The sequence below is a fragment of the Aeromonas sp. 2692-1 genome (assembly GCF_013085505.1).
GTDB classification, from domain to species: domain Bacteria; phylum Pseudomonadota; class Gammaproteobacteria; order Enterobacterales; family Aeromonadaceae; genus Aeromonas; species Aeromonas hydrophila.
This window is the reverse complement of the sequence record NZ_CP038513.1, coordinates 1,680,001-1,794,659: the sequence shown is the minus strand read 5'-3', so window position 1 is coordinate 1,794,659 and position 114,659 is coordinate 1,680,001. Positions and strand designations below refer to the sequence as shown.

The window sequence follows — 114,659 nt, the reverse complement described above, 5'->3', positions numbered from 1 at the left end:
ATCGTTTCCATTTATCTGATTTCTGAGGCATTACAATGAGCGACATCAAGAACGTCCGCATTGAAGAAGACCTGCTGGGCACCAAAGAAGTTTCCAACGATCTCTACTACGGTGTGCATACCCTGCGCGCCGTTGAGAACTTCAAGATCAGCACTCAGAAGATTTCTGACGTTCCGGAATTCGTCCGCGGCATGGTACTGACCAAGAAGGCCGCCGCCTTGGCGAACGGCGAACTGGGTACCATCCGTCCTGAAATTGCTGACAAGATCGTAGAAGCCTGCAACCTGATGCTGAACACTGGCAAGTGCTTCGACCAGTTCCCGGTCGACGTTTACCAGGGTGGTGCCGGCACCTCCGTCAACATGAACACCAACGAAGTACTGGCCAACATCGCCCTCGAAATCATGGGCCTGGCCAAGGGCCGCTACGACGTCATCAACCCCAATGACCACGTCAACAAGTGCCAGTCCACCAACGATGCCTACCCCACCGGTTTCCGCGTGGCCGTGGTCAACAGCACCGACACCACCCTGCACGCACTGGAAGCACTGATCGCCGCCTTCGATGCCAAGGCCGCCGAGTTCAAGGGCATCCTGAAGATGGGTCGTACCCAGCTGCAAGATGCGGTGCCGATGACCCTGGGTCAGGAGTTCCACGCCTTCGCCGTCACCCTGCGTGAAGAGATCAAGTCCATCAAGCGTTGCCAGGAGCTGCTGCTGGAAGTGAACCTGGGCGCCACCGCCATCGGTACCGGCCTGAACACTCCGCCCGAGTACTCCGCCCTGGCCATCAAGCGCCTGGCCGAGATCACCGGTCGTGCCTATGTTCCGGCTGAAGATCTGATCGAAGCAACCTCCGACTGTGGCGCCTACGTGATGCTGCACGGCGCCATCAAGCGCATGGCGATGAAGCTCTCCAAGATCTGTAACGACCTGCGTCTGCTCTCCTCCGGCCCGCGCACTGCACTCAAAGAGATCAACCTGCCGGAAATGCAGGCTGGCTCCTCCATCATGCCGGCCAAGGTCAACCCGGTCATTCCGGAAGTGGTCAACCAGTCCTGCTTCAAGGTCTTTGGCAACGACGTCACCATCACCTTCGCCGCCGAAGCCGGTCAGCTGCAGCTGAACGTCATGGAGCCGGTGATCGGTCAGGCGATGTTCGAATCCCTGAGCCTGATGGAAAAAGCCTGCATCTCCCTGCGCGAGAAGTGCGTGGAAGGCATCACCGCCAACCCGGAAATCTGCATGAACCACGTGCTGAACTCCATCGGCATCGTGACCTACCTGAACCCCTTCATCGGCCACCACGAAGGCGACATCGTCGGCAAGATCTGTGCTCAGACCGGCAAGAACGTCCGTGAAGTCGTGCTGGAGCGCGGCCTGCTGACCGCCGAGCAGTTGGATGAAATTCTCTCCATCGAGAACCTGATGAACCCGCAATACAAAGCCAAGCGTTATACCCGCGAAGCCACCGTATAAGCGAGCAAATGGGCCGGGTTTATCCCGGCCCATAAAGTCAGTTCCCGATAGGTCTTGCCCAGCCCCATCGGGAATTGGCTTTTCTGCCAAATAAAACCTAAAAAAACTGGAAAATGGAGTGTTCGCTATGATTGGAATCGAGTTACTTGTCGTGCTCGCCGCTATCTATCTGGGGGCCCGGATAGGCAGCATCGGCATCGGCTTTGCCGGTGGTTTGGGGGTACTGGTACTGACCTGGGGTCTGGGGATGCCAATTCCCAGCGACCAGCTGGTCACCTACATCCCCTGGGACGTGATCATGATCATCGCGTCCGTCATCTGCGCCATTGCCTGTATGCAACTGGCCGGTGGCATGGACTATCTGGTCTCCCTGGCCGAGAAAGCTCTGCGCAAGAACCCCAAATACATCACCTTCGCCGCGCCGGTCGTCACCTATCTGATGACCATGCTGGCCGGTACCGGGCACACCGCGTTCTCCACCCTGCCGGTGATCGCCGAAGTGGCCAAGGAACAGGGCATTCGTCCGTCCCGTCCGCTCTCCATCGCCGTCATCGCCTCCCAGATCGCCATCACCGCCTCGCCCATCTCCGCGGCCGTGGTTGCCTTCTCCGGCATGCTTGAGCCGTTTGGCGTGGATTACCTGGCCCTGCTGGCCATCTGCATCCCCTCCACCTTCATCGCCTGCATCCTCGGTGCCTTCGTCGCCAACATGCTGGGCAAGCCGCTCGACCAGGACGAAGTCTACCTGGAGCGCAAGGCCAAGGGGCTGATCAAGCTGCGCGGTACCACCAAGCTGGAGCTCAAGCCTTATGCCAAGGTGTCGGTATGGATCTTCATCGCCGCCATCGTGGCCGTGATGGCCTACGCCACCGCCATCTCCGGTAAAGTGGGCCTGATCGCCAACCCGCCGATCCCCCGTGATGGCGCCATCATGGGCATCATGCTGGCCGCGGCCACCATCATGACCCTAGTCTGCAAGCTGGACGCCACCCAAGTCACCAACATGCCGACCTTCAAGTCCGGCATGTCCGCCTGTATCTGCGTACTGGGCGTGGCCTGGCTGGGTAACGTCTTCGTGAAAGGCAACATGGACACCATCCAGCTGATCGCCGGCGACCTGCTCAACCAGTACTCTTGGCTGCTGGCCGTGGTGCTGTTCTTTGCCGCCATGCTGCTCTACTCACAAGGCGCCACCACCAAGGCCCTGATGCCGGCCGCCCTGGCACTGGGTGTCAGCCCGTTGACCGCCATCGCCTCCTTCGCCGCCGTGAGCGCCCTGTTCGTGCTGCCGACCTACCCGACCCTGCTAGCCGCGGTCGAAATGGATGACACCGGCTCCACCCGTATCGGCAAGGCGGTATTCAATCACCCCTTCTTCGTACCGGGTGTTGCCACCATCGCCATCGCCGTGGCGCTGGGCTTCTTCTTCGGTGGCATGATGCTCTAACCAGCATTTAATTCCACAAACATGCAAACGGCCCTGTTCGGGCCGTTTTTTATGCCTGCTTTTCAGGTCAAATCATTAATTAATCCTTGTGCGCTTCAGTTTCTATCAAGGTTCGCAGATCTACTCTGGGGCATCGGAACAGAAACCGATCAACAGGGCCGAGCACAGGTCCGACAGTGTTTACACCAGAGGAACGAACAATGAAAAAGACAGCATTGACCATGGCCATCTCCAGCGTGCTGCTGGCCGGTGGTGCGCAAGCCGCTACCGTCTACAACCAGAACGACACCAAACTCGACATCGGTGGTCGCGCTCAAGGCATGTACTACGGCACTGATGACAACGGTTCTGAAGGTGACCAGAGCTACCTGCGTCTGCACGTTGCCGGCGAAACCAAGATCGACAACGAGCTGACCGCGTTCGGCTTCGCTGAATACAACCTGCCGGTCTCCGGCTCCGACAACGACGAGCTGCGTTATGCCTACGCCGGCATCAAGCACGATCGTTTCGGTGCCTTCAGCTACGGCCGTCAGGATGGTCTGTTCACCAAAGCCGTGAACAACTACACCGACGTGCTGCCAGAGTGGGGTGGTGACGGTCTGGGCAAGGACACCGAAATATTCGGTACCGGTCGTACCAACGGCCTGGCCCAGTACATCTACACCTATCAGGGCCTGACCCTGGGTGCCCAGTTCACCGGCAACAACGATCCGCAGAACGCCGATCGCTCCAACCTGACTGGCGCCAACAGCACCTGGAATCCGAAGGGTTCTGCTGAAGGTTTCGCCGTGTCCGCCAACTATGACTTCGACATGGGCCTGAGCCTGGGTACCGCCTACAACCAGGCTGGCAAGACCGACGAGCAAGCTGCCAACGCCGCCTTCGGTGGTGACCGCGACGCCAAGCTGTACGGTGTCGGTGCCAAGTACGCCGTCGGCGACCTCTACCTAGCTGCCACCTACTCCCACGGTGAAGACCACATGTACGTCAGCACCTTCAACGGCTACGCCGAGAAGATGGATGGCTACGAAGCCGTCGCCCAGTACGCCTTCGGCAAGTTCAAGCCGTCCCTCGCCTACCTGCGTACCGACGTGAAGGACAATGCTCGCGGCATCGATGACACCGCCACCGAGTACGTCTCCATCGGTGCCTGGTACAACTTCACCGACAACTTCAACGCCTACGTTGATTACAAGATCAACCTGCTGGACAACGTCAACGGTACCCACACCAACTCGCTGGGCAAGAACACCGACGACGTGGTCGCCGTGGCCCTGCAGTACAACTTCTAAGTCTTCCCTGAATTGCCTACTGTATTTTTTACCGGCCGCCCAGCGGCCGGTTTTTTATTGCCCGTCAGATGTTGACCCGCGCCAGACTCGGCTCGCGGTGAAAGCAGTTCACCAGCAGCAGCAAGGTCGTTACCCCGACCGTGCCCAGCACCAGCCAGGGTAACCAAGGCTGCCCCTGCAGCATGGCGTAGTCATGCAGCGCGCCGCCCCCCACGTAACCCGTCATGCCCCCCAGCGCCAGCCCCAGCCGGCTGAAGCCCATGTAGCTGCCGCGTGCCCCCGGCTGCGCGAGCTTGGTCATCAGCGTCTCCCGCGCCGGTTCCGCGATGACGATCCCCAGATAGAAGCAGGCCAGCAGCATGAACACCGCAGGCAGGGTGTTGGCAAACGCTACCAGCCCGATGCCGGTGGTCATCAACAGTACCCCCGCCATCAAGCGGCTCTCCAGCTTGAAGTGGCGCTCGCCATAGCGCGCCAACGGATAGAGCAGCGCCAGCGAGATGGCTGTCTCCAGGGTATACATCCAGCCCACCGCCGTGGTGGTGCCCGCCATCTGCTTGACCAGGATGGGGAAGATCAGCATCACCTGGACCCAGAGCGCGTAGTAGCCGCTCAGGATCAGTACCAGCCGGCAGAACGCCTTGTCGGCCAGCACCTGGCCGAGACCGGCGCGGATCGGGGTCGGCCGCACCGAGAGCTTGTAGGCGGGCAGGATCAGCAGGTTGCACAGGGCGGCGCAGACGAACAGGCCGGCCCCCAGCAGGCAGACATATTCGAAGTCGAAGTTGAGCAGCCAGCTGCCGAGCAGGGCCCCCACCACGGCGCCGGCGCTCTCCAGCATCATCAACAACGAGATGTAGCGCCCCCGCTGACGGGGCCGGGTGAATTTGATCACCAGTGCGGCGCGGGGTGGATCGAACAGACAGCCCCCCAGCCCCGAGATGACGCAGGAGAGGATCAGCTCCAGCCCGCTCTGGGCATAGGCCAGGCTGGCAAACCCCGCCGCCCGCAGCAGCATGCCGCCCACGATGAGCGGCCGTGCGCCAAACTTGTCCGCCAGCGAGCCGCCCAGAATGCCCAGCCCCTGCTGGGTCAGCTGGCGCAATCCCAGCGCCAGCCCCACCACCCCGGCCGCCCAGCCGAGTTGATCCACGAAGCGCAGGCTGATCATGGGCATCACCACGAAGAACCCCAGGATCACCAACAGGGAATCCAACGCCAAAAACCACCGCCCCAACCGCCTCGCCCGCTCCACCATGACTACCCGTCCCCTGCTTTCTGATGACATTCCGATTAATTCGTCTCATCGCCCGAATGACGCCGTCACCAAACGGGCTCAAGGTGCAACAAGCCCCTGAACCGATATGGCAATATGCCAAAGCACAACGATTGATACTGCTATTCTGGAAGGACGCCAGATATAGTGGTAGCCGACAACTGGCTATATTTTATATTGGATTATGTTATGGCTATGACCCTCGACGATCTGCAATTGCTGCTGGATGTGGTCAATCGCGGCAGCTTCAGCAAGGCGGCCGCCGTGCGCGGCTGGTCACAACCCATGGTGAGCCAGCGGATCGCCGTGCTGGAACAGGATCTGGGCCAGCCCCTGTTTCGTCGCCACCGGCGCGGCGCCACCCCCACCCCGGCCTGCGAGCAGTTCCTGCCTGCCGCGAGTGCGGCATTGAGTGCGCTGGAAGGGGGTCGCCTGGCAATGCAGGGAGCGCCGGCGCTACCGCGCATCCGGCTCGCCTGCCTGCCCTCCCTGACGACCGTGGTGTTCGGCCCCCTGCTGCTGGCACTGGTCGACGAGACCTTCGAGATCCGCTGCAACACGGATCACTCCGGCATCATCATGCAGGAGCTGCTGACCGGCGAGACCGACGTCGGCTTCATCCTCAAGTGTCCGGCCATCGCCGGCATTCAACTAGAACTGCTCTATCGCTCCCCCATCATAGCCGTGGCCTGCGCCACCCATCCGCTGGCCGGGCGGCAGGGCCTGACCCTGCAGGATATCGCCAACGAGCGGCTGGCCCCCCAGCAATGGGGCACCGGCTGCGACGAGCTGATCCTGCAGTTGCGCCTGCTGCGCCAGGTGGCGAGCCCGCTGCACGCCATCCAGCCCGCCAGCGCGGCGCGGGAGCTGGCGCTGGAGCACGGCTTCATCACCCTGATGCCGGCGCTCGCCATCGCCCGGGATCTGGAGTTCGGCCGGCTGGTGCAACTGGACGTAGTGGATCTGCCGCCGGATCACTGGGATGTGATGATGGCCTGGCGCAGCGGCAAACGGCCCAATCCCGCCAAGGAGCGGGTACTGGAGGCCGCCCGTACCCTGGCCCGGCGCTGGGCGGGCAAATCTGCATAAAAAAAGCGCCGGACAAGTCCGGCGCTCCCTCTCTATTTACAGTGGCTCAGTAGCTGGCCTTGAGGGTCACCCCCGAGAAGGCGCTGTAGGCGCTCAGCTGCACGTTCCAGGTCCCCGCTTTGGGCGAGTTCAGGGTGCAGGTCTCGGCGTTGCCGCTCTTGTAGGGGCGGCAGTCATAGCTGCTGCTGGTCGGCACGCTGCCGAACTTTACATACAGATCCGCATCGCCGGTACCGCCGCTGCTGGCGATCACCAGCTGGCTCTTGCCGGCCGGCACGTCGATGGTGAAGTTCAGCTTGCCACCCTTGGCGGCGGAGAGACCGCTCACCGGCACCCCGTTTTGCAGCACGCTGCCCGGCTGCGGCGTGGTACCGCCACAGGAGGCATTGACCCCCACAGTAGTAAAGGCTGCCGCCACGTCGGTCACGCTGTAGCCCAGATCGGTGGCGGCCTTGGTCACCCCGCAGGCGCCCTGATCGAAGGTGGTGTTGGCACCCCAGTAGAGGCGGTTGGCCAGCACGAACACTTCAAAGGCCTTGCGGGTATTCCAGCCGCTGGTGTTGGCCAGCAGGTAGAAGGCGCGGTTGTAGACACCGGAGCTGTGGTGCACATCGATGCCATCGTAGTAGTCGCTGGCATGGCCGATGGAGCTGCCGTCCCGGGTCGGATCCTCGAAGTAGCGCAGCGAGCCGTTGCCCTTGAAGATCTGGGCGCCCACCAGCCAGTCGTTGCCGCCCTTCATGAAGTTCTCGGCCGCTTCCCCCGCCATGTCGGAGAAGGCCTCGTTGATGCCGCCCGACTGACCGGAATAGACCAGCCCGGAGTTCTGCTCGGTAAAGCCGTGACTCACCTCGTGGGCCGCCACGTCCAGGCTCACCAGCGGATAGAAGGTGGTGGCGCCGTCGCCGAAGGTCATCTGGCTGCCGTCCCAGAAGGCATTCTCGTAGTTGCGGCTGTAGTGCACCCGCATCTTCAGCTTGAAGGTCAGCGGCGCCGTGTTGTACCAGTTGCGGTACATGTCGAACACCACGTTGCCGAAGTAGTGGGCGTCGTTGAGCGGCGAGTAGGCGCCGTTGATCTCCTTGACCGTGTTCTCCGGGCAGGTGAACTGATGAATGGCGCCGCCCGTGGTGGCGTGATTCATGTTGAGAGTGTCCACGTTCGGGCTGGTCATCCGGCAGTTGTCGTCCACCAGCAGCGGGCCGAAGTCGGCGCCGTAGAAATACTTGCCGGTCTTGACGTTGCCACCCGGGCCGGTGGCGTCCTTGTGGTTGATCCCTTCCCAGCGCTTGAGCTCGCTGCCGTTCTGGGCATCGATCACCACGAAGGGGCGGCTCGGTTCATCGCTCGCCGCCAGCCAGGAGACCAGATAGACCAGGCGGGCCTGACCGGCCTCATCCTGCATCACGAACAGCTTGACCCGCTCGTTGCTGCCCTTGGCCCCGGCCCGCGCCTTGCTGACGGCATCGGCCGGTGACAGGGCGGCGGTCGGACTGGCCACGTCGGCATCGATCTGGCGCAGGATCTGGCCGGAGACCTGGCTTATCTGCCCGCCGAGGGACTGCTCGGCCACCAGCACCTGACCCCAGACCGGGATCCCGTGCCAGGTCTGCTCATAGCGTACCCGCTGCTGACCGTTGGGCAGCTTGACCGCCCGCACCTGACGAAACTCGCCATCCCCTGCCAGGGCGCTCACCCCGGCAGCGCCGCTCGGTGCCCCCTGAATGCCCGCTACCTGATGCACATTCACCTGTTCTGCAGCCAGCGCTGCGCTTCCCCAGCAGGCCAATACCACGGCCAAATAGACTTTGTTCATCCGTCTTTTCCTTAAGTCGATGAAGATTACACGTCGGGTCCGTTGCCCGGCGCTCCTACACTAGTTGGCACGTTCAAGATTGCTGCCTGTCATATGTGACAGAGCAGCACAAACCCATAGCAGGATCTGCTGTTGCCCCTGTTTGGTCGCGTGAGAAGAGATCAAAATGGCGAATAACACCAAAAAAAGCCGAACAATGGCCAGGCACTTTCCGGCCGCCACCAATCGCCCCTCCATATGGGGATGGCGGGGCGCAAGAACAGATGGAAAACCCTTGGCGTACAAGGGGTTGATTGGCTACATTGGCGGTTTGGCGGCCCGCTTCGGGCCCTGACTGGAGGGGAGGTGCGGATGTTTTCATGGCAACTGGACGACGAGCTGGCGCTGCTGTTCCTGCAGCCCGACATGGCCAGCGAACTCTTTGCCCTGTGTCGGGAGAACCGCGACTACCTGACCCAGTGGCTGCCCTGGCCGCCCTACATTCAGCAGCCCGCCGACAGCGCCACCTTCATCCGCCACGCCATCGAGAAGTTTGCCCGCGGCGAGGGGCTGACCACCGCCATCGAGTATCAGGGGGAAGTGGTCGGCGTCATCGGTTACAACCAGATCGACCGGGCGCTGGCCAAGGTCAGCATCGGCTACTGGCTGGCCGAGCGCTGGCAGGGCAACGGCATCATCACCCGCGCCTGCCAGGCCCTGATCCATCACGCCTTCGAGGAGATGGGGATGGAGAAGGTGGAGATCAGCGCCGCCACCGACAACGAACCCAGCCGGGCCGTCTGCGAGCGCCTCGGCATGCAGCAGGAGGGGATCACCCGCCGTGCCGAGCGGCTGGCTGACCGCATCGTGGATCACGTTCACTACAGCCTGCTGCGCGATGAGTGGCTCAGGCAGAGGGATCACTGATGGTGCTGCCACACCTGTGCACGGCCCGCTGCCAGCTCACCATACTGCCCCCCGAACGGGCCGACCTGATGCTGGATTTCTATCTGCGCAACCGCGCCCACCTCGCCCCCTGGGAGCCCAGCCGGGACGAGAGCTTCTACACCCTGAGCCACTGGCACGGCCGGCTGCGCGACAGCTATGGCCAGTTTTTCAATGGCAGCGGGGTGCATCTGGTGGCGCTCGATCCCCACGGTGAGCAGGTGATCGCCACCTGCAACTTCACCAACATCCTGATGGGCGCCTTCAAGGCCTGCCATCTGGGTTACGCCATCGACCAGGCTCACCAGGGGCAGGGGCTGATGCAGGAGATCGTCGAGGCCGGCATCGACTACCTGTTCCAGGAACACGGCCTACACCGCATCATGGCCGGCTACATGCCGTCGAATCTGCGCAGCGGCGCCCTGCTCGAGCGGCTCGGCTTCGAGCGGGAGGGGTACGCCAAAGACTACCTGATGATCAACGGCCGCTGGGAGGATCATATCCTCACCGCGCGCCTCAACCCCGCGCTCTAACCGGTTCCCGAGCCGGCAAGAATCCCGTCAAAGGCGGGGAACGGACATAAAAAAACGGGCCCGAAGTTGCCTTCGGGCCCGTTCTTCAGATGAGGTGCAGGCTTAGTTGGCCTTGGCATCGCTCACTGCGGCTTCCGCCTTGGTGGCTACGTCAGCGGCAGCCTTCTCAACGGTTGCAGTCGCTTCGGAAGCGGCCTTCTCTACGGTAGAGGTGGCTTCGCTAGCGGCTTTCTCAACAGTTGCAGCAACGTCGGCGGCCGGAGTAGCGGCCGGAGCGGCGGCTTCTTCTTTCTGACCACAAGCGGTCAACATCAGACCCAGGATACCGGCTACCAGTACTTTGTTCATGTGCATACCCTCAGAAAAATATGGAGAGATGGTTGGTACAACCATCACAGTGCGTCCTTTCACCCGGTGAAAAACCCATATGCCGGGAGCCAAGAGGCGCGCGAAATATATCCCCATACGCGCCCAATGAAAACGAGTATCACAATGATATTTTCTCGTTGGCTGGATGAAAAGAACTACTACAACGACAAACATTAATACAAAACACTGTAAACGGCGCAGTTTCGTACAATAAAACGCCACAGGCCCCGTGATTGCTGGCAATAAACGGCTATTGCATTGTGCCGGCACCCCCGTCCGGGCTGCGCCTCAATCAGACAGGATCTGACAAGCCAGCCGCTTGCCCTCGCGGGCGCTGTCGCGAGCCAGGTCCAGCAGCGCCATCACCGCCAGCGCCTCGCCGGCCGGCACCGGGTTCGCCCCCTCCCCACGGATGGCGGCGCAGACACCGCGATAGTAGGCGCCGTAGTCCCCCGCCTCGCCAGCCACGCTCTGCTGCTGCAGCTGACCGTCGCGGATCCGGCTGAGCTGGCCGGGTTCGTTGTCCACCCCCCAGTCTGCCGCCGGCGGCCGCTTGCCGAGCTTGAGCTGCTCCTCCTGCACATCCATGCCGAACTTGATGAAGGAGCCCTCGCTGCCGTGGATGACGAAACGCGGCATGGTGGCCGACACCAGGCAGCTGCCGTGCAGCACGACCCGCATCTCGCCATAGCCGAGCACCACGTGGAAGTAGTCATCCGCCAGGGCAGCGGGGCGCTGCTGGGCCAGATCCGCCTGCAGCCAGTCCGGCTGACCGAACAGCTGGAGCGACTGATCGAGGATGTGGGGGCCGAGATCGAACCAGAGGCCGGAGCCCGGACCACCCGCCTCGCGCCAGCGCTGGCGCACCTCGGGACGATAGCGATCGAAATGGGATTCGAACTGGGCGACCTGACCGAGCTCTCCTTCCGCCAGCAGACGGCGTACGGTGAGAAAGTCACCGTCCCAGCGCCGGTTGTGGAAGATGCTGAGCAGTCGCTGCTGCTTCTCCGCCAGCTCGACCAGCGCCTTCGCCTCGGCCAGATCCAGGGCGAACGGCTTGTCGATCACCACGTGCTTGCCGGCCAGCAGGGCCTCGCGGGCGATGGGGGCATGGGTGTCGTTGGGGGTGGCGATCACCACCAGGTCGACCGACGGGTCCGCCAGCACCTCGGCCAGCGAACCGACCCGGCAGCCGGGCAGATCGCTCTGCACCTTGGCGGCATCGCGGCTCACCACCCAGCCGAGGGAGAGCCCGGGCGTGCTGGTCAGAAACGGGGCGTGAAAGGTTTGGCCTGCAAAGCCGTAGCCCACCAGGGCGGCATTGATTGTGTGGCTCATCCGGTTTTCTCCACGGGTAGCTGTGTCACGGGGTGCAGGCAAACCCTTGCCTGCCAAATAGAGAAGGGGGCCCAAGGCCCCCTGAGTGTACCCATCAGAGCACAGGATTTATTGCAAACACAAGCGCCGGCCCTGGCGGGTCATCAGCATCAGCAGGGGGGGCAGCAGCAGCCACATGTGCAGCGCCAGCTGGCTGAGCGGATCGTGCATCAGCACGCCGATGAAGCCCACCAGCGCGCCGGAACCGCTCATCTGGAACAGACCGAGCAGGGCGGCGGCGGTGCCGGCGCAGTGGCCGAACGGTGCCAGCGCCATGCCGGCGGCCGCGCCTAGGATCATGGCAAAGCCGATGCTGGAGAGGAACACCGGGCCCATCATGGCCAGCGGATGCTCGATGTGCATGGCCAGGGTCAAGGCGATGGCGGAGAGCAGCAGCACCAGCAGGCCGATGCGCAGGGTGCGTCTTGGCCCCACTCTGGCGATGAAACGGGGCGCCAGGAAGCAGGCCAGGATGTTGAGTGCCGCGTTGGCGGTGAACCAGTAGCTGAAGCCGCTCATATCCAGCCCCAGCTTCACCATCAGTTGCACCGGCGCCGCGGTGACATAGGCCAGGATCACCGCCATCGCCAGCATGCACAGCGTCGCGTTGAACAGGAAGCTCGGGGAGCGCAGCACCGGGCTGTAGCGCGACCAGCTGATGAGCGGGCCGCTGCTGCTGGTCTCTTCCGGGCGGGTCTCCGGCATCCGCCACAGCAGCCAGCTACCGACGATGACCGCATAACCGGCCATGAACCAGAAGTTGGCCGACCAGCCCGCCTTGGCGGTGAGCCAGCCACCGAGCAAGGGGGCCAGCGCCGGAATAAAGCAGATGGCGCCGTTCAGGTAGGAGATCATCTGACCGCTCTTCTTGGGGCCGTAGCTGTCACGCACCACAGAGAAGGCGGCCACCGAGGTGGCACAGGCGCCAAACCCCTGCAGCACCCGCGCCAGCATCAGCTCGCCGAGGCTCACGGCAAAGCCGGCACCCAGGGCGCTCAGACCGTAGAGCAGCACGCCGCCAAGGGCGATGGGCTTGCGGCCGTAGCGATCGGCCAGCGGCCCCACCAGCAGTTGTCCCAGTCCCATGCTGAACAGGAACCAGGTGATGGTGCCCTGCATCAGGGTCACCTCGGCCCCCAGCTGCTCGGCCATCTGCGGGATGGCGGGCAGGTAGATGTCGATGGCCAGCGGACTGAACAGCACCAGTAGGACAAGCAAAAGAATCAATGGCATCAGTCACCTCGTGGCATGGGGAAAATAGATTGGGGCGCGAGTCTACTGGCTCACAGTAATGAATTGAAATGGTATTTAATCACTTCTGTTATTCCATTCAGGAAACATTCATTTTATTCACATCTTGCCATGACCCCGGTGAGGGTGATCCAGGGCAATTGGCGCTTTTCCTGGGCGCCAGCCCCGCATAGAATGCGCAGATTATTTTTGCGGAGGTGCTCGATGAACAAGCTTGTCCTGGCAACAGGGAACCAGAAAAAGGTGAAGGAATTGGCCGCCATGCTGGCCGATATGAAGATCCAGGTGATCCCACAGAGCGAGTTTGCGGTCTCCGATGCCGAAGAGACCGGCACCACCTTCGTCGAGAATGCCATCATCAAGGCCCGCCACGCCGCCCGCATCACCGGCCTGCCGGCGGTTGCCGACGACTCCGGCCTGGAAGTGGATCTGCTGCACGGCCGTCCCGGCGTCTACTCCGCCCGCTTTGCCGGTGAAGGTGCCAGCGACAAGGACAACATCGACAAGCTGCTGGGCGAGCTGAAAGGGGCCCCCGAGTATCTCAAGAGCGCCCGTTTCTGGTGCGTGCTGGTTTACTTGCGCCACGCCGACGATCCCACCCCCATCATCTGCCAGGCCAGCTGGGAAGGGATGATCATCGACGAGCCGCGCGGTCAGCACGGCTTCGGCTATGACCCGGTGTTCTTCGTGCCTGATCACGACTGTACCTCGGCCCAGATGCCGGCCGAGCTCAAGAACCAGCTCAGCCATCGCGGCCAGGCGCTGGCCAAGCTCAAAGCGGCCCTGGCGGCGGTCAACTAAAGCGCTGTCTCCCGCCGCGTTGTCATCTACAATGGGGGCCGTCGGCCCCCGTTTCGTTCGCGGCGCCCCGGCCCGTTGTCATCGATGACAAGGGCAACCCGACCCCTGGTGATTTTTTGAATACTGGAAACCCCATGCTGCAACTGCCGCCCCTCTCCCTCTATATCCACGTGCCCTGGTGTGTCCAGAAGTGCCCCTACTGCGACTTCAACTCCCACGCCCAGAAGGGAGAGCTGCCCCACCTCGAGTACGTGGCCGCCCTGCTGGAGGATCTGGAGCAAGACCTGCACTGGGCCCAGGGGCGCCCCCTCTCCTCCATCTTTATCGGTGGCGGCACGCCGAGCCTGCTCTCCGTGGAGGCCATGCAGGCGCTGCTGGACGGGGTGCGCGCGCGCATCGAACTCACTGCGGACTGCGAGATCACCATGGAGGCCAACCCAGGCACGGTGGAGGCGGACAAGTTCGCCGGCTTCCAGCGGGCCGGTATCAACCGCATCTCCATCGGGGTGCAGAGCTTCCAGCAGGAGAAGCTGACCCGGCTCGGCCGCATTCACGGCCCCGAAGAGGCGCGCAAGGCCGCCGCACTGGCTCACGCCATCAAACTGCCCACCTTCAACCTGGATCTGATGCACGGCCTGCCGGACCAGAGCCTGGCGGACGCGCTCTCGGATCTGCAGCAAGCCATCGACTGCGCGCCGCCGCACCTCTCCTGGTACCAGCTCACCATAGAGCCGAACACGGCGTTTGCCTCCAAGCCGCCCACCCTGCCGGAGGATGACACCCTGTGGGACATCTACGAGCAGGGCCACGCCATGCTCACCGCCCACGGCTATCAGCAGTACGAGATCTCGGCCTATGCCAAGGCGGGCTACCAGTGCCGCCACAACCTCAACTACTGGCGCTTCGGCGACTATCTGGGGATCGGCTGCGGCGCCCACGGCAAGGTGACGGATCTCGCCAACCAGCAGATCCTGCGCACCGCCAAGGTGAAGCACCCGAAAGGTTATCTGGATCCGAGCCGCCCCTATCTGGACGAGCAGTGGCAGGTGAGTGCGGACGATCTGCCGCTCGAGTACTTCATGAACCGGTTCAGGTTGTTTGAACCGGCCCCCAAGGCGGAGTTCGAGGCCTATACCGGGCTGCCGCTGGAACGGGTAGAGACCATGCTGACCATCGCCCAGAGCAAGGAGCTGATCGAGGATCTCGGCGACAGCTGGCAGCTCACCTCCCTCGGTCATCGCTATCTCAACGTGCTGCTCGAACTCTTTATGGACGAGTAAGTGCGGGTTCACTCTCTTGCGGCAAGAGAGTGAATCAGCACCAGCGAATAGAAAAACAATCAGGGCGCCATTGGCGCCCTGATTGTGTTAGCTGATGCCTTGCGGCAGGAACCCGCTCAGCAGCAGACGCTTCCCATCTGCTGTTGGCCGGGCTCCCACCGCTTGCCGTGCTTGGCCTTGCGCTGATAGCTGCCCTTGCCTTTCTTGCTCGGTTCGACCCGGGCCTGGAACAGGGGGGAGGTCACCAGTGCCTTGAGGTGGTTGTCCTGAATGATGCCGCGCTGATGTTCGCAGGCGGGCTCGGTGGTGACCCTAGTCACCTTCTTCTTGGCCATATCGGCTCCTTGATGCGGTTGGTCGTGTTTGCCCATCGCCCCTGCCACCACGGATCCGGGGCAGGCGGCGAAAAAACGTGCCGATTGTGCACCTCTCCCGGCCCGCCTGCAAGGGGGCTGGTAGGCTCCTCAGGCCGGTTGATAGACGACCCGCACCAGCCCGCTTGGCAGCACGCTGCTCGACACCGGTACCAGCGCGCCAGGCAGCGGCCCTGCAAAGAGCGGCACCCCGCCCCCCAGGGTGACCGGCACCCAGAACAGGATCAGCTCGTCCACCAGCGCGGCCTGCAGTCCCTGCCTGACCACCTCGCCGCCATCCAGATAAAGATGGCGGCTGCCCGCCTGCCACAGCTCGTCCAGCACCTGCGCCAGCGCTCCCTGCCGAAAGGAGACATGCTCACGGAGAGCGGCGGGTCTGTGGGTCAATACCACCACCGGCTTGTCACCATAAAACCACTCGGGAAAGCCGAGCACAGTGTCGTAGCTGTTGCGCCCCATCAGCAGGGTATCAACACTCGCCATCAGCGCGCTGTAGCCGGTCTCTTCCTGGGAGTCGCCGTTGTAGGGTTCAAGCCAGGCCAGATCGCCCCCCTCCCCGGCAATGAAGCCGTCGAGGGAGAGGGCGAGAAAGGCGGATACCCGGGGCCGGCGCAACTCAGTGCTCATGGTCGTGGTGCTCATGACGAGAGGGGGCGCCGGACTCCAGCGTCTCGAGGATGGCGCAGTGCTCCGCCGAGCGCGGGCCGCCGCAGCAGATGTTGGAGAGCTCGCGCAGGTTGTCACGAAAACGGGTCAGCTCGACGATCTTCTGCTCCACCTGTTCGAGCTTGGTGTCGGCCACCGCCTTCACCTCCTGACAGGTGACCTTGGCCTTGTTGGTATCGAGATCCAGCAATTCGCCGATGTCGGCCAACGAGAACCCCACCGACTTGGCGCGGATGATGAACTCCAGCCGCCGCTTGTCCTGTTCGCCATAGAGGCGATAGCCGGACTCGTTGCGAATGCCTGGCGAGATGAGACCATTCTTCTCGTAAAAACGCAGGGTATCCGCCTTCACCCCGCACGCCTTGGCCAGCTCCCCGATCCGATACATGCCTTTTCTCCCGTTGAATTTGCCACACAGCCACAACCGGCCCCCACTATCGCCCCTTTGCCCGGCGATTGCCAGCCGGCAGCGGGAAAGAGGACGCGGCCACCCTTTTGCCATCAAGAGACTGAAAAGACAAACGTTTCACAAAAACCAACCAGAAAACGTTTAACACCGCACCAGACAAGGCTTTGTCACTTTAAAAAATCCACCACGGGTCACATTTTTTGTGTAGAATACGCGCCCACAAGAGAGCGTCGCGTCAAGCGGGCATTTCCTAAAACGCTTTTGCCTGTCGGCAGGTTTTTCAGGCGAGAGCGGTTTGCGAAATCCCCCACTTCCATTTATTTGGGGACTCTCTGTGTTGAGCCTCGCCTCCCATGGAACGGTCCCCGTTATGCTGAGGACGATAGTGTGATGGAACAAGCTCGACCCATTCGCCGTGCACTGCTGAGTGTGTCTGACAAGACTGGCATCCTGGAATTTGCCAAGGCACTCAACGAACGTGGCGTGGCCCTGCTCTCCACCGGCGGTACCGCCAAGCTGCTGGCCGACGCCGGTCTGCCGGTGACCGAGGTCTCCGATTACACGGGATTCCCTGAAATGATGGATGGCCGGGTCAAGACCCTGCATCCCAAGGTCCACGGCGGCATTCTCGGCCGGCGCGAGCAAGACGACGCCATCATGGCCCAGCACGCTATCTCCCCCATCGACATGGTCGTGGTCAACCTCTATCCCTTCGCCGCGACCGTCGCCAAGCCCGGTTGCACCCTGGCCGATGCGGTCGAGAACATCGACATCGGCGGCCCGACCATGGTTCGCTCCGCCGCCAAGAACCACAAAGATGTGGCCATCGTGGTCAAGGCTGCCGACTATGACCGCGTCATCCGCGAGATGGATGGCAACGGCAACAGCCTGAAACTGGCCACCCGTTTCGATCTGGCCATTGCCGCCTTCGAGCACACCGCCGCCTACGACGGCATGATCGCCAACTACTTCGGCACCATGGTTCCCTCTTACGGTGACAACAAGGAGGGTGACGAGGAGTCCCGCTTCCCGCGCACCTTCAACAGCCAGTTCATCAAGAAGCAGGACATGCGCTACGGCGAGAACAGCCACCAGGCCGCCGCCTTCTATGCCGAGGAGCAGGCCGCACCGGGCTCGGTGGCGAGCGCCATCCAGCTGCAGGGCAAGGCCCTCTCCTACAACAACATCGCCGACACCGACGCGGCGCTGGAGTGCGTCAAAGAGTTCGACCAGCCGGCCTGCGTCATCGTCAAGCACGCCAATCCGTGCGGCGTGGCCATCGGCAGCGACCTGCTGAGCGCCTACGAGCGCGCCTGGCAGACCGACCCCACCTCCGCGTTTGGCGGCATCATCGCCTTCAACCGTGAACTGGATGGTGCCACCGCCAAGGCCATCGTCGAGCGCCAGTTCGTCGAGGTGATCATCGCCCCCACCGTCAGCCAGGCTGCCCGCGACGCGGTCGCCGCCAAGCAGAACGTGCGCCTGCTCGAGTGCGGTCAGTGGACTGCACCGGCGCAAGGCTTTGACTTCAAGCGCGTCAACGGCGGGCTGCTGGTGCAGGAGCGCGACCTTGGCATGGTGACGCTCGGGGATCTGACCGTGGTCAGCAAGCGTCAGCCCACCGAGGCTGAGCTGAACGATCTGCTGTTCTGCTGGAAGGTGGCCAAGTTCGTCAAATCCAACGCCATCGTCTATGCCAAAGACGGCCAGACCATCGGCGTCGGCGCCGGCCAGATGAGCCGCGTCTACTCTGCCAAGATCGCCGGCATCAAGGCCGAGGATGAAGGGCTGACCGTGGCGGGCTCCGTCATGGCTTCCGACGCCTTCTTCCCGTTCCGCGACGGCATCGACGCCGCAGCGGCAGCCGGCATCTCCTGCGTCATCCAGCCCGGTGGCTCGATGCGCGATCAGGAGGTGATCGACGCTGCCGACGAACACGGCATGTGCATGCTGTTCACCAACATGCGCCACTTCCGTCACTGATGGATCAGGGCCGCCACCGGCGGCCCTTTTGTTGTCTCTTTTCACCTGGCTATTTTCACCGGCGCAGGCCCCAGGCCCGCCAGTGACCCCGAATAGAAGCGAGCGATACGATGAAAGTACTGATCATTGGCAACGGCGGCCGTGAACACGCCCTGGCCTGGAAGGCCAAGCAATCCCCTCTGGTGACCCGGGTCTTCGTCGCCCCCGGCAATGCTGGCACCGCCCATGAAGGGAGCATCGAGAACGTGGCCATCTCGGCCACCGACATCCCGACCCTGCTGGCGTTTGCCAAGGAGCAGCGCATCGGTCTGACCATCGTCGGGCCGGAAGCGCCGCTGGTGAAGGGGGTGGTCGATGCGTTCCGCGCCGAGGGGCTGGCCATCTTCGGCCCGACCGCCGCCGCCGCCCAGCTGGAAGGTTCCAAGGCGTTTGCCAAGGATTTTCTGGCCCGCCACGCCATCCCGACCGCCGAGTACCAGAACTTCACCGAGGTGGAGCCGGCGCTGGCCTACCTGCGCGAGAAGGGCGCTCCCATCGTCATCAAGGCTGACGGCCTGGCTGCCGGCAAGGGGGTCATCGTTGCCATGACCCTGAGCGAGGCGGAAGAGGCGGTCCGCGACATGCTCTCCGGCAACGCCTTTGGCGACGCCGGGGCCCGGGTGGTGATCGAGGAGTTTCTGGACGGGGAAGAGGCGAGCTTCATCGTCATGGTGGACGGCGAGCACGTGCTGCCGATGGCCACCAGCCAGGATCACAAACGGGTGGGTGATGGCGATACCGGCCTCAACACCGGCGGCATGGGCGCCTACTCCCCCGCTCCCGTGGTCACGGCCGACGTCCACCGCAAGGTGATGGAGCAGGTGATCATGCCGACCGTGCGCGGCATGGCGGCCGAGGGCAACGTCTACACCGGTTTCCTCTACGCCGGTCTGATGATCGACGGCCAGGGCAACCCCAAGGTGATCGAGTTCAACTGCCGCTTCGGCGATCCCGAAACCCAGCCCATCATGCTGCGCATGCGCTCCGATCTGGTGGAGCTCTGCCTGGCCGCCTGCGCCGGCAAGCTGGATCAGGTCGAAGCCATCTATGACCCCCGCGTCGCCATCGGCGTGGTGCTGGCGGCGGGCGGCTACCCCGGCGACTATCAGCAGGGCAAGCCCATCAGCGGCCTGCCGGTGGAAGAGGCGAGCGGCGAGAAGGTATTCCACGCCGGCTCTCAGCTGGAAGGCGATACCGTGGTGACCGCCGGTGGCCGCGTGCTGTGTGCCACTGCCCTCGGCCATAGCGTAGCCGAGGCACAAAAGCGGGCCTATCAGCTGGCGGGTCGTATCAAGTGGGACGGCGTCTTCTACCGTCACGACATCGGCTGGCGCGCCATCGAGCGTGAACAGCAGCAGTAATGAACAGGGCCCGCAAGGGCCCTCTCTTTATCCGGCGTTATCTCGCGGTCGCGCAGCCCGGCGGATGGCCCGAATGGCCTGGTTCGCTTGGTTCAGCAACTTCCTTACATATCCCCCTTCCCTGTTACCCTTTGTGACAAAAAACAGCAATATTCACAAACAGTTCACGCACTGTCATGGCATCATGCCTGTAATGAATCCAAACAAGGGTTCATAAGAAGCCACTTAGAATCGATAAGCATGTCGTTTAAATAAGGAAATCCCATGTTGAAAACTGTTCGCCCCCTGTTGCTGCCCCTGATGTTTGGCCTGATGACCCTGCCCGCCATGGCCGGTGAGCTGGAACAGCCGATGAAGAAGATCGGCTTCAACTACAAGCAGGCGGTCAAGGCCGACGATGCCGCCACCATGGAAAAATACATCAACGAGATGAAGGCGCAGTTCGACATCGCCAAGCAGAAGAACATGCCGGCCGCCAAGAAAGAGAAGTTCCTGGAAGGCATGAACGAAGTGCAGACCGAGCTGGATGCCAGCCTGGCAGCCCTCAAGGCGGGTGACGAAGCCAAGGCGCGCGAGCACCTGGCCAAGGTCAACGACCTGAAGAAGGAGTACCACAAATATGCCAAGCAAAAAGGCTGATCCCTTCCACTGGGATAGTCTGGTCCGCCTCACCCACTGGGGTGTGGCGGCCATCTGTATCGGCAACCTCTGGCTCAACGAGGCGGGCGAGGAGTGGCACGAACGGCTGGGTTACCTGGCCATCGCCCTGATCAGCCTGCGCCTGGCGTGGGGGCTCTCGTTTGCCAAGGGCCATGCCCGGTTGCGAGCCCTCATCCCAAGCCGGGAAGATTTTCGCCAGCAAGCGGTGGAGCTGCGCGAGCGCACGCCACCGGCCCCCGGTCACCACGGCAGCGGCAAGCTGGCGGTCTGGACGCTCTGGCTGCTGATCCTGGCCACCGCCGGCACCGGCTGGTTTCAGAATACCGAGATGGGGTTCGAGCTGGGAGCGGACGACTGGCACGTCTGGTGTACCTGGGCCCTGCAGGGCATGATAGCGCTGCACCTGCTGGCCATCCTGTTCACCTCCTGGCGCCAGCGCAGCAATCTGGTGAAACGCATGTTGCCAAGGCGCCGTGACAAGGCCCGGGCCTTGCCGCAGGAATCCGACGCCTGAATACTCATGGGGCCCTGCCGGGCCCCTGTTCATTGCTCTGCCACTCCCCAGATCCCACACTACCCGCCGGTCCCCGGCTCTTGCCCTCTCTTTCGCCACTTGCATCGCTAGGAGCCATGAAAGCATTTTCATTCACATTTCTTAATTAATTCAGGCTGTTCGATTTTCAACCACGGCGATTTCATGAATGCTACTGAGCTGAACGAGGTTGTTCGTTGTCCGTTCGACTACACGACAGTGATATGTCAATAACAAGATCGAAGGGAAAATCGTCATGCACAGCACACTGCTTCGAACCGCCCTGCTGACGGCGGCACTCGGCTCTTTCAGCCACACTGCCACCGCCGAAGGGGTCATGGTTCACCTGTTCCAATGGAAGTTCAACGATATCGCCAACGAGTGCGAAACCGTGCTCGGACCCAAGGGGTTCGGGGGCGTCCAGATCACCCCACCCGCCGAGCACAAGCAGGGCAGCCAGGTCTGGTGGACCGTCTATCAACCCGTCAGCTTCAAGAATTTCAACAGTTTCGGCGGTAGCGAGGCGGAACTCAGAAGCATGATCGCCCGCTGCAATGCAGCCGGGGTCAAGGTCTATGCCGACGCCGTCTTCAACCAGCTGGCATCGGGCTCAGGCACCGCCACCGGTGGCGGCAGCTACAACGCGGGGCAATATCAGTATCCCCAGTTCGGCTACAACGACTTCCACCACAGCGGCGACATCACCAACTACGGCAACAGCAACAACGTCTGGAATGGCGCCCTCTACGGCATGCCGGACCTCAATACCGGCTCTCCCTACGTGCAGGATCAGATCGCCACCTACATGAAGACCCTGCTCGGCTGGGGCGTGGCCGGCTTTCGCATCGATGCGGCCAAGCACATGGCCCCGACCGACGTGAAGGCCATCCTCGACAAGGCGGGCAGCCCCAAGGCCTACCTGGAGGTGATCGGCGCAGGCGGGGAGTCTCCCGACATCCAGCCCGGGCGCTACACCTACATCGATACCGTCACCGACTTCAAATACGGCACCGATCTGGCCGCCAACTTCAACGGCCAGATCAAGAACCTCAAGACGCTGGGCGAGAGCTGGGGCCTGCTCCCCTCCGCCAAGGCCTTCGTCTTCGTGGTCAACCACGACCGCGAACGCGGCCACGGCGGGGGCGGCATGCTCACCTTCATGAGCGGTGCTCGCTACGATCTGGCCAACACCTTCATGATGGCCTGGCCCTATGGCTGGAAGCAGGTGATGTCGGGCTATCGCTTCGAAAACATGAGTACCTATGAAACCGACAAGGGGGCACCGGGCAGCACACCTTGCTCGGACAGCCAGTGGAACTGCGAACAGCGCCGGCCGACCATCATGAACATGGCCCTGTTCCACAACCGGACCGAAGGCCAGCCGGTCAGCAACTGGTGGGACAACGGCAACAACCAGATCGCCTTCGGCCGCGGTGACAAGGGCTTCGTCGCAATCAACAACGAGAGCGGCAGCCTGGTGGCCTCGCTGCAGACCGCGCTGCCGGCCGGTGAGTACTGCAACCTGCTGGGGGGCAATGACTACTGCAGCGGCGGCTATGTCACCGTCGACGGCAGTGGCAAAGCCAGCTTGAATGTTCCCGGCATGAAGGCGGCCGCCATCATTGCCGGTTGCACCAAGGCCAGCCCCTGCGGTGGTTCCGCCCTGCCGGGCACCAAGTTCAGCAGCATGAACCTGCGCGGTACCCACAACGCCTGGGGCAACACCCCCATGACCGTCGATGCCAACCGTGTCTGGTCAGCCACCCTCACCCTGACCGGCAACGGTGATGCCACCGGCGTCCAGCGCTTCAAGTTCGACGTCTTCGGCAACTGGGCCGAGAACTACGGCGACAACGAAGGGGATGGCATCGCCGACAAGGGCAGCAGCAAGGATATCCTAGTCAGCGGGGCGGGCAGCTACCGCATCACCCTGAACGAAAGCGATCTGCGTTACACGGTAACCCTCCTCACCAGCAACCAGGCACCGGTGGCCGCCCTCTCTCCCAAAACCCTCAGCGTCAAGGCGGGTGAGAGCGTGGTGTTCGATGCCTCCGCCTCCCGCGACGACGGGGGCGTGGTGAGCTACAGCTGGTCCAGCGGTGGCACCGCCGCCACCGAGACGGTCCGGTTCGATACGCCGGGTACCCATATCGTGACGGTCACCGTGACCGATGCAGAAGGGTTGACCGCCAGTGCCAGCGCTACCGTGACCGTCACCGACGACAACGGCACCTACGCCAGCGTGCTGCCCACCCTGAATTTCCGCGGCACTCCCAATGCCTGGGGATCCCTTGCCATGACGCTGGTCGCCGACAATCAGTGGGAGGCTCTGGTCACCTTCGATGGTCAGGCAAACCAGCGCTTCAAGTTCGACGTCAAGGGGGACTGGGCCCAGAACTACGGTGACACCAACAAGGATGGGGTGGCCGAACTGGCCGGCAGTGACATCCTGACCTCGGTCACCGGCCAGTACCGGGTACGCTTCAACGATCAGACCCTGCAATACAGCCTGACCCCGGTCAGCGTCGGCTACGCGAAGAACTTCGTCAGCCTCAACATTCGCGGCACCACCAACAATTGGGGTTCCACCCCCATGTCGCTGGTAGGCGATCACCTCTGGCAGGCCAGCGTCACCTTCACCGGTATCGGCGATGGCAACGGTGGTCAGCGCTTCAAGTTCGACGTCAAGGGCGACTGGGCCCAGAACTACGGCGACACCAACAGGGACGGTGTGGCCGAGCAGGCCGGCGCCGACATCACCACGGCACTGGCCGGTGTCTATGTGGTGCGCTTCAACGACCAGACGCTGGCCTATAGTCTGAACGCCCAGTAAGGCTACACTCGGTCACCAGCCCCTGGAGCATTTACCCAGGCCTCCCACCATCGGCGGGAGGCCTTTCTTATGGCGTCATGCCACCGCCTCCAGCCGGCAGCTCAGCAGGCTGATGACCTGGCACCATGCCCAGGCTCATCCCAAACCATGCCATCCCTCGACGCCGAGAAAAGGCGCGCTCAAGGTCACAGTGCATCGCACGCAAGCTGAACGGCATGACCACATGACAAGCCTGCCCGGCAGGCTCGGACGAGAGGTTCAGGCTATCCCCTCCTCGTTCAGAAAGCCGCCACAGCGAGGCTTTGCGATGCCTCACGGTGCAAAACCTTGTCCGGTTCTGGCTGTTTGAATTGCACTATACGCCGCACTCTAGGCCGCACCATGGAGCGCATGCCCAGGGCCGGCGCCGGTGAACGCCAGAAACGACAAAGCCGCTCAAGAGAGCGGCTTTGTCTGAAAATGGTGGCCCCTGGGGGACTTGAACCCACGACCAATCGATTATGAGTCGACTGCTCTGACCAACTGAGCTAAGGGGCCATTGATACTGGTTTGCGGCGTGGATTATAGGGGATGGCGGATACCCCGTCCATAGGCATATCAACCACTTGGCGAGATTTCATCCATATTCAAGCGGTTCCGTGACTCATCTTCACGCCCCGTCACCACAGATAAAACAAAGCCCCGCATGGCGGGGCTTTTTGACAGCGGTTACGGGTTGGACCCGCCCGGGATTACTCGTCCAGGAAGCTGCGCAGTACTTCGGAGCGGCTCGGGTGGCGCAGCTTGCGCAGAGCCTTGGCTTCGATCTGACGAATACGCTCACGGGTAACGTCGAACTGCTTGCCCACTTCCTCGAGGGTGTGGTCAGTGTTCATGTCGATACCGAAGCGCATGCGCAGTACCTTGGCCTCACGGGCGGTCAGGCCGGCCAGCACTTCGCGGGTGGCGTTGCGCAGGCTCTCGCTGGTAGCAGCATCCGCTGGCAGAGCCAGGGTGGTATCTTCGATGAAGTCGCCCAAGTGGGAATCTTCATCATCACCGATGGGCGTCTCCATGGAGATGGGCTCTTTGGCGATCTTCAATACCTTGCGGATCTTGTCTTCCGGCATGCCCATGCGCATGGCCAGCTCTTCCGGGTTCGGTTCACGACCCATCTCCTGCAGCATCTGACGGGAGATACGGTTGAGCTTGTTGATGGTCTCGATCATGTGTACCGGGATACGGATGGTACGGGCCTGATCCGCGATGGAGCGGGTAATGGCCTGACGGATCCACCAGGTCGCATAGGTCGAGAACTTGTAGCCACGACGGTATTCAAACTTGTCTACCGCCTTCATCAGACCGATGTTGCCCTCCTGGATCAAATCCAGGAACTGCAGACCACGGTTGGTGTACTTCTTGGCGATGGAGATAACCAGACGCAGGTTGGCCTCGACCATCTCTTTCTTGGCGCGGCGAGCCTTGGCCTCACCGATACTCATGCGACGGTTGATGTCCTTGATCTGGGCGATGGACAGACCGGTCTCTTCCTCGATCTGCTGCAGCTTGCCGATGGCGCGCAGCACATCTTCGTCCATCTCGACCAGACGCGGTGACCAGGCCTTGCCGGCCTGCTTCTGGTATTCGAACCAGGCAGTTTCGCACTCGTTGTTGGTGAAGGCCGCGACGAAGGTCTTCTTCGGCATCTTGGCCTGCTCAACGCAGAGTTTCATGATGATGCGTTCCTGCACGCGGACCCGCTCCATCATCTCGCGCATGTTGTTGACCAGGCGATCGAACTGCTTGGGCATCAGGCGGAATTGACGGAACACATCGGCCAGCTGGGCAATCGCAGCCTGAGTATCTTCGTGCGCACGACCATTCTGCTGAATGGAGAGACGGGTTACTTCGTACTGGGCGCGCAGATCACCGAACTTCTCACGAGCGACTTCCGGATCCGGACCACCGTCACCATCATCGTCGGAGTCATCACCATCACCGTCTTCGTCTTCATCTTCGTCTTCGTCTTCGTCAGCCAGATCTTCTTCGCTGAGCTCGGAGCCGATGTGAGTGGCGGTCGGAGCGACGTCATCGGTCTCGTTAGGATCGATGAAGCCGGAAATGATGTCGGACAGACGCAGCTGTTCCGCTTCGTATTTGTCGTATTGCTCAAGCAGATAGGTAATCGCTTCCGGGTACTCGGCGACGGAGCTTTGTACCTGGTTGATACCGTCTTCGATTCGCTTGGCGATGTCGATTTCGCCTTCGCGAGTCAACAGTTCGACGGTACCCATTTCCCGCATGTACATGCGGACGGGATCGGTCGTACGACCAATCTCGGATTCAACAGATGCCAGTGCCTGGGCCGCTGCTTCGGCAGCGTCCTCATCGGCGGTACCACCTTCAGCCATGATAAGGTCATCGGCATCCGGGGCGTTTTCCACCACTTGGATGCCCATGTCGTTGATCATCTGGATGATGTCTTCGATCTGGTCAGAGTCGACAATGTCTTGCGGGAGGTGATCGTTCACCTCGGCATAGGTCAGGTAGCCCTGTTCTTTACCTTTGGCAACGAGGAGTTTAAGCTGAGACTGCGGGGTTTGCTCCATAGAACTCATCCGGTTGGTGTTGCTAGGTTGCGCGTACAGTGCGCTGCTGCGCAAATAGCCAATTCTAATAGAAAACCGCCAGACATGCTATGTCTGGTTGCGGCGTCGGTCATGAGAAACCCCTGCCCGCAGTATTGTCGGGGCCAGGCGGTTATAAAATGTTTGCTTTTAATCCCGTCGATTCGGGCAACGGTATTCATATTGGGGTTAATCACTCAAATATCAAGCCCCACTCTCATTTCTTTTCTCAATTTGCACCTCTCTGATCAGCATCATCAGCTCCTGAGTTTCCTCAGAGCTTAGCCCTTCCTGCGCCACCTTGGCCTGCAATTCCTCGATGCGCTGCTTCAGGAACAGGTTGATGAAACCGACGAAAGTATCCTGCAATTCTCCCAGAATATCCGGCTCCTGGTCGAGTTTTACCTCTTCAAACAGATCATGCATTGCCAGTTGCGCCAGGATCTCTCCCTCTTTGGTGCCACGCCAGTGCTCCAGCAGGATGCCCGTCGTGACCCCGGGCTGAGTCAGGATCTGTTGATGCAACTGCAGCAGGAATCGGATGCCCTGCAGGCGCAGTCCGGCCAGTTCAGGCATGGCCGGCAGCTCGGCCGTGATCGCCGGATACTGCACCATCAGTGCCAGCGCCCGGCGCAGCGGCGTCAGCTTGGCCGCCTTGGGCTTGTTGACCTCGGCCTTCGGCTGACTGTTGCGGGCAAACAGTTCCGCGATCCGCTGCTTGTTCTCCCCCCAACGCATCATGCTGGAGAGTCGGGTGATCAACCCTTCGCGCGTGAACCCTTCCGGGACTCGCCGGATCAGCTCGGCGGCCTTGTTGGCCACTTCGAACTTGCCAGCCTCACCGGAAAGTGCCGCATCGCGCCCGAGGCGCTCAAACATGAAGTCAGCGAACGGCTGGGCCTGGTCGAGCAGAGCTTCAAATCCCTCCTTGCCGATCTGGCGCACCAGCGAGTCGGGATCCTCCCCATCCGGCAGAAACACGAACTTGAGTTCACGGCCGTCCTGCAGGTGGGAAAGCGCATTGTCCAGCGCCCGCCAAGCGGCTTCCCGACCGGCGTTGTCGCCGTCGTAGCAGCAGACGACCTCGGCCGTGGTGCGAAACAGGGTATGGATATGGTCGCTGGTGGTCGCGGTACCCAGCGCCGCCACCGCATAATCGATGTCGTACTGACCGAGCGCCACCACATCCATATAGCCTTCCACCACAAGGATCCGGCGCGGATCCTTGTGTGCCTGCTTGACCTCGTAAAGGCCGAACAACTCCCGCCCCTTGTGGAAGATGGGTGTTTCCGGCGAGTTCAGGTACTTGGGCGTCCCCTCCCCCAGTACCCGGCCACCGAAACCGATGACCCGGCCACGCTTGTCACGGATCGGAAACATGATGCGATCGCGAAAGCGATCATAGCTGCCGGGCCCGCTGTCACGAGTGATCAGCATGCCGCCCGAGATGAGCAACTGCTCGTGCTCCCGGCTGGCGCCAAAGCGCCGACGCACCTGATCCCAATCGGCAGGGGCATACCCGATGTTGAAGCGTTTGACCACTTCACCGGTCAGACCACGCCCCTTCAAGTATTCCACCGCCTGCGGCGCACTCTTGAGATTGCTCTCGTAGAAGCGGGCGATCTGGTTCATCAGCTCGAACAGATCCTTGCTGACCGCAGGTTGGCTGCTGCTCGCCCCGCCTGCTGTCTGCTCACGGGGAACCTGCATGCCGTGCAGGCTGGCAAGTTCCTCAATGGCATCGGGAAATTCGAGCCCGTCATACTCCATGACAAAGCCGATGGCATTGCCGTGAGCGCCGCAACCGAAGCAGTGATAGAACTGCTTCTCCTGACTGACAGTAAAAGAGGGGCTTTTTTCGTTATGAAAAGGGCAGCAAGCCTGGTAGTTCTTACCGGCTTTCTTCAGTCGCACCCGCGAGTCGATCAACTCGACGATATCGGTGCGTACGAGCAGATCATCGATGAAGGATTGTGGGATCCTGCCTGCCATAACCGTCCTGTTTCATTGCATAGAAAATAAAAAAGCCGCGCATTCCCAGGGAAGCACGGCTTCTTTGACCAAACAAGAGAGTTGCCTGTTACGCCAAGCGGGTTTTCACCTGAGCACTGACGGCGCCGACATCGGCACGCCCCTGAATTTTCGGCTTCAAGACAGCCATGACTTTGCCCATGTCAGCCATGACGGCAGCACCACTTTCAGCGATGGCTTGCTCAATCAGTGCGGCAATTTCAGCTGCAGTCAGCTGTTGCGGCAGGAACTCCTGCAACACAACGATCTCTGCGGACTCTTTGTCGGCAAGATCCTGGCGACCGGCAGCTTCGAATTGACTGATGGAATCACGACGCTGTTTGACCATTTTGGTCACCACAGCGAGGATATCCTGATCATTGAGCTCGACACGGGTATCAACTTCACGTTGCTTGATTTCAGCCATCAACAAACGGATCGCTCCCAAGCGAGCCTTGTCTTTGGCAAGCATGGCGAGTTTTTGTTGATCCTTGAGTTGATCCTTCAGCGACACGGCATGAACCCTTGATTAGTACAGGCGGATACGACGTGCGTTTTCGCGGGACAGCTTCTTGGCGTGACGCTTAACGGCAGACGCTTTGGCACGCTTGCGAATGGTAGTCGGCTTCTCGTAGAACTCACGGCTACGAACTTCGGACAGGATACCGGCTTTTTCGCAAGAACGCTTGAAGCGACGCAGAGCAACGTCAAACGGCTCATTTTCACGGACTTTGATTACTGGCATGTGCCTTTCACCTCAGTGATAAATTGTTAGCTGACCTTCAATCGATCAGCATGTCTTAAAATGGTGCGAAATTATACTCTGGACAGGGAATGAAAGTAAACCCGCAGAGATCGCTCTGGTTTAAAAAACCCGCGAAGGTTACCATAGCCGTCTCATTTTAGCAGTGAAATTTTTTAGCAATGCGTGTATTGGGCATAGAGACATCCTGTGACGAAACCGGGATCGCGATCTTCGACGATCAAAAAGGGATCCTTTCCCACCAGTTGTATAGCCAGGTCAAGCTGCATGCGGACTACGGCGGCGTCGTTCCCGAGCTGGCCAGCCGGGATCACGTCCGCAAGACGATCCCCTTGATCCAGGCCGCGTTGCGAGAGGCGGGACTGGGCAAAGATGACATCGACGGCATCGCCTACACCGCAGGTCCGGGCCTGGTTGGCGCCATTCTGGTGGGGGCGACCATAGGCCGCTCGCTGGCGATGGCCTGGAACAAACCGGCCATTGCCGTGCACCACATGGAAGGCCACCTGCTGGCGCCCATGCTGGAAGAGCGAGCCCCCGAGTTTCCCTTCGTGGCGCTGCTGGTCTCCGGCGGCCACTCCATGCTGGTACGGGTCGATGGCATCGGCAGCTACCAGCTGCTGGGCGAGTCGATCGATGATGCTGCCGGCGAGGCGTTCGACAAGACGGCCAAGCTGATGGGACTGGATTACCCAGGTGGCCCACTGCTCTCCCGGCTGGCCGAGAAGGGCACCACTGGACGCTTCACCTTCCCGCGTCCCATGACCGACCGCCCCGGGCTCGACATGAGCTTCTCCGGCCTCAAGACCTTCGCCGCCAATACCATCGCCGCCAACGGTGATGATGAACAGACCCGCGCCGATATCGCCCGAGCATTTGAAGACGCGGTAGTCGACACCCTGGCCATCAAGTGTCGCCGTGCCTTGAAGGAGACCGGCCTCAATCGCCTGGTGGTGGCCGGCGGCGTCAGCGCCAACCGTCACCTGCGCGCCCAGCTGGCCGAGCTGATGGAGAGCCTCAAGGGGGAAGTGTTCTACCCGCGCACCGAATACTGCACCGACAATGGCGCCATGATCGCCTATGCCGGCATGCAACGCCTGAAAGCCGGGGTGTTCGAGCCACTGGCGGTCAAGGCCGTGCCGCGCTGGCCGCTGGACACCCTGGATCCGGTTTGATCCAGCGGATCCTGCAGACATGAAAAAGGGGCCTTTGGCCCCTTTTTGTTTTGCTTGGTAAGCATCTCCACTCACTCGCAACCCTTAGTTGGTACGGAACAGCGCCTCGATGGAAAGCCCCTGCCCCAGCAGGATCTCCCGCAAGCGGCGCAGCCCTTCTACCTGGATCTGGCGAACCCGCTCGCGGGTCAGTCCAATCTCGGCGCCCACGTCTTCCAGAGTCGCCGGCTCATAGCCGAGCAGACCAAAGCGACGGGCCAGCACCTCGCGCTGTTTGGGGTTCAGCTCCTCAAGCCAGTGCACTATGCTGGCGCGCATGTCGTCATCCTGGGACTCCAGCTCAGGCCCCATGCCGCGCTCGTCGGAGAGCACATCCAGCAGCGCCTTGTCGCGATCGCCACCGATAGGGGTATCGACCGAGGTGATCTTCTCGTTGAGCTTGAGCATGCGATTCACATCGTCTACCGAACGATCCAGCGCGAAGGCGATATCTTCCGCCGTCGGTTCGTGATCGAGCCGATGGGAGAGTTCGCGGGCGGTGCGCAGATAGACGTTCAGCTCCTTGACCACATGGATGGGCAGACGGATGGTACGGGTCTGATTCATGATGGCCCGCTCTATGGTCTGACGGATCCACCAGGTCGCATAGGTAGAGAAGCGGAACCCACGCTCGGGATCGAATTTCTCGACTGCGCGGATAAGGCCGAGGTTGCCCTCTTCAATGAGATCGAGCAACACCAGGCCGCGGTTGTTGTAGCGACGGGCGATCTTGACCACCAGTCGCAAATTGGACTCGATCATGCGCTTGCGGGCGGCTTTGTCACCTCGCAAGGCACGACGGGCGTAATAGACTTCTTCTTCGGCGGTGAGCAGCGGGGAGAAGCCAATCTCCCCCAGATAGAGCTGGGTGGCGTCCATCACCTTGTTCAGTTCAGGCGCCATCAGTTCATCGGAAATCGTCTCTTCGGCCTCGGCCGCTACTTCCTGAACCTCTTCCTCTTCGTGGGTCTCCAGCTCTTCGTCGAACTCTAACTCTGCATCCTGCATAACCAGTTGTTCTTGGCTCATGGCGTGTCTCCCTGACCGGCACCAGAGTAAGACTTAACTCTCTGGGTCTAACGCTTTGGCAAATGGCTCATCGGGTTAATCGACTTGCCTCTGTACCGGATTTCAAAGTGCAATCGCACATCCGGCGCGTCCGTGCTACCCATGTTGGCAATGACTGATCCGCCTTTGACGCTGTCCCCTTCCTTCACTCGCAACTCATCGTTGTGAGCGTAAGCAGAGAGGTAGTCATCATCATGCTTGAGAATGATCAGCTTGCCATAACCCCTCAGTGCGCTACCGGCATAGACGACCTTGCCGCCGCTCGCCGCGTAGATGGGTTGTCCCTTCTGACCGGCGATATCTATGCCCTTGTTACCCTGTTCTGCAACAGAGAAACCTTCGACGATCCGGCCCTTGGTAGGCCAGTGCCAAGATAGCTTGCTGTAGGAATTGTCTGATTTTTGTTCTTTTACCTGAGCGTATTCTTTTGAAGATGGCTGAGCAATCGTTTTCTGTTTGATAAATGGAGTGGTCGTACCTGAGGTCGCTGGCGCCAGGGGTTTGGGGCCGGAGCTCTGGGTCACCACCGGGCGAGTCGCAGCCACCATCTGGCCACTGCCGCTGCTGGCGGACTGTACATTCAGCACCTGCCCGACCTGCAGGGCGTAGGGCGCCTGCAGATTGTTGCTTTGTGCCAGTGTCTGATTCGACATGCCAAACTGGCGGCCAATGCTGCTCAGCGTATCCCCTGGACGGACCTGATAGGTACCTGCACTGCGCGCAACAGCCATGGTGCTGCCGGAGGCATCGAGCCGGATCTGTTGACCCGGATAGATGTTGTAGGGGGGGCTGATGCCGTTGAGACTGGCCAGCGAGGGCACGTCATTGCCCGAATTGAAGGCGATGGAGTAGAGGGTGTCCCCTTTTTTCACCGTGTAGCTGTTGCCCTGAATGGCGGGCTGGGCCGCCATCTGGCGAGCCGGAATAGTAGAGACGAGACCATCATTGCCCAATCCTTGTACCGGAGCAGCAGTCTTACTGGAAGAGCAAGCGAGCAGCAGCCATGACAACACGACGACACTGCTTCCTTGCCAAACACGCGAACGCATAGTGGATCCTTTAACGACTAAACCAGAAATAGGCCACAACGGCCAAACCAATACAGAGCCAACCCAGCACATCCACATAGTGCATCAGCTTGCGCTCCATCTTCTCGCCCCCCCAGCGCATCAGGCCTGCCACCAGGAAAAAGCGCATGCCACGCCCGATCAGCGAGGTCACGATGAAGGGCAGCAGCGCCATTTGCAACAGGCCTGCCGTCACGGTAAACACCTTGTAGGGGATCGGCGTGAAACTGGCAATAAAAATCACCCAGATGCCCCACTGCTCGAACCATTGCCGGGCCAGGGCAATCTTGTCTTCATAACCCACCGAGACCACCAGCGGCTGGACCACCGGCTCCCACAGGGCATAACCGAGCAGATAGCCGAACAGCGCGCCCAGCACGGAGAACAGGGTCGCAAGTGCGGCGTAGTGCCAGGCCTTGTGCGGTCTGGCCAGCGCCATGGGCGCCAGCATCACGTCCACCGGAATGGGCCAGAACACCGACTCGATGAAGGCGGTGATCGCCAGATACCAGGGGGCATACTTGTGGCGTGCCCACTGCATCACCAGCACATAGAGGCGGGAAAACAACTTCACTCGACATCTCCGTCAATCAGGGGGACGAAACGGACCGGCTCCAGGATCCGGCTGGTCAGCTGGGAGCCCGACCGCTCGATCAGCTGCAGGGTCTGCTGGCTGTCCCCCACCGGCAGCACCAGCCGGCCACCGTCAGCCAGCTGGTCGGTGAGGGCCGTCGGCACCTCGCTGGCGGCAGCCGTCACCAGAATGGCGTCGAAGGGCCCCTTGTTGGGCCAGCCCAACCAACCATTGCCGTGCTTGGCGGAGACATTGTGCAGATCGAGCTGACGCAGCCGGCGCCGGGCCTGGAACTGCAGCGACTTGATCCGCTCCACCGTATAGACGTGCTCCACCAGATGAGCCAGCACCGCCGTCTGGTAACCCGAGCCAGTGCCGATCTCCAGCACGTGGGCCGGATCGTTCTGGATCAGCAGCTCGGTCATCCGCGCCACCATATAGGGTTGCGAGATGGTCTGACCGTGGCCGATGGGCAACGCCGTATTGTCCCAGGCCTTGTGGGCCATGGCTTCATCCACGAACAGCTGGCGCGGCACCTTGGCAATCGCCGCCAGTACGCGGAAATCGCGAATGTCCTGCGCGATCAGCTGGTTTAACAGGCGCTGTACGATCACACCTTCATCCCTGCAGGTCCAACCAAGCCCCCAGCCCCGCCAGACTGCTGTAGGCAGTCATATCGATGGTCAGGGGGGTGATCGAGACGTAGCCCTGCTCGATGGCGGCGAAATCCGTGCCTTCGCCCGCATCTTGCTGGCTGCCGGGGGGGCCAATCCAGTAGATGGGCTGGCCACGGGGATCCTCGCTGCATATGACCGACTCCGCCCGGTGGCGGTTGCCAAGGCGCGTCACCCTGATCCCCTTGATCTGGTCGAGGGGCAGGTCCGGCACATTGACGTTGAGGATCTGATCGGCGGGCAGCGGGTGCACCATCATGCCCCTCACCAGCTGGGCGGCGTAGTGGGCCGCCGTGGCGAAATGGGTCTTGCCTACCAGCGAGATGGCCAGCGAGGGGAAGCCGAGGTGGCGTCCCTCGGTTGCCGCCGCCACCGTGCCCGAGTAGATGACATCATCCCCCAGGTTGGCACCGTGGTTGATGCCGGCCACCACCATGTCGGGCTCCGGGCGCACCAGCTCGTTGACCGCCAGGTGCACGCAGTCGGTCGGCGTGCCCTTCACCGCATGATATCCGGTTTCGGCGATGCGGGTGACCCGCAGAGGCACTTCCAGCGTCAGGGAATGACTCGCCCCGCTGCGATTGCGATCCGGCGCCACCACGATGACCTCGCCACAGGCAGCCAGCGCTTCGCTGAGGGCCCTTATGCCCTCCGCATGCACACCGTCATCATTACTGACCAGAATTCTCATCGGACTGATTCCTGAAACCATGATCGGCCTCTTCGGCCTGCATTAACTCGCGCACCACGCTGGTGGCAAACGCCCCGGCCGGCAGGAAGAACGACAGGGTCAGCACGGCCCCCTCCAGCTGCCAGCTCATGGCTTGCGGCTTGAGCAGCAGCGGGCGGCGGTCCTGATCCAGCCCGGCTTTTTCCAGGCCGTCACACCAATCGTGATAGGGAGCCAGCACGCTCTGTTCGAACTCGGCGGCGGCACCCTGGCTGGCCAACCGGCCACGGCCCCACTGGGGCGCGGTGAGCTGCACGTCGCCGGAGGCCAGACGCGCCTCCAGCTCAGGGGTCACGCCCTCTTCGCTGAAGATGGAGTGGCTGCCCTTGAGCATCACGCAATCACCGGCCAGCAGCTGGTGAGCCAGCCCCTGCTCGATGCGGGCGCTGACGATGGCATTGAACAGCATGCTGCGGGCAGCGGAGAGATAGAGAGAGCGCTTGTTGCGATCCTTGATCCGCTTGCCGGCGAACATCGCCTTGGCCGCCTCCAGGTTGTTGCCGCCCCGGCCGAAACGCTGCTCGCCGTAATAGTTGGGCACCCCCTGCTCAGCGATGGCCTGCAGGCGGGATTCCAGACCGTCGGCCTGCTCCAGTCCGGTGAGGCGCAGGGTGAAGTGGTTGCCCTTGAGATAGCCGACCCGCAGCTTCTTGTTGTGGCGCTTCACCTGCAGGATCTGGATGCTGTCGCTCTCGATGACGGAGAGATCAGGTTCTGCCTTGCCCGGCAGATGAATGCCGAACCACTGTTCGGTCACCGCGTGGCGGTCTTTCAGCCCGGCCCAGGTCACCGCATTGCGGTTGACCCCTGCCGCATCGGCCAGCAGGCCAGCCACCCAGGCGGTATTCTCCCCGGTTTTACGCACCCGGACGAAGATGTGCTCCCCCTCGCCGCAGGGTTCAAACCCGAGATCTTCATTGACCACAAAATCGGCGGCTTGCGCCTTGAGGATGCCACGGGCAGTCGGCATCCCGTGCAGATAGGCAAGTTGTTCCAGCATTATTGTTTCACCAGTAAGACGACGGCTTCGGTGGCGATCCCTTCCTTGCGCCCCGTGAATCCCAGCTGTTCGGTGGTGGTCGCCTTGACGTTCACCCGGTTCAAGTCACATTGCAGATCGGCGGCCAGCACGGCGCACATGGCTTCGATATGCGGCGCCATCTTGGGCGCCTGGGCAATGATGGTCACATCCAGGTTGCCGATGGCATAGCCTGACTGCTGCACCCGGGCAAACACGTCCCGCAGCAGGATGCGGCTGTCGATCCCCTTGAACTCGGCCGCCGTGTCGGGAAAGTGACGACCGATATCGCCGGCACCGATGGCGCCGAGCAGCGCATCGCTCACCGCGTGCAGCACCACGTCACCATCGGAGTGCGCCAGCAGGCCCTGCTCATACGGCACCGCCACCCCGCCCAGCATGCAGGGGCCAACCCCACCAAACTTGTGTACATCAAAACCATGTCCAATCCGGATCATGCCAGCTCCTCTGTGGGTGAATCGGGTTGCGCCGGCTGGCGCGCGTTCTGTTGCTGCAAATAGAGCCCCGCCAGAGAGAGATCCTCCGGCCGGGTCACCTTGATATTGTCGGCTCGTCCTTCCACCATCCGCACCGTGAAACCGGCACGCTCCATGGCGGAGGCCTCGTCGGTGATGGTGGCCCCCAGCGCCAGCCCCTCTTCCAGTGCCCGCAACAGAGGACGGGTGGGAAACATCTGAGGGGTCAGGGCATGCCAGAGCTGCTCGCGATCGACGGTGGCGAGGATGTTGCCCGCTCCGTCGGTACGCTTCATGGTGTCGCGCACCCGGCTGCCGAGGATTGCGCCATCACAGGCCATGGCGGTGGCAATCAGGGCATCGAGATCGCCGTGGGTCAGACAAGGGCGGGCGGCGTCGTGCACCAGTACCCACTCCCCTGCGGCCACATGCAATGCATTGAGCACGGAAAAGGCCCGCTCGGCGCCCCCCTCCACTCGCAGGATCCTCGGATCGGCGGCCACGGCCAGGGCGTCGAACCAGCGGTCATGGGGAGCCAGCGCCACGATCACCTGAGCGATGGCCGGATGGGAAAGCAGCCGGGTCAGGGTATGTTCCAGAATGGTCAGACCCGCCAGCTGCAGATACTGTTTGGGGCACTCGGCCCCCATTCGGCTGCCGATGCCCGCGGCCGGGACGATGGCGGTCAGCACGGGGCGGAGATCAGTCATCGTAGGCTGCATCTCCGGAGCTGGAACCCTTGTCTTTGTCCTTGGGGATGATCCGATAGAAGGTCTCGCCCTGCTTGATGTAGCCAAGATCGTTGCGCGACAGCTCCTCGATGGCTTCCAGGCCCGAGGTCAGATCGTCGATCTCGCGATAAATCAGGTTGTTGCGATCCTTGAGTACCAGATTGTCCTGCTGCTGCCGGGTGATGGCATCGGACAGCTCATGATAGTCAGACAGGCCGTTCTTCCCCAGCCAGAGGTCATATTGAAGCCCCCCCAACAGGAGAAGCAGGATAAGAGTGAGTAGCCGCATGCACTGAGTCTCCTTCAAGCGGCCTAGTTTCCCATATTCGCAGGCAAGACAAAAGAAAGCCTGTGCCCCGGATGGGTTGGGCCGGAATAAAAAATGCAGAAACCCGCCGTGGCGGCGGCAGAAACGAAAAAGCCCCGCCGATTGGCGGGGCTTTGCAAAGCGTGGAAGCAGGCGAAAATTAAGCCTGGTTCTTCACTTCTTTCAGACCACGGAACGGAGCCTTGGCACCCAGCGCTTCTTCGATACGGATCAGCTGGTTGTACTTGGCAACACGGTCAGAACGGCTCATGGAACCGGTCTTGATCTGGCCAGCAGCGGTACCAACGGCCAGGTCGGCGATGGTCGCGTCTTCGGTCTCACCGGAGCGGTGGGAGATGACGGCAGTGTAGCCAGCGTCTTTGGCCATCTTGATGGCAGCCAGAGTTTCGGTCAGGGAACCGATCTGGTTGAACTTGATCAGGATGGAGTTGGCGATGCCGTTGTCGATACCGCGCTTCAGGATCTTGGTGTTGGTTACGAACAGGTCGTCACCCACGATCTGGATTTTCTTGCCCAGTTCAGCAGTCTGGTAAGCGAAACCGTCCCAGTCAGATTCGTCCAGGCCATCTTCGATGGAGACGATCGGGAACTTGGTGGTCAGGTCAGCCAGGAAGTCGGAGAAACCGTTGGAGGTGAAGACACGACCTTCGCCTTTCAGGTTGTACTCTTTCTTCTCTGCGTCGTAGAACTCGGAAGCAGCGCAGTCCATAGCCAGGGTGATGTCGGTGCCCAGTTTGTAACCGGCAGCAGCAACGGCTTCGGCGATCACTTCCAGCGCTTCGGCGTTGGATTTCAGGTTCGGAGCGAAACCACCTTCGTCACCAACGGCAGTGTTGTAGCCCTTGGACTTCAGCACTTTGGCCAGGTTGTGGAACACTTCAGCGCCCATGCGGACAGCTTCTTTCAGGGTCTTGGCGCCAACCGGCTGGATCATGAACTCCTGGATGTCGACGTTGTTGTCGGCGTGCTCACCACCGTTGATGATGTTCATCATCGGCAGCGGCATGGAGTAGACACCCGGGGTGCCGTTCAGCTCGGCGATGTGGGCGTACAGCGGCATGCCTTTGGCAGCAGCGGCAGCTTTGGCGTTGGCCAGGGAAACAGCCAGGATGGCGTTGGCGCCGAACTTGGATTTGTTCTCGGTACCGTCGAGGTCGATCATGATCTGGTCGACAGTGGCCTGGTCCTTGGCATCTTTACCCAGCAGAGCTTGAGCGATCGGGCCGTTTACGGCTTCGAGAGCTTTCAGCACGCCTTTACCCAGGAAACGGCTCTTGTCGCCGTCACGCAGTTCCAGCGCTTCGCGGGAACCGGTGGACGCGCCAGACGGAGCGGCTGCCATACCAACAAAACCACCTTCCAGGTGAACTTCGGCCTCAACGGTCGGGTTACCACGGGAGTCGATGATTTCACGACCGATCACTTTAACGATCTTGGACATGTGTATTTCCTCAGGTTTCGTAAAAAAACAACAAAAATATGCCAAAAAAAGCGGCTGCGGCACAGGGCCCCAACCGCATTTATTTTCAATTACTTCAGATTACGCTTCTGATACTCGCCTGCCGCCTTCACAAAACCGGCGAACAGGGCGTGGCCATCACGGGGAGTCGAGGTGAACTCCGGGTGGAACTGCGCGGCCACGAACCAAGGGTGATCCGGGATCTCGATAATTTCCACCAACTTCTTGTCGGCAGAGAGACCGGTCACTTTCAGGCCTGCTGCTTCAATCTGCGGCAGCAACTTGTTGTTCACTTCATAACGGTGACGGTGGCGCTCGTAAATGGTCGGGCTGCCGTACATCTGGCGTACCTTGGAACCTTCCACCAGGTGGCAGAGCTGGGAACCCAGACGCATGGTACCGCCCAGATCGGACTTCTCGGTACGAGTCTCGACGTTGCCTTCGTCATCCACCCACTCGGTGATGAGACCCACCACCGGATAGGCACAATCCTTCTTGAACTCGGAAGAGTGAGCCCCTTCCATGCCTGCCACGTTGCGGGCGAATTCGATCATGGCAACCTGCATGCCGAGGCAGATACCCAGGTAGGGGATCTTGTTCTCGCGAGCATACTGGGCCGCCTGAATTTTGCCTTCCACGCCGCGCTCACCGAAGCCACCCGGTACTAGGATCGCGTCCAGACCTTCCAGCAGCTCGGCGCCACGGGTCTCGATGTCCTGGGAATCGATGTACTTGATGTTGACGGACAGACGGGTCTTCAGGCCACCGTGCTTGAGCGCCTCGTTGACGGACTTGTAGGCATCCGGCAGGGATACGTACTTGCCGACCATGCCGATGGTCACTTCTGCAGTCGGGTTGGCCTCTTCATAGATGACCTGTTCCCACTCGGCCAGATCGGCCTCCTTGCACTCCAGACCGAAACGCTCGGTGAAGTAGGAGTCCAGATTCTGGGACTTGAGCAGTGCCGGGATCTTGTAGATGGAGTCGACGTCTTTCATGGAGATGACGGCGCGCTCCGGCACGTTGCAGAACAGGGCGATCTTGGCGCGCTCAACGGCCGGAATGGCACGGTCGGAGCGGCAGATCAGCACGTCTGGCTGGATACCGATGGAGAGCAGCTCTTTGACGGAGTGCTGGGTCGGCTTGGTCTTCACTTCACCGGCGGCAGCCAGGTAAGGAACCAGCGTCAGGTGCATGAACATGGCATTGTTGCGGCCCACTTCGGCAGCCAGCTGACGAATGGCTTCGAGGAACGGCAGGGACTCGATGTCGCCCACGGTACCGCCCACTTCGACGATGGCAACCTGATGGCCTTCGGCACCGGCAATCACCCGCTCCTTGATGGCGTTGGTGATGTGCGGGATCACCTGAATGGTGGCGCCCAGATAGTCACCACGGCGCTCTTTGCGCAGCACGTCCGCATAGATGCGACCGGTGGTGAAGTTGTTGCGGCGGGTCATCTTGGTGCGGATGAAACGCTCGTAGTGGCCCAAGTCCAGATCGGTCTCGGCCCCGTCCTCGGTTACGAACACTTCACCGTGCTGGGTCGGGCTCATGGTGCCCGGATCCACGTTGATATAGGGGTCCAGTTTCATGATGGTCACATCCAGACCACGGGCTTCCAGAATGGCTGCCAGAGAAGCTGCGGCAATGCCTTTGCCGAGGGATGAAACAACGCCACCAGTTACAAAAATATATTTTGTCGTCATGCTGAACCTGAAAGAAGTTTAGGGAATTTTAAGGGGTGCTTCGGGGATGAAGCAGGACGGGGAAACAGTATACCAAAACCCCCTCTCCCAAACAATGAACAAAAATCTATCAGGCTCCCGGCGCCCCCATCTTGCGCCAAATCAACTTTGTTCGGTTTCCTTGGCCCTGTCCCAGGCGGCATCGAGCTTTTCCAGCGAACAGTCGCTCACTTTCAGCCCTTCTGCGGCGATAAACTGCTCAACCTGACGAAACCGGCGTTCGAACTTGGCGTTGGCGCCCCGCAGCACCTGCTCCGGATCCTTGCCCAGATGGCGTACCAGATTGACGGTGGCGAACAAGAGATCGCCGAGCTCATCGCTCACCCGCGCCTCGTCCACGTCGGCCATCAGCGCCTCTTCCATCACCTCGTCGATCTCCTCGTGGATCTTGTCCACCACCGGGCCCAGGGTCTTCCAATCGAAGCCGACGGTGGCGCAGCGCTTCTGGATCTTGGCGGCGCGGGTCAGGGCCGGCAGCGAGAGAGGGATGTCGTCGAGCACGCTCTCCTTGTCGAGCGCGGCACGCTCTTTGGCCTTTTCTGCCTCCCAGTTCACCTTCACCGCCTGCTCGTCACCAAGGTCGGCATCGGAGAAAACGTGGGGATGGCGGCGAATGAGCTTCTCGCTCACCGTATCGACGATATCGGCAAAATCGAACAGCCCCTGTTCCTTGCCGAGCTGCGCATAGAACACCACCTGGAACAGCAGATCGCCCAGTTCACCCTTTAATCCGTCCCAATCCTGGGTTTCGATGGCATCGGCCACCTCGTAGGCCTCCTCCAGGGTGTGCGGCACTATGGTCTGGAAGCTCTGCTTCAGATCCCAGGGGCAACCCCCGTTCGGGTCGCGCAATCTGGCCATGATGTCGAGCAGTTGAGGCAGGTCGTAACGTTGGGACATGGGATATTCGCTTCTTGATTCGTAACGCAGGGGGAAAACAGTGACCGACCTGGCGGTCGGTCACGAGTTGGTTGTTGATGACAATCAGAGGCGCTTGGCGCTGATCACGTCGTTGAGCTGACTGAGCTTGGCCAACGCCCGGTTGAAGGCGTTGATGTTGTAAATCTCCAGCTCCATGTCGATCTCGGCGGTCTGCTCACGCACGTTGGAGCGCGAACGCACCCCCATCACGTTGATCTTCTCATTGGCCAGCACGGTGGTGATGTCGCGCAGCAGACCGGAGCGGTCGTTGGAGAGGATGCGGATGGTGAGGCCGTAGCCACCGGAGTAGTTCTCCCCCCATACCGCATCGATCAGCCGCTCCGGGTTGCGACGGGAGAGCTCTTTGAGCTGCTCGCAATCCTCGCGGTGGATGGACACCCCACGACCCATGGTGATGAAGCCCTGGATGCCATCCCCCGGAATGGGCTGACAGCAACGGGCTATGTGGGTCATCAGGTTGCCGACCCCTTCCACCACTATGTGATCCTTGGGCTTGGGCCGGAACGGCACGTTGGCCTTCTGCTCCAACTTCTCCAGCAGGCGGCGATCTTCCTCTTCCGCCGTCGGCTTGTTGTAGCGGGTGTCCAGGTAGTTGAGCAGCTGGTTGATGCGGATGTCGCCACTGCCGATACCGGCCAGCAGATCTTCCAGCTCGTCGGCATGGAAGCGCTCCAGCACCACCTTGTCCACCTTGGAGAGGGTCAGGTTGTGCCTGTCCAGCTCCTTCTCCAGCAGCTCCTTGCCGGCGGCGATGTTCTTGTCCCGATCCAGCTTTCTGAACCAGGTGGCTACCTTGGCCCGCGCCCGGCTGGAGCGCAGGAAGCCGGAGTTGGGGTTCATCCAGTCGCGGCTCGGGTTCGGCTCCTTCTGGGTGATCACCTCCACCTGATCGCCGGTCTGCAGCGCATAGGTGAACGGCACGATGCGGCCGTCGATCTTGGCGCCGATGCAGCGGTGGCCGATCATGCTGTGCACGTGATAGGCAAAATCGAGCGGGGTGGCGCCCGCCGGCAGGTCGATGACATCCCCTTTCGGGGTGAAGACGTAGACCCGGTCCTCGAACACCTGACTGCGCAGGTCTTCGAGCAGAGAGCCGCTCTCGGAGAGATCTTCCTGCCAGGCGAGCAACTTGCGCAGCCACTCGATCTTGTCTTCGAAGGTGTTGGCCTTGCCGCCGGCTTGAGCCCCTTCCTTGTAGCGCCAGTGCGCCGCCACGCCGAGCTCGGCATCCTGGTGCATCTGGTCGGTACGGATCTGGATCTCCACCGTCTTGCCCTCGGGCCCCACCACCACTGTGTGGATGGACTGGTAGCCGTTGGGTTTGGGGTTGGCGACATAGTCGTCAAACTCGCGGGGAATATGGTGGAAGTGGGTGTGAACGATGCCGAGCGCCGCATAGCAATCCTGCAGCCGCTTGGTCACCACCCGCACCGCGCGCACGTCGAACAGTTCGTTGAATTCGAGGTGCTTCTTCTGCATCTTGCGCCAGATGCTGTAGATGTGTTTCGGCCGGCCGTAGACCTCAGCCTCGACCCCCGCCTCTTTCAGGGCATCGCGCAGGGACTGCACGAACTCGCGGATGTAGCGCTCCCGATCGAGCCGCTTCTCGTCGAGCTGCTTGGCGATCTGCTTGTAGGTATCCGGGTGCAGGTAGCGGAAGGCGAGATCCTCGAGCTCCCACTTGAGCTGACCGATGCCGAGCCGGTTGGCCAACGGGGCATAGATGTTGGTGATCTCCTGGGCCATCAGCACCCGGGTCTCTTCATCCGCCTTCTTCGCTTCCCGCAGGCAGGCGATCCGCTCCGCCAGCTTGATCACCACGGCACGCACATCCTCGACCATGGCGAGCAACATGCGGCGCACGTTGTCGACCTGTTCCGGCGAGGTTTCGCTGCGGTGCAGGGTCTGCAGGGAGCGGATGGCCTCCATCTCCAGCACCCCTTCCACCAGCTTGGCGATCTTGGGGCCGAAGTCCTCGTCCATCCGCTCCTGGCTGATTAGACCGGCTTCGACGAAGGGGTAGATGATGGCGGCCTTGAGGGTGCCGAGATCCATGCTGAGCATCAGTAGGATGCCCACCATCTCGACCCCGCGTACCAGCAGGCGGTTGGTGAGCGCTTCGTCACCGAGCGTCAGACAGTACTGGTAGACGGTTCGCAGCTGATCCTTGTCACTGTCACTCAGGGTGAGCGAGCTGACCCACTCCTCCAGGGTGAAGTTGTCTTTCAAATGAATATCGCGAACCGCAACCATGGTATCAATCCTTTAAATTATTGGGCCGAAGGCTGTCGCCCCCTCCCCCTCATGAGAATGCCTCAAATGGGGATATGCGGAGATGTTTTCAAGGCATATTGTCAAGAAAGACAATAGAGTTCTCCGCCAGCCCCTGCCGATTTACGAGGGTCTAGATTACCCCAATCATGGCCGCCCAGACAGCGTTATGGGCCGGGCAAATGCCACCCAACCTGGCGAGCCGACGCCCCTTCGGCCATAGCGTTTCATCTGCCCCGCTGCGCCCGTTACTTGCGCTCGAACAGCGCCATGGACTCCAGATGGCCGGTATGGGGGAACATGTCGAGCATGCCGAGGCGCACCAGCCGGTAGCCCCCTTTCACCAGCACCTGGCTGTCACGCGCCAGGGTGACCGGATTACAGGAAACGTAGACCACCCGTCTGGGTGAAAGTTTCACGACGTGCTCCATCACCTCGAACGCACCGGGACGGGCCGGATCCAGCAGCACCAGATCGAAGCCTTCCCGTGCCCAGGACATACCTGCGATGTCGCCGCTCAAGTCCGCCTTGTAGAAACGGGCATTGTTGATGCCGTTGCGACGGGCGTTCTCTTCGGCGCGCGCCACCATGGCCAGCTCCCCTTCTACCCCCACCACTTCGCGGGCCTGACGGGCCAGCGGCAGGGTGAAGTTGCCGATGCCGCAGAACAGATCGAGCACCTTGTCATCCTTGCCCGCCTCCAGCCAGGAGAGCGCCTGCTCCACCATGCGCTGGTTGACCGGCGCGTTGACCTGAATGAAGTCACCAGGAGCGAACGCAAGAGACAGGCCATCCAGCGAGTAGGAGGGGGCAAACTGCTGGTGCAGCGGCTCAATCTGTTCGTCGGCCGCCTGCAGATAGAGGTCGATCCCCTGCACCCTGGCAAACTCGATCAGTTGCGCCCGATCCGCCTCGGTCGGCCGGCCGGTATGACGCAGCAGCATCAGGATCCCCTGCTCGGCCTGGATAAGCTCCGCATGGCCCAGCTCGCGCTGGCTTTTGAGACGGTTGAGGCACTCGCGCAGCGGGCTGATCAGCACGGAAAGCGGCTCGGCCAGCACCGGGCAACCGCCGATCTCCACCAGGTCGTTGGACTGACGGCGACGAAAGCCCACCCGGGTGCAACGGCCGTTCTTGTCGAACTTGATGGCCAGCCGGCAGACCCGGCGATAGGCACGGGACTCTCCGCCCAGCACGGGCTCCAGCGCCGGAGGCTGGATGTTGCCGAGCCGCTCGAACAGGCTGACCAGGCCGGCCTCCTTGGCGGCGCGCTGATCCGCTTCAGCCAGGTGCTGGACACTGCAGCCGCCGCACTCGCGGTAGTGGCTGCAGAAGGGGGCGATGCGGTTGGCTGCCGGAGTCACCACCTGTTGCAGGGCGGCGTGGGCATACTGCTTCTTGTCTTCGAGGATGCGGGCCTTGACCTGCTCACCGGGCAGCGCCCCTTCGATGAAGATCGCCTTGCCCTGGTGGCGGCCGATCCCGACGCAGTGGTGATCCAGGCTGTCTACCGTAAATTCAATGCGTTGGGGCTGGGTGGATTTCTTTTGGGGCTTGAAAAACTGGGCCATAAAACTTGGTGCCTATAGGTGGCTATGTCATGATTGTGGAATCTGCAGCAGGCTATTGTCCCACAAGAATAATAGTATGACCAAATACGGCCTGTGGGCCCGCTCCCGCTCGTTTACGCCATTGCCAACCCTGCTCATCGGGGGACCATCCGCATGACCAAATACGGCCTTCGGGCGCGTGTGCTGGCCTTTACCATCTTGCCGACCCTGATCATCGGCGGCCTGATGGCCGGCTATTTCACTTTCCACCGCTATCAGCAGCTGGAAAACAACCTCATCGATCAGGGCATCAACATCATAGAGCCGCTGGCCATCGCCAGCGAATACGGGATGACCCAGCACAGCCGCGAGTCGCTCAAGCGGCTGATCGGCCTCACCCACCGCAAGAACTCGCCGCTCATCAAGTCCATCGCCGTCTTCACCCAGGACAACCAGCTGTTCGTGACGTCCAACTACCACAGGGACTTCACCCGGCTGCGGCTGCCGGACGGCAGCCAGATCCCCGAGCTCACCAGCGTCACCCTCTATGGTGACGACATCATACTGCGCACCCCGATCCAGGCCGAGACCAGCATGGATGGCTTCCCGCTGCCAAGCGACGTGGAGCCGCCGATGATCGGCTACATCTCCATGCAGATGACCACCGACCGGGCCATGATCCTGCAATACCGCGACACCTTCTTCGCGGTGATCATGGTACTCATCGGCATCGCCTTCAGTACCCTGTTCGGCTTCAGACTGGTCAAGAGCGTGACCCAGCCCATCACCGACATGGTGCAGGCGGTGCACAAGATCAGGGAGGGGCGGCTCGATACCCGGGTCAGCGGCCAACTCACCGGCGAGCTGGACATGCTGAAAAACGGCATCAACGCCATGGCCAAGGCGCTCTCGGAATACCACGAGGAGATGCAGCAAAACATCGATCAGGCCACCTCCGACTTGCGCGAGACGCTGGAGCAGATCGAGATCCAGAACGTCGAGCTCGACATGGCCAAGAAGCGGGCGCAGGAGGCGGCGCGGGTCAAATCCGAGTTCCTCGCCAACATGTCCCACGAGCTGCGCACCCCGCTCAACGGGGTCATCGGTTTTACCCGCCAGCTGCTCAAGACCAGCCTGACCCCGAGCCAGACCGACTATATGCAGACCATCGAGAAGTCGGCCCGCAACCTGCTCGGCATCATCAACGACATCCTCGACTTCTCCAAGCTGGAGGCGGGCAAGCTGCAGCTGGAGCACATCCCCTTCAGCCTGCGCGACACCCTCAACGAGACCATGCACCTGCTCGGCCCCAGCGCTCACGACAAGCAGCTGGAGCTCTCCCTGCAGGTGGATGCCGAGGTGCCGGACTACCTCACCGGCGACCCCATGCGCCTGCAGCAGGTGCTGACCAACCTCACCGGCAACGCCATCAAGTTCACCGAGCACGGCAACGTGGATGTGCGCATCGAACAGATCGGCAGTGCCAGCGGCAGCAAGGTGCGGCTCAACGTGCTGATCCGCGACACCGGCATCGGCATCTCGGAAGAGCAGCAACGCCAGCTGTTCCAGGCCTTCAACCAGGCCGACTCCTCCATCTCCCGCCGCTATGGCGGCACCGGCCTGGGCCTGGTCATCACCCAGAAGCTGGTGCAGCAGATGGGTGGCCAGATCCGGTTCGAATCGGAGCTCGGCAAGGGCTCTGTCTTCTCCTTCAGCCTGGATCTGGAGGTCTCTCCCCTGCCCCAGACCGACAAGCTGCCGCTGGATCGCATCCAGGGCAAGCGGGTCTGGCTGCTGGAGCCGGATCCCTTCAGCCACTCAGCCCTTTGCGCCCTGCTGGCGGAGTGGCAGCTGGAGGTGCAATCCCTCACCAGTGATGCCCCTTGGCCCGAAATGAGCAGCCAGGACATGGTGATCATCGGCAGCGGTACCCAGCACAGTCCGCAGCAGGTGGTGGCGCGCCTCGACGGGCTGGATCGCCAGCAGAACACCATAGTGCTGCTCAGCAGCCACGAGCCTTCGCTCTACGAGACCATGCTGGCCCACGGCGCCCAGCACTGCCTTTCCAAACCCATCAACCATCGCAAGCTGCTGCACGCCCTGCTCTCCCCCGAGGCGGTCCGCAGCGCCCCGCTGCCGACCCCTTCCCCGCGCAGCGTGCAGGAGATCAAGGTGCTGGCGGTGGACGACAATGCCGCCAACCTCAAGCTCATCGCCGCCATGCTCAAGGAGATGGTGAGCCAGGTGGTGGTGTGCAAGAACGGCAAGGAGGCGGTCAGACTGGCCCAGAGCCAGCCGTTCGACATCATCTTCATGGATATCCAGATGCCGATCATGGACGGCATCAGCGCCACCCAGGCGATTCGCAGCCAGTCCCTCAACACCGAGACCCCCATCGTCGCGGTTACCGCCCACGCCATTCCCGGCGAGCGGGAGCGGCTGATCCGCCAGGGCATGGACGACTACCTGGCCAAGCCCATCGACGAGGCCATGCTGGCCAAGCTCATCATCGACTTTGCCCATCGTCGCCACCAGAATCACGCCAGTCAGCAGATAGACTGGGCGCTGGCGGTGCGTCAGGCGGCGGGCAAGCTGGATCTGGCCAAAGAGATGCTGACCATGCTGATGGCCAGTTTCGACGAGGTGGATCCCGTGCTGGAGGCGGCGCTTGCCGGCCAGGTGGAAGATAGCGAGGTGCTGGCCCAGCTCCATCGCCTCAACGGCGGCTGCGCCTATTCCGGCGTCCCCGGCCTGCAGCGGCTGCTCTCCCAGCTGGAGCAGCAGCTGCGCGACGGGGTGCCGGTGGCCGAACTCGAGCCCGAGCTGCTGGAGCTGCAGGATGCGATGGAGCAGGTACGCCAGGAGGCGCCACGCTATCTATCCTGAACCGGGCAACCCGCTTTTTCTGACGCGGGCCCCGCCAGATGGTAAAGTTGCGCCGTTTCCACAGGAGTCGACATGACCAACAACGATATTTTGCGCCGCCTGCGCTATGCCCTCAGCATCAGCAACGACCAGATGGTCGACATGTTTGCCAAGGGCAACCTGACCGTCACCCATGCCCAGCTACACGGCTGGCTGATCAAAGAGGCGGAGGAAGGGGAAGAGCAGGAAGCGGGCTTTGCCGCCTGTCCGGATTCGGCCCTGAGCCAGTTCCTCGACGGCTTCATCCTGGTGCGCCGCGGCGCGCGGGAAGATGCGCCGGCCCAGGTGATCCCGAACCGGATCAACAACAACATGATCCTGCGCAAGCTGCGTATCGGCCTCAACTTCAAGGAAGAGGACATGCTGGGCACCCTCAAGCTGGCCCACTTCAACCTCTCCAAGTCCGAGCTGAGCGCCCTGTTCCGTTCACGGGACCACAAGCACTATCAGGATTGCGGGGATCAGATCCTGCGCAACTTCCTCATCGGTCTCACCGCCAAGTATCGCGGCTGAACCATGGGCCGGCGTCTGCACTCACCGTCACCCCGCCAGCAGGCGGCCGGTGGGTGGCGCCGGCCATGGCAACTGGGTATTCACCTCCCGCGCACTCGTTGCCACGGGTTTGCGCTCTGCCTCGCCCTGCTGCTCAGCGCCTGCCAGCCCGCCCCCTATCGGCTCAACAACGACTATCAGAGCGCCAGCCAGAACGAGCGCATCGCCTTTCTGATCCTGCACTACACGGACGAAGACGATGGCCACTCCCTGCGCCTGTTGACCGAGCCGGCCCATCAGGTGAGCGCCCACTACCTGATCCCGCGCGATACCCATGAGCGGCCGCTGCCGGTCTACCAGCTGGTGCCCGACAGCCAGCGCGCCTGGCATGCCGGCCGCAGTCGCTGGCATCAATATGCCGGGCTCAACGCCAGCTCGCTCGGCATCGAGATCGTCAACCTCGGCTACCCGCCACAAGACGAGCAGCTGCCCGCCCACCAGCGGCGCTGGCAGCCCTACACCCAGGCGCAGATAGCCGCCCTCGGCGCCCTCACCCGCAAGCTGGTCGAGCGCTACCAGATCCCCCCACCCAGGTGCTGGCCCACAGCGATGTCGCACCCGAGCGCAAGCAGGATCCCGGCCCCCACTTCCCCTGGCGCGAGCTGGCCCAGCACTACGGGGTGGGAGCCTGGCCCGACGAAACCCGGCTGGCCGAATTGCGCCAGCAGCCGGCGCCGGCCTGGGATGCCCTCGGCTGGCAGCAACGACTGGCCCGCTACGGCTACGGCATCGCCCCGAGCGGCAACTGGGACGAGCAGAGCCGCGCCGCCCTGCGCGCCTTCCAGCTCCACTTTCGGCCCGCCCTGGTCAGCGGTGAAGCGGATGCCGAGAGCCAGGCCATCCTCACTGCCCTGCTCGAGCGTTACTTTCCCGAGCAACGCTGAGCTTTGCCCCCGACCACGAAAGAGGGACGCCGCGGCGTCCCTCTTTCGCATTCTCACTCGAGTGCCGACTCAGGCCTCCACCAGCAGCACCTCTATCCCGGCCTGACGCAGACCGGCCAGGGTCTCGGCCGCAATGGCGTCGTCGGTGATCAGGGTGTGGATGCGCCGGGTATCGATGATCTTGTGCAGACTCAACCGGCCAAACTTGCTGGAGTCGGTCACGACGATGATCCGCTCGGCCACGTGGCACATGCAGCGGTTGAGCCTGGCCTCGTCTTCGTGATGGGTGCTGACGCCGCGCTCCAGATCGATGCCATCCACCCCGAGAAACAGCAGGTCAAAGTGATAGTTCTGCAAGGAGAGATCCGCCTGGGCGCCGTAGAAGGAGAGCGACTTGCGGCGCAGGTGGCCCCCCGTCATCAGCAGTTCGACCCCTTCCGCCTCCAGCAGGGCATTCGCCACGTTCATGCCGTTGGTCATCACCACTATCTCCTGGTGATCACGCAGGTGGCGTGCCACCTCCAGGGTAGTGGTGCCCGAATCGAGAATGAGGCGGCAACTGGGCTGCACCAGGCTCGCCGCCATGGCGCCGATGCGCTGCTTGACCGGGGTGTTGAGCACGCTCTTGTCGGCGATGGTGCGCTCGGCCACCGGCTGGCCGGATTCACACAACAGGGCGCCACCGTAGGCGCGCACCGCCACCCCCTGTTTCTCCAGAAATGCCAGATCGTTGCGGATGGTGACGGTGGAAACCTGATAGTGGCCGGCCAGCTCGTTGACCTGAACGCTGCCATTGCTGCGCAGCTGCTGAATGATGCGCTCCCGTCGCTCGCTGGTGCCGAGCACGCTCTTTTCGGTGATTTGCATAGTCTCTCTGCCGGAGTCCTGTGGTGAAAGTAGAGCTTTCACTTCGTTACGTTTCCCTATTAACACTCAGCCTCGGTGGCAAATCAAGCTTTCATTGAATTGAAAAGTGCCGTCAGACTCCCTAAAACAGCCACGAACCTTTCGATTCATTTCTTTTTGTGATCTTGCTCAAGATGTGAACACACTTTTATTTCGTTTCGAACGCCGTACGCCTAGGGTAAAGAAAGAAATCGAAAGCAAAGCATCTTGTTCAGGCCAAGAGGAAGAGGGAAATGAAATCAATGCTGGATCTGGTCGCACAACACAAGCAAGGGGAGCAGGTCGGGATCTACGCCGTCTGCTCCGCCCATCCGCTGGTGCTGGAGGCGGCCCTGCGACTGGCGGCGCAAGGGGATCAGCTGCTGCTGGTCGAGGCCACCTCCAATCAGGTGGATCAATTTGGCGGCTACACCGGCATGACGCCGGCCGATTTTCGCGACCTGCTGCACCGGCTCGCCGCCGAGTGCCGCTTTCCCGTGCAGCGGCTAGTACTGGGTGGGGATCACCTCGGCCCCAACCGCTGGCAGAGCGAGCCCGCCGCACAGGCCATGGCCCACGCAGAGGATCTTATCGCCAGCTATGTCGCGGCCGGCTTCAAGAAGATCCACCTCGACTGCAGCATGTCCTGCCAGGGGGATCCGATGCCGCTGACCGACGAACTGGTGGCCGCGCGCGCCGCCCGGCTGGCAAACGTGGCCGAGCAGACCGCCATCCGGCAGTTTGGCCACAGCGACCTGGTCTATGTGATTGGCACCGAAGTGCCGGTACCGGGCGGTGCCCACGAAGAGCTGGCCGAGCTGGCGGTCACCACGCCGGAGGCGGCGCGCCACACCCTGGCCGCCCACCAGCAGGCCTTCGAGCAGGCCGGACTGGTCCAGCTCTGGCCGCGGGTGATCGGTCTGGTGGTGCAGCCCGGCGTGGAGTTCGACCACACCCACGTCATCGACTACCGTCCCGAGCGGGCCGCCCCCTTGAGCCGGATGATCGAGGCCTATCCCCATCTGGTGTTCGAGGCCCACTCCACCGATTACCAGACCCCGGACGCCTACCGCCAGCTGGTGCGCGATCACTTCGCCATCCTCAAGGTCGGCCCCGCCCTCACCTTTGCCCTGCGCGAGGCACTGTTTGCCCTTGCCGCCATCGAGGAGGAGCTGGTGGTGGCCAAGGCCTGCTCGGGCCTGCGCCAGGTGCTGGAAGAGACCATGCTGGATCGCCCCGACTTCTGGCGCAGCCACTATCAGGGCAGCCCCAACGAGTGCCGGCTGGCCCGCGGCTACAGCTACTCCGATCGCATTCGCTACTACTGGCCCGACAGCCGGGTCGACGACTGTTACGCCCGGCTGCTGGCCAACCTGGCCGCCGAACCCATTCCCCTGCCGCTGCTCAGCCAGCACCTGCCGCTGCAATACCGCAAGGTGCGCCAGGGCACGCTGTCGCCCCGGGTTCACGACCTCATTCTCGATCAGGTGCAGGAGGTGCTGCGCCAATACGCAGCGGCCTGCAGCGCCGTCCCCGCCAGCCACTCCCGGCTGACCCAGGTTGTATAAGGAGTTGTAGAGATGATCCTTGGTTATCCAGAAGAGACGCTGCGGTCGGCCAACGGCCTGGCCACCGCCCGTGAAATTCGCCAGCAACCCGCCACCTGGCGGGAGACCCTCACCATGGTGGAAGAGTGCCGCGCCACCATAGAGCGCTTCCTGCTGCCCCTGCTGTCGCGGGGCAACCTGCGGGTGATCCTGACCGGAGCCGGCACCTCCGCCTTTGCCGGCCGCGCCCTCGCCCCCTATCTCAGTGCCCGCCTCAACGGCCGTTTCGAGGCGATCGCCACCACCGACATCGTCACCGATCCGGGCGAATACCTGGCACAGGACTGCCCGACTCTGCTCATCTCCTTCGCCCGCTCCGGCAACAGCCCGGAGAGCGTAGCGGCGGTCGAGCTGGCCAGCCAGCTGCTGAGCGAGTGCCACCACCTGGTGCTGACCTGCAACGGCGAGGGGGAGCTCTATCGCCGCTGCCAGAAGGATGCCCGCTCCCTGGCGCTGCTGATGCCGCCCCAGACCCACGACCGCAGCTTTGCCATGACCAGCAGCCTGACCAGCATGATGCTGAGCTGCCTGGCGGTGTTCCTGCCGCGCCAGTTCAACCCGATCGCCAGCCAGCCGCTCATCGCGCTGGGGGACGCCATCCTGCCCCAGGCCGAGCTGAAGGTGCCCGAGTGGGATAAACCGCTGCCGGAGCGGGTCATCTACCTTGGCAGCGGCAGCCTGCAGGGGGTGGCCCAAGAGGCGGCCCTCAAGCTGCTGGAGCTCACCGCCGGCCAGGTGATGGCCATGCACGACTCCCCCACCGGCTTTCGCCACGGGCCCAAGTCGGCCATCAATCGGCAGACCCTGATCGTGCTGATGGTGTCCAACGATCCCTATACCCGCCAGTACGACCTGGACCTGCTCGGCGAGCTGCGCCAGGACGGCCATGCCGCCCGGGTGGTCGCCCTGGCCGACCGGCCGGATCCGCTCATCAGCGCCGGCGAACACATCTATCTGCCCACCCCCCTCAACGGTGACGACGCCGAGCTGGCGCTCTGCTACCTGCTCTACGCCCAGTACTACGCCTTCCACACCGCGCTGGTGCTGGGCATCACCCCGGACAATCCCTGCCCGAGCGGGCGGGTCAACCGGGTCGTGCAGGGGGTCAACATCTATCCGTTCAACCAGCAAGGAGGCGTCTGATGCCGAACATAGTGCTGAGCCGTATCGACGAGCGCCTGATCCACGGTCAGGTCGGCGTGCAATGGGTCGGCTTCGCCGGCGCCAATCTGGTGCTGGTGGCCAACGACGAAGTCGCAGAGGACCCCATCCAGCAGAACCTGATGGAGATGGTGCTGGCGGAGGGCATCGCAGTGCGCTTCTGGCCGCTGCAGAAGGTGATCGACAACATCGGCAAGGCCGCCGATCGCCAGAAGATCCTGCTGGTGTGCAAGAGTCCGGCGGACTTTCGCACCCTGGTGGAGGGCGGGGTGCCCATCCCCCGCATCAACGTCGGCAACATGCACTACGCCGACGGCAAGCGTCAGATCCACAAGACGGTATCGGTGGACGAGTCGGACATAGCGGCGTTTCGCGCCCTGCAGGACGCCCACGTCGCCTGCTTTGTCCAGGGGGTGCCGACCGAACCGGCACAGGACATTTTCAACCTCATCTGATTAAGGACAATTGTGATGGAAATCAGTTTGTTGCAAGGGCTCTTGCTGGGCATGCTGGCGTTCTTCGCCGGGCTTGACCTGTTCAACGGCCTGACCCACTTCCACCGGCCCGTGGTACTGGGCCCGCTGGTGGGCCTGATCCTCGGCGACCTGCCCACCGGCATTCTGGTCGGCGGCACCCTGGAGCTGGTCTGGATGGGGCTGGCCCCGCTGGCGGGGGCGCAGCCGCCCAACGTCATCATCGGCACCATAGTCGGCGCCACCTTCGCCATCACCACCGGGGTCAAGCCGGATGTGGCGGTCGGGGTCGCGGTGCCGTTCGCGGTGGCGGTTCAGATGGGGATCACCTTCCTCTTCTCGGTGATGTCGGGGGTCATGTCCCGCTGTGACCGGATGGCGGAACAGGGGGATGTGCGCGGCATCGAGCGGGTCAACTACCTGGCGCTGCTGGCACTCGGCTCCTTCTACTTCCTGTGTGCCTTCCTGCCCACCTACTTCGGGGCCGAACACGCCAAGACCGCCATCGACGTGCTGCCCGCCCGTCTCATCGACGGCCTCGGCGTCGCCGGCGGCATCATGCCCGCCATCGGCTTCGCCGTGCTGCTCAAGATCATGATGAAGAACGTCTACATCCCCTACTTCATCCTCGGTTTCGTCGCCGCCGCCTGGCTCAAGCTGCCGGTGCTGGCCATCGCCGCGGCCGCCCTGGCCATGGCTCTGATCGATTTCATGCGCAAGGACCCGGCGCCGCAAGCCCGCCCCACCCAGGAGGAAACTGAAGATGGCATCTAACAACACCGCCACCCGGCTGGCCCAGGCGGCCAAGCCGCAACCGACCCGCACCGTCTCCGACGACGTCTACGAAGATCAGCAACTGGGGGCCGAGCTGACCCGCCAGGACATCAACCGCTTCGCCTGGCGCTCCCTGCTGCTGCAGGCCTCCTTCAACTACGAGCGGATGCAGGCCTCCGGCTGGCTCTACGGCCTGCTGCCGGCCCTGCAGAAGATCCACAGCAACCCCAAGGATCTCTCCCGGGCGATGAAGGGGCATATGGGTTTCTTCAATACCCACCCCTTCCTGGTCACCTTCGTGATGGGGATCGTGCTGGCGATGGAGCGCTCCAAGCAGAACGTCAACAGCATCCAGAGCACCAAGATCGCGGTCGGTGCCCCGCTCGGCGGGATCGGCGATGCCATGTTCTGGCTCACCCTGCTGCCCATCTGCGGCGGCATCGGCGCCGACCTGGCCCTGCAGGGTTCCATCATGGGAGCTGTGGTCTTCTTCCTGCTGTTCAACCTGGTGCACTTCGGCCTGCGCTTCGGGCTGGCGCACTACGCCTACCGCATGGGGGTGGCCGCCATTCCGCTCATCAAGGCCAACACCCGCAAGGTGGGCCATGCCGCCTCCATCGTCGGCATGACGGTGATCGGCGCCCTGGTCGCCACCTATGTGCGACTCGGCACCACCCTGGAGATCACCGCCGGCGATGCGGTGGTGAAGCTGCAGGCGGACGTGCTCGACAAGCTGATGCCCGCCTTCCTGCCGCTGCTCTACACCCTGGCCATGTATGGGCTGATCCGCCGCGGCTGGAGTCCGCTGCGCCTCATCGTCATCACGGTCGTGCTCGGCATCGTCGGCAAGTTTGCAGGCTTCCTCTAATCCGGTGCCGGCACCAGGCCGGCCCTTTGCTGTAAAGGAACAGATTATGTTGGGCATCATCATTTGCGGACACGGCGGCTTCGCCAGCGGCATGGAACAGGCCATGCTGCAGATCCTCGGCGAGCAGGAGGCGGTGGTCGCCATCGACTTTCCCGAGTCCTCCACCACGGCCCTGCTGCAGGATCAGTGCGAAACCGCCCTGACTCAGGTGGAACGAGGGGATGGGGTGGTCTTTCTGACCGACCTGCTGGGGGGAACCCCGTTTCGGGTCGCCTCCACCCTGGCGCTGCGCCAGCCTGGGCGGGAGGTGGTCACCGGCACCAATCTGCAGCTGCTGCTGGAGATGGTGATGGAGCGCGGCGAGCTGACCCCGTCCCAGTTTCGCGAACAGGCGCTGTGCTGCGGTCATCGCGGCCTCACCAGCCTGGTGGACGAGCTGGCGCGCGAGCGGGCCGAGACCCTGGCCGAGGAGGGGATCTAGATGGCAGAGCGGATCCGCGCCCGCCGCCTGCTGACCGAGCAGGGCTGGCTGACACACCAGGTACTGACCCATGAGGGGGGCGTCATCACCGCCATCGACCCCATCCCGGCCGACGACCCGGTGCGGGAGGTCGAGCTGCTGGTACCTGCCCTCATCGATGGCCACGTCCACGGCGGGGCCGGCGTCGACGTGATGGACGAGGCGGCCGACGCCCTGGCCCGCCTCTCCCTTGCCAAGGCGGCAGAAGGGGTGGGCGCCTTCCTCGCCACCACGGTCACCGCCCCGCTGCCCGCCATCCTCAGCACCCTGGGTCGCATCGCCGATGCCATGGCCAGTCCCCTGCCGGGTGCACAGCTGCTCGGCAGCTATCTGGAGGGGCCCTACTTCACCCCGGACAACAAGGGCGCCCATGACCCGGCCCTGTTCCGGGAGCTGGATCTGGCGGAGCTCGATCGGCTGCAACAGGTGGCGCGAGGCACCCTGAAGGTGGTAGCCCTCGCCCCCGAGAAGGCCGGAGCGCTGGCCGCCATCCGTCATTTCAAGCAGGCCGGCATCCGGGTGATGCTGGGTCACTCCGCCGCCGACCATGACACCACCATGGCGGCGCTGGCGGCGGGGGCCTCCGGGCTGGTGCACTGCTTCAACGGCATGCGCGGCCTGCACCACCGGGAACCCGGCATGGTCGGCGCCGGGCTGGTGCACCCCGATGCCTGGCTGGAGCTCATCGCCGACGGCCACCACGTCCACCCTAGCGTGCTCAGACTCTGTCACTGCTGCGCCAGGGATCGCCTGCTGCTCATCACGGATGCCATGCGCGCCGCCGGCATGCCGGACGGTCACTACCTGCTCGGCGACTACCGGGTGGAGATGAAGGACAGCGTGGTGCGCACCGACACCGGCGGCCTGGCGGGCAGCACCCTCACCCTGCTCGGCGCCGTGCGCAACATGGTGCAGCTGGCCGGCGTGCCACTGGAGGAGGCCATCCGCATGGCTTCGCTGGCACCGGCCAAGATGCTGGGGATGGCACATCGCCTCGGCTCGCTGGCCGTCGGCAAGCAGGCCAACCTGCTCGCCCTGAGCGCGGAACTCAATCAACAACATATCTGGGTGGCCGGCCGGGAGATCCTCCCCGCCTCTGCCCCGCTCTCTTTCCCTGAAGCTGGTGCCCGCCAGGGTGCCAAGGAGTCCTCATGTATCTGATCTCGTCCCACGAAATGCTTAAAGATGCCCAGCGCCGCGGCTATGCGGTGCCCGCCTTCAACATCCACAACCTGGAGACCGTCGAGGTGGTGGCCCGCACCGCCGCCAAGCTGAACTCCCCGGTGATCCTGGCGGCCACGCCGGGCACCTACCGCCACGCGGGGGTCGAGTACCTGGTCTCCATCTGCACCTCGGCCGCCCATCAATACCGCATCCCGCTGGTACTGCATCTGGACCACCACGAGGACGAGCAGGATATCCACTCCAAGGTCGAGGCCGGCATCCACTCCGCCATGATCGACGCCTCCCACCTGCCGTTCGAGGAGAACGTCGCCAAGGTGCAGCGGGTCGTCACCTTCTGCCACCGCATGGGGGCGAGCGTGGAGGCCGAGCTGGGCCAGCTCGGCGGCCAGGAGGATGACCTCATCGTGGACGCCGCCAACGCCCATCTGACCGACCCGGACAAGGCGGCCGAGTTCGTGGCGCGCACCGGCATCGACTCCCTGGCCGTCGCTATCGGTACGGCCCACGGCCTCTACAAGGAGGAGCCGCGCCTAGACTTCGAGCGCCTCGCCGCCATCCGGGCCAGGGTAGCGGTGCCGCTGGTGCTGCACGGCGCCTCCGGCATTCCCGACCGTGACGTGCGCCACTGCATCGAGCTCGGGGTGTGCAAGGTCAACGTGGCCACCGAGCTCAAGATCGCCTTCTCCGACGCCATGAAGGCGTTCCTGGCCTCCCACCCCGACGCCAGCGACCCGCGCCAGTATCTGGTGCCCGCCATGGCCGCCATGGAGGAGGTGGTCGCCGCCAAGATCCGCATGTGCATGAGCGACGGCAAGCTGTAATCCCCGAGCCGGGCCCGCTGCGGCGGGCCTGCCTCCATCCCGGTATCACAGGCGAGGTTCTGCCGACTCACTCCTCACTCACATCAACACATGGAGACAACCATGCACGCACGTACCGCCATGACGCTGCTGCTCATGCTGACCCCCTTCGCCCAGGCCGAAACGCTGTCGCTGGAGGGTGACCAGTACCGTATCAAGGTCGAAACCGATGCCGGCAAGTTCCGGGAACTGACCTTCACCAATACCGCCAACGGCGATCTCATTCGCTCTGACAACCTGTTCGATATCAAGGGGACGGATGATCGGCTGACCCCCTCCGCCGATTTCAAGGTCACCGCATTCACCAAGAGCGGTGATCGGATCGAGATGGCGTTGGAAAATGCCGACTTCGTGGTCAAGAGCGCCATCCGGCTGGGCCGGGACAAGCGCTACGCCAGCATCGACTTTGCCCTCGACACCCTCAAGAACGGCAAAAAGATCAACGGCTTCTCCATGCTTCCCTTCCACTCCCAGGCGCCGTTTGTCTATGGCGCCATCAACAGCTCGCCCATCGTCAGCGACAGCTTCTTCATTACCCCCCAGAATCCGCTGGTCAATACCCGGGCCTACGAGGGTGGCGTCAGCCAGCTGATCCCGCTCAAGCTGCCGCTCGCCGAGGGCAAGCTGCTCAGCTACCGCACCTATGTCGGCACCTTTGGCGAGGGTCAGCTAAGGCGCGACTTCAACCGCTTCCTCAACGAGGCCCGCGATCGCCCCTACGCCCCCTACCTGCATTACAACTCCTGGCTCGACATCGGCTTCTTCAATCCCTACACGGAGACCGAAGCACTCAAGCGCATCGATCAGTTCGGCGAGGCGCTGATCAGCCGGCGCGGCGTGCCCATGAACGGCTTTCTGTTTGACGACGGCTGGGACGATCGACTGGGCAACTGGGGTTTCAGCAAGGATTTCCCCAACGGCTTCAGTAAGCTCAAGCGTGCGGCCGAACGCTACCATGCCCAGCTCGGGATCTGGCTCTCCCCCTGGGGTGGCTACAACAAGCCAAGGGATGAGCGGGTCTCCCATGCCGCCGAGTTCGGCTACGAGCTGAGCGATGGCAAGTTCGCCCTCTCCGGCCCGGTCTACTACCAGAACTTCCACCAGAAGGTGATGTCGCTCATCAAGGATCAGGGGGTCACCCACTTCAAGTTCGACGGGACCGGCAACGCGGACAAGCTGATCGAGGGGAGCCGCTTCACCAGCGACTTCGATGCCGCCATCCACCTGATTGCGGATGCGCGGGCCGCCAATCCGAAGGTGTTCATCAACCTGACCACCGGCACCACCGCCTCCCCTGCCTGGCTATTCTTTGCCGATTCGATCTGGCGCGGCGGCGATGACATCAACTTCTACGGACCCGGCTCCAGGGTGCAGCAGTGGATCACCTACCGGGATGCCGAGACCTATCGCTCCATCGTCAAGAACGGCCCCCTGTTCCCGCTCAACTCCCTGATGCTGCACGGGCTGGTCTATGCCAAACAGGCCAAGCATCTGGATCGGCAGTCACCGCAGGATTTCGCCGATCAGGCCTGGAGCTACTTCGCCACCGGCACCCAGTTGCAGGAGCTCTATCTCACGCCGGAACTGCTGAGCGGCCAGAACTGGGACCTGCTGGCCAAGGCGGCGCTCTGGTCACAGCAGAACCAGGCCGTGCTGTTCGACAGCCACTGGATCGGCGGCGACCCCACCCTGCTGGCGGTATACGGCTGGGCGGCCTGGAGTCCGAGCCGCGCCTTCATCACCCTGCGCAACCCCTCCAGCCAGCCGCAGACATTCCTGCTGGAGCCTCAGCGCCAGCTGGAGATCCCGGCGGGCGAGGCCACCCGCTTCACGGTACAGCCGCGCTACGGCAGCAATGCCAGCGTGCCGGCCACCCTCGATGCCCCCCGCCTCATCACCCTGGCGCCGCTCGAGCTCATCACCCTGGAGCTGACACCGGCGGGAGCCAAACCCGCGGCTGCGGAAAAATCCTGACCCAGACCAAGTTTGACCTGACAAAAAGGGACGCCGTGGCGTCCCTTTTTCTTCGTGCCGCGGGGCTCAGCCCCTGCCGACAGCTCAGATCCCCTGACGGGCTTCCTGCATCAGCAAGCGCATGTCGCTGACCGCCTTGGCCAGGCCATCGAAGGCGGCGCGGCCGATGATGGCGTGGCCGATATTGAGCTCATAGAGCTCGGGAATGGCGGCGATGGCCTTGACGTTGTGGTAGTGCAGGCCGTGGCCGGCATTGACCTTCAAGCCCTTGCCGGCAGCGTAGGAGGCACCGGCGGCAATGCGCTTGAACTCGGCGTTGCGCTCGGCATCCGTGGTGGCATCGGCGTAACGGCCGGTGTGGATCTCGATGAAGGGAGCACCGCTCTCGGCGGCGGCATCGATCTGCAGCGGATCCGCATCGATGAAGAGGGATACCTGAGCGCCGACAGCAGAGAGGCGGGCCACCGCATCGGTCACCTTGTCCAGCTGGCCGGCCACGTCCAGACCACCCTCGGTGGTCACCTCGGTGCGCTTCTCCGGCACCAGGCAGACGAAGTGGGGCTGGATGCGGCAGGCGATGCCGATCATCTCTTCGGTCACCGCCATCTCCAGGTTCATTCTGGTCTGGATGGTCTGGCGCAGGATCTCCACGTCGCGGTCGGTGATGTGGCGGCGATCTTCGCGCAGGTGCACAGTGATGCCATCGGCACCGGCCTGCTCGGCCACGAAGGCGGCCTGTACCGGATCCGGGTACTGGGTGCCGCGGGCGTTGCGCAGGGTGGCGATGTGATCGATGTTCACACCCAGATAGATTTCACTCATTGAGGACTCCTTGAAACTCTTCATCTGTTGACTGCGCGGCTACCGCGCGGATATCCGTATATCAGCTTGTAGGTTCGATTAGCGCAGCGTAATCGGACCTAGGTAACATTCTTGCCATGTCGGGTAACACCGCAGGGGGTTAACCCAGGCTATTGCGGCGTTTTAAAAACAGCTCCCGGCTCTTCAACTGGCGCCGCCCCAGATAGGGCTGCAGCGCCAGCCGGCTGAAACGCTTGGCCGCCTGCAGCAGGGGCGGACTGTCGAAGCGCCCCTCGGCAAAGGCCAGCAGGTGCGCGCCGAGAAACAGGGTACGGGGATCCGGCGCCCGCTCGCAAGCGACAAAGCCCAATTCACGCTCGAAGCCGTACAGCAACTCGGGCTGGATCGGCGACTCGTCGTCGGCGGCATATTCGAAGTCCACCGCGTAGCCGAGCGCCTGCAGCAGCAGGAATTCGAAGCGGCGCAGGGGCAGCTCCGGTGTCTCGCCATCGGCCAGCGCCATGATGGCGCGGGCATAGGCGTCAAACACTTCGGGGAACGGGGTGTGGGCTTCCAGCAGGTAGTAGACCAGCTCGTTGAGATAGAGGCCGTAGAAGAGGCGATCGCCACCGAGCCGCAGGGAGTGATCCGGGCACTCGACCTGGGTGAGATTCTTGAGATCGCCCTTGCCGCGCCAGGCGATGGTGAGCAAGGTGAAGGGTTGCAACAGCCCCTTCAGAGGCGAGCGTGGCCCGCGAGAACCGCGAGCCACCAGAGTAAAACGGCCACTATCCTGGGTGAAAACCTCGACCAGCTGGCTGGTCTCCCGATAGGGCCGACTGTGGATGACGAAAGCCGGGGTCAGCAATCAGTCGTCACCGTAGCCGAGACTGCGCAGGGCGCGCTCGTCGTCAGCCCAACCGGATTTGACCTTGACCCACAGCTCCAGGTGCACCTTGTTCTGGAACAGCCGCTCCATGTCGAGGCGCGCCTCGGTGCCGATGGTCTTGATCTTCTCGCCCTTGTTGCCGATGACCATCTTCTTCTGGCCGTCGCGCTCCACCAGGATCAGGCCATGGATGTGGTAGAGGCCGTTCTCTTCCACCTTGAAGCGCTCGATCTCCACCGTCACCGAGTAGGGCAGCTCCTCACCGGTGAAGCGCATCAGCTTCTCGCGGATGATCTCGGAGGCCATGAAGCGGGAGGAGCGGTCGGTCACGTAGTCTTCCGGGAAGAAGTGGACGTTTTCCGGCAGCAGATCCTTGGCCCACTCGCGGATCTTCTCCACGTTGGTGCCCTTCTCGGCACTGATGGGCAGGATGTGGGCGAAGTTCATCTGCTGACCCAACCACTCGAGGTGCGGCAGCAGATCCTCTTTCTCTTTGACGTTGTCGATCTTGTTGACCGCCAGCACCACCGGGCACTTGAGGTGGCGCAGCTTGCCCAGCACCATCTCGTCGTCCTTGGTCCAGTGAGTCCCGTCGACCATGAACACCACCATGGCCACGTCCCCCAGCGAACTGGTGGCGGCGCGGTTCATCAGACGGTTGATGGCCCGTTTCTCTTCGATGTGCAGACCCGGTGTATCGACATAGATGGTCTGGTAGTTCTCCTCGGTGTCGATCCCCAGAATCCGGTGACGGGTGGTCTGGGGCTTCTTCGAGGTGATGCTGACCTTCTGGCCAAGCAGCTTGTTGAGCAGGGTGGACTTGCCCACGTTGGGGCGGCCCACGATGGCGACAAAGCCGCAATAAGTGGTATCTGTCATGACAGTTTTTCCAATGCTTGCTGCGCTGCGGCCTGTTCGGCCTTGCGACGGCTGGTGCCGACCCCGACCAGCGGACCATCCAGGCCTTCCACGTCACACTGGACGGTGAACTCCTGGTTGTGGGCTTCGCCCTTGACGTTGGTCACTGTGTAGGTCGGCAGGGATTTGCGGCTTCCCTGCAGAATTTCTTGCAGACGGGTCTTGGGATCCTTCTGCTCTATGCCCGGCTTGATCTCGTCCAGGCGGCTGGCGTACCAGCCCAGCAGCAGCGTCCGTACCGTCTCAAGATTGGTATCCAGATAGACGGCACCGATCACCGCCTCGACCGTGTCGGCCAGAATGGATTCACGGCGAAAACCGCCGCTTTTCAGCTCGCCCGGCCCCAGGATCAGGTGATCCCCGAGGTCAAACTCCCGGCCCAGTTCGGCCAGGGTCTTCTCGCGCACCAGGGTGGCGCGCATGCGGCTGAGATCCCCTTCCGCCGCCTGCGGGAAGCGGTGGAAGAGATCATCAGCAATCACCAGACTCAAAATGGAGTCACCCAGGAATTCCAGTCGTTCGTTGTGACGGGAACCGGCGCTGCGGTGAGTCAGCGCCCGGGTCAGCAGTTCTTGATCCTGAAAGACATGCCCGAGACGAGACTGCAGTCTGTTCATCTTGATATTCATTTACTTGATTCCGCCAATGCGGTTGAAGCGCACCCCTGTCGGTACCCAGCTTGGCAGCAGGGAGCCTTCTTCGCGCTCGAATTCAAAACTTATCCAGATAGCGACCGCCTTGCCGACCAGGTTCTGCTCGGGCACGAAGCCCCAGAAACGACTGTCGGTACTGTTGTCACGGTTGTCACCCATCACGAAGTACTGGCCTTCCGGCACCACCCATTCGTCTGGGTAGGTGCCGGGCTGGCGGTAGTAACGGCCGACCATATCGGGCATCAGCGGGTTGCGCAGGGTCTCGTGAGACACCTCGCCCAGCTGCTCGGTATAGCGGTCAAGCGGGATCCCCATCTGGGTAAATTCACCCCTTTGTTCAAACTTGACGTCGAGCTTCTGGAAGCCCGGGCACGTTTTCCCTTCCTGCTCATCGCACTTGGGCCGGATCATCAGCTCCTTGTTGCGATAGATGACCCGATCCCCCGGCATGCCGACCACCCGCTTGATGTAGTCCACCCGGGTATCCAGCGGATACTTGAACACCACCACATCGCCGCGCTTGGGCTCACCGGTCTCGAGGAACTTGGTGTTGGTCACCGGATCCTTGAGGCCATAGGCAAACTTCTCCACCAGGATGAAGTCGCCCACCAGCAGGGTGGGCATCATGGAGCCCGACGGGATCTGGAACGGTTCAAAGATGAACGAACGCAGGATCAATACCAGCGTGATGACCGGGAATACCCCGGCGGTCTGTTCGATCCAGACCGGCACCGGCGCCACCTTGGCCAGGGTTTTCTCGTCCAGATGGGCGCCGCCGTGGGCACGGGCCACGGCAATCTTGGCGGCCCGCTGCTTGGACCAGATCATCTTGTCCAGACACCAGATAACACCGGTGATCGCGCAGACCACCACCAGGATCAGGGAAAACGTGCTTGCCATCTATTAGTCCTTTCCGACGTGGAGAATTGCGAGGAAAGCTTCCTGCGGCACGTCGACACGGCCCAGAGACTTCATCCGCTTCTTACCTTCTTTCTGCTTGTTCAGCAGCTTCTTCTTCCGGCTCACGTCACCGCCGTAACACTTGGCGGTCACGTCCTTGCGCAGCGCCTTGACGGTACTGCGGGCGATGATCTGGTTGCCGATGGCAGCCTGGATGGCGATATCGAACATCTGGCGCGGGATCAGCTCGCGCATCTTCTCCACCACCTGGCGACCGCGGTACTGGGCGTTCTCCTTGTGGGTGATGATGGCCAGGGCGTCGACCCGCTCACCGTTGATCATGATGTCCAGACGGACCATGTCGGAGGTCTCGAAGCGCTTGAAGCCGTAGTCCAGGGAGGCATAGCCACGGCTGGTGGACTTCAGGCGGTCGAAGAAGTCGAGCACCACTTCCGCCATCGGGATCTCGTAGGTCAACGCCACCTGCTTGCCGTGGTAGACCATGTTGGTCTGCACGCCGCGCTTCTCGATACAGAGGGTGATCACGTTGCCCATGTACTCCTGCGGCAGCAGGATGTGACACTCGGCGATCGGCTCACGCATCTCCTTGATGCTGGTGATGGCGGGCATCTGGGCCGGGCTGTCGATGTGGATGGTGGTACCGTCGGTCAGCTCGATCTCGTAGACCACGGTCGGTGCCGTGGTGATCAGATCCAGATCGTATTCACGCTCCAGCCGCTCCTGGATGATCTCCATGTGCAGCATGCCGAGGAAACCGCAACGGAAGCCGAAGCCCAGCGCGGTGGAACTCTCCGGTTCGAAGAACAGGGAAGCATCGTTCAGGGAGAGCTTGTCGAGGGCGTCGCGGAACGACTCGTAGTCATCGCTGGAGATGGGGAACAGGCCCGCATACACCTGCGGTTTCACCTTCTTGAAGCCAGCCAGCGCCTTCTCGGCACCGTTCTTGGCCTGGGTCAGGGTATCGCCCACCGGCGCGCCGTGGATGTCCTTGATACCGCAGACAACCCAACCTACCTCGCCGCAACCCAGCCCCATGGTGTCCACCTGCTTGGGCGTGAAGATACCGATACGATCGACACCCCACACCTGACCGGTGCTCATCACCTTGATCTTGTCGTTCTTCTTGAGAGAACCGTTCTTGATCCGCACCAGCGACACCACGCCCAGATAGGAGTCGAACCAGGAGTCGATGATCAGCGCCTGCAGCGGCGCATCCGGATCACCTTCCGGCGCCGGGATCCGGGCCACGATCTCTTCCAGCACCAGGTCAACACCCAGGCCGGTCTTGGCGGAGCAGCGTACCGCATCGACCGCGTCGATGCCGACGATGTCTTCGATCTCTTCGGCAACCCGCTCCGGCTCGGCGGCCGGCAGGTCGATCTTGTTCAGCACTGGCACCACTTCCAGATCCATTTCCATGGCGGTATAGCAGTTGGCCAGAGTCTGTGCCTCAACCCCCTGGCCGGCATCCACCACCAGCAGCGCCCCTTCACAGGCCGCCAACGAGCGGGAGACCTCGTAGGAGAAATCCACGTGGCCAGGGGTGTCGATAAAGTTCAGCTGGTAGGTGTTACCGTCTTGTGCCTGGTAGTTCAGGGTCACACTCTGTGCTTTGATGGTAATGCCGCGCTCGCGCTCCAGGTCCATGGAGTCAAGCACCTGAGCCTGCATCTCGCGGTCGGACAGGCCGCCACAAGTCTGGATCAGACGGTCCGACAGGGTCGATTTACCGTGGTCGATGTGCGCAATAATCGAAAAGTTACGAATGTGTTTCATCGAGCAAGAATCACTCAAAATTAGGTTAGGGCCGGATATGGAGGCAGGATTTTACTGGATAACCCGGTCGACGGCCAATCTTTAGTCGACGAAGCACCAGAAATACAGGCCTGGACAGTGTCAGGAGAGGTGGCGGGTAGGCAGGACCACACCCAGCATGCGGGGACCATAAGCCCCCTGATCGAGCCGGTTTGAAAAGTAACGAACCAGTGAAAATCCGATAAGGCCGCCCAGCAGGCAACTGAGGATGGTGACCCCCTCCCCGGCCGACAGCAAGGGAGCCAGCCAGAGTTGCCCCAGCAGGGCTCCCGCCAGCAGACAGAACAGCGGCAGCACGTAGACCAGCGCAGCCCCCTGCAGAATGCTCGCCTGGGGGATACCGAGCCTCACTTGCTGGCCGACACTCACCTCGATGGTGAGCGCCACCCGCAGCCGCTGCGCCTGCAACGGAAACGCCTTGGCTACCGTGCCGGTGCCGCAGTTGGACTGTTGATGACAACCGCTGCAGGCGGAGCGTCGTTCGCACTCCACCCAGGCATGTTGTCCATCAATGGCCACTACGGTTGCCAGCTCTTCGCTCATTCCACTCACAAGACGGTTCCACATTAACTAGACAGAGATTGACCCAATCTGAACATGACTGTCTGGATTGGGCAAGCAACAGTGCATCGGCGACTACTGGACGGTCTCGTTGCGGGCCAGCGGTTGCACCGACTCGGCGATGCGTTTCGCGGTATCGGCCGGCACTTCCCCTACCACAGTGATCTCAACCCCCACGTCATTGACATAGCTCACCAGCGAGGTAGCCCCCTGGCGGATCAACTGCTGGCGCACCGCCTGCTTGGGATCGACCCGGGCAACGTAGACCGAGAGATCCACCAGTCCGTCGGAGAGCATCATGTAATCCACCGGCAGGCTGGTGGTCACCAGCTGATGCCGATCCCGCGAGAGCACCTTGAACCCCTCCGGCAACCAGGTCAGGTGCCAGTTCAGCTGTTGCTGCGGTGCCGGGTAGGCGTCTTCCAGTGCCAGTGCCTGAGGCAGCTTGCTGCCAGCCAGCTTCACCAGCCAGGGCGCCGGGGCAGGCAGCCTGTCCAGATCCACCCCCAGCACCTGTTCCACCAGATTGCCCTCCCGATCCACCATGTCCACCCGCACCAGCAGGTGGCTCTGCTCGTCGATCCAGAGCACGAAACCGTACTTGTCGGCCTCTTTGGGCACCAGCCGCACGACCTGAGCCACCAACCCGGCCGCCCGGCTACGACCGGCCAGCACGGGGTCATAGCTCTCCAGCACCCGTGGCAGCGGCATCCTGACCAGGCTCGCCCATACGCCGGGGAAGCGGGCGCCCTTGAGGGTGTAAGGTTCGTGGGTATTTTCGAAGAAGGTGTACTCATCCTGGCGCTGCAGATACTCGATGGTCTTGCCATCGAGATAGCTGAGGTGGGCCACCTCCTTGCCATCGATCACGCCATGGCTGAAGCGGATGGGTTCGAGGCGCCCCTGCCGGGCCTTGACCATGGACAATTCAAAATTCTGTTGCGAGACGGCACTCTGCATCTGCTGCAACAAGGCCTCGGCCGACTTGTCGTCGGCCGAGGCCTTGGCACTGATCAGCAGGAGAGAGGCCAGCAAAATACGGCTGGACTGGCGCACGTTCTGATCCCTAAATCCGTTATTCCTGAATCTGCTTGTCTTGCAGCAGACGCTGTTGCAACTGGTGGTCACGCAGGAAAGCATTGATGCGCTCGCGCTGCTCCTGCATCTGCTGCTCGCTCAGCCCTTGCTGACGGGCAGTGGCCCGGTTGCCATCCTGCGGGTAGTGCACGCTCACCGGTGAGGCACTGCCGCCAACGGGGATAGTGTTGAGTACCGGATTGGTTGGCAGACCATCCTGCCCCTGATACTGCTGCACCCCGAAGATGACGGCGGCAGCGACCGAGGCGGCGATGGCGTATTGCCCCACCTGCTGGCCAGCACGGCGCAGAAACGGCACGACCCTGGCGGTACCCGGCTGCGGTGCGGCAGGTTTGCTCTCCACCGGCTTGGGCGCCAGGATGGTGGGCTCATCTTCCAGCGCAGCCATGATGCTGTCGCTCAGATCCAGTTGCAGATTGACCGGCAGGTCCCCCCGCATGGCATCACCGATCAGGTGGTAACGAGACCAGGTGTCTTGCAGAGCCGGATCCGTTCCCAGCTCGTTCAGAACCTCAACATCGCTCAAGTCACCGTCCATCAGGGCCGAGAGTTGCTCTTTAGTTGCCATAAGTTAACCTGTCTTTCCCCAGTTAATTCTCGATCAGAGGTTGCAGCTTTTTATCGATTGCTTCCCTCGCCCGGAAGATGCGGGATCTCACCGTACCCACCGGACAATCCATGATTTCGGCAATCTCTTCGTAGCTCAGCCCTTCCAGTTCGCGAAGGGTGATAGCTGTCCTCAAGTCTTCCGGCAAAGCTTCTATGGCAGAAAACACGGTGCGCTTGATCTCGTCGGTCAGCGTCAGGTTTTCCGGGGTAGCCACCTCTTGCAAGGCTTCGCCACCGCCATAGTATTCTGCCTCTTCCGCCTCTACGTCACTGCTGGGCGGCCTGCGCCCTTGAGAGGTCAGATAATTTTTGGCCGTGTTCACGGCGATCCGGTACAACCAGGTGTAAAACGCGCTCTCGCCACGGAATGTCGGCAACGCACGGTAGGCTTTGATGAATGCCTCCTGCGCCACATCCGGTACATCGCCCGGGTTGTTGACATACCTGGCCACCAGGTTGACCACCTTGTGCTGGTATTTTTTTACCAACAGGTTGAATGCATTTTTATCGCCACGCTGGACCCGTTCAACCAGCTGTTCGTCCAGTAGATTCTGGTCGCTCATCAGAGCCGTAAAACCCCCATCAGGTTATCGTTTTTCTTTTCCGGCCCTTCCTAAGCGCACAAGTTCAGACAGGAGGAATCAGGGAAAGTTCGCTTGCATTGAAAAAAATGTGACGCAGGCTGCATCACCACCCTCGCTTGGGCTACCATGGTGCCAGTTCTTAATCCAGGCCAATGATACTTATGAAAGCAAGTGTTGAATACCTTTGCGACGTACTGATCATTGGCAGCGGTGCCGCCGGTTTGTCTCTCGCGTTGCGATTGGCAGACCAGGCCAAAGTCCTGGTTCTGAGCAAGGGGCCCATCAGTGAAGGGGCCACTTTCTATGCGCAAGGAGGCATCGCTGCCGTGTTCGACGAGACCGACAGCATCGAATCCCACGTGAGCGACACGCTCAACGCCGGGGCCGGGTTGTGTGACCCGGCCGTGGTGGAGTTCACCGCCCGCAACGCTCGCGAGTCCATCCAGTGGCTGATCAAGCAGGGGGTCCCCTTCGATCAGGAAGAGGACGCCGAGGGAGAATCCCACTATCACCTGACCCGCGAAGGGGGCCACAGCCATCGCCGCATCTTCCACGCGGCGGATGCCACCGGCAAGGCGGTACAGCTCACCCTGATCGATCAGGTGCGCGCTCACCCCAACATCCAGCTGATGGAACGCTTCAACGCGGTCGACCTCATCACCACCCGCAAGCTGGGTCTGCCGGGCAACCGGGTGCTCGGCGCCTATGTCTGGAACCGCAACGCCGAGCAGGTCGAAGTGATCCGCGCCCGTTTCGTGGCGCTGGCCACCGGTGGCGCCTCCAAGGTGTATCAGTACACCTCCAACCCGGACGTCAGCTCCGGTGACGGCATCGCCATGGCGTGGCGCGCCGGCTGCCGGGTGGCGAACCTGGAGTTCAACCAGTTCCACCCCACCAGCCTGTTCCACCCCGATGACCCCAACTTCCTGCTGACCGAAGCCCTGCGCGGCGAAGGGGCCTACCTGCGCCGTCCCGACGGCAGCCGCTTCATGCCGGAGTTTGACGAGCGGGCCGAGCTGGCGCCGCGGGACATAGTCGCCCGCGCCATCGACCACGAAATGAAGCGGCTCGGCGCCGACTGCATGTATCTGGACATCAGCCACAAGCCGGCCGATTTCATCATCAAGCACTTCCCGACCATTTATGAACGCTGCCTCGCGGTCGGCATCGACATCACCAAGGAGGCGATGCCCATCGTCCCAGCGGCGCACTACACCTGCGGCGGCGTGATGATCGACAACAACGGCCAGACCGACATCCCCGGCCTCTACGCCATCGGCGAGGTGACCTACACCGGGCTGCATGGCGCCAACCGGATGGCCTCCAACTCCCTGCTCGAATGCGTGGTCTATGCCCATCAGGCGGGGGCCGACATTCTGGCCAAGCTGCCGATGAGCGTGGAGCCGCCCCGTCTGCCGGTGTGGGACGAGAGCAAGGTGGAAGATTCGGACGAACTGGTGGTGATCCAGCACAACTGGCACGAGCTGCGCCTGATGATGTGGGACTACGTGGGGATAGTGCGTACCAACAAACGCCTGGCCCGGGCCAAGCGCCGCATCGACCTGCTCAAGCAGGAGGTGCAGGAGTACTACGCCCACTTCCGGGTCTCCAACAACCTGCTGGAGCTGCGCAACCTGCTGCAGGTGGCCGAACTCATCGTCAACTGCGCACTGCAACGCAAGGAGTCGCGCGGCCTGCACTACAACCTGGACTACCCGGACATGCAACCGGACTCCAAGCCGACCGTGCTGACGCCGGAGCGGGACTAACCCTTTCGCTTCGCAATGAGCCAGAGGGTCACGCGGCCTGCACTGCTGCAACCCGGACTACCCGGACATGCAACCGGACTCCAAGCCGACTGTGCTGACGCCGGAACGGGACTAACTCTGCAGCAAGCAACAAGCAGCAACATCCAGATGACCTCGCTCCGGCGGGGTCATCTGTTTTATGGGGAAGAGAGCTTAGCGGGTCGGCTGGGAGAAGTGGATGGCGCGGGCCAGCGTACGGTAATGAGCTGGCGACAGCGCATCGCTGAACAGCCAGAGCCGGATGGCGGGACGCTCCGCCGTCACCAGTTGCAGCCAGAGTACCCCGGGCCAGATGCGGCTGCCGGTCCCCAGCAGATAACGACGACCCTGCCAGGTGAGCCACTGCCCATCCCACTCCAGCACACCGCTCATCCGGCTGGCGCCAAGCCAGGCGTGCCACAACCCCAGCCCCCAGCAGGGCAGCAACAGAGCCCACTGCCAGCCGTGGATCAGGGCGGCCAGCGGCCACAGGATCAGCAGAAACAGCGACAACAGCAGCAGGCGCTGCTGCCTGGAGACGGTGACGGGCATCGACACCCGTACGGGCAGATCAGCGCTGGCGATCGTGGCGGGCCTGATTGCGCTCCAGGATCAGCGGGATCATGGCGGCAAACGCGGGGTCTTCCGGCACGCCGTGGCCCATGCTCCAGCGGAACAGCTCCGGATCCTCGCACTCCAGCAGGCGGATGAAGGTTTGCTGCTCCGCCTCGCTCAGACCGTCGAACTCGTGTTCGAAGAAAGGCATAAAGATCACATCCAGCTCGAGCATGCCACGGCGGCAGGCCCACTTCAGGCGGGATTTTTCAATTGGGCTCAACATGGAACTCTCCTTACAAAGACCCGGCGATGGTAACAGCTGGATTTTCCGGCTGACAAACATTCCTTACGTCTTTACCATGCAGGTCACATACTTTCTGTCTCTGGAATGCCATCGTGAGCCTGCCAACCCTTCCCGCCGAGCCAACCCTGTTCCCTCTGACCGATCTGGCCATCACCAGCCTGAGCGGCCAGGATCGCGCCAAATACCTGCAGGGTCAGGTCACCTGTGACGTCAACGCCTTGCAGCCGGGCCAGCACACCCTGGGTGGCCACTGCGATCCCAAGGGCAAGCTGTGGAGCGATTTTCGCCTGCTCTGCCTGAGCGATCGCCTGCTGATGCTGACCAAGCCGTCGGTGCTGGCCCGCCAGCTGCCCGAGCTCAAGAAGTTCGCCATCTTTGCCAAGGTCGAGATCAGCGAAAATCACGGCCAGGCGGTCGGCGTGGCCGGTCAGGGGACCGATGGCTGGATCGCAGGGCAATACGGCCTGCAGCAGAGTGGCCTCATCGAGGGTGGCATGGCGGTGCGAGTCGAGGCCGATCGCTGGCTGCTGGTCAGCGAACAGCCGCTGGCGCTGACCCTGCCAAGCGGCCCCGAGTCGCTCTGGTGGGGACTGGAGATCAAGGCCGGCATCCCCCATCTGGAGGCAGTGCATCAGGGTGAGTACATTCCCCAGATGCTCAACCTGCAGGCGCTCGATGGCATCAGCTTCACCAAGGGCTGCTACATGGGGCAGGAGACGGTGGCCCGCGCCAAGTATCGTGGCGCCAACAACCGCGCCCTGTTCGTGCTGAGCGGCACCGCCACTACGCCGGTTGCCAGCGGTGACACCCTGGAGATCCAGCTCGGTGACAACTGGCGCCGCAGCGGCATGGTACTCAACGCCTGGCAGCAGGATGGTGAGCTGTGGCTCACCGCCGTGCTGCCCAAGGACACCGAAGCCGACGCCCGCTTCCGGCTCAAGCAGGAAGAGGGCTCAAGCCTGAGCCTGCAGCCCCTCCCCTATCAGCTGACCGAGTAAGCGAAGAGCCCTGCTAGCGTGCCCGCGCCAGCAGGGCCTCCTTCAGCCAGCGCCCCGCCTGCCCGAGCGGGCGGGCGCGATGCCACTGCAGCTCCAGTGCCAGCTCCGGCTGGGTAATGAAGTCCGGCTTGAGCACCACCACCTCGCCCCGGGCCAACGGCCGGTGCAGCAGAAAATCGGGCACCGCCGCCCAGCCCAGCCCCAGTTTCACCAGCTCCAGGATCCCGAGATCCCCCTCCACCCACCACACCTGCGCCGACAGGCGAAAGCGATGGCGCTCCGTCCCCTCCCGTCGCCCTGTCACCAGCAGCTGGCGAGCCCCCTGCAGATCGCTCTCCCGCAGCGGCGCCTTGTGGGCCAGCGGATGTTCGGGGGAGACCACCAGCGGCATGGCGACGCCTCCCAGCGAGCGGGCCACGATCTCCTGCTGCGGGTGCTCCTTCTGATAGCTGATGCCGAGCTGGGCGCGGCCGCTGATCAGCATCTCGGTGAGATCCTCCATCAGCGGAAACAGCATCTCCAGCTCCACCGTCGGGTAGTGGGTGGCGAACTCCTCCAGCACGGCGCCGAGCCAGGGCAGGTGGGAGTCATCATCGATGGCCAGGGTCAGGCGCGACTCGACGCCGCTGGCCAGCTCGCCGGCGATGGCCTGCAAGCGGGCGCTCTGGGCCAGCAAGATACCGGCCTCCTGGCTGATGCGCACGCCCGCCTCGGTCAGCACAGGATAGCGCCCGCTGCGATCGAACAGCTCCAGCCCCAGATCTATCTCCAGATTGGCGATGGCGGTGCTGACTACCGACTGCGCCTTGCCCAGCTGGCGCGCGGCCGCCGAGAAGGAGCCTGCCTGCGCGGCGGCCAGCAATACCCTGAGTTGTTCCAGCGATGGATTCATCGTTCTGCTCCTGCAAATGCGGTCATCTATCTATTTTAGCGATGGATACCAACGTGAAACTATCAACAAATAGGGATAGATTGCCAACCAGTCAGTCAACATACCTGTTTAAAGAGAGGAATTTATGCGTACCCGCAACGACCGTATCCGCCATGCCATCGGCTTTGAAGTGATAGGTCTGCTCATCGCCGCCCCCCTGGCCAGCTGGGCCACAGGTATCGAGCTCAGCCACATGGGGCCGCTGGCCATCCTGTTCTCGGTGCTGGCCACCGTCTGGAACTATGTCTACAACATCGGCTTCGACAAGCTGCTGCTCAAGTACCAGGGTCACCCACACAAGACCTTGTGGCAGCGCGTGGTCCATGCGTTCGGCTTTGAAGGGGGCTTCATGGCGCTGACCCTGCCGGTCATCGCCTGGTGGCTGGATCTCGCCCTGCTGGCGGCACTGGCGCTCAACATCGGCTTCGTGACCTTCTATCTGGTCTACGCCTTCATCTACAACTGGAGCTATGACAAGGTGTACCCGATCCCGGGCCAGTGGCAGCAGAACGCACTGGGTTGAACGACGGCAAAAAACGGCAGGAAAAACGAGGCACCATCATGCAAGGGGCATGATGGTGCTGGGGGAGGACAAGCCCGGCGGGCCTGCCGCGGCGTTCAGGCTTGTGCCTTCAGCTCTTCGGTCGGGGCCTCTGCCTCGGCCGACTCCTGCGTCAGCATGGCCTCGATGTCGCTCTGGTACTGGGTCAGCAGTCGCTGGGCCGCGACCATGTCACCCTTGTGCAGGCGCTCGAACAGATGGTGCTGCACCACGCCGTTGAGATACTCCACCGTGACCGGTTGCTCGAGGGTATCCAGCAACTCCTCTTTTTCCAGCTCGGCATTGATTTCATCGGCACTGGTACGCAGCAGACCGGCCAGTTGCACCAACATACGGCGCTCACCTTCGCGCAACAGGCTCAACATGCGGTTTCTCTGCTGCTCATTCTGTTGGGTCATACATTTCCTTACGTCGAATGGGAACAAGCCCGCTCATTCTGCCTTGTCGCTCTGACAGCGTCTATCTCATGCCCCCCACTTATTTTCATGTCGCAGCCGCAAAGTGCGCCAGATGCTATTTGACCCGTCGCTAGGTATAGTAGCCACTGGTTTACGGGCGCCGAGCCGCCCCGATCGGACGAGATATTTCACCATGACCGACACCATTCTGGTGCTTTGCACCTGCCCGGATGAGGCCAGTGCCGACCTCATCTGCGCACAACTGCTGAACCAGCGGCTGGCGGCCTGCATCAACCAGCTGCCCGGCCTCACCTCCGTCTATCGCTGGCAGGGCCAGATCGAACGGGCCACGGAGATCCAGCTCATCATCAAGTCGCACGCCGCCCTGTTCGAGCCGCTGCGCCAGTGCATTCTTGCTCATCACCCCTATGAGGTGCCGGAGATCCTGGCGCTGCCCACAAGCCAGGGCCATCAGCCCTATCTCGACTGGATAAAACAGGAAACCTCATGACACCGTCTCGCCTGCTCTTTCCCCTGTTGTTGCTCTGTGCCCTGCTGGCCGGCCTGGGCTCACTGCCGGCCCGCGCCAGCAGCACGGATCTGCTGAGCGCCCTCGGCATCGAGGCCAGCGCCCAGCCCAAATTTCTGAAAGTGGACGAGGCGTTCGTCCTCGAGCGCGAACAGCAGGGCAATCGGCTGCTGCTGCGCCTGCGCATCGCCGACGACTACTACCTCTATCGCCACAGCTTCCGCTTCAAGGGGGAGAACCTCGCCTTCGAAGAGCCCGTGCTACCCGCCGGCACCGAGCATGAAGATGACTTCTTCGGCAAGACCCAGGTCTATTACCGGGAGCTGCAGATCCCCGTCACCCTGACCGAGGCCGGCCAGCAGGCCAGCTTCAAGATCAGCTATCAGGGCTGTACCGACGGCCTCTGCTACCCCCCCACCGACAAGCTGATCAGCATCCAGCCGCTCACCGCCCAGCAGAGCGAGCAACCTGACCAGCCCACACCGGCCAGCAGCCAGCAGGATCAGCTGGCGGCCGCCCTCGGCAGCCAGGGCTTCTGGCTCAGCGTCGCCGCCTTCTTCGCACTCGGGCTCGGCCTCGCCTTCACCCCCTGCGTCTTCCCCATGTATCCCATCCTGACCGGGATCATCGCCGGGGCCGGCCATCGCCTCTCCACTCGCCGCGCCTTCCTGCTCTCATTCGTCTACGTGCAGGGGATGGCGGTCACCTACACCCTGCTCGGGCTGGTGGTGGCCTCGGCAGGCTTGAAATTCCAGGCCGCGCTGCAGCATCCCTACGTCTTGATCGGCCTCTCGGTGATGTTCGTGCTGCTGGCCCTCTCCATGTTCGGGCTCTACACCCTGCAACTGCCAAGCAGCCTGCAGACCCGGCTGTCCGGCCTCTCCAACCGCCAGCAGGGCGGCTCCGTGCTCGGAGTCGGTATCATGGGGATGATCTCCGGCCTGGTCTGCTCCCCCTGCACCACGGCCCCGCTCTCAGGCGCCCTCATCTACGTGGCCCAGAGCGGCGATCTCTGGCTCGGCGGCGCGGCTCTCTACGCCCTGTCGCTCGGCATGGGGCTGCCACTGCTGCTGCTCGGCACCTCGGGCGGCAAGCTGCTGCCCAAGGCGGGCGCCTGGATGGACGTGATCAAGCAGCTGTTCGGGTTTGCGTTGCTGGCGGTGCCCATCCTGCTGCTCTCGAGGCTGTGGAGCGATCAGGTCACCACCCTGGCCTGGCTCGGCTGGGGGCTGCTGCTGTGCGGCTACCTCTATCATCACAACCAGCATCAGGGCCATTCGGTGGGGCGCAGCCTGCGCGGCTTCGTACTGCTGCTGGTCATGATCAGTGCCGTGGTGGTGGGCAAGGATCTGCTGCTGCCCCCCCAGGGGGCCAGCGTAGCCGCTCAGGCCGAGGCACCGGCCTTCATTCGCATCAAGACGCTGGACGATCTCAAGACCCAGCTGGCCGCCGCCCGCGGCAAGCCGGTGCTGCTCGATCTTTATGCCGACTGGTGTGTGGCCTGCAAGGAGTTCGAACACAAGACCTTCAGCGACCCCGCCGTGCGCGAGCGGTTCGGCCAGATGGTGCTGCTGCAGGCAGACGTCACCGCCAACGACGATGCCGATGTGGAGCTGCTCAATGGCCTCAACGTGCTGGGGCTGCCGACCCTCATCTTCTTCGATCGCACCGGCAACGAGGTAAGCGGCCAGCGGGTCACCGGCTTTATGGGGCCCACCGAATTTCTCGGTCAGCTGGACAAGCTGCGCTGAGGCCGGGTGGCCCGTGCAATCGTGCGGGCCCCCGGTTTGACCGCCATTTTTCCGGCAATCCCTTGTATATGATCGACAGCGTGGCAATATTTGCGCTTTCCCGTCTCGTTCGTCCGGAGTTTTGATGAAAAAGTGGTTCATCCCCCTGCTGGCCCTCTGGCTGTATGGCTGTTACGCAGGTCCAGGTGAAGAGGCAATCCGGACTCAGGTCACCGCCAAACTGCAGGCAGACACCGACGCCAATCTGTTCGAGATCAGTGACTTCGCCATCCTGGACAAGGAAGAGCGCATGGAGGGGGTCTATCTGGTCAAGGTGAGCTACCAGCTCCACTTCAAACAGGGGATGGAACAGCTGCAGGTGCTGCACGACGAGGATCTGGTCTATGACAGGGTCGGTCCCTTCCAGCAGGAGATGGGGCTGATGGAGCTGGAGCGCAAATACGGCGAGTTCGAGGCGGGCCAGGTGCTGCCGCAGCAGGCCGAAGTGTGGATGATGAAAACCGAGCAGGGTTGGCGTCTGGCCGAACCCGCCCACTGACACGCAACCGGCCAGAATACCCAGGCTGACTCAGGCCTGGGTATCCACCCTATCCCCCTCGCTAGCCGGCGTGCAGCCCATTCAACACACGGGATGGGCGGACGCTGATTGTTTGACTGCTCCAGCTAAATAGCAGTATCAATCCGGCCAACCACCACGCCGTGGCGCACCAGATCAGCCCCCCTTAGAACAGATCCTTGAAGCGGTACCAGAGCATGCCAAGCGCCAGCAGGGGCGAGCGCAGCGCCGGGCCGCCGGGGAAGGTCATGTGGGGTACGCTGCCAAACAGATCGAAACCCCGGCTCTCCCCCTTGATCGCCTCCGCCACCAGCTTGCCCGCCATGTGCGTGGCATTGAGACCATGGCCGGAATAGGCCTGGGCATAGAAGACGTTGGGCTGCTCCGGCAGACGGCCAATCTGGGGCAACCGGTTGGCCCCGATGCCTATCATGCCGCCCCACTGGAATTCGATGGCGGTATCCGCCAGCTCGGGAAACACCCGCAGCAGCTTGGGCAGCATGAAGGCCTTGATGTCGCGAGGATCCCTTCCTGAATAATTGCAGGCACCGCCAAACAGCAGCCGGCCGTCGGCGGAGAGGCGGTAGTAGTCGAGCGCCACGTTCTGATCGCACACCGCCATGTTCTGCGGCAGCAGGCGCTGGCGCAGCCGCTTCTCCAGCACCTCGGTGGCGAGGATGTAGGAGCCCGCCGGCAGCACCTTGCCCCCCAGCTCGGGGTTGAGGTCGTTGAGATAGGCGTTGCAGCCGATCACCAGGTAGTCGGCGCTGACCCGGCCGTGGGCCGTGGTGACCTGCAGCCGGTCGCCATAGTCGATGTGCACCACTCTGGACTGCTCAAACAGAGCCACACCCAGGCTGGCCGCCGCGCGCGCCTCACCCAGCGCCAGGTTGAGAGGGTGCAGATGGCCGGAGCCCATGTCGATCATGCCGCCGATGTAGCGATCCGAGCCCACCACACGGTGAATATCCTCCCGTGCCACCAGCTTCACCTCATGCCGGTAGCCGAGGCTCGCCAGGTGCGCCGCCTCCTCTGCAAACCCGGCCAGATGGCGCTGACGGGTGGCCAGATCGCAGTAGCCCCAGCGCAGGTCGCAGTCGATGTTGAAGCGCTCGATCCGCTCGCGCACCAGCTCGACCGCCTCCAGCCCCATCAGATCCAGCTCGCGCACGCCCTCTTCACCAATCCAGCGGGCGAACTGGCTGGTGTCGTGGCCGATACCGCGAATGAGCTGACCGCCGTTGCGCCCGGAGGCGCCCCAGCCGATGCGGTTGGCCTCCAGCAACACCACCTTGTAACCGGCTTCGGCCAGATTGATGGCAGTGTTGAGACCGGTGAAACCGCCGCCAATGATGCAGACCTCGGCATTCAGTTCGCCACTGAGCTCAGGCCACTGCTGATTGTCGTTGCGGGTAGCCGCGTAATAGGAGGCCACGTGCTCCTGATGGGGGTAGTGCTTTCCTGCCTGCATGCTCAGCATCCTGCCTTGATAGCGTTGCGTTTACTAAAATAAACGGCCTGTAATCGATAATACTCAGCCACCCGCCGCCAATCCAGCCCGCAGGGATCACAGAAATGCAAAAGGTGCCTCGAAAGACACCTTGCTCACGTCCGCTGGCGACCCCGCCATGCGGCAATGCAAAAGGCGCCCCGCAGGGCGCCTTTTCATGCAATCAAACTACCGTAACGAATTACAGTACGTCGATGGCGTTCAGGTCGGAGAAAGCCTTCTCCAGACGAGCGATCATGGTAGTCTGGCCGGCACGCAGCCATACACGCGGATCGTAGAACTTCTTGTTCGGCTTGTCGGCGCCTTCCGGGTTACCCAGCTGACCTTGCAGGTAGGCTTCGTTCTTCTTGTAGAAGCCCAGAATGCCTTCCCAGGTCGCCCACTGGGTGTCGGTGTCGATGTTCATCTTCACCACGCCGTAGGAGATGGACTCGCGGATCTCTTCCAGAGTGGAACCTGAACCACCGTGGAATACGAAGTCCAGAGACTTGGCAGGGATGCCGAACTTCTCGGAAACGTACTTCTGGGAAGCGTCCAGGATGGACGGGGTCAGCTTGACGTTACCCGGCTTGTAAACACCGTGTACGTTGCCGAAGGAGGCAGCGATGGTGAAACGCGGGCTGATCTTGGACAGACGCTCGTAGGCGTAGGCCACGTCTTCCGGCTGGGTGTACAGGGCGGACTGGTCCATGTGGCTGTTGTCGACGCCGTCTTCTTCGCCACCGGTGCAACCCAGTTCCAGCTCCAGAGTCATGTTCATCTTGGCCATGCGGGTCAGGTACTCGCAGCAGATGTCGATGTTCTCTTCCAGAGACTCTTCGGACAGGTCCAGCATGTGGGAGGAGAACAGCGGCTTGCCGGTTTCGGCAAAGTGCTTCTCGCCCGCGTCCAGCAGACCGTCGATCCACGGCAGCAGCTTCTTGGCGGCGTGGTCGGTGTGCAGGATGACCGGTACACCGTAAGCTTCGGCAACGGCGTGAACGTGCTTGGCACCGGAGATGGCACCGATGATGGCAGCTTGCTGGCCTTCCAGTTTCAGACCCTTACCGGCGGTGAACACGGCACCACCGTTGGAGAACTGAACGATAACCGGCGCTTTAACCTTGGCGGCAGCTTCCAGTACGGCGTTGACGGAGTCGGTACCGACGCAGTTGACGGCCGGCAGAGCGAAGCCGTTCTCTTTCGCGATGGCGAACACTTTCTGAACGTCATCACCAGTGATCACGCCGGGTTTTACGAAGTCGAAAATTTTCTTAGACATGTTTAATCGTCCTGTTCTCGTATGCCGTTAATAAAAAATGGGGGGTTCATCATGAACCGGCACAGCGGGCACATGATAAACGAAACGGGAGGCTTTTGCCCCCCGTCTCGGGTCAATTAGGCTTTGGCGCGCTGTTCCAGAATCGCAACAGCCGGCAGTACCTTGCCTTCCACGAACTCCAGGAAGGCGCCGCCGCCGGTGGAGATGTAGGAGACCTTGTCGGCGATGCCGAACTTGTCGATGGCAGCCAGAGTGTCACCACCGCCAGCGATGGAGAAGGCCGGAGAAGCAGCGATGGCTTCGGCGATCACCTTGGTACCTTCAGCGAACTGGTCGAACTCGAACACGCCGACCGGGCCGTTCCACAGGATGGTCTTGGCGTTCATGATGATGTCGGCCAGGGCCTTGGCAGAGTCAGGGCCGATGTCGAAGATCATGTCGCCGTCGGTCACGTCAGCGACGGACTTGATGGTGGCCGGGGTGGACTCGGAGAACTCGGCACCGACAACCACGTCGGTGGTCACCGGGATGTTGGTTTCGGCAGCCAGTTTCTTGGCGGTGTCGATCAAGTCGTGCTCGCACAGGGACTTGCCGACGTTGTGACCGGCAGCAGCGATGAAGGTGTTGGCGATGCCACCACCGACCACCAGCTGGTCAGCGATCTTGGAGAGGGATTCCAGTACGGTCAGCTTGGTGGAGACCTTGGAGCCGCCAACGATGGCAACCATCGGGCGCTCGGGCTTCAGCATGGCTTTGCCCAGGGCTTCCAGTTCACCCGCCAGCAGCGGACCGGCACAGGCGACCGGTGCGAACTGAGCCACACCGTAGGTGGAGCCTTCGGCGCGGTGAGCAGTACCGAACGCATCCATTACAAAGACGTCACACAGGGCGGCGTATTTTTTGGCCAGCTCTTCGGTGTTCTTCTTCTCGCCTTTGTTGAAGCGGCAGTTTTCCAGCACAACCAGCTCACCGGCGGCGACTTCTACGCCATCCAGGTAGTCTTTGGCCAGACGAACCGGGCAGGACAGTGCGTCTTTCAGATAGTTGACAACCGGAGCCAGGGAGAATTCTTCGTTGTATTCACCCTCGGTCGGACGACCCAGGTGGGAGGTGATCATCAGCTTGGCGCCCTTTTCCAGAGCCAGCTTGATGGTCGGCAGAGTCGCAACGATACGTGCATCGGAGGTGACCTTGCCGTCTTTTACCGGCACGTTCAGGTCAGCACGGATCAGAACGCGTTTGCCCGCCAGATCCAGGTCAGTCATCTTGATAACAGACATATTCAGTCCTCTATATTTTCAGGTAATGTTAAAAACAGTAACCTTGCGCCCGGTGCAGGCTCTCAGCCTGCGGCCATCATGGCCCGGGTGGTATCCAGCATGCGGTTGGCGAAGCCCCATTCGTTATCACACCACATCAACATCTTGACGAGGTTGGCATCGCTGACCCGGGTCTGGGTACCATCAATGATGCAGGAGTGAGCATCATGATTAAAGTCTACGGAGACCAGTGGCTCTTCCGTGTAATCCAGAATACCGCTTAATGTACCTCTGGATGCCCGTTGCAGGGCTTGATTTACGTCAGTAACCGTCACTTTTTTACGAACAGTAATACTGAGATCCATTGCCGTTACGTTGATGGTCGGTACCCGTACCGCGATCGCCTCGAACTTGCCGGCGAAGTGGGGGAGGATCCGCTCCAACCCCTTGGCCAGCTTGGTATCCACCGGGATGATGGACTGGCTGGCAGCGCGGGTTCGACGCAAGTCGCTGTGGTAGGCATCGATGACTTGCTGATCATGCATGGCCGAATGAATTGTCGTAATAGTACCACAATTTATCTCGAATTCTCGATGCAATGTTTCGATGACGGGGACCACACAGTTGGTGGTGCAGGAGGCGTTGGAGACGATCCGCTCGCGCCCCGTCAGCACCTGATGGTTGACCCCGTAGACGATGGTGGCGTCCACATCCGCCTCGGCCGGATGGGAGAACAACACCTTGCCCGCCCCCGCCGCCAGATGCAGCTCGGCATCGGCCCGCGAGCCGAACACCCCGGTACAGTCCAGCACCACATCCACCCCCAGCGCCCGCCACGGCAAGCGCGACGGATCCCGCTCGGCGAACAGGGAGATGAGATCCTCCCCCACCAGCATGCTGTTGCCGGCCAGCTGCACCGGATGGTGGAACCGACCGTGGCTGGTGTCGAAGCGGGTCAGGTGCACCATGGCTTCGGGGGCGGCCAGCTCGTTGATGGCCACTATCTTGATGTTCTTGTCGCGGCCGCTCTCGTAGAGGGCCCGCAGCACGTTGCGGCCGATCCGCCCGTACCCGTTGATGGCAATCTTGATCATGAAAACTCTGGGTCCTTAGCTGGGACAAAGGGACAAGCGGATGGCTGACTCACGACAGCAGGGCATCCTGAAATTCACCGCGGGCCAGCAGTGCCGCCCCGAATACCCCGGCGCTGTCCCCCAGGGCTGGAGCAATAATGGGGGTGGCGAAGCGGGGATTAAAGAGGAAGGGCAAAATAGTCTCCCGTCCCACGCTGTACAGGCTCTGCACGTTGCCGACCCCGCCGCCGATGACGATCACATCCGGATCCAGGATGTTGACCACGTTGGCCAGCGCCTGGCCAAACAGCAGATGCAGCCGGTCGATGGTGAGCTTGGCCACGTGGTCATGAGCCGTCGCCGCCGCTATCTTGGCCAGCGGGAGGTGACGTTTCGTCTTGGCCTCGTACCAGGCCTCCAGCGCCGGACCGCTGATGAAGGTCTCGACGCAGCCGCGCTTGCCGCAGTAGCACTCGGGGCCGTCGGGTGAGAGCACGTTGTGGCCCCACTCGCCGGCAATGCCGTGGTGACCGTTGAGGATGCGGCCGTTGATGACGATGCCGGAGCCCACTCCGGTGCCCATGATGATGCCGAACACAACCTTGGCATCAGGATGGTGCTGACGCACCGCCCCCAGATGGGTTTCCGCCAGCGCGAAGCAGTTAGCGTCGTTGGCGATGAGCACCGGCACGCCGAGCCGGCGCTCCAGATCTTCCTTGAACGGCTTGCCGTTGAGCTCGGTGGTGTTGCAGTTCTTCATCAGGCCGGTTTGCGGATCCCGCGCCCCCGGCGTCCCCATGCCGATGAGGGTCGGCCGCTGACCGATCTTGTCGGCACACTCTGCCACCAGTTTGGCGATCTGACCGATCATGTGGTCATAACCGCCGGCACGCTCGGTGGGAATGCGATGGCGCAGCAGCACCTCGTCCCCGTCCAGTACCACGCATTCGCACTTGGTACCACCAAGGTCGATACCCCAATCCAACAACCTGTTGCTCATCCTGCCTCCAGCCATGACCTTGGGGCGTCAGGCCCGGGTGCACGTTGCCGTCCCCGCCTGCAGTCGACCGCCCGCTACCGGGTTGCAGTGTAACCCGAGCTGCGGTCAGGATGCAGCCCCCGCCGCAGACAGCAAAACGGGGCCCGCAGGCCCCGTCGTTCACTGTACTGTCGGCGGTGTTCAGCGGCCGTGGTACTGGGCAGACAGCTCGTGTACCGCATTGACGAACACGCCCGCATGCTCCGGGTTCACATCCTGATGGATGCCGTGACCCAGGTTGAAGACGTGGCCGTTGCCGTGACCGAAGCCGGCCAGGATGGAGGCGACCTCTTCACGGATGCGGGCCGGGCTGGCGTAGAGCATGGAGGGGTCCATGTTGCCCTGCAGCGCCACCTTGTCGCCGACCCGGCGCTTGGCGTCGGCGATGTCGGTGGTCCAGTCCAGACCCAGCGCATCGCAACCGGTGGCGGCGATCTGCTCCAGCCACTGGCCACCGTTCTTGGTGAACAGGGTGACCGGCACGCGGCGACCGTCGTGCTCGCGAATGAGGCCATCGACGATCTTGTGCATGTACTGCAGGGAGAAGTCGCGGTAATCGCGCGGGGTGAGCACGCCGCCCCAGGTGTCGAACACCATGACCGCCTGGGCACCCGCCTTGATCTGGGCGTTGAGATAGCTAATCACGCTGTCGGCCAGCTTGTCGAGCAGCAGGTGCAGGGTTTGCGGCTCTGCATACATCATCTGCTTGATCTTGGTGAATGCCTTGGAGCTGCCCCCCTCCACCATGTAGGTGGCCAGGGTCCAGGGGCTGCCGGAGAAGCCGATGAGCGGCACTTCGCCCTTGAGCTCGCGGCGGATGGTGCGCACCGCGTTCATCACGTAGCCGAGTTCATCTTCCGGATCCGGCACTGGCAGCGCCTGCACGTCGGCCATGGAGGTGATCGGACGCTCGAAGCGCGGGCCTTCACCCTGCTCGAAGTAGAGACCCAGCCCCATGGCGTCGGGCACGGTGAGGATGTCGGAGAAGAGGATGGCGGCATCGAGCGGATAGCGGCGCAGCGGCTGCAGGGTGACTTCACAGGCCAGCTCGGCGTTGCGGCACAGGGACATGAAATCCCCCGCCTGGGCCCGCGTGGCCTTGTATTCCGGCAGATAGCGGCCAGCCTGGCGCATCATCCATACCGGGGTCATGTCCACTTCCTGGCGCAGCAGGGCACGCAGGTAACGATCGTTCTTCAGCTCTTTCATCCCAGTTCCTGAGTCATATCCAGCATAAAATGGCGGATATGATACCACTTTGTGCGCGGCGGGGGGCGGCTCAAACGCCTGCCGCCGCCGTTGGAGTGCAAAGATGTGAAGGGGCGCAAACAAGCGCCCCTCTTTGCATCCCTCAGGCTTGGTCGCCGAGGCAGAGCGCGATCAGCCGCCGCGCTATGGTGCCGTGGGGCGGCAACCTTGGCAGCCCGTCGGCCTCGAAGAAATCGGCCGCCACCAGCTCCTCGTCCTGCACCCGGATCTCGCCACTCTCATAATCGGCGGTGAAGCCCATCATCAGGCTGTGGGGAAACGGCCAGGGCTGGCTCGCCACGTAACGCACGTTGCGCACCCGGATGCCGCTCTCCTCGAACACCTCCCGCGCCACGCACTGCTCGAGGTTCTCCCCCGCCTCCACGAAGCCGGCCAGCACGGTATACATGGGGTCCTCGGCCTGATAGTGACGGCGGTGGGCCGCCAGCAAGATGGCGGGCCCCTTGCGCACCGCCACGATGATGCAGGGGGAGATGCGTGGATAGACGACGTGGCCATGGCGGCACCCTTGCGCCCACTCCCCCGCCTTTGGGCTCATGGGGGCGCCGCACTCGCCGCAGAAGCGGTGGGTGCGGCGAAAGGTGGCGAGCTGCCAGGCGCGGCCAGCCAGCTGAAAGCCCGTTTCATCCCCGGCCACCATCAGCTGGCGCAGTGGGGTCAGGGCCTCGGTGTCAGCCGCCTCCCCCAGATCGAGCAGCAGGCAGGGCAGCCCGTCCCACTCGTCAAAGCGCTCAAAGGCGGCATGCTGCAAGTGGCTGGGCAGACAGGCACGGGGGCCTTGTGGAATGTGCCCCTGGTCATCCAGCAGGACGAGGTGATCGCCCCCCAGCACGAACCAGCGGGCCTGTTCGGTTAATGGCATAGATGCAGCACTCTTTGTTGTGACGTCGGTCGGAATGCGCGCCCGGGGCTGGGCGGCGGTGACGGATGAAAGCGACAACCGGCCACCATATTAAGACGCGGCAGGCCGGGTGGCGACCCCAAGATGGCGGCTTTTCAATGCTCATGAGAATGCCCATGAAAAAGGCCGCCCGCAGGCGGCCTGATGTCGGTCACGGTCGATCAGGCATCGCCCATCGCCAGCAAAGATGCGTTGCCGCCCACCGCCGTGGTGTTGATGGTGCGGGTCTTCTCGGTAATGAAACGGCTCAGGTAATGGGGGCCGCCCGCCTTGGGACCGGTGCCGGAGAGGCCCTGGCCGCCGAACGGTTGCACCCCGACCATGGCGCCGATCTGGTTGCGGTTGATGTAGACGTTGCCCACGTTGATGCGGCTCGCCAGCTCCTCGGCATGGGATTCGTTGCGGCTGTGGATCCCGAGCGTCAGGCCGTAACCGGTGCCGTTGATGTCGCTGATCACCTTGTCCAGATCCCGGGCGGCGTAGCGCACCACGTGCAGGATGGGGCCGAACTGCTCGCGAGTCAGCTCGCGGATGGAGCCGATCTCCAGCGCGGTCGGCTGCACAAAGTGGCCTCCCAGGGTCACGGCCGGCATCGGCGCCTGGGCGATCAGGCGGGCACGCGGGATCATGTGCACCAGGTGCGCATCCAGCCCGGCCTTGGCCTCGGCGTCGATGACCGGGCCCACGTCGGTGTTGTGCTCGGCCGGGTTGCCCACTTTGAGCTCCTGCAGGGCACCGGTGAGGATCTCCAGCACCCGCGGCGCGATCTCTTCCTGCAGGTAGAGCACCCGCAGGGCGGAGCAGCGCTGGCCGGCACTCTGGAAGGCGGCGCTCACCACGTCGCGCACCACCTGCTCCGGCAGAGCGGTGGAGTCGACGATCATGGCGTTCTGGCCGCCGGTCTCGGCGATGAGCGGCAGGATGGCGCCATCGCGCTGGGCCAGGGTCATGTTGATGAGCTTGGCGGTCTCGGTGGAGCCAGTGAAGCAGACGCCGCCGATGCGGGCATCCGCCGTCAGCTTGGCGCCCACGGTGGCGCCGTCACCCGGCAGCAGTTGCAGCACGTCGCCCGGAATGCCGGCCTGATGAGCCAGGGTCACCGCCAGGTGGGCGATGAGACCGGTCTGCTCGGCAGGCTTGGCGATGACGGTGTTGCCGGTGGCCAGCGCCGCGGCGACCTGGCCCAGGAAAATCGCCAGCGGGAAGTTCCACGGGCTGATGCAGACGAACACGCCACGCCCCTGCAGGAACAGCTCGTTCATCTCGCCGGTGTAACCCGGCAGCAGGGTGGCCTGCCCCATCAAGCCGCGGGCCTGCACCGCGTAGTAACGGCAGAAGTCCACCGCCTCGCGCACCTCGTCGATGCCGTCCTGCAGCAGCTTGCCCGCCTCGCGGGTACAGAGGGAGATGAACTGCTCGCGGTTCGCTTCCAGCAGATCCGCCAGTTTCTCAAGGGCGGCGGCACGCTCGCTCACCGGGGTCTCGCGCCAGCGCGGGAAGGCAGCATGGGCCGAGGCCAGCGCCTGCTCCACCGCCTGCTCGTCCGCCCAGTGGATCTTGCCGACGGTCAGGCTCACATCCTGCGGGCTCAGCACCACGCGGGCCTCGTTGCGCTTGAGGGTCTCCCCATCGACGATGGGACCCGCCAGCCACTGCTTGCTCTCCAGCTCCTTCAGCTTGGCGAAGAAGGGGCGCTGGATGGAGACGATGTTCATGTTGACGCCGCTGGAGTTCTTGCGGTCGCTGAACAGGTTCACCGGCTGCGGAATGCGATCGTTGGCCAGGCTGGAGTAACGCTTGAGGGTACGCAGCGGGTGCTCGGCCAGGGAGTCGACCGGGGTGTTGGGATCCACCAGCTTGTGGACGAAGGAGGTGTTGGCCCCGTTCTCCAGCAGGCGGCGCACCAGGTAGGGCAGCAGATCCTTGTGGGCTCCCACCGGCGCATAGATGCGGCAGTGCAGGCCGGGATATTCGCTGAGCACGGCGTTGTGCAGCTCCTCCCCCATGCCATGCAGGCGCTGGAATTCGAACTGGCGATCACCGGCCATCTCCAGAATGCTGACCACGGTGTTGGCGTTGTGGGTGGCAAACTGGGGCGAGATGAAGCCGCGGGTCGGCTCGCTCAGCAGGTAGCGGGCGCAGGCAAGGTAGGAGATGTCGGTGCCCGCCTTGCGGGTAAACAGCGGGTAGCCGGGCAGGCCGGCCTGCTGGGCATATTTCAGCTCGCTGTCCCAGTAGGCGCCTTTTACCAAGCGAACCGGAATGAGATCGCCCTGCTCGCGGGCCAGCCCGGTCAGCCAGCAGAGCACCGGCAGGGCGCGCTTGGAGTAGGCCTGCACCACCATGCCGAGCTTGCCCCAGCCGCGGTTGGCATCGGAGCGATAGAGCTGCTCGAACAGATCGAGAGAGAGCTCGAGGCGGTCCATCTCTTCGGCATCGATGCTGATGGCCACGTCCTTGTCGCGGGCGAGGCGCACCAGCCCCACCAGCCGCTCGCACATCTCGCCGAGCACCCGCTCGCGGTTGGCCACGTCATAGCGCGGATGCAGCGCCGACAGCTTGATGGAGATGGAGGGGGCCGGGCCGCCGTCGCTGATGCGCTCGTTGCCCACCGCCTCGATGGCGCGCTGGTAGTCACCGAAATACTTGTCGGCATCGGCCAGGGTCAGGGCGGACTCCCCCAGCATGTCGTAGGTGTGGGTGTAACCCTTCTCGCGGGACTTGCGGCTCGCCTTGAGGGCTTCCTTCATGTCGCGCCCCAGCACGAACTGCTTGCCCATGATCTTCATGGCGGCGTACATGGCGGAGCGCACTACCGGCTCCCCCAGCTTGTTGACCATGCGCCCCAGCAGGTTGGCCGGGTTACCGTCCAGCTTCTTGTCGAGCTTGATGATCTTGCCAGTCAGCATCAGCCCCCAGGTGGAGGCGTTCACCAGGGTGGAGTCGCTCTTGCGAAAATGGGACGACCAGTTGGCGCCGGAGAGCTTGTCCTTGATCAGGGCATCGGCGGTCTCGGCATCGGGAATGCGCAGCAGCGCCTCCGCCAGGCACATCAGGATGATCCCCTCCTGGGTATCCAGGCTGTACTCCTGCAAGAAGGCGTCGATGCCGTCGCCGGAGCCGCTCTCCTTGCGCACCTTGGTTACCAGGGTGCGGGCACGCTGGGTCACCCGCTCCAGCGAGGCGCCATCCCCCGGCAGCATGGCCGACAGCTCGGCCAGATAGGCATTTTCATCCACCACGTAGTTCTGGGTGATGGCTTCGCGCAGGGCGGCCAGATCGGAGGGAACATAGTCAGCGGCAAGCACTTGGGTAGCTTTGAACATATGGGGTCTTCCTGTACGCCCTAGGGCTGATATCGACGAAGGCGGCCATGCCGCCGAAACGCCGATAATGTATACAATATCGCCCCATAGATGAAATGAAATTGTTGCCTGTTATTAACAAAGATCGCTGATTGGCTCATATGACGCACTATATCGGCGCCATATGCTAACCAGGTAAAATTCATCGCCTTATTTTGTATACAATTTTTCTCAAGACAAAAAAGAAGGGTCGCCATGGCGACCCTTCACTCTGCTTCCGACAGCCGGTGTCAGTTCATCCAGCGATCGCCGCGGCTGCGACGACGGGGCAGCATGGGCAACAGGATGCCGAGCAGGATGCCGCCACCCACCATGGCACCACCGCGGATGAACCAGTCCATCTGCATGTCGTGCTCCTGGTTGTCGTAGCTCTGGGTCAGGGCGTCGTTCTGCTCTTTGAGATTGCCCATCTCCTCGCTCTGGCTGGCCAGCTGAGCCTTCAGGCTGGCGATCTCCTTGCTCTGCTCGGCGATCTTGCCATCCTTCTCGGTGAAGCGTTTCTCGTTGTCACCGTTGAGGTTCAGCAGGCGGGCCTTGGCCTCTTCCAGCTCTTTTTGCACCTGGGGCAGCCGTTCGCGCAGGCTGATCTCGCCCTGCAGCTCGCTGCTCTTGATCCAGCCTTCACGGCCACGACCATCCACCACCTGGGTGAAACCGGCTTCGTTGTTCACTGCCTTGACGTCCAGCGGCTCACCCGCCTTGACGCTGCCAAGGATCCGGTACTGGGTACCCGGACCATTGTGAATAAAGGTAAAGATGTTGTCTGAAACATAACGGGTATCGGCCAGTGCCTGTTGGGCACACAAGCAGATCAGGATCCCGAGAAGGGCGCGCATGGTCGATCGGTTCTCTTCGTTTGGTTAGGTGACTGGCGAATGTTAAGCCGCCTGCGGGTCAAAGGACAAGCAAAGAAAAGTGGCGCCCCCCGAGCTGAGAGCTGGCTCGCAACTTGTCTGCGCCGCGACGCGACCATTCCGGACGCCGCTGCCTATTTCTGTTTCAGTGCCTTCACCTCGTCCCGCAGGGCTCGCAGCTCCTGCAACAACAAATCCTGCTGCGCACTCTGCTGATGGCGCCACTTCTCCAGCTCGCCATCCCCTCGCCCCGGCTGCAGAAACAGGCTGGCCATGAAACCGCTGATGGCGCCGAACAGGCCGACCCCGAACAGGATCAGCAGACTGGCGACAAAACGCCCTTGCTCCGTCTTGGGCACCAGATCGCCGTACCCCACGGTCGACAGGGTCACCAGGGTCCACCAGAACGCATCGTAGGGGGTCTGGATCTGGCTGCCGGGCTGGCCCGATTCGATCAGATACATGACCCCGGAACCGACCCCCAGCAGCAGGAAGAACAGGAACAGAATGCCGGAGAGGGTGGTCTCGTTGCGCTCGCGACGGAACATGGCCCAAAGATCCGGGTGCACCTTGAACAGCTGATAGACCCGCCACAGCTGTAGCAGACGGGCCCAGCGCAGCTGCTCCACCATAGGCAGACTACCCGGCAGATAGAACCAGTTGGCCTTGAAGAAGGCCATCCGGTCGGAGGCGCGGGCCCAGCCATAGGCGAAGTGGGCGAGGAAGAAGTAGCAGATCAGGCTGTCGACGTCATAGAACAGCTGCAGGGTCTGGGGGGTGAGCTGGGCATGCCCCCACCAGCGGGCCGTGACCAGCAAAACCGAGATCACCGACAGAAATGCCATCAGCAGATCCATGGCGCGCAGATGAGTTAAGTGATGTCGCATACATTTTCCCACTTTAGGCACGGTGCGAATTAATAAAAAGGAAGATAATGCCGATAGTCCTGAGGACAAAGGAAAACCGGTCATTAAAAGGAGAAATATTATGCAGTTAAACCCGCTGGAGAGGCGAATGAGCAATATCCGGCTGGTACCCAAAGTGGTACTGCTCATGGTGTTCAGTACTGTGCTGCTGCTGGTCAAGCTCTGGTTCGACGCCAGCAATCTGGAAACCACCCTGCTCAACGAAGGCATCGCGCCCGACAAGGCGGACACTATCGCCAACAGCCTGCTCTGGACCGGGTTGATGGAGACCGCCATCATGGGGCTGCTGTTCGTGGTGCTGCTGCTGACCGGCTCGCGCCTGATGGTCAAGCAGGTGCACTATCTGGTGGGCCTGCTGGAGCGCTTCGCCCGCAAGGATCTGAGCCACCGGGTGCTGCTCAAGTCCCGTGACGAGTTCGGTGACATCGCCAAGGCGGTGGCCCACTCCCAGGAGAACCTCAAAGAGGTGTTCGGCACCCAGCGCGTCGCCTGCAAGGAGCTCAACGACATCGCCTCCCAGGTCACCCTTTGCATGGAAGAGGCCAACGAGGCCATCAGCGAGGAGTTCACCCAGATTGAGCAGCTGGCCAGCGCCATGAGCCAGATGGTGGGTGCCATTCGCGAGGTGGCCGCCCATGCGGAGCAGGCCTCCCACGCCACCGCCGAGACCAGCCTGCTGGCCGAGGAGGGCAGCCGCTGCGTGGCCGCTACCGTCAACACCATAGATACCCTCTCCGGCAACATTCAGCGCTCCTCCACCGTGGTCAATCAGGTGGAACAGGGGGTCGAGCAGATCGGCTCCGTCGTGGATACCATTCGCGGCATCTCGGAGCAGACCAACCTGCTGGCGCTCAACGCCGCCATCGAAGCCGCCCGCGCCGGTGAGGCCGGCCGTGGCTTCGCGGTGGTCGCCTCCGAGGTGCGCGAACTGGCCAACCGGGCCCAGGCCGCCACCGTCGAGATCCAGAAGATGATCGAGCAGTTGCAAGGCAACGCCCGCCAGGCCGCCGAACTGATGGCCCAGAGCGTGCAGCAGGCCGACAAGGGGGTGGAGCAGGTGACCCAGGCCGGCGACCAGCTCGCCACCATAGTGCAGCGGGTACAGGGGGTGGCCGACATGAACCGCCAGATCGCCGCCGCCTCCGAGCAGCAGAGCTCGGTGGCCGAAGAGATGAGCGGCAACCTGGAGCAGGTCAAGCAGGTGGTGGAGGGCTCCGTGGTGGTGCTGCGCGAGCTGCAGGAGGCCTCCGAACTGGTGGAGCGCCACAGCCAGACTCTGGATACTCATATTCAGGCCTTCAAGCTGGCCTGACTTTCATACAGCAATCTGGTTAGACTGGAAGGCCCCACGAGGGGCCTTTCTTTTTTTCATCGCGGCAAGGAGCCAGGATGCAGACCACAGAACTTGCGCTTGAAATCAGCGCCGACAAGGGACGGCTCGACGTGCCGCTGATCCACCGCTTCTTGTCTGAAGAGGCCTACTGGTGTCGCGGCATTCCCCTTGCCACCCTGCAGCGGGCCATCAACCATTCGCTCTGCTTTGGCGGCTACCTCGGCGGTCAGCAGGTCGCCTTCGCCCGGGTCATCACAGACAAGGCCACCTTCGGCTATCTGGCCGACGTGTTTGTCCTGCCTGAACATCGCGGCCGCGGCTACAGCAAAGCGCTGGTGGCGGCCATGCTCGACCATCCCGAGTTGCAGGGATTGCGTCGCCTCTCTCTTGCCACCTCCGATGCCCACGGCCTCTACGCCGGTTTCGGCTTCGTGCCGCCCGCCAGCCCCGGCAGCCTGATGGAGATCTACCACCCCGATATCTACCAGCGCACCTGAATCACTGGCTGCCGATAATTCCCGCCGGATCATGCTTCTCGCCCCTGCGCTGTGACGCGGGGGCCCGACAGTGCTAGATTGGCAGCCAGCTTTTTATCCGGCAGTTTCGTTAATCACAAGGACGGCAACCGTGGCCCAGCACTCTCCCTCTTTCTCCGCCTTCTCCCCCCTGCTGCAGGAGCTGGCCCAGCGCCACTGGCAACGGCTGATTGAACTGGCCCCCGACTACGGCACGCTGCCCGAGCCGGTGCGCCAGACCCTGCTGACCCTGCTCGGCCTCTCCGATTTTGTCGCCGATTCCCTCTTCAAGCAGCCGGAGTTGCTGGGGCAACTGCTCGCCTCCGGAGATCTGGAGCGCTCCGAACGCTGGCCCGCCTACCAGCACGATCTGACCGCCCTGCTGGCCGAGGTGGACGACGAAGAAGCGCTCAAGCGCATCCTGCGCCAGTTCCGTCGCAGCCGCATGCTGGTGATCGCCTGGCGCGAGCTGCTGGGTCACGCGGCGGTGGAAGAGAGCTTTGTCCACCTCACCAGACTGGCGGATGCGCTGATCTGCGCGGCCCGCGACTGGCTCTACGCCAAGCAGTGCGGCGAGCTGGGCACCCCGATGGATGGCAACGGCAACCCGCAGCCGCTGCTCATTCTCGGCATGGGCAAGCTGGGGGGCGGTGAGCTCAACTTCTCCTCGGACATCGACCTTATCTTCACCTTCCCCGAGAACGGCTACACGGTCGGCGGGCGGCGCGAGCTCGCCAACCAGCAATTCTTCATCAAGCTGGGCCAGCGCATCATCAACGCCCTGCACCAGGGCACGGTCGACGGCCAGGTGTTTCGGGTCGATATGCGGCTGCGCCCCTTTGGCGACGCGGGGCCGCTCGCCATCTCGTTTGCCGCCATGGAGGATTACTACCAGCACCACGGCCGCAACTGGGAGCGCTACGCCATGGTCAAGGCGCGGGTACTGGGGCCCCAATGCGAGCACGCGCTGGAGCTGGCCGAGATGCTGCGCCCCTTCGTGTTTCGCCGCTATATCGACTTCGGCGTCATCGACGGCCTGCGCCAGATGAAGGCGATGATCGCTGCCGAGGTGCGCCGCAAGGGGCTGGAGGGCAACATCAAGCTGGGGGCCGGCGGCATTCGCGAGGTGGAGTTCATCGCCCAGGCGCTGCAGCTGATTCGCGGCGGCCGTGAACCTGCGCTGCGGGTGCGCCACCTGCCGGAGGCGCTGGCTGCCATCGCCAAGTGCGGCGCCCTCGAATCCGCCCATTGTGACCGCTTGCTGGCGGCCTATCGCTTCCTGCGCCAGGTCGAAAACATCTTGCAGGAGATCGGCGATCAGCAGACCCAGACCCTGCCCACCGAGGAGCGGGATCGCCAGCGGCTCGTCGCCGCCCTCGGCTTTGCCGACTGGGCTGCCTTCATGGCCCATCTCGACGAGGAGATGGCGGCCGTCCATCAGGAGTTCGCCGCCGTGGTGGGGGAAGAGAAAGAGGCCCCCGCCCATCTGGAGCAACTCTGGCTCGATCTCTGGCGCACCGAGCTCGACGCCGCCGAGCTGGAAAAACTGCTGACCGCGCAGGGGGTGACCGAGCCCGCCTCGCTCTGCGGTGCCCTGCTGCGCTTCAAGGAGGAGTACAAGCGCCGTCAGGTCGGCCCGCAGGGGCGCATCGCGCTGGACTGGCTGATGCCGGAGCTGCTGCGGCTGGTGGTGGCCAGCGAGCAACCCGCCCGCCTGTTCGAGCGGGTGTGCGAGCTGCTGACCCGCATCTTCACCCGCAGCGCCTATCTGCAGCTGCTGGCGGAGAACCCGGGCGCCCTGCGCCAGCTGGTGCGGCTGTGCGACGCCAGCCATCTGGTGAGCGAGCAGCTGGCCCGCTACCCCATTTTGCTGGACGAGCTGCTCGATCCCCAGCACCTCTACCACCCCACCCCGCTCGATCAGTACAAGCCCCAGCTGCGCCAGTTCCTGCTGCGTATCCCCGAAGAGGACGTGGAGCAGCAGATGGAGGCGCTGCGCCAGTTCAAGCAGGTGCAACTGCTGCGCATCGTGGCGGCCGACATCGCTGGCGCCCTGCCGCTGATGAAGGTGAGCGACCACCTCACCTGGCTGGCGGAGGCGATCACCGAGGAGGTGGTCAATCAGGCCTGGGCCCAGATGAGCGAGCGTTACGGGGTGCCGCCCGAGGTGGCAACCAGCGGCCAGCGCGGCTTTGCGGTGGTGGCCTACGGCAAGCTGGGCGGTATCGAGCTCGGTTACGGCTCGGATCTCGATCTGGTGTTCCTGCACGGTGGCGACCCCAACAGCTACACCGACGGGCGCAAGCCCATCGACAGCCGCCAGTTCTACCTGCGCCTGGCCCAGCGGATCCTGCACCTGTTCAGCACCCGCACCCCGTCCGGCATCCTCTACGAGATCGACATGCGGCTGCGCCCCTCCGGCGACTCAGGCCTGCTGGTCTCGTCGCTGTCGGCCTACGAGCTGTATCAGCAAAACGAGGCCTGGACCTGGGAGCATCAGGCGCTGGTGCGGGCCCGTCCCATCTATGGCGATGAGGCGGTGATCGCCGAGTTTGCCCGCATCCGCCGCGCCGTGCTGGCCAAGGAGCGCGAGCTGCCGACCCTGGCCCGCGAGGTGCGCGAGATGCGCCACAAGATGCGGGATCACCTGCTCAAGGCGGGTGCCGGCGAGTTCGATCTCAAGCAGTCCCCTGGCGGCATGGTGGACATCGAGTTCATCGCCCAGTACCTGGTGCTGGCCCACGCCTGCGGCGAACCCGAGGCGCTCACCCGCTGGTCCGATAACGTGCGCATCTTCGATGAGTGCGTGCTGGCGGGGGTGCTCACCCTGGAACAGGCGGAGGGGCTCAAGCATGCCTATCTGGAGATCCGCAACCTCGGCCATCGCCTCAACCTCTCCGAGGTCTCCCGCAAGGTGGGGGACGACAGGCTGCTGCCGGAGCGCGGCCATGTGCTGGCGGTCTGGCAACAGCTGCTGGGGGAATAAACCAAAGGGGCGCCGAGGCGCCCCTTGTTGTATCTATCATCGGGTCGGGGTCAGCGCCCACCGGCCACATCGATAAAGGTGCCGGTGACGTAGGAAGCCTCGTCAGACAGCAGCCAGGCGATGGCGGCGGCCACCTCGGCTGGCTGACCGCCCCGTTGCAGCGGGATCTGCCCCTTCACCCGGTCGACCCGACCTGGCTCGCCGCCGTCGGCGTGCATGTCGGTGTAGATGAAACCCGGACGCACCCCGTTGACCCGGATCCCCTGGGCCGCCACCTCCAGCGACAGCCCCTTGGTCAGCACGTCGACGGCCCCCTTGGCGGCGGCATAGTCCACATACTCCCCCGCCGAACCCAGCCGGGCGGCGGCCGAGGAGACATTGACGATGGCGCCCCCCGCCGTCATCCGGCGCACCGCCTCGCGGCAGCAGAGAAAGCAGCTGGTGACATTGGTGGTCAGGGTCTGGTTGATGCGCTCGGCGCTCATCTCCAGCACCCGCATCTGCGGCTGCAGCCTGCCGGCGTTGTTGACCAGATGGGTGACGGGGCCAAGCCGCGCGTCCATCTCCTCGAACAGACGCACTACCTCGGCCTCCACCCCGACATCGGCCTGCACCGCGATGCAGCGGACCGGATGGTGGGCCAGGATCTCGGCCACCAGCGCCTCGGCACTGGCCTTGTCATGGCGATAGTTGAGGCACAGATGATAGCCCTGCCCCGCCAGATGGCGGGCGGTGGCGGCGCCAATGCCTCTGCCGCCGCCGGTGATCAGCACCCGTTTGTTCATGGACCCTCCTGGTCATGTGGCGCATGGTGGCACTGCGAGATGGATGGCGGCCGCGTCAGGCCGGGCCGTGATCCATCACAGTCTCCACCAGCACCTTGTTGAAGCGCCGATAGCCCTGCTCATCGAGCGGGGCCGGATAGCTCAGCACCCGCAGCGCATGGCCTTGATAATCCGGCTGATAGGGCGGGTGCACGTGATCATGCTCGTTCAGGCAAAAACCCAGTGACTGATAGAAGCGCAGCCGGCGCAGGGCGATCTCGTCCTCTGGCGGGTCTATCTCCAGGATGACCGGGCGCCCCGCCGTCTCGCAGAAGGCGGCAAGCAGGCGTGAGCCGTGGTTCTGGCCGCGCAGGGCCGGGTTGATGGCCAGGTGTTCGATGTAGATCTGCTCGCCGCAGTCCCACCAGAAGATGAAGCCGAGCAGCTGCTCGCCCTGATAAAAGAGCTGACAGTGAAAGCGGGAGTCTCCCATCTTGAGCTCTTGATGCTGCGGCTGGCGCTGTTCGTAGCGGGGAAAGCTGCTGCCGTAGATCTGCCAGACCAGTGGCCAGTCCGGATGAGATGTCTCTCTTGCGATTTCACTTCGACTCATTCATCTGCTCCTTGGTAAAACCACAGTGATACCATCTTTGTCCGGCCCAAACACCCTTCTCTTTTGCTACCGGCGCCGGCAGCATCCCGCTTAGACACCTTGCCAGGCAGCGACCCACAATGCACAGAGCCCGCACGGGGCGGGCTCTGTATGGCGATAACGCGAAAGGCCGGGGCTACTTGAACAAGCCCTTGAGCAGCTGATCGGCCACCCCCTTCACCCCTTCGTTGTCGGCCTTGTCACCCAGCAGCTTCTTGAGACCACGCTCGGCCTCCTTGCGGGCCTTCTCCTCCAGCAGCTTGTTGTTGCTGAGCAACTCCTTCACGTCTAGCCGGTAGCTCGGCGCCTGCCAGTAGCCGCCGATGCGCACCGGTATGGTGATGTCCTTGAGCTCGTCCACGCTCTTGCCCCCCTGCCCCTTGCTGCTCTCCACCACGGAGGTGAGGAACAGGAAGTCGAGGGTCTCCGGCATCAGGGCGGTCTGGCCCTGCCCCTTCACCCGCAGGGCGGGGGCAAACAGCTGGATGTCGTCGCTCCTGGCAACCCCGTCGGCAATCAGGAAGCTGGCGGTGAGGGCGCTGAAATCGGTCTTGCGCACCTCCTTCACCTGATCCGCCCCCTTGCCGGTCAGGGTGGCCCGCGCCTCACGGATCATCTCCGCCAGATTGATGCCGTGCAGGGCACCATCGCTCAGTCTGAGGCTCACCTTGCCCTGCATCCGGCTGCGCAGCGCCTGCTCGGAGAGTCCTGAGCCCTGCGCCTCGACCTCCAGATCCCCCTTGCCTTCCAGCAGGTCGGTCTGGGCCAGGGACTGCAGCAGCGGCCGCACATCGACCCCATGTACCCGCTTGTGCACCTGATAGCGGGCCGGCTGCTGACGGGCATCGAGCACGCCGCTGGCTGTCACCTGACCGCCGGCCACCCCGGCACTGAACTGCTTGAGGGTGAGCTGGCCACCGGCCAGGGCGAGCTGCAGGTCGACGGCGCTCAGATCCAGTCCCTTCAATCGCAAACTGCCCAGTTGCAGTCGGCCAGCCAGGTCCACCGCCTTGAGGGCGGTCAGGTCGGGCTCTTGCGTTGAGAGCGCCTTGGCGGCGGGCGCGGTGGTCTGTGCCGGCGCCCCGGCCGGCGCTGCAGCGCCTGAGGTGGCGGTCGCAGGTGCAGCCTTGGCCGGCTGACCGAGCCAACTGTCGAGATCCAGCTTCTCCCCCTTGAGGTCGAACGCCACCTTGGGCACGGCGCCCAGCTGCACGCTGCCGTTGCCGCTCAGCAGAGCATCATCCACCCCCATCACCAGGTTGCTGAGGGTGACGGCCTGTTTGCCCAGCTCGGCGCGGGCAAAGCCCGCCAGCTTCACCTGCATCTGTGGGCGCGGCAGGGCATCGCCGCTCAGCTTGGCGGCCAGCACGGCATCCGATACCTCCAGCAGTTGCCGGTTCTCATCGAGCCGCGCCTTGAGGGTGCCCTCCAGCGTACCGGCCAGGGTCGGCTTGTCCGCCGCCCCCTGGGCCCCCTGCAGACTGAGGGTGAGGCTGCTCCACTGCCCCAGCGCCAGCCGGTCGGCCTTGAGGGAGAAGGCATCCAGCCGCTGGGTCGGTTCGCTCAGGCTCCCCGCCAGCGCGACATCTTTCAGCTCGCTGCGGCTGGCATCGGGCGCCAGCTTGAGCTGGGCCGACCCCTTGAGATCAAACGCCAGCTCACCCTGGGCCCCCTTGGCGGCCAGAGTCACCGGCACCCACTGATCTACCGCCAGCTGGCCCAGGTTCAGGTCCAGTTGTTCGAGGCGGGAGACGGTGCCGTTGCGATCGTCCTGCAGCAGGGCGCTGGCCTGTTGCAGCTCCACCCCTTGCAGGCTGATCTGCCAGGGCTGCTTGTCACTGGCGGGCGGGGACGTCGTTGCGGCGGGCTCGGAGGTCGTCACCTCCCCCTTGGATTCGGCGGAGGCCTTGAGCAGATCGCTCAGGTTGGAGCTGCCGTCAGCCTTGGTCTGGATAAACAGGTGAGCGCCGCTCAGGGTCACCTTGCCGATCTCAAGCTTGTGGGAGAGCAGCGGCAGCAGACCCACCGAGGCCTCCCCGCGCGTGAAGCGCACCAGGTCGGGCTCGGCAAAGCCGGCGGTGTTGCGCAGCGCCACCTGCTCGAGGGAGAGGCCGAGGCTTGGCCAGAAACGCCAGCCGATATCCCCTTGTATCACCAGCTCGCGGCCGGTGCTCTTGCGCACCTGTTCCACCAGCTGGGGCTTGAATTGATTGGGATCGATGAGGGACACCAGGGCGGCGATGGCCACTACGGCCGCCAGCGCCAACCCCAGCAGGATGTAGATGATCTTCTTCACGATGGACTCCTTGAATGCGGATCTTGTTGCTGACTATACCACCGGGGGGATGACAGATGGGGCCCGTCTGCCAAAACGGGCCAGCGGCGAGACAGGGATGGTCGCAGCGAGTGCTGCCAGCGCAGCCCTGCCAACGCGCGGCAATGAAAAGGGCCCCGCAGGGCCCTGATGTCAGTGGATGGCTGGCGTCCGTCTTGCCCGGATCAAGGCTGACGCGGCAACTGCTGATAGCCCATCTCGTACAGGGTGAAGGCATAGATGTCCGCACTCTGCTCGATAAGCTTCGCCACCGGCGTGCCCGCCCCATGCCCCGCATTGGTCTCGATGCGGATGAGCTGGGGATGGGGGCCCACATTGTCGGCCTGCAGGGTGGCGGCAAACTTGAAGGAGTGGGCCGGCACCACCCGATCGTCGTGATCCGCCGTGGTCACCAGGGTCGAGGGGTAGCTGACCCCTGGCTGCACCTGGTGCAGCGGCGAGTAGCCCTTCAGGTAGTCGAACATCGCCTCGCTGTCGGCGCTGGTGCCATAGTCATAGGCCCAGCCTGCCCCGGCGGTGAAGGTGTGGTAGCGCAACATGTCGAGCACCCCCACCGCCGGCAGGGCGACCCGCATCAGATCCGGCCGCTGGGTCATCACCGCCCCCACCAGCAGACCGCCGTTGGAGCCACCGCGGATCGCCAGCCGATCGGTGCGGGTGTAGCCCTCGGCCTTGAGGTACTCGGCCGCCGCGATGAAGTCGTCGAACACGTTCTGCTTGTTCATCCTGGTGCCAGCCAGGTGCCAGGCCTGGCCGTACTCGCCGCCCCCGCGCAGGTTGGCCACCGCATAGACGCCCCCCAGATCCAGCCAGTTGGCCACCGACACGCTGAAACTCGGAGTCAGGCTCACGTCGAAACCACCATAGCCGTAGAGGATGGTCGGGTTGCTGCCATCGAGTTTCAGCCCCTTGCGGTAGCTGATGATGAGCGGCACCCGGGTGCCGTCCTTGCTCTGGTAGAAGCGCTGCTCGGAGACATAATCCTCCGGTTTGAACGGCGCCGCCGAGGCGCGATAGAGGCTGATGGCGCCACTCTTTGGCTCGAACCGGTAGAGGGTGGGCGGCTGGGCATAGTTCTCGAAACCGAAGTAGAGGGCGGGATCATCGTGCTTGCCGTTGAAGCCGCTGACGCTGCCAAGGCCGGGCAGTGCCACCTCGCGCACCCGCTTGCCTTCGTAGTCGAACTGTTCGACCCGGGCGGTGGCATCCACCATGTACTCGGCAAACAGATAGCTGCTGCCGCTGTGCACCGTCAGCACCTGCTGACGCTCGGGGATGAGATCCCGCCAGCGGGCCGGCCCCGGGTTGGCGGCATCCACCGTCACCAGCCGGCGGTTGGGGGCGTCCCGGTTGGTCAGCAAATAAAGCGTGCTGCCCTGGTTGTCCACCAGGCTCACGTCCGCGTCCAGATCCCCCTGCACCGTCAGCAGCGGCGCGTTCTCCTGGCTCAGGTCCTTCACATAGAGGCGGTTGCCGGAGGTGGAGTTCGCCGCCGAGATGAGCAGGAAGCGGTCATCCTCGGTGACGGTCGCCCCCACGTAGCGGTGGTGCTGGGCCGGGATGGCGCCGAACACCAGCCGGTCATCCTCCTGCGCCGTGCCGAGCCGGTGGAAATAGACCTTGTGCTGATCGGTCTTGGCCGACAGCTCGCTGCCGTCGGGCTTGTCGTAGCTCGAGTAGAAGAAGCCCTCGTTGCCAAGCCAGCTGATGCCGCTGAACTTCACGTCCTTGAGGGGCGCCTCCAGCGGCTGCTTGCTCTCTACGTCCATCAAGTGGATCTCGCGCCAGTCGCTGCCCGCCAGCGACAAGGAGTAGGCCAGGATGCGGCCATCGCGGGAGAAGCTCAGCTGATCCAGCGCCGTGGTGCCATCGGGGCTGAGGGTATTGGGATCGAGGAACACCTCGGCCGGCTTGCCCTCCAACTGACGCCACAGCACGTTCTGGTTCTGCAGGCCGTCATTCTTGAAGAAGTAGTGGTAGCGCCCCTCGCGAAACGGCGCCCCCTCCTTGGCGTAGTTCCAGGAAGAGGCGAGTTTCTCCTTGATGGCGGCGCGATACGGGATCTGTGCCAGGTAGTCCCGGGTCACGGCATTCTGGGCCTTGACCCAGGCCTCGGTCTCGGGGCTGCGATCATCCTCCAGCCAACGATAGGGGTCGGCCACGGCTTGGCCGAAGTAGTGATCCACCTGCTCACCCTGGCGGGTGACGGGGTAGTGAAGGTGCGCTTTCCCTGACATGGCATCCTCTTTGGTTGACTGGCCACTGCACGCACACAGCAGTGACAGGGCCAGCAGGCTGACAATGGCTCGCATCGATGCGGCTCCCTGCGATTTCGGGTGAAGCGGGCAGGTTAGCAAAGAGTGCCGGACGGCCCAACCCCCCAGCGGGTGAGCACGCGACATGAGCGGGAAACCGCCACAATCCTGACCAATCGGAGTCATATGAATTTTTTCGCTTAGGTTTGCCAGTTTATTTTGTTTGTTATCCGGCACTTGGGTCACAGGATGGAATAAGCGACTGACCATCTCGACTCATTCAGGATAAAGCATGCCGTACAGCTACCTATCACATCTGCGTTGCAGCAAGACCGGCGAGATTGTGGATGCCGATCAGCCCCAGCAGCTGAGCCCGGTCGGCGCCCCCTTGCTGGCCAGCTACGACCTCGAGGCCCTGAAGCAGGCCTGGCATCCGGCCGCCCTGCTGGGGCGCCCCGCCAGCCTGTGGCGTTACCACGAGCTGCTGCCGGTGCGCGACCCCGCCCAGGTGGTCACCCTGGGGGAAGGCTTCACCCCGCTGTTGCCGCTGCCGCGCCTCGGCAAGCAGGTCGGCATTCCGGATCTCTGGATGAAGGATGAGAGCCTCACCCCCACCGGCTCCTTCAAGGCCCGCGGCGCCGCGGTCGGCGTCTCCCGCGCCCGCGAACTCGGTGTCACCCACTTCGCCATGCCCACCAACGGCAACGCCGGCGCGGCCTGGGCACTCTACGGCGCCCGTGCCGGCTTGCGCAGCACCATAGTCCAGCCGCAGGCGGCCCCCGCCATCACCCGGCTGGAGAGCGCCCTGGCCGGTGCCCGCCTCTACCTGGTGGACGGCCTCATCAGCGACGCCGGTCGCCAGGTGGCCGAGGCGGTGGCGCAGCAGGGGCTGTTTGATACCTCCACCCTCAAGGAGCCCTATCGCATCGAGGGCAAGAAGACCATGGGGTTTGAAATCGCCGAGCAGCTCGGCTGGACTCTGCCGGACGTGATCCTCTACCCCACCGGCGGCGGGGTCGGCCTCATCGGCATCTACAAGGCGCTGCGGGAGTTGCAGGAGCTGGGCTGGGTACAGGGGCCGCTGCCGCGTCTGGTGGCGGTGCAGGCGAGCGGCTGCGCCCCCATCGTCCAGGCCTGGCAGCAGGGGGAGCGCGAATCGCGCTTCTGGCCCGACTCCCAGACCCTGGCGTTCGGCATCAACGTGCCCAAGGCGCTGGGGGATTTTCTGGTGCTGGACGCCCTCTATCGCACCGAGGGCTGCGCCGTCGCGGTGGAAGATGGCGCCATCCAGCGCGAGCTGCGTCAGCTCGCCTCTCAGGAGGGCTGCTTCGTCTGCCCGGAAGGGGCGGCCGCCTTCGCCGCCGCCCGCCAGCTGCGGGAAGCGGGCTGGATCCAGGGAGGCGAACGGGTGGTGGTGCTCAACACCGGCGCCGGCATCAAGTACCCGGATGCCATCACGGTCGTGCCCCAGCGGCTGCGTCGCGACGGGAGGATCCCGGCATGAGCTTCGACTGGTCCTTTGTTCTCACCACCCTGCCGGCGTTCGGCCAATCGGTCTGGGTCACCTTGCAGCTCGGCGCCATCGTGCTCCTCACCTCGCTCGTCGTGGCGCTGCTCAATGTGACGCTGCAAAGCCTGCACAAGCCCTGGCTGAACGGGGTGATCCGCGCCTATGTGGAGCTGGCCCGCAACACGCCGCTCTTGATCCAGCTGTTCTTTCTCTACTTCGGGCTGCCTGCGCTCGGCCTGTCTCTGTCGGGCTTTGCCACGGCGGTGATCGCCATGACCTTCCTCGGCGGCGGCTACCTGACCGAGGCGCTGCGGGCGGGCATTCAGGCGATTCCCCCCAGCCAGCTGGAGGCGGGGCGAGCCATCGGTCTCTCCCGCTGGCAATTGCTGCGCCACGTCCAGCTGCCCCAGGCCTGGCTCGCCAGCCTGCCGGCGCTGTTTGCCAACTTCATCTTTCTGCTCAAAGAGACGACCGTGGCCTCGGCGGTGGCCGTGCCCGAGCTGCTCTACACCACCAAGAACTACATAGCCCTCTACTACAAGACCTACGAGATGCTGGCTGTGCTGACCCTGATGTGCGTGCTGATCTTCCTGCCGCTGTCCCTCGCCCTGCGGGTCGTTGAAAGGAGGCTGCAACATGGTCAGTTCGGTCACTGAGTTATCTGGACTGAGGCTGTCTTCGATGAGGGAGCAGATCGCCCCATCATCGTCATCACTCGCCCTGCGTGGATTGGAAAGGAGGGTTCAATATGGCCAGTCCGGTCACTGAGCAGCTGACGCAGGCGCTGCCGCTGCTGGCGGTGGGCGCGGGTCAGACCCTCGCCATCTCGCTGCTCGCCATCCTGTTCGCCACCCTGGGCGGGGTCGGTTACGGCGTGCTGGCCCAGCAGGGGGGAAGGCTGACTCGGGGAGTGTTGCGAGTCTATCTGGAGCTGTTTCGGGTGGTGCCCGTGCTGGTCTGGCTCTACCTCTTCTTCTTCGGGCTGCCGATCTTCTTTGGCCTGGACATCCCGGCCTTCTGGTGCGCCGTGCTGGTGCTGGCCCTGTGGGGCGCCAGCGAGGTGGGTGAAGTGGTGCGCGGTGGTCTCAACTCCCTCGCCCGCGGCCAGCAGGAGGCCGGCCTGGCGCTCGGGCTCTCCCGCTGGCAGCTCTATCGCCACGTGCTGCTGCCCCAGGCGCTGCAACGGCTGACGCCGCCGACCATCAACATCTACACCCGCATCATCAAGACCAGCTCGCTGGCGGTGCTGATCGGGGTGGTGGAGGTGATCAAGGTGGGCCAGCAGATCATCGAGCGTACCTATGGTTCGCTGCTCATCTACGGTCTGCTGTTCCTGTTCTTTTTTCTGGTCTGCTATCCGCTCTCGCTCGCCTCGCGCCGGCTGGAGCAACAATGGGGTAATGCTGTATGACACCTCTGCTTGAGCTCAATGCTGTCAGCAAACAATTCGGCCAAAACCGGGTACTGGACGAGGTCAGCCTCACGGTGAACGCCGGGGAAGTGATCGTCATCCTGGGGCCGAGCGGCTGCGGCAAGAGCACATTGCTGCGCACCCTCAACGGGCTCGAACCCATTCAGGGGGGCGAGATTCGCTTTGATGGAGAGCGGCTGGATGCCAGCACCGACTGGCAGCGACTGCGCCAGCGCATCGGCATGGTGTTCCAGAGCTATCACCTCTTCCCAAACCTGACGGTGCTGGAGAACGTGCTGCTCGGCCCCCTGCAGGTGCAGAAGCGGGAGCGGAAGGAGGCCCTGCTGCAGGCGGAACAGCTGCTGACCCGCATCGGCCTGTGGGAGCGACGTCACGACTATCCGCGCCAGCTCTCCGGCGGCCAGCAGCAGCGCATCGCCATCGTGCGGGCCCTGTGCATGAACCCCCAGGTGATGCTGTTTGACGAGGTGACCGCTGCGCTGGATCCCGAGATGGTGCAGGAGGTGCTGGAGGTGATCCGCGATCTCGCCGGCAGCGGCATGACCCTGCTCATCGTCACCCACGAGCTGGCGTTCGCCCAGGCGGTGGCCGATCGCATCGTCTTCATGGACGGCGGCCACATCCTGGAGCAGGCCGCCCCCCATCAATTTTTCGAGAACCCGCGCAGCCAGCGTGCCCGCCAGTTCCTCGCCAAGTTTTCTTATACCAATGTCATCAAACGAAAGGAGTCAGCATGAAAAAAATCACCTCGGTTCTGTTCAGCGCCCTGTTGGGACTGGGTCTCGCCAGCGGCGCCGCCCATGCGGCGGACGGTTCCCTCGACAAGATCAAGGCCCGCGACAAGCTCATCGTCGGCGTCTTCACCGACAAGCCCCCCTTCGGCTATGTGGACGAGAAGGGCAACTACGTCGGCTTTGACACCGACCTCGGTCGCCGTTTCGCCAAGGACCTGCTGGGGGACGAGAACAAGGTCGAGTTCGTGGCAGTGGAGCCCGCCAGCCGCATCCCTTTCCTGCAGAGCGACAAGGTGGATCTCATCCTCGCCAACATGACGGTGACCCCGGAGCGGCGGCAAGTGGTGGACTTCACCAACCCGAACCTGCGAGTGGCGGTGCAGGTGCTGGTGCCACAAGGGAGCCCGGCCAAGCAGCTCGACGACCTGGCCAGCAAGACCCTGATCGTCACCACCGGCACCACGGCCGACATCTGGCTGACCCGCAACCACCCGGACTGGAAGGTGCTCAAGTTCGAGAAGAATACCGAATCCCTGCAGGCGCTGGCCCAGGGCCGCGGTGACGCCTATGCCCAGGACAACCTGGTGCTCTTCAGCTGGGCCAAGGAGAACCCGGGCTATCGGGTGCTGCCCGAAAAGCTGGGCTCGGAAGACCCCATCGCGCCGGCGGTGAAGAAGGGCAATATCGAGCTGCGTGACTGGGTCAACGACCGCCTCGCCAAGCTGGGGGAAGAGAAGTACCTGCTGAAACTCTACGACCAGTATGTGCGCGACAAACTGAGCGCCGATACCGATCCCAACGACGTGATAGTGGAAGGAGGCAAGTGGCAGGGCTGAGCCTGCCAGAAGTGCTGAAAGTGTGATGTGTGTGAAATCTTGGTTCCGTTGGTCCGCAAACCGCAAGGTTTGACCTTTCAGGCGTCCCCCTCGGGTGGCGCCTTTTTTTCGCATGAGAAAAAGAACCGGGCCAGGGGCCCGGTTGAAAACCCGCGCAGAGCAGGCTGTGTCACGTCGATGACACGGTTCAGGCTGCCGGACTGGCACAGGGTGCCGTCCGGCCAACTCGCCAGGCCACCGAGGCGGGATGAGCCCTCGGCAGCGCCGGCGAATGGGGTGGCGCCGCAGGCGCCGAAGAGAGTGCCTACTCCCGCTCCAGTGCGTGGATGGGGTCCATCCGCGCCGCCCGCCGCGCCGGGAAGAAGCCAAACAGCACGCCGATCAGGCTCGAGCAGAAGAAGGCCATCAGCACGGCGTCCAGGGAGTAGCTCAGGGTGAACTGGCTGCTGAAGTGCTCGAACAAGACGCCGATCAGCAGGGAGAGCAGCACCCCGGCCACCCCGCCCAGCAGGCAGACCAGCACCGCCTCGATCAAGAACTGCTGCAGTATGTCGCTGGTTCTGGCCCCCACCGCCATCCGCACGCCGATCTCGCGGGTGCGCTCGCTCACCGACACCAGCATGATGTTCATCACCCCGATGCCGCCCACCACCAGGGAGATGAGCGCAATCATGGCGATCAAGAGGGTCAGGGTGGCATTGGTGCTGGTGATCGCCTGGCGGATGCTGTCGGTGTTGAGCACGAAGAAATCCTGAGCGCCGTGCCGTTCACGCAGCAAGCGGCTGATGCCATCCTCGGCGGCGGCCAGCGCCACCTCGTCCTGCACCCGCACGCTGATGCTGCGCAGGTGACTCTGGCCCAGCATCCGCGTCATGGCCGTGGTATGGGGGATCCAGACGTTGAGGTTCTCGTCGCTGCCAAAGCCGCTCTGGTTGCGGGCCACCACCCCGATCACCCGGCACGGCAGGCTACCCAGCAGGATCACCTGACCGAGCGGCGACTCCCCCGCACCGAACAGGCGCGCCAGGCTGTTCTCGTCGATCACCACCTCCTGCGCCAGTGTGGTCACGCTGGCGGTATCGAACAGCATGCCCTGCAGCAATCGGTAGCCGCGCACCTGGAAGAACTGCTCCCCCACCCCGTTCACCGAACCCAGCACCGCCTGGCTGCCCCGGCGCAGGGTGACGCTGGTGGCCAGACTGGGAGTCACGCTGTGCACATAGCCGAGCCCGGCGAGGGCCTCGGCATCCTCCACCCTGAGGGTCTGGACCGCCTCGGCCCGCCGATCACCGAAGCCGCTGCCGGGGAAGATCTCCAGGGTGCTGGTGCCCATGGCATTGATGTTGGCCAGCACCTGCTGCTGGGAACCGCGTCCCAGCGCCACCACCGACACCACGGCGGCGATGCCGATGATGATGCCGAGCATGGTGAGGAAGGTGCGCATGCGCTGGGCCTGCATGGCCAGCAGCGCCATCTTGAAGGCGGCGCCGAGCCTCCCGGCCAGAGCGCCGCATCCCTCGGTGTCGGTACGGGGAGTGGTTGGCGCAGGGGACGGCGGTGTCGGCTCACGACGACGGTCGGCCACCACCTCGCCATCTTTCAGCTCGATAATCCGCTCGGCCTGTTCGGCAATCGCCATGTCGTGGGTCACCAGCACCAGCGTGTGGCCCTGCCGATGGAGCGCGCCCAGGATGCCGAGCACCTCGGCTCCGCTCTGGCTGTCGAGGGCGCCGGTCGGCTCGTCCGCCAGGATCACCTGACCGCCATTGATGAGGGCGCGGGCAATGCTGACCCGTTGCTGCTGGCCGCCGGAGAGCTGGCTCGGCTTGTAGTCGAGCCGGCTGCCGAGCCCGAGCCGCTGCAGCAGGCTTTCGGCCCTCGCCTTGCGCGCATCGCCGGCCAACCCGGCATAGAGCGCAGGCAGCGCCACGTTGTCGCGGGCACTGAGATCCCCCAGCAGGTGGTAGCGCTGAAAGATGAAACCGAAGTGCTCGCGGCGCAGGGTTGCCAGCGCATCGGCCGTTAGCCGTCCCGTCTCCCGTCCGGCCACCCGATAGCTACCCTCGCTCGGCTGATCGAGGCAGCCCAGAATGTTGAGCAGGGTCGATTTGCCGGAGCCGGAGGCGCCGACGATCGCCACCATCTCGCCCCGCGCTATGGTCAGGTCGATCCCCTTGAGCACCTCGACGCGTCGCTCCCCGTCACCAAAATGGCGGCGGATCCCGCTCAGTTGCAACAGTGGTTCCCTCATGGTCACATCCCCATCGGTGGGCCCATTCGCCCGCTCTGCTGGCGCTGGGCCGTCAGCTGACTGACCACCACGGCCTCCCCGGCGGTCAACCCCGCCAGGATCTGGGCATCCACCTTGTTGTTGAGGCCCACCTTCACCGGCCGCCATTGGGGCTGGCCGGCATCATCCACCACCTGCACCCTGTCACCGCTCAGGGCGATGGCCGGGATCACCAGGGCGTTGCGCTCGGTCGCCAGCACTATGTGCACCTGGGCTGTCATGCCGATGCGCAGGGCCCGGTGTGGATTTTCCACCTCGAACAGACCATGGTAGTAGACGGCCGTGCTGGTCGAGCTGCTGCTGGTCGTGTCGTCGTTGATGGTGTCGGGGGCGGGCTCGATGGCGCGCAGACGGGCCTGGTAGCGCTGCTCGGGCGCCCCCAGCACGGTGAAATAGCTGGGCAGGCCGGCCTTCACCCTGATCACGTCCGCCTCCGAGATCTGCGCCTCCACCGTCATGGTGTCGAGCCGCGCCACCTTCACCATGGTCGGGGTGCTCTGCACCGCGTTGACCGTCTGCCCCTGCTCCACCGGGATCGCCACTATGGTGCCCGCCATGGGGGAGACGATGCGGGTATAACCCAGATTCACTCTGGCGGTGTCGACCGCGATATGGGCCTGCACCGCTTGCGCCGTCAGCGCCCGGATGTCGGCGCGGGTCGCCGTCAGGGTCGCCTCCGCGCTGTCGTAGTCGGCCTGGCTGCCCAATCCCCGATCCAGCACCTTGCGCTGGCGCTCGAAGACCAGCTGGTTGTTGCGCAGAGTTGCCCGGCGCGAGGCCAGCTGGGCCTGCACGTTGTCGAGGGCGGCTTCGGCATCCTTGAGGGCGTTCTGCTGGGTGAGATCGTCGATCTCGACCAGCAGATCGCCCTGCTTCACCTCGTCCCCCAGCGCCACGTGCAGCGCCTTGATCTGCCCCGACACCTGCGCCCCCACGCTCACCAGCTTCTGGGCCTGCAGGGTGCCGTCAGCCAGCACGCTCTGCTCCAGATCCCGCTGCTCGACCGGGGCTGTGATGTAAGAGGCGGTTGGTGCCGCAGTGGAAGGCAGCAGCAGCCAGCCGGCACCGATCAACACCAGGGCGGGCAGCAGCAGGCGAACAACGAGGAGACGGGCACGGGCCATCGCGGATATCCTTGGCTGAAACAGACCCGGGCAATCTACTCCAATGTCCGGTTAAGCCTCTTGCAGGGCAGTGTAAGGATTGCGTAAAAGCAGCTGCCAGGCGGAGACGGACACGGGAAAATGGCGCCAACCCGAGACGGAGAAGAGCGATGAAGATCCTGCTGGTGGACGATGATCTGGAGCTTGGCACCATGCTGAGCGAATACCTGAGCGGCGAAGGCTTTGCCACCACCCACGTGCTGACTGGCAAGAGCGGCGTGCAGCACGCCCTCTCCGGCAACTATGCCGCCGTGGTGCTCGACATCATGCTGCCCGATCTGAATGGCAGCGAGGTGCTGCGCCACATCCGCCGCGACAGCCGGATCCCCGTCATCATGCTCACCGCCAAGGGAGACAACATCGATCGGGTGATCGGGCTGGAGATGGGAGCCGATGATTATGTGCCCAAGCCCTGCTACCCGCGGGAACTGGTGGCCAGGCTGAGGGCCGTGCTGCGCCGGGTCGAGCCTGCCCCCGCCCATCCAGGCAAAGAGCAGGGTCTGCGCCTTGGCGAGCTGGTGCTCTCCCCCGCCAGCCGTCAGTGTCACTGGCAGGCGCAGCCGCTGGAGTTGACCGCCACCGAGTTCAACCTGCTGGAACTGCTGCTGCACTCGCCGGAGCGGGTGGTCAGCAAAGATGAGCTCTCCCTGCACGGGCTTGGCCGCCCGCGCGAGCCCTATGATCGCAGCGTCGACGTGCACATCTGCAATATCCGCCAGAAGCTGCAAGCCCTGGCGGGCGAAGCCGTCGGCATCGAGACGGTGCGAAGCATAGGATACCGGCTGGCATGATCCTCAAGGGGCGCCTGTTCTGGAAGATCCTGTTCGGCTTCTGGTTCACCATCATCATGATGAGCCAGCTGCTGTGGGTGGCGTTCAGCCTCTATCGCCACGAAGGGCCGCCGGAGCAGCGGATGGCAAATCAGCTGGCCGAGCGTCAGCTAACCACCGCTGCCAGCCTGTTGCAGCGGCTGGGACCGGCTGCAGTTGCGGCCCTGCAGGCCAGCTGGCCGGCCCGGGAGCGAAGGCTGCTGCAGCTTGAACCGGTCGCAGCAGAGCCATCCACAACACAGGGTGGCCGCATCCTGCTGGGAGCCGATGGCCGGCACTACCGGCTCGACTACGACAGTACCGGCCTGCAGCAGTTGCTGGCACCACCCCAGCCCCGCCGCAACTGGCTCAACATGCCGCCCCCCATGTGGTGGATCGGCGGGCTTGGCGGTCTCTTCTTCAGCGCCCTGCTCGCCTGGCACCTGACCCGCCCCATGAACCGCTTCCGGCAGGGATTCGAGCGCCTCGCCCAGGGGGATCTGGCAGTGCGCCTCTACCCCGCCATGCGGCGGCGCCACGACGAGATCAGCGATGCGGCCCACGACTTCGATGCCATGGCTGAGCGGCTGCAACTGCTGGTGGAGAGTCGCGAGCAGCTGCTGCACGACGTCTCCCACGAGCTGCGCTCCCCCCTTGCCAGGTTGCAGCTGGCCATCGGCCTGGCCCAGCAGGATCCGGCCAGGATCGAGGGATCCCTCGAGCGGATCCAGCTCGAGACCCAGCGCATGGACAAGATGATCGGCGAACTGCTGACCCTCACCCGCGCCGGCCATGGCGAGCGGGACGGCGAGGAGTATTACGATCTGCAGGGGCTGGTCGACGCCGTGGTGAGCGATGCCCGCTACGAGGCGCAGCACATGGGAGTCGAGATCAAAACCTGGGTGGATGAGCCCCTGGAATACACAGTCTGCGGACAGGCGGAGCTGATCCGCCGGGCCCTCGACAACGTGCTGCGCAATGCCCTGCGCTTCTCGCAAGCAGGCCAGACCATTCGCCTGACCCTGATGCGGCAGGGCGATGAGTTCATCGTCGAGGTAGCGGATCAGGGGATGGGGGTGGATGAGAGCAAGCTCTCCAGCATCTTCGATCCCTTCGTGCGGATCGGTTCCCCCGCAGCGGGCAAGGGTTATGGGCTGGGCCTTGCCATCACCCGCAAGGCGATCCAGGCCCAGGGCGGACGGGTCGACGCCAGAAACGGCGAAGAGGGCGGCCTGATCGTCACCCTCCACTTGCCGGGCTAGCTGCTCCGCCCTGTCATCACTGCTATCGGTTAGCCCCGCAGCCGCTGCAACTGACTGATGGCGGCTCCGGTAGAGCGAAAGGCGAACTCGGCAGGGGCAATGCCGGCCAGCTTGCGCCACTCGCAGGCGGCCACATCGTCGGCCGCCACCACCAAAGGCTTGTCTGCCAACTCCAGCAGAAAGACGGTGTCGCAGGTGTGATAGGTCACCTCGTCATAGGGATAGACGTTGGCATAGGAGCCCAGGTAGCGCGGCGACTCCCCCGTCAGATCCAGTCCCAGTTCCTCCTTGAGCTCCCTCACCAAGGCTTCCTCCAGCGATTCGCCGGGATCGACGAAGCCACCCGGCAGATCCAGCAAGCCCCGGCCGGGATCCCGGGCCCGCACCGCGACCAGCAGCTCGTCCTGCCAGCACAGCGCCACCATCACGGCCGACGCCACATTCTGGAAATAGTGAAAACCGCAGCCACAGGCAAACTCTTTCTCACTGCGCTGTTGCAGCGATCCGGAACCACAACGCGGACAAAACATAGGGGACTCCCATCTGACACCAAAGGCGCATTGTATGCCGAACTCCCTCCCTGATGGAAAGCCTAGAGGCACAACACCCATGACGTGATAAATCAGCGGGATATAGAAGAGGGGGAGAGGTAATACTGAGGGAATCAAGCGAAAAAAAGCCCAGTCGTTAGACTGGGCTTCTTATAGTAGTGGCGGAGCGGACGGGGAGACAGACAGAGTCCGGCTCAAGCACAAAGGACCACAGACAGGGACCGAGTTGTCAGTGGCAAGTCGCAGACCTCCCTGTGGTCCTTTGTTTCCTTATTTCATTCGCCAAAACCAGATAGCAAAAAGGCCTTCCCATCAGGGAAGGCCTTTCAAATTAGTGGCGGAGCGGACGGGACTCGAACCCGCGACCCCCGGCGTGACAGGCCGGTATTCTAACCGACTGAACTACCGCTCCGCTGTCTGGTTAGCTTTTTGCTAAATTGTCTGCCGCTTCAATGAGGTGTCATCCTCTCGGCCAACGTCGTGATGTGCACGGCGCTGTTTAATTGGGTGCCTGGCAGTGTCCTACTCTCGCATGGCGAATGCCACACTACCATCGGCGCTACCGCGTTTCACTTCTGAGTTCGGCATGGGTTCAGGTGGTTCCACGGCGCTATGGCCGCCAGGCAAATTCTTCAATCTAAGAAAGCTGATTTTGTTGTTCGTTCTCGGTATCTGCTACAAGCCTTAGAACACTTCTTGGGTGTTGTATGGTTAAGCCTCACGGGTAATTAGTATGGGTTAGCTCAACACGTCGCCGCGCTTACACACCCCACCTATCAACGTTGTGGTCTCCAACGGCCCTTTAGGACCCTCAAGGGGTCAGGGATGACTCATCTCAGGGCTCGCTTCCCGCTTAGATGCTTTCAGCGGTTATCGATTCCGAACTTAGCTACCGGGCAGTGCCACTGGCGTGACAACCCGAACACCAGAGGTTCGTTCACTCCGGTCCTCTCGTACTAGGAGCAACTCCCTTCAATCATCCAACGCCCACGGCAGATAGGGACCGAACTGTCTCACGACGTTCTGAACCCAGCTCGCGTACCACTTTAAATGGCGAACAGCCATACCCTTGGGACCGACTTCAGCCCCAGGATGTGATGAGCCGACATCGAGGTGCCAAACACCGCCGTCGATATGAACTCTTGGGCGGTATCAGCCTGTTATCCCCGGAGTACCTTTTATCCGTTGAGCGATGGCCCTTCCATTCAGAACCACCGGATCACTATGACCTACTTTCGTACCTGCTCGACCTGTCCGTCTCGCAGTTAAGCTGGCTTATGCCATTGCACTAACCTCCTGATGTCCGACCAGGATTAGCCAACCTTCGTGCTCCTCCGTTACTCTTTGGGAGGAGACCGCCCCAGTCAAACTACCCACCAGGCACTGTCCGCGACCCAGATTCATGGGCCTGCGTTAGAACATCAAACATACAAGGGTGGTATTTCAAGGACGGCTCCAGCGCAACTGGCGTCACGCCTTCAAAGCCTCCCACCTATCCTACACATGTAGGTTCAATGTTCAGTGCCAAGCTGTAGTAAAGGTTCACGGGGTCTTTCCGTCTAGCCGCGGGTACACCGCATCTTCACGGCGAATTCGATTTCACTGAGTCTCGGGTGGAGACAGCATGGCCATGGTTACACCATTCGTGCAGGTCGGAACTTACCCGACAAGGAATTTCGCTACCTTAGGACCGTTATAGTTACGGCCGCCGTTTACCGGGGCTTCGATCAAGAGCTTCGCTTGCGCTAACCCCATCAATTAACCTTCCGGCACCGGGCAGGTGTCACACCCTATACGTCCACTTTCGTGTTTGCAGAGTGCTGTGTTTTTGATAAACAGTCCCAGCCATCTGGTCACTGCGACTCCCAACTGCTCCATCCGCAAGGGACTTCACTGTCAAGAGCGAACCTTCTCCCGAAGTTACGGTTCTATTTTGCCTAGTTCCTTCACCCGAGTTCTCTCAAGCGCCTTGGTATTCTCTACCCGACCACCTGTGTCGGTTTGGGGTACGATGACTTGTAATCTGAAGCTTAGAGGCTTTTCCTGGAAGCAGGGCATCAATGGCTTCCGCACCGTAGTGCGTTCGTCTCGTGTCTCAGTGTTGTGTCTCCGGATTTGCCTAGAAACACCACCTACGCACTTTCACCAGGACAACCGTCGCCTGGCCCACCTAGCCTTCTCCGTCCCCCCATCGCAATTACAAGTCGTGCAGGAATATTAACCTGCTTCCCATCGACTACGCCTTTCGGCCTCGCCTTAGGGGTCGACTCACCCTGCCCCGATTAACGTTGGACAGGAACCCTTGGTCTTCCGGCGAGGAGGCTTTTCACCCCCTTTATCGTTACTTACGTCAGCATTCGCACTTCTGATATCTCCAGCATGCCTCTCGACACACCTTCGCAGACTTACAGAACGCTCCCCTACCACTCACGCTTAGCGTGAATCCGCGGCTTCGGTGCCTGGTTTGAGCCCCGTTACATCTTCCGCGCAGGCCGACTCGACTAGTGAGCTATTACGCTTTCTTTAAATGATGGCTGCTTCTAAGCCAACATCCTAGCTGTCTGAGCCTTCCCACATCGTTTCCCACTTAACCAGAACTTTGGGACCTTAGCCGGCGGTCTGGGTTGTTTCCCTCTTCACGACGGACGTTAGCACCCGCCGTGTGTCTCCCGGATATTACTTACTGGTATTCGGAGTTTGCATGGGGTTGGTAAGTCGGGATGACCCCCTAGCCCAAACAGTGCTCTACCCCCAGTAGTATTCGTCCGAGGCGCTACCTAAATAGCTTTCGGGGAGAACCAGCTATCTCCGAGTTTGATTGGCCTTTCACCCCCAGCCACAGGTCATCCCCTAACTTTGCAACGT

99 protein-coding genes, 2 tRNA genes, 2 rRNA genes and 1 pseudogene (1 of these 104 running past the window's edge) are annotated in these 114,659 nt (G+C 62.7%); 42 read left to right on the top strand and 62 right to left on the bottom strand.

What is annotated here, in order from left to right; genetic code table 11:
* The first annotated feature begins 35 nt into the window (after nt 1–35).
* The 3 genes from aspA (at nt 36) to E5E97_RS08770 (ending at nt 4,217) form a co-directional block, all read left to right on the top strand.
* Entirely contained in the window at nt 36–1,478 is a 1,443-nt protein-coding gene (gene aspA, locus E5E97_RS08780; protein WP_171280171.1) for an aspartate ammonia-lyase, read from the top strand.
* A gap of 127 nt (nt 1,479–1,605) precedes the next feature.
* Nucleotides 1,606–2,925, top strand: coding sequence for an anaerobic C4-dicarboxylate transporter (locus tag E5E97_RS08775; protein ID WP_171280170.1), 1,320 nt, complete (start codon nt 1,606–1,608; stop codon nt 2,923–2,925).
* 200 nt (nt 2,926–3,125) lie between these two features.
* On the top strand, nt 3,126–4,217 hold the full coding sequence (locus tag E5E97_RS08770; protein ID WP_024946195.1) for a porin: 1,092 nt from the start codon (nt 3,126–3,128) through the stop codon (nt 4,215–4,217).
* 64 nt (nt 4,218–4,281) lie between these two features.
* Here the strand turns inward: E5E97_RS08770 and mdtH are convergent, their stop codons facing one another.
* Nucleotides 4,282–5,475: a multidrug efflux MFS transporter MdtH gene (gene mdtH, locus E5E97_RS08765; protein ID WP_011704798.1), complete on the bottom strand. Its 1,194-nt coding sequence runs from the start codon at nt 5,473–5,475 to the stop codon at nt 4,282–4,284.
* A gap of 207 nt (nt 5,476–5,682) precedes the next feature.
* On the opposite strand from mdtH, the gene E5E97_RS08760 reads away from it, so the two are divergent.
* Nucleotides 5,683–6,582 carry a LysR family transcriptional regulator gene (locus E5E97_RS08760; protein ID WP_024946193.1) on the top strand — a complete coding sequence of 300 codons (900 nt, stop codon included), beginning with the start codon at nt 5,683–5,685 and terminating at the stop codon, nt 6,580–6,582.
* 46 nt (nt 6,583–6,628) lie between these two features.
* Here the strand turns inward: E5E97_RS08760 and E5E97_RS08755 are convergent, their stop codons facing one another.
* A complete protein-coding gene (locus E5E97_RS08755; protein ID WP_171280169.1) occupies nt 6,629–8,398 on the bottom strand; it encodes a M4 family metallopeptidase in 1,770 nt (589 codons plus the stop codon).
* Nucleotides 8,399–8,749: 351 nt separating this feature from the next.
* Here E5E97_RS08755 and E5E97_RS08750 point away from each other — a divergent pair, with 351 nt between their 5' ends.
* Both E5E97_RS08750 and rimJ read left to right on the top strand, forming a co-directional pair.
* A complete protein-coding gene (locus E5E97_RS08750) occupies nt 8,750–9,304 on the top strand; it encodes a GNAT family N-acetyltransferase (protein ID WP_017410624.1) in 555 nt (184 codons plus the stop codon).
* Nucleotides 9,304–9,855, top strand: coding sequence for a ribosomal protein S5-alanine N-acetyltransferase (gene rimJ, locus E5E97_RS08745; RefSeq protein WP_118881855.1), 552 nt, complete (start codon nt 9,304–9,306; stop codon nt 9,853–9,855). The genes E5E97_RS08750 and rimJ overlap by 1 nt, the downstream gene beginning before the upstream one ends.
* Before the next feature lie 102 nt (nt 9,856–9,957).
* On the opposite strand, the gene E5E97_RS08740 is transcribed toward rimJ, so the two are convergent.
* From E5E97_RS08740 to E5E97_RS08730, 3 genes are all read right to left on the bottom strand, one after another.
* A complete protein-coding gene (locus E5E97_RS08740; RefSeq protein ID WP_005309486.1) occupies nt 9,958–10,203 on the bottom strand; it encodes a hypothetical protein in 246 nt (81 codons plus the stop codon).
* A 309-nt stretch (nt 10,204–10,512) separates the two neighbouring features.
* Nucleotides 10,513–11,562 (bottom strand): oxidoreductase, encoded by a 1,050-nt coding sequence (locus E5E97_RS08735; RefSeq protein WP_118881856.1) that lies wholly within the window; start codon nt 11,560–11,562, stop codon nt 10,513–10,515.
* Between the two features lie 108 nt (nt 11,563–11,670).
* Nucleotides 11,671–12,834 (bottom strand): multidrug effflux MFS transporter, encoded by a 1,164-nt coding sequence (locus tag E5E97_RS08730; RefSeq protein WP_162498797.1) that lies wholly within the window; start codon nt 12,832–12,834, stop codon nt 11,671–11,673.
* 222 nt (nt 12,835–13,056) lie between these two features.
* Here E5E97_RS08730 and rdgB point away from each other — a divergent pair, with 222 nt between their 5' ends.
* Together rdgB and hemW are read left to right on the top strand one after the other, a co-directional pair.
* The gene (gene rdgB / locus E5E97_RS08725; protein ID WP_113995951.1) at nt 13,057–13,653 is read left to right on the top strand and encodes an RdgB/HAM1 family non-canonical purine NTP pyrophosphatase; all 597 of its coding nucleotides are present in this window, start codon (nt 13,057–13,059) and stop codon (nt 13,651–13,653) included.
* 134 nt (nt 13,654–13,787) lie between these two features.
* Complete coding sequence (gene hemW / locus E5E97_RS08720) at nt 13,788–14,933, top strand: radical SAM family heme chaperone HemW (RefSeq protein WP_043160470.1); 1,146 nt, start codon at nt 13,788–13,790, stop codon at nt 14,931–14,933.
* 116 nt (nt 14,934–15,049) lie between these two features.
* Here hemW and E5E97_RS08715 read toward each other — a convergent pair whose 3' ends face one another.
* The 3 genes from E5E97_RS08715 to zntR all read right to left on the bottom strand — a co-directional run bounded on the left by E5E97_RS08715 (nt 15,050) and on the right by zntR (nt 16,361).
* Nucleotides 15,050–15,268, bottom strand: coding sequence for an alternative ribosome-rescue factor A (locus E5E97_RS08715; RefSeq protein WP_118881857.1), 219 nt, complete (start codon nt 15,266–15,268; stop codon nt 15,050–15,052).
* A 129-nt stretch (nt 15,269–15,397) separates the two neighbouring features.
* The gene (locus tag E5E97_RS08710; RefSeq protein WP_113995950.1) at nt 15,398–15,934 is read right to left on the bottom strand and encodes a dihydrofolate reductase family protein; all 537 of its coding nucleotides are present in this window, start codon (nt 15,932–15,934) and stop codon (nt 15,398–15,400) included.
* The gene (gene zntR / locus E5E97_RS08705; protein ID WP_005309469.1) at nt 15,924–16,361 is read right to left on the bottom strand and encodes a Zn(2+)-responsive transcriptional regulator; all 438 of its coding nucleotides are present in this window, start codon (nt 16,359–16,361) and stop codon (nt 15,924–15,926) included. The genes E5E97_RS08710 and zntR overlap by 11 nt, the downstream gene beginning before the upstream one ends.
* Before the next feature lie 411 nt (nt 16,362–16,772).
* Between zntR and purH the strand changes: the two genes are divergently transcribed.
* The 5 genes from purH to E5E97_RS08680 all read left to right on the top strand — a co-directional run bounded on the left by purH (nt 16,773) and on the right by E5E97_RS08680 (nt 23,790).
* Nucleotides 16,773–18,365 (top strand): bifunctional phosphoribosylaminoimidazolecarboxamide formyltransferase/IMP cyclohydrolase, encoded by a 1,593-nt coding sequence (purH, locus tag E5E97_RS08700; protein ID WP_011704787.1) that lies wholly within the window; start codon nt 16,773–16,775, stop codon nt 18,363–18,365.
* Nucleotides 18,366–18,475: 110 nt separating this feature from the next.
* Nucleotides 18,476–19,765 (top strand): phosphoribosylamine--glycine ligase, encoded by a 1,290-nt coding sequence (purD, locus tag E5E97_RS08695; protein ID WP_171280168.1) that lies wholly within the window; start codon nt 18,476–18,478, stop codon nt 19,763–19,765.
* Between the two features lie 264 nt (nt 19,766–20,029).
* Entirely contained in the window at nt 20,030–20,404 is a 375-nt protein-coding gene (locus E5E97_RS08690; RefSeq protein WP_011704785.1) for a cytochrome b562, read from the top strand.
* Nucleotides 20,385–20,939 (top strand): cytochrome b/b6 domain-containing protein, encoded by a 555-nt coding sequence (locus tag E5E97_RS08685; RefSeq protein ID WP_043165776.1) that lies wholly within the window; start codon nt 20,385–20,387, stop codon nt 20,937–20,939. Before E5E97_RS08690 ends, E5E97_RS08685 begins: the two co-directional genes overlap by 20 nt.
* A 274-nt stretch (nt 20,940–21,213) precedes the next feature.
* Nucleotides 21,214–23,790 carry an alpha amylase C-terminal domain-containing protein gene (locus E5E97_RS08680; RefSeq protein ID WP_171280167.1) on the top strand — a complete coding sequence of 859 codons (2,577 nt, stop codon included), beginning with the start codon at nt 21,214–21,216 and terminating at the stop codon, nt 23,788–23,790.
* Nucleotides 23,791–24,250: 460 nt separating this feature from the next.
* Here E5E97_RS08680 and E5E97_RS08675 read toward each other — a convergent pair.
* The 5 genes from E5E97_RS08675 to rpsU form a co-directional block, all read right to left on the bottom strand.
* A tRNA-Ile gene (locus tag E5E97_RS08675) sits at nt 24,251–24,327 on the bottom strand.
* Nucleotides 24,328–24,521: 194 nt separating this feature from the next.
* Nucleotides 24,522–26,417 (bottom strand): RNA polymerase sigma factor RpoD, encoded by a 1,896-nt coding sequence (gene rpoD / locus E5E97_RS08670; protein WP_263642045.1) that lies wholly within the window; start codon nt 26,415–26,417, stop codon nt 24,522–24,524.
* A 183-nt stretch (nt 26,418–26,600) separates the two neighbouring features.
* Nucleotides 26,601–28,388, bottom strand: a complete 1,788-nt coding sequence (gene dnaG / locus E5E97_RS08665; RefSeq protein WP_041217120.1) for a DNA primase — start codon at nt 28,386–28,388, stop codon at nt 26,601–26,603.
* Between the two features lie 88 nt (nt 28,389–28,476).
* Entirely contained in the window at nt 28,477–28,920 is a 444-nt protein-coding gene (locus E5E97_RS08660; protein WP_016349543.1) for a GatB/YqeY domain-containing protein, read from the bottom strand.
* A 15-nt stretch (nt 28,921–28,935) separates the two neighbouring features.
* On the bottom strand, nt 28,936–29,151 hold the full coding sequence (rpsU, locus tag E5E97_RS08655; protein WP_005309452.1) for a 30S ribosomal protein S21: 216 nt from the start codon (nt 29,149–29,151) through the stop codon (nt 28,936–28,938).
* 179 nt (nt 29,152–29,330) lie between these two features.
* Here rpsU and tsaD point away from each other — a divergent pair, with 179 nt between their 5' ends.
* A complete protein-coding gene (tsaD, locus tag E5E97_RS08650) occupies nt 29,331–30,344 on the top strand; it encodes a tRNA (adenosine(37)-N6)-threonylcarbamoyltransferase complex transferase subunit TsaD (protein ID WP_024946180.1) in 1,014 nt (337 codons plus the stop codon).
* 84 nt (nt 30,345–30,428) lie between these two features.
* Here tsaD and rpoS read toward each other — a convergent pair whose 3' ends face one another.
* The 14 genes from rpoS to rlmD all read right to left on the bottom strand — a co-directional run bounded on the left by rpoS (nt 30,429) and on the right by rlmD (nt 45,040).
* Nucleotides 30,429–31,412 carry an RNA polymerase sigma factor RpoS gene (gene rpoS, locus E5E97_RS08645; RefSeq protein ID WP_011704778.1) on the bottom strand — a complete coding sequence of 328 codons (984 nt, stop codon included), beginning with the start codon at nt 31,410–31,412 and terminating at the stop codon, nt 30,429–30,431.
* A 47-nt stretch (nt 31,413–31,459) separates the two neighbouring features.
* On the bottom strand, nt 31,460–32,500 hold the full coding sequence (locus E5E97_RS08640; protein ID WP_026080441.1) for a peptidoglycan DD-metalloendopeptidase family protein: 1,041 nt from the start codon (nt 32,498–32,500) through the stop codon (nt 31,460–31,462).
* Between the two features lie 10 nt (nt 32,501–32,510).
* On the bottom strand, nt 32,511–33,092 hold the full coding sequence (locus tag E5E97_RS08635) for a YqaA family protein (RefSeq protein ID WP_016349540.1): 582 nt from the start codon (nt 33,090–33,092) through the stop codon (nt 32,511–32,513).
* A complete protein-coding gene (locus E5E97_RS08630) occupies nt 33,089–33,706 on the bottom strand; it encodes a protein-L-isoaspartate(D-aspartate) O-methyltransferase (RefSeq protein WP_011704775.1) in 618 nt (205 codons plus the stop codon). Before E5E97_RS08630 ends, E5E97_RS08635 begins: the two co-directional genes overlap by 4 nt.
* Nucleotides 33,707–33,710: 4 nt before the next feature.
* A complete protein-coding gene (surE, locus tag E5E97_RS08625) occupies nt 33,711–34,457 on the bottom strand; it encodes a 5'/3'-nucleotidase SurE (protein ID WP_029305164.1) in 747 nt (248 codons plus the stop codon).
* Entirely contained in the window at nt 34,438–35,496 is a 1,059-nt protein-coding gene (truD, locus tag E5E97_RS08620) for a tRNA pseudouridine(13) synthase TruD (protein WP_118881860.1), read from the bottom strand. The genes surE and truD overlap by 20 nt, the downstream gene beginning before the upstream one ends.
* Nucleotides 35,496–35,972, bottom strand: coding sequence for a 2-C-methyl-D-erythritol 2,4-cyclodiphosphate synthase (ispF, locus tag E5E97_RS08615; protein ID WP_016349536.1), 477 nt, complete (start codon nt 35,970–35,972; stop codon nt 35,496–35,498). Before ispF ends, truD begins: the two co-directional genes overlap by 1 nt.
* Entirely contained in the window at nt 35,969–36,700 is a 732-nt protein-coding gene (gene ispD, locus E5E97_RS08610) for a 2-C-methyl-D-erythritol 4-phosphate cytidylyltransferase (RefSeq protein WP_118881861.1), read from the bottom strand. The genes ispF and ispD overlap by 4 nt, the downstream gene beginning before the upstream one ends.
* A complete protein-coding gene (gene ftsB / locus E5E97_RS08605; protein WP_011704770.1) occupies nt 36,693–37,010 on the bottom strand; it encodes a cell division protein FtsB in 318 nt (105 codons plus the stop codon). The genes ispD and ftsB overlap by 8 nt, the downstream gene beginning before the upstream one ends.
* Nucleotides 37,011–37,188: 178 nt before the next feature.
* Nucleotides 37,189–38,490, bottom strand: coding sequence for a phosphopyruvate hydratase (gene eno, locus E5E97_RS08600; RefSeq protein ID WP_011704769.1), 1,302 nt, complete (start codon nt 38,488–38,490; stop codon nt 37,189–37,191).
* Between the two features lie 89 nt (nt 38,491–38,579).
* Complete coding sequence (gene pyrG / locus E5E97_RS08595; protein ID WP_017410643.1) at nt 38,580–40,217, bottom strand: glutamine hydrolyzing CTP synthase; 1,638 nt, start codon at nt 40,215–40,217, stop codon at nt 38,580–38,582.
* Between the two features lie 141 nt (nt 40,218–40,358).
* Complete coding sequence (gene mazG, locus E5E97_RS08590; protein WP_011704767.1) at nt 40,359–41,156, bottom strand: nucleoside triphosphate pyrophosphohydrolase; 798 nt, start codon at nt 41,154–41,156, stop codon at nt 40,359–40,361.
* A gap of 84 nt (nt 41,157–41,240) precedes the next feature.
* A complete protein-coding gene (gene relA, locus E5E97_RS08585; RefSeq protein WP_016349532.1) occupies nt 41,241–43,451 on the bottom strand; it encodes a GTP diphosphokinase in 2,211 nt (736 codons plus the stop codon).
* A 266-nt stretch (nt 43,452–43,717) separates the two neighbouring features.
* Nucleotides 43,718–45,040: a 23S rRNA (uracil(1939)-C(5))-methyltransferase RlmD gene (gene rlmD / locus E5E97_RS08580; protein ID WP_118881862.1), complete on the bottom strand. Its 1,323-nt coding sequence runs from the start codon at nt 45,038–45,040 to the stop codon at nt 43,718–43,720.
* A gap of 153 nt (nt 45,041–45,193) precedes the next feature.
* Here rlmD and barA point away from each other — a divergent pair, with 153 nt between their 5' ends.
* From barA to E5E97_RS08565, 3 genes and pseudogenes are all read left to right on the top strand, one after another.
* Complete coding sequence (barA, locus tag E5E97_RS08575; RefSeq protein WP_118881863.1) at nt 45,194–47,905, top strand: two-component sensor histidine kinase BarA; 2,712 nt, start codon at nt 45,194–45,196, stop codon at nt 47,903–47,905.
* Between the two features lie 72 nt (nt 47,906–47,977).
* A complete protein-coding gene (locus E5E97_RS08570; RefSeq protein ID WP_011704763.1) occupies nt 47,978–48,457 on the top strand; it encodes a DUF1456 family protein in 480 nt (159 codons plus the stop codon).
* 3 nt (nt 48,458–48,460) lie between these two features.
* Nucleotides 48,461–49,380, top strand: a pseudogene (locus E5E97_RS08565) (N-acetylmuramoyl-L-alanine amidase).
* A 69-nt stretch (nt 49,381–49,449) separates the two neighbouring features.
* Here E5E97_RS08565 and E5E97_RS08560 read toward each other — a convergent pair.
* The gene (locus E5E97_RS08560; RefSeq protein WP_171280166.1) at nt 49,450–50,247 is read right to left on the bottom strand and encodes a DeoR family transcriptional regulator; all 798 of its coding nucleotides are present in this window, start codon (nt 50,245–50,247) and stop codon (nt 49,450–49,452) included.
* A gap of 272 nt (nt 50,248–50,519) precedes the next feature.
* Here E5E97_RS08560 and kbaZ point away from each other — a divergent pair, with 272 nt between their 5' ends.
* The 9 genes from kbaZ to ast all read left to right on the top strand — a co-directional run bounded on the left by kbaZ (nt 50,520) and on the right by ast (nt 59,687).
* A complete protein-coding gene (kbaZ, locus tag E5E97_RS08555; RefSeq protein WP_171280165.1) occupies nt 50,520–51,833 on the top strand; it encodes a tagatose-bisphosphate aldolase subunit KbaZ in 1,314 nt (437 codons plus the stop codon).
* Nucleotides 51,834–51,845: 12 nt separating this feature from the next.
* Nucleotides 51,846–53,015, top strand: a complete 1,170-nt coding sequence (locus E5E97_RS08550) for an SIS domain-containing protein (protein WP_039214650.1) — start codon at nt 51,846–51,848, stop codon at nt 53,013–53,015.
* A complete protein-coding gene (gene agaV / locus E5E97_RS08545; protein WP_005309404.1) occupies nt 53,015–53,488 on the top strand; it encodes a PTS N-acetylgalactosamine transporter subunit IIB in 474 nt (157 codons plus the stop codon). Before E5E97_RS08550 ends, agaV begins: the two co-directional genes overlap by 1 nt.
* 15 nt (nt 53,489–53,503) lie before the next feature.
* A complete protein-coding gene (gene agaW / locus E5E97_RS08540; protein ID WP_005309402.1) occupies nt 53,504–54,280 on the top strand; it encodes a PTS N-acetylgalactosamine transporter subunit IIC in 777 nt (258 codons plus the stop codon).
* Nucleotides 54,270–55,148 carry a PTS N-acetylgalactosamine transporter subunit IID gene (gene agaE / locus E5E97_RS08535; protein WP_118881866.1) on the top strand — a complete coding sequence of 293 codons (879 nt, stop codon included), beginning with the start codon at nt 54,270–54,272 and terminating at the stop codon, nt 55,146–55,148. The genes agaW and agaE overlap by 11 nt, the downstream gene beginning before the upstream one ends.
* A gap of 46 nt (nt 55,149–55,194) precedes the next feature.
* Nucleotides 55,195–55,629, top strand: a complete 435-nt coding sequence (gene agaF / locus E5E97_RS08530) for a PTS galactosamine/N-acetylgalactosamine transporter subunit IIA (RefSeq protein WP_010635027.1) — start codon at nt 55,195–55,197, stop codon at nt 55,627–55,629.
* Nucleotides 55,630–56,829, top strand: coding sequence for an N-acetylglucosamine-6-phosphate deacetylase (nagA, locus tag E5E97_RS08525; protein ID WP_118881867.1), 1,200 nt, complete (start codon nt 55,630–55,632; stop codon nt 56,827–56,829). It begins immediately after the preceding gene.
* Nucleotides 56,820–57,674, top strand: a complete 855-nt coding sequence (locus E5E97_RS08520; protein WP_118881868.1) for a tagatose bisphosphate family class II aldolase — start codon at nt 56,820–56,822, stop codon at nt 57,672–57,674. Before nagA ends, E5E97_RS08520 begins: the two co-directional genes overlap by 10 nt.
* Before the next feature lie 102 nt (nt 57,675–57,776).
* Nucleotides 57,777–59,687: a thermostable cytotonic enterotoxin Ast gene (ast, locus tag E5E97_RS08515; protein WP_118881869.1), complete on the top strand. Its 1,911-nt coding sequence runs from the start codon at nt 57,777–57,779 to the stop codon at nt 59,685–59,687.
* 84 nt (nt 59,688–59,771) lie between these two features.
* On the opposite strand, the gene pdxJ is transcribed toward ast, so the two are convergent.
* The 10 genes from pdxJ to rpoE form a co-directional block, all read right to left on the bottom strand.
* Nucleotides 59,772–60,509 carry a pyridoxine 5'-phosphate synthase gene (gene pdxJ / locus E5E97_RS08510; protein WP_011704752.1) on the bottom strand — a complete coding sequence of 246 codons (738 nt, stop codon included), beginning with the start codon at nt 60,507–60,509 and terminating at the stop codon, nt 59,772–59,774.
* Between the two features lie 139 nt (nt 60,510–60,648).
* Nucleotides 60,649–61,356 carry a DNA repair protein RecO gene (gene recO / locus E5E97_RS08505; protein ID WP_039214654.1) on the bottom strand — a complete coding sequence of 236 codons (708 nt, stop codon included), beginning with the start codon at nt 61,354–61,356 and terminating at the stop codon, nt 60,649–60,651.
* On the bottom strand, nt 61,357–62,256 hold the full coding sequence (gene era, locus E5E97_RS08500) for a GTPase Era (RefSeq protein WP_011704750.1): 900 nt from the start codon (nt 62,254–62,256) through the stop codon (nt 61,357–61,359).
* Nucleotides 62,253–62,924 (bottom strand): ribonuclease III, encoded by a 672-nt coding sequence (gene rnc / locus E5E97_RS08495; RefSeq protein ID WP_011704749.1) that lies wholly within the window; start codon nt 62,922–62,924, stop codon nt 62,253–62,255. Before rnc ends, era begins: the two co-directional genes overlap by 4 nt.
* Nucleotides 62,925–63,848, bottom strand: a complete 924-nt coding sequence (gene lepB, locus E5E97_RS08490; RefSeq protein ID WP_016349520.1) for a signal peptidase I — start codon at nt 63,846–63,848, stop codon at nt 62,925–62,927. It lies immediately after the preceding gene.
* Nucleotides 63,849–63,851: 3 nt separating this feature from the next.
* Complete coding sequence (gene lepA, locus E5E97_RS08485) at nt 63,852–65,645, bottom strand: translation elongation factor 4 (RefSeq protein WP_016349519.1); 1,794 nt, start codon at nt 65,643–65,645, stop codon at nt 63,852–63,854.
* Between the two features lie 120 nt (nt 65,646–65,765).
* Nucleotides 65,766–66,227 carry a SoxR reducing system RseC family protein gene (locus E5E97_RS08480; protein WP_011704746.1) on the bottom strand — a complete coding sequence of 154 codons (462 nt, stop codon included), beginning with the start codon at nt 66,225–66,227 and terminating at the stop codon, nt 65,766–65,768.
* 93 nt (nt 66,228–66,320) lie between these two features.
* Nucleotides 66,321–67,301: a MucB/RseB C-terminal domain-containing protein gene (locus tag E5E97_RS08475; RefSeq protein ID WP_016349517.1), complete on the bottom strand. Its 981-nt coding sequence runs from the start codon at nt 67,299–67,301 to the stop codon at nt 66,321–66,323.
* Between the two features lie 19 nt (nt 67,302–67,320).
* Entirely contained in the window at nt 67,321–67,911 is a 591-nt protein-coding gene (locus E5E97_RS08470; RefSeq protein ID WP_118881870.1) for an RseA family anti-sigma factor, read from the bottom strand.
* Nucleotides 67,912–67,933: 22 nt separating this feature from the next.
* A complete protein-coding gene (gene rpoE, locus E5E97_RS08465) occupies nt 67,934–68,515 on the bottom strand; it encodes an RNA polymerase sigma factor RpoE (RefSeq protein ID WP_005309371.1) in 582 nt (193 codons plus the stop codon).
* 182 nt (nt 68,516–68,697) lie between these two features.
* Here rpoE and nadB point away from each other — a divergent pair, with 182 nt between their 5' ends.
* Entirely contained in the window at nt 68,698–70,305 is a 1,608-nt protein-coding gene (nadB, locus tag E5E97_RS08460; protein ID WP_118881871.1) for an L-aspartate oxidase, read from the top strand.
* A gap of 192 nt (nt 70,306–70,497) precedes the next feature.
* Here the strand turns inward: nadB and E5E97_RS08455 are convergent, their stop codons facing one another.
* Both E5E97_RS08455 and E5E97_RS08450 read right to left on the bottom strand, forming a co-directional pair.
* A complete protein-coding gene (locus E5E97_RS08455; RefSeq protein ID WP_171280164.1) occupies nt 70,498–70,875 on the bottom strand; it encodes a protein YgfX in 378 nt (125 codons plus the stop codon).
* A gap of 19 nt (nt 70,876–70,894) precedes the next feature.
* Nucleotides 70,895–71,164, bottom strand: a complete 270-nt coding sequence (locus E5E97_RS08450; RefSeq protein ID WP_011704741.1) for a succinate dehydrogenase assembly factor 2 — start codon at nt 71,162–71,164, stop codon at nt 70,895–70,897.
* Nucleotides 71,165–71,277: 113 nt separating this feature from the next.
* Here E5E97_RS08450 and ygfZ point away from each other — a divergent pair, with 113 nt between their 5' ends.
* The gene (ygfZ, locus tag E5E97_RS08445; RefSeq protein ID WP_043165812.1) at nt 71,278–72,183 is read left to right on the top strand and encodes a tRNA-modifying protein YgfZ; all 906 of its coding nucleotides are present in this window, start codon (nt 71,278–71,280) and stop codon (nt 72,181–72,183) included.
* Nucleotides 72,184–72,196: 13 nt separating this feature from the next.
* Here the strand turns inward: ygfZ and E5E97_RS08440 are convergent, their stop codons facing one another.
* Nucleotides 72,197–73,075 carry a LysR family transcriptional regulator gene (locus E5E97_RS08440; protein ID WP_171280163.1) on the bottom strand — a complete coding sequence of 293 codons (879 nt, stop codon included), beginning with the start codon at nt 73,073–73,075 and terminating at the stop codon, nt 72,197–72,199.
* 124 nt (nt 73,076–73,199) lie between these two features.
* Between E5E97_RS08440 and E5E97_RS08435 the strand changes: the two genes are divergently transcribed.
* Nucleotides 73,200–73,637, top strand: a complete 438-nt coding sequence (locus tag E5E97_RS08435; protein ID WP_171280162.1) for a PACE efflux transporter — start codon at nt 73,200–73,202, stop codon at nt 73,635–73,637.
* A gap of 95 nt (nt 73,638–73,732) precedes the next feature.
* Here the strand turns inward: E5E97_RS08435 and E5E97_RS08430 are convergent, their stop codons facing one another.
* Entirely contained in the window at nt 73,733–74,074 is a 342-nt protein-coding gene (locus E5E97_RS08430; RefSeq protein ID WP_016349513.1) for a hypothetical protein, read from the bottom strand.
* 193 nt (nt 74,075–74,267) lie between these two features.
* Here E5E97_RS08430 and cutA point away from each other — a divergent pair, with 193 nt between their 5' ends.
* The 3 genes from cutA (at nt 74,268) to E5E97_RS08415 (ending at nt 76,892) form a co-directional block, all read left to right on the top strand.
* Entirely contained in the window at nt 74,268–74,585 is a 318-nt protein-coding gene (gene cutA / locus E5E97_RS08425; RefSeq protein ID WP_039214661.1) for a divalent-cation tolerance protein CutA, read from the top strand.
* Nucleotides 74,582–76,354, top strand: a complete 1,773-nt coding sequence (locus E5E97_RS08420; protein ID WP_171280161.1) for a protein-disulfide reductase DsbD — start codon at nt 74,582–74,584, stop codon at nt 76,352–76,354. The genes cutA and E5E97_RS08420 overlap by 4 nt, the downstream gene beginning before the upstream one ends.
* A 124-nt stretch (nt 76,355–76,478) precedes the next feature.
* Nucleotides 76,479–76,892, top strand: a complete 414-nt coding sequence (locus E5E97_RS08415; RefSeq protein ID WP_024946158.1) for a hypothetical protein — start codon at nt 76,479–76,481, stop codon at nt 76,890–76,892.
* 184 nt (nt 76,893–77,076) lie between these two features.
* On the opposite strand, the gene E5E97_RS08410 is transcribed toward E5E97_RS08415, so the two are convergent.
* The 10 genes from E5E97_RS08410 to E5E97_RS08365 all read right to left on the bottom strand — a co-directional run bounded on the left by E5E97_RS08410 (nt 77,077) and on the right by E5E97_RS08365 (nt 90,397).
* A complete protein-coding gene (locus E5E97_RS08410) occupies nt 77,077–78,381 on the bottom strand; it encodes an FAD-binding oxidoreductase (RefSeq protein ID WP_171280160.1) in 1,305 nt (434 codons plus the stop codon).
* 220 nt (nt 78,382–78,601) lie between these two features.
* Nucleotides 78,602–79,681: a class II fructose-bisphosphate aldolase gene (fbaA, locus tag E5E97_RS08405; protein WP_011704732.1), complete on the bottom strand. Its 1,080-nt coding sequence runs from the start codon at nt 79,679–79,681 to the stop codon at nt 78,602–78,604.
* A gap of 116 nt (nt 79,682–79,797) precedes the next feature.
* Nucleotides 79,798–80,961 (bottom strand): phosphoglycerate kinase, encoded by a 1,164-nt coding sequence (locus E5E97_RS08400; protein ID WP_011704731.1) that lies wholly within the window; start codon nt 80,959–80,961, stop codon nt 79,798–79,800.
* Between the two features lie 62 nt (nt 80,962–81,023).
* Nucleotides 81,024–82,034, bottom strand: coding sequence for an erythrose-4-phosphate dehydrogenase (epd, locus tag E5E97_RS08395; RefSeq protein WP_010635047.1), 1,011 nt, complete (start codon nt 82,032–82,034; stop codon nt 81,024–81,026).
* A 49-nt stretch (nt 82,035–82,083) separates the two neighbouring features.
* Nucleotides 82,084–83,013, bottom strand: a complete 930-nt coding sequence (locus E5E97_RS08390) for an ROK family protein (protein WP_171280159.1) — start codon at nt 83,011–83,013, stop codon at nt 82,084–82,086.
* 180 nt (nt 83,014–83,193) lie between these two features.
* The gene (gene hemE, locus E5E97_RS08385; protein WP_041217975.1) at nt 83,194–84,261 is read right to left on the bottom strand and encodes a uroporphyrinogen decarboxylase; all 1,068 of its coding nucleotides are present in this window, start codon (nt 84,259–84,261) and stop codon (nt 83,194–83,196) included.
* Between the two features lie 142 nt (nt 84,262–84,403).
* Nucleotides 84,404–85,183, bottom strand: a complete 780-nt coding sequence (gene nudC, locus E5E97_RS08380) for an NAD(+) diphosphatase (RefSeq protein ID WP_171280158.1) — start codon at nt 85,181–85,183, stop codon at nt 84,404–84,406.
* Nucleotides 85,184–85,383: 200 nt separating this feature from the next.
* Nucleotides 85,384–88,548, bottom strand: coding sequence for a bifunctional proline dehydrogenase/L-glutamate gamma-semialdehyde dehydrogenase PutA (gene putA / locus E5E97_RS08375; RefSeq protein WP_171280157.1), 3,165 nt, complete (start codon nt 88,546–88,548; stop codon nt 85,384–85,386).
* Nucleotides 88,549–88,817: 269 nt separating this feature from the next.
* Nucleotides 88,818–89,423, bottom strand: a complete 606-nt coding sequence (locus tag E5E97_RS08370) for a TIGR04211 family SH3 domain-containing protein (RefSeq protein WP_011704726.1) — start codon at nt 89,421–89,423, stop codon at nt 88,818–88,820.
* Between the two features lie 152 nt (nt 89,424–89,575).
* Complete coding sequence (locus tag E5E97_RS08365; RefSeq protein ID WP_171280156.1) at nt 89,576–90,397, bottom strand: potassium channel family protein; 822 nt, start codon at nt 90,395–90,397, stop codon at nt 89,576–89,578.
* A gap of 31 nt (nt 90,398–90,428) precedes the next feature.
* On the opposite strand from E5E97_RS08365, the gene E5E97_RS08360 reads away from it, so the two are divergent.
* The 3 genes from E5E97_RS08360 (at nt 90,429) to glnE (ending at nt 95,201) form a co-directional block, all read left to right on the top strand.
* A complete protein-coding gene (locus E5E97_RS08360; protein WP_042064136.1) occupies nt 90,429–91,679 on the top strand; it encodes a methyl-accepting chemotaxis protein in 1,251 nt (416 codons plus the stop codon).
* A gap of 77 nt (nt 91,680–91,756) precedes the next feature.
* Nucleotides 91,757–92,197, top strand: coding sequence for a GNAT family N-acetyltransferase (locus E5E97_RS08355; protein WP_043164448.1), 441 nt, complete (start codon nt 91,757–91,759; stop codon nt 92,195–92,197).
* Nucleotides 92,198–92,327: 130 nt separating this feature from the next.
* Nucleotides 92,328–95,201 (top strand): bifunctional [glutamate--ammonia ligase]-adenylyl-L-tyrosine phosphorylase/[glutamate--ammonia-ligase] adenylyltransferase, encoded by a 2,874-nt coding sequence (glnE, locus tag E5E97_RS08350; RefSeq protein WP_171280155.1) that lies wholly within the window; start codon nt 92,328–92,330, stop codon nt 95,199–95,201.
* Between the two features lie 50 nt (nt 95,202–95,251).
* On the opposite strand, the gene E5E97_RS08345 is transcribed toward glnE, so the two are convergent.
* From E5E97_RS08345 to E5E97_RS08330, 4 genes are all read right to left on the bottom strand, one after another.
* On the bottom strand, nt 95,252–95,986 hold the full coding sequence (locus E5E97_RS08345) for an SDR family oxidoreductase (protein ID WP_171280154.1): 735 nt from the start codon (nt 95,984–95,986) through the stop codon (nt 95,252–95,254).
* A gap of 55 nt (nt 95,987–96,041) precedes the next feature.
* Nucleotides 96,042–96,578, bottom strand: coding sequence for a GNAT family N-acetyltransferase (locus E5E97_RS08340; protein ID WP_171280153.1), 537 nt, complete (start codon nt 96,576–96,578; stop codon nt 96,042–96,044).
* Nucleotides 96,579–96,753: 175 nt separating this feature from the next.
* On the bottom strand, nt 96,754–98,913 hold the full coding sequence (locus tag E5E97_RS08335) for an AsmA family protein (RefSeq protein ID WP_171280152.1): 2,160 nt from the start codon (nt 98,911–98,913) through the stop codon (nt 96,754–96,756).
* A 203-nt stretch (nt 98,914–99,116) separates the two neighbouring features.
* Nucleotides 99,117–101,264, bottom strand: a complete 2,148-nt coding sequence (locus E5E97_RS08330) for a prolyl oligopeptidase family protein (protein WP_118881885.1) — start codon at nt 101,262–101,264, stop codon at nt 99,117–99,119.
* Nucleotides 101,265–101,499: 235 nt separating this feature from the next.
* Here E5E97_RS08330 and E5E97_RS08325 point away from each other — a divergent pair, with 235 nt between their 5' ends.
* The 5 genes from E5E97_RS08325 (at nt 101,500) to E5E97_RS08305 (ending at nt 105,719) form a co-directional block, all read left to right on the top strand.
* Nucleotides 101,500–102,711: a threonine synthase gene (locus tag E5E97_RS08325; RefSeq protein ID WP_118881886.1), complete on the top strand. Its 1,212-nt coding sequence runs from the start codon at nt 101,500–101,502 to the stop codon at nt 102,709–102,711.
* Complete coding sequence (locus E5E97_RS08320) at nt 102,708–103,373, top strand: amino acid ABC transporter permease (RefSeq protein ID WP_118881887.1); 666 nt, start codon at nt 102,708–102,710, stop codon at nt 103,371–103,373. The genes E5E97_RS08325 and E5E97_RS08320 overlap by 4 nt, the downstream gene beginning before the upstream one ends.
* A 92-nt stretch (nt 103,374–103,465) precedes the next feature.
* Nucleotides 103,466–104,128, top strand: coding sequence for an amino acid ABC transporter permease (locus tag E5E97_RS08315; protein ID WP_161646621.1), 663 nt, complete (start codon nt 103,466–103,468; stop codon nt 104,126–104,128).
* On the top strand, nt 104,125–104,886 hold the full coding sequence (locus tag E5E97_RS08310; protein WP_118881889.1) for an amino acid ABC transporter ATP-binding protein: 762 nt from the start codon (nt 104,125–104,127) through the stop codon (nt 104,884–104,886). The genes E5E97_RS08315 and E5E97_RS08310 overlap by 4 nt, the downstream gene beginning before the upstream one ends.
* The gene (locus tag E5E97_RS08305) at nt 104,883–105,719 is read left to right on the top strand and encodes a transporter substrate-binding domain-containing protein (RefSeq protein WP_011704713.1); all 837 of its coding nucleotides are present in this window, start codon (nt 104,883–104,885) and stop codon (nt 105,717–105,719) included. The genes E5E97_RS08310 and E5E97_RS08305 overlap by 4 nt, the downstream gene beginning before the upstream one ends.
* A 304-nt stretch (nt 105,720–106,023) precedes the next feature.
* Here the strand turns inward: E5E97_RS08305 and E5E97_RS08300 are convergent, their stop codons facing one another.
* Entirely contained in the window at nt 106,024–107,970 is a 1,947-nt protein-coding gene (locus E5E97_RS08300; RefSeq protein ID WP_171280151.1) for a MacB family efflux pump subunit, read from the bottom strand.
* Nucleotides 107,971–107,972: 2 nt separating this feature from the next.
* Nucleotides 107,973–109,133 carry an efflux RND transporter periplasmic adaptor subunit gene (locus tag E5E97_RS08295; RefSeq protein ID WP_118881891.1) on the bottom strand — a complete coding sequence of 387 codons (1,161 nt, stop codon included), beginning with the start codon at nt 109,131–109,133 and terminating at the stop codon, nt 107,973–107,975.
* A gap of 149 nt (nt 109,134–109,282) precedes the next feature.
* Here E5E97_RS08295 and E5E97_RS08290 point away from each other — a divergent pair, with 149 nt between their 5' ends.
* Both E5E97_RS08290 and E5E97_RS08285 read left to right on the top strand, forming a co-directional pair.
* Nucleotides 109,283–109,963 (top strand): response regulator transcription factor, encoded by a 681-nt coding sequence (locus tag E5E97_RS08290; protein WP_118881892.1) that lies wholly within the window; start codon nt 109,283–109,285, stop codon nt 109,961–109,963.
* Nucleotides 109,960–111,243, top strand: coding sequence for an ATP-binding protein (locus tag E5E97_RS08285; RefSeq protein ID WP_162902027.1), 1,284 nt, complete (start codon nt 109,960–109,962; stop codon nt 111,241–111,243). Before E5E97_RS08290 ends, E5E97_RS08285 begins: the two co-directional genes overlap by 4 nt.
* A gap of 29 nt (nt 111,244–111,272) precedes the next feature.
* On the opposite strand, the gene E5E97_RS08280 is transcribed toward E5E97_RS08285, so the two are convergent.
* The 4 genes from E5E97_RS08280 to E5E97_RS08265 form a co-directional block, all read right to left on the bottom strand.
* On the bottom strand, nt 111,273–111,773 hold the full coding sequence (locus E5E97_RS08280) for an NUDIX domain-containing protein (protein WP_118881893.1): 501 nt from the start codon (nt 111,771–111,773) through the stop codon (nt 111,273–111,275).
* A gap of 356 nt (nt 111,774–112,129) precedes the next feature.
* A tRNA-Asp gene (locus E5E97_RS08275) sits at nt 112,130–112,206 on the bottom strand.
* Nucleotides 112,207–112,303: 97 nt separating this feature from the next.
* A 5S ribosomal RNA gene (gene rrf / locus E5E97_RS08270) occupies nt 112,304–112,418 on the bottom strand.
* An 83-nt stretch (nt 112,419–112,501) separates the two neighbouring features.
* Nucleotides 112,502–114,659, bottom strand: a 23S ribosomal RNA gene (locus tag E5E97_RS08265) (it continues 731 nt past the right edge of the window).

What these genes read in the sequence shown, in the direction of transcription:
- E5E97_RS08520 (WP_118881868.1), top strand. Translation starts at nt 56,820, where the DNA reads ATGTATCTGATCTCGTCCCACGAAATGCTTAAAGATGCCCAGCGCCGC.
- E5E97_RS08640 (WP_026080441.1), bottom strand. Translation starts at nt 32,500, where the DNA reads ATGCGTTCGCGTGTTTGGCAAGGAAGCAGTGTCGTCGTGTTGTCATGG.
- era (WP_011704750.1), bottom strand. Translation starts at nt 62,256, where the DNA reads ATGACAGATACCACTTATTGCGGCTTTGTCGCCATCGTGGGCCGCCCC.
- E5E97_RS08285 (WP_162902027.1), top strand. Translation starts at nt 109,960, where the DNA reads ATGATCCTCAAGGGGCGCCTGTTCTGGAAGATCCTGTTCGGCTTCTGG.
- ast (WP_118881869.1), top strand. Translation starts at nt 57,777, where the DNA reads ATGCACGCACGTACCGCCATGACGCTGCTGCTCATGCTGACCCCCTTC.
- E5E97_RS08315 (WP_161646621.1), top strand. Translation starts at nt 103,466, where the DNA reads ATGGCCAGTCCGGTCACTGAGCAGCTGACGCAGGCGCTGCCGCTGCTG.
- nudC (WP_171280158.1), bottom strand. Translation starts at nt 85,183, where the DNA reads ATGCCATTAACCGAACAGGCCCGCTGGTTCGTGCTGGGGGGCGATCAC.
- E5E97_RS08770 (WP_024946195.1), top strand. Translation starts at nt 3,126, where the DNA reads ATGAAAAAGACAGCATTGACCATGGCCATCTCCAGCGTGCTGCTGGCC.
- epd (WP_010635047.1), bottom strand. Translation starts at nt 82,034, where the DNA reads ATGATCAAGATTGCCATCAACGGGTACGGGCGGATCGGCCGCAACGTG.
- fbaA (WP_011704732.1), bottom strand. Translation starts at nt 79,681, where the DNA reads ATGTCTAAGAAAATTTTCGACTTCGTAAAACCCGGCGTGATCACTGGT.
- kbaZ (WP_171280165.1), top strand. Translation starts at nt 50,520, where the DNA reads ATGAAATCAATGCTGGATCTGGTCGCACAACACAAGCAAGGGGAGCAG.
- eno (WP_011704769.1), bottom strand. Translation starts at nt 38,490, where the DNA reads ATGTCCAAGATCGTTAAAGTGATCGGTCGTGAAATCATCGACTCCCGT.
- hemE (WP_041217975.1), bottom strand. Translation starts at nt 84,261, where the DNA reads ATGAAAGAGCTGAAGAACGATCGTTACCTGCGTGCCCTGCTGCGCCAG.
- E5E97_RS08280 (WP_118881893.1), bottom strand. Translation starts at nt 111,773, where the DNA reads ATGTTTTGTCCGCGTTGTGGTTCCGGATCGCTGCAACAGCGCAGTGAG.
- E5E97_RS08370 (WP_011704726.1), bottom strand. Translation starts at nt 89,423, where the DNA reads ATGCGCGCCCTTCTCGGGATCCTGATCTGCTTGTGTGCCCAACAGGCA.
- E5E97_RS08325 (WP_118881886.1), top strand. Translation starts at nt 101,500, where the DNA reads ATGCCGTACAGCTACCTATCACATCTGCGTTGCAGCAAGACCGGCGAG.
- ispF (WP_016349536.1), bottom strand. Translation starts at nt 35,972, where the DNA reads ATGATCCGGATTGGACATGGTTTTGATGTACACAAGTTTGGTGGGGTT.
- rpoE (WP_005309371.1), bottom strand. Translation starts at nt 68,515, where the DNA reads ATGAGCGACCAGAATCTACTGGACGAACAGCTGGTTGAACGGGTCCAG.
- pdxJ (WP_011704752.1), bottom strand. Translation starts at nt 60,509, where the DNA reads ATGAGTGAAATCTATCTGGGTGTGAACATCGATCACATCGCCACCCTG.
- E5E97_RS08355 (WP_043164448.1), top strand. Translation starts at nt 91,757, where the DNA reads ATGCAGACCACAGAACTTGCGCTTGAAATCAGCGCCGACAAGGGACGG.
- E5E97_RS08310 (WP_118881889.1), top strand. Translation starts at nt 104,125, where the DNA reads ATGACACCTCTGCTTGAGCTCAATGCTGTCAGCAAACAATTCGGCCAA.
- E5E97_RS08570 (WP_011704763.1), top strand. Translation starts at nt 47,978, where the DNA reads ATGACCAACAACGATATTTTGCGCCGCCTGCGCTATGCCCTCAGCATC.
- E5E97_RS08420 (WP_171280161.1), top strand. Translation starts at nt 74,582, where the DNA reads ATGACACCGTCTCGCCTGCTCTTTCCCCTGTTGTTGCTCTGTGCCCTG.
- E5E97_RS08440 (WP_171280163.1), bottom strand. Translation starts at nt 73,075, where the DNA reads ATGAATCCATCGCTGGAACAACTCAGGGTATTGCTGGCCGCCGCGCAG.
- tsaD (WP_024946180.1), top strand. Translation starts at nt 29,331, where the DNA reads ATGCGTGTATTGGGCATAGAGACATCCTGTGACGAAACCGGGATCGCG.
- rpsU (WP_005309452.1), bottom strand. Translation starts at nt 29,151, where the DNA reads ATGCCAGTAATCAAAGTCCGTGAAAATGAGCCGTTTGACGTTGCTCTG.
- agaF (WP_010635027.1), top strand. Translation starts at nt 55,195, where the DNA reads ATGTTGGGCATCATCATTTGCGGACACGGCGGCTTCGCCAGCGGCATG.
- E5E97_RS08560 (WP_171280166.1), bottom strand. Translation starts at nt 50,247, where the DNA reads ATGCAAATCACCGAAAAGAGCGTGCTCGGCACCAGCGAGCGACGGGAG.
- E5E97_RS08735 (WP_118881856.1), bottom strand. Translation starts at nt 11,562, where the DNA reads ATGAGCCACACAATCAATGCCGCCCTGGTGGGCTACGGCTTTGCAGGC.
- E5E97_RS08750 (WP_017410624.1), top strand. Translation starts at nt 8,750, where the DNA reads ATGTTTTCATGGCAACTGGACGACGAGCTGGCGCTGCTGTTCCTGCAG.
- E5E97_RS08340 (WP_171280153.1), bottom strand. Translation starts at nt 96,578, where the DNA reads ATGAGTCGAAGTGAAATCGCAAGAGAGACATCTCATCCGGACTGGCCA.
- E5E97_RS08450 (WP_011704741.1), bottom strand. Translation starts at nt 71,164, where the DNA reads ATGTTGAGCCCAATTGAAAAATCCCGCCTGAAGTGGGCCTGCCGCCGT.
- zntR (WP_005309469.1), bottom strand. Translation starts at nt 16,361, where the DNA reads ATGTATCGGATCGGGGAGCTGGCCAAGGCGTGCGGGGTGAAGGCGGAT.
- E5E97_RS08480 (WP_011704746.1), bottom strand. Translation starts at nt 66,227, where the DNA reads ATGAGCGAAGAGCTGGCAACCGTAGTGGCCATTGATGGACAACATGCC.
- E5E97_RS08345 (WP_171280154.1), bottom strand. Translation starts at nt 95,986, where the DNA reads ATGAACAAACGGGTGCTGATCACCGGCGGCGGCAGAGGCATTGGCGCC.
- lepA (WP_016349519.1), bottom strand. Translation starts at nt 65,645, where the DNA reads ATGAAACACATTCGTAACTTTTCGATTATTGCGCACATCGACCACGGT.
- E5E97_RS08430 (WP_016349513.1), bottom strand. Translation starts at nt 74,074, where the DNA reads ATGACCCAACAGAATGAGCAGCAGAGAAACCGCATGTTGAGCCTGTTG.
- truD (WP_118881860.1), bottom strand. Translation starts at nt 35,496, where the DNA reads ATGCTGGAACAACTTGCCTATCTGCACGGGATGCCGACTGCCCGTGGC.
- lepB (WP_016349520.1), bottom strand. Translation starts at nt 63,848, where the DNA reads ATGGCAAGCACGTTTTCCCTGATCCTGGTGGTGGTCTGCGCGATCACC.
- E5E97_RS08470 (WP_118881870.1), bottom strand. Translation starts at nt 67,911, where the DNA reads ATGGCAACTAAAGAGCAACTCTCGGCCCTGATGGACGGTGACTTGAGC.
- dnaG (WP_041217120.1), bottom strand. Translation starts at nt 28,388, where the DNA reads ATGGCAGGCAGGATCCCACAATCCTTCATCGATGATCTGCTCGTACGC.
- E5E97_RS08775 (WP_171280170.1), top strand. Translation starts at nt 1,606, where the DNA reads ATGATTGGAATCGAGTTACTTGTCGTGCTCGCCGCTATCTATCTGGGG.
- rdgB (WP_113995951.1), top strand. Translation starts at nt 13,057, where the DNA reads ATGAACAAGCTTGTCCTGGCAACAGGGAACCAGAAAAAGGTGAAGGAA.
- E5E97_RS08410 (WP_171280160.1), bottom strand. Translation starts at nt 78,381, where the DNA reads ATGCAGGCAGGAAAGCACTACCCCCATCAGGAGCACGTGGCCTCCTAT.
- ispD (WP_118881861.1), bottom strand. Translation starts at nt 36,700, where the DNA reads ATGACTGATCTCCGCCCCGTGCTGACCGCCATCGTCCCGGCCGCGGGC.
- E5E97_RS08435 (WP_171280162.1), top strand. Translation starts at nt 73,200, where the DNA reads ATGCGTACCCGCAACGACCGTATCCGCCATGCCATCGGCTTTGAAGTG.
- E5E97_RS08320 (WP_118881887.1), top strand. Translation starts at nt 102,708, where the DNA reads ATGAGCTTCGACTGGTCCTTTGTTCTCACCACCCTGCCGGCGTTCGGC.
- E5E97_RS08330 (WP_118881885.1), bottom strand. Translation starts at nt 101,264, where the DNA reads ATGCGAGCCATTGTCAGCCTGCTGGCCCTGTCACTGCTGTGTGCGTGC.
- E5E97_RS08415 (WP_024946158.1), top strand. Translation starts at nt 76,479, where the DNA reads ATGAAAAAGTGGTTCATCCCCCTGCTGGCCCTCTGGCTGTATGGCTGT.
- rpoS (WP_011704778.1), bottom strand. Translation starts at nt 31,412, where the DNA reads ATGAGCCAAGAACAACTGGTTATGCAGGATGCAGAGTTAGAGTTCGAC.
- E5E97_RS08295 (WP_118881891.1), bottom strand. Translation starts at nt 109,133, where the DNA reads ATGGCCCGTGCCCGTCTCCTCGTTGTTCGCCTGCTGCTGCCCGCCCTG.
- agaV (WP_005309404.1), top strand. Translation starts at nt 53,015, where the DNA reads ATGCCGAACATAGTGCTGAGCCGTATCGACGAGCGCCTGATCCACGGT.
- E5E97_RS08740 (WP_005309486.1), bottom strand. Translation starts at nt 10,203, where the DNA reads ATGAACAAAGTACTGGTAGCCGGTATCCTGGGTCTGATGTTGACCGCT.
- rlmD (WP_118881862.1), bottom strand. Translation starts at nt 45,040, where the DNA reads ATGGCCCAGTTTTTCAAGCCCCAAAAGAAATCCACCCAGCCCCAACGC.
- putA (WP_171280157.1), bottom strand. Translation starts at nt 88,548, where the DNA reads ATGTTCAAAGCTACCCAAGTGCTTGCCGCTGACTATGTTCCCTCCGAT.
- nadB (WP_118881871.1), top strand. Translation starts at nt 68,698, where the DNA reads ATGAAAGCAAGTGTTGAATACCTTTGCGACGTACTGATCATTGGCAGC.
- E5E97_RS08305 (WP_011704713.1), top strand. Translation starts at nt 104,883, where the DNA reads ATGAAAAAAATCACCTCGGTTCTGTTCAGCGCCCTGTTGGGACTGGGT.
- E5E97_RS08680 (WP_171280167.1), top strand. Translation starts at nt 21,214, where the DNA reads ATGCACAGCACACTGCTTCGAACCGCCCTGCTGACGGCGGCACTCGGC.
- surE (WP_029305164.1), bottom strand. Translation starts at nt 34,457, where the DNA reads ATGAGAATTCTGGTCAGTAATGATGACGGTGTGCATGCGGAGGGCATA.
- E5E97_RS08290 (WP_118881892.1), top strand. Translation starts at nt 109,283, where the DNA reads ATGAAGATCCTGCTGGTGGACGATGATCTGGAGCTTGGCACCATGCTG.
- E5E97_RS08390 (WP_171280159.1), bottom strand. Translation starts at nt 83,013, where the DNA reads ATGAGCAACAGGTTGTTGGATTGGGGTATCGACCTTGGTGGTACCAAG.
- agaE (WP_118881866.1), top strand. Translation starts at nt 54,270, where the DNA reads ATGGCATCTAACAACACCGCCACCCGGCTGGCCCAGGCGGCCAAGCCG.
- nagA (WP_118881867.1), top strand. Translation starts at nt 55,630, where the DNA reads ATGGCAGAGCGGATCCGCGCCCGCCGCCTGCTGACCGAGCAGGGCTGG.
- rnc (WP_011704749.1), bottom strand. Translation starts at nt 62,924, where the DNA reads ATGAATATCAAGATGAACAGACTGCAGTCTCGTCTCGGGCATGTCTTT.
- ftsB (WP_011704770.1), bottom strand. Translation starts at nt 37,010, where the DNA reads ATGCGGCTACTCACTCTTATCCTGCTTCTCCTGTTGGGGGGGCTTCAA.
- relA (WP_016349532.1), bottom strand. Translation starts at nt 43,451, where the DNA reads ATGGTTGCGGTTCGCGATATTCATTTGAAAGACAACTTCACCCTGGAG.
- E5E97_RS08755 (WP_171280169.1), bottom strand. Translation starts at nt 8,398, where the DNA reads ATGAACAAAGTCTATTTGGCCGTGGTATTGGCCTGCTGGGGAAGCGCA.
- rimJ (WP_118881855.1), top strand. Translation starts at nt 9,304, where the DNA reads ATGGTGCTGCCACACCTGTGCACGGCCCGCTGCCAGCTCACCATACTG.
- hemW (WP_043160470.1), top strand. Translation starts at nt 13,788, where the DNA reads ATGCTGCAACTGCCGCCCCTCTCCCTCTATATCCACGTGCCCTGGTGT.
- mdtH (WP_011704798.1), bottom strand. Translation starts at nt 5,475, where the DNA reads ATGGTGGAGCGGGCGAGGCGGTTGGGGCGGTGGTTTTTGGCGTTGGAT.
- mazG (WP_011704767.1), bottom strand. Translation starts at nt 41,156, where the DNA reads ATGTCCCAACGTTACGACCTGCCTCAACTGCTCGACATCATGGCCAGA.
- E5E97_RS08400 (WP_011704731.1), bottom strand. Translation starts at nt 80,961, where the DNA reads ATGTCTGTTATCAAGATGACTGACCTGGATCTGGCGGGCAAACGCGTT.
- aspA (WP_171280171.1), top strand. Translation starts at nt 36, where the DNA reads ATGAGCGACATCAAGAACGTCCGCATTGAAGAAGACCTGCTGGGCACC.
- E5E97_RS08455 (WP_171280164.1), bottom strand. Translation starts at nt 70,875, where the DNA reads ATGCCCGTCACCGTCTCCAGGCAGCAGCGCCTGCTGCTGTTGTCGCTG.
- agaW (WP_005309402.1), top strand. Translation starts at nt 53,504, where the DNA reads ATGGAAATCAGTTTGTTGCAAGGGCTCTTGCTGGGCATGCTGGCGTTC.
- E5E97_RS08300 (WP_171280151.1), bottom strand. Translation starts at nt 107,970, where the DNA reads ATGAGGGAACCACTGTTGCAACTGAGCGGGATCCGCCGCCATTTTGGT.
- E5E97_RS08730 (WP_162498797.1), bottom strand. Translation starts at nt 12,834, where the DNA reads ATGCCATTGATTCTTTTGCTTGTCCTACTGGTGCTGTTCAGTCCGCTG.
- purH (WP_011704787.1), top strand. Translation starts at nt 16,773, where the DNA reads ATGGAACAAGCTCGACCCATTCGCCGTGCACTGCTGAGTGTGTCTGAC.
- pyrG (WP_017410643.1), bottom strand. Translation starts at nt 40,217, where the DNA reads ATGACGACAAAATATATTTTTGTAACTGGTGGCGTTGTTTCATCCCTC.
- E5E97_RS08760 (WP_024946193.1), top strand. Translation starts at nt 5,683, where the DNA reads ATGGCTATGACCCTCGACGATCTGCAATTGCTGCTGGATGTGGTCAAT.
- purD (WP_171280168.1), top strand. Translation starts at nt 18,476, where the DNA reads ATGAAAGTACTGATCATTGGCAACGGCGGCCGTGAACACGCCCTGGCC.
- E5E97_RS08550 (WP_039214650.1), top strand. Translation starts at nt 51,846, where the DNA reads ATGATCCTTGGTTATCCAGAAGAGACGCTGCGGTCGGCCAACGGCCTG.
- barA (WP_118881863.1), top strand. Translation starts at nt 45,194, where the DNA reads ATGACCAAATACGGCCTTCGGGCGCGTGTGCTGGCCTTTACCATCTTG.
- E5E97_RS08715 (WP_118881857.1), bottom strand. Translation starts at nt 15,268, where the DNA reads ATGGCCAAGAAGAAGGTGACTAGGGTCACCACCGAGCCCGCCTGCGAA.
- E5E97_RS08360 (WP_042064136.1), top strand. Translation starts at nt 90,429, where the DNA reads ATGCAGTTAAACCCGCTGGAGAGGCGAATGAGCAATATCCGGCTGGTA.
- E5E97_RS08685 (WP_043165776.1), top strand. Translation starts at nt 20,385, where the DNA reads ATGCCAAGCAAAAAGGCTGATCCCTTCCACTGGGATAGTCTGGTCCGC.
- E5E97_RS08690 (WP_011704785.1), top strand. Translation starts at nt 20,030, where the DNA reads ATGTTGAAAACTGTTCGCCCCCTGTTGCTGCCCCTGATGTTTGGCCTG.
- E5E97_RS08710 (WP_113995950.1), bottom strand. Translation starts at nt 15,934, where the DNA reads ATGAGCACTGAGTTGCGCCGGCCCCGGGTATCCGCCTTTCTCGCCCTC.
- cutA (WP_039214661.1), top strand. Translation starts at nt 74,268, where the DNA reads ATGACCGACACCATTCTGGTGCTTTGCACCTGCCCGGATGAGGCCAGT.